Source organism: Methylobacterium ajmalii (assembly GCF_036448855.1).
Taxonomy (GTDB): domain Bacteria; phylum Pseudomonadota; class Alphaproteobacteria; order Rhizobiales; family Beijerinckiaceae; genus Methylobacterium; species Methylobacterium ajmalii.
On the sequence record NZ_JAZFXT010000053.1, the window covers coordinates 1 to 111,540 of the forward strand.

Genomic DNA, 111,540 nt, shown 5'->3' on the forward strand with positions numbered 1-111,540 from the left:
ACCACGGCCTACCTGGCGGCCAACGGCGACGTGGCGCGGGCGAAGGTCGACCCGATGCTGCACTACCTGCAATACGGCGCGCTCGAGGGCCGCGCGGCCCCGGGCGACACCACCTTCGGCTACGGCAACCAGGGCTGATCCAAGGTCGAACCAAGAGACCGGTCAAGGACCGACCCGCCGGCCCCGCGTCCCGCCGCCCTCCGGCGGCGGTACCTCGCCCCGCGGCCGGCGCAGGGCTCACGCCCTGGCGCCGGCCGCGCCCCTGCACCAAAGCGGCTCTCGCCGGCGCCCCGCCCGGTCCCGGCGCTCCCCCCGATGCAGGCCGTCCTCAACGCCGCCCTCCCGATCTTCGCCCTGATCCTGGCCGGGTTCCTGTCCGGGCGCACCGCCCTGTTCGAGCCGGCGGCGGCCGACAGCCTGAACCGCTTCGCGATCTACCTGGCGCTGCCGGCCCTGATGTTCGGCGCGATGGCGAAGATCACCCCCGCCCAGGTCGCCCAGATCGGCTTCGCGGCGGCCTTCGCGGGCGGCATCGCGGCGGCCTTCGCGGCCGCCTTCCTGCTCGGGCTCGGGCGCGCCCTGCGCCCGGCCCAGGCCTGCATCGAGGGGCTGGATGCCGGCTACAGCAACGTCGGCTTCATGGGCATCCCGCTCTGCCTCCTGGTCTTCGGGCCGGCGAGCCTGCCGGCCGCGGTCATCGCCACCCTGTTCACCGCCTGCGTGCTGTTCCTGTTCGCGATCGTGGTGATCGAGCTCGACCTGCAGAAGGGGGCGGGTTCGGGCACCGCCCGCAAGGTCGTGCTGGCGCTCCTGCGCAACCCGTTGCTGATCGCGCCCCTCGCGGGGCTCGCGGTCGGCCTCACCGGGACGCCGGTGCCCGGGCCGGTCGAGCGCTTCGCCACGCTCCTCGGGGGCGCGGCCTCGCCCTGCGCCCTCGTCTGCATCGGGCTCTTCCTCGCCCAGGAGCGGGTGGTGCTCTCCGACATCCGACCGATGGCCGTGCTCGTCGTCCTCAAGCTGGTGCTGCAGCCGGCGGTGACGGCGCTCCTCGTCTACCAGGTCTTCGCCGTGCCCGACCTCTGGGCGCGGGCGGCGGTGCTGCTCAGCGCGCTGCCGATCGGCTCCGGCCCGTTCACGCTCGCCAAGCTCTACGGGCTCGAGGCCGGCGTGACCTCCGGGGCGATCCTGCTCTCGCACCTCGCCTCGGTGGTGACCGTCTCGCTCCTCGTCGCCTGGCTTGCCTGACCGGCAGGGGTCGATCGCGGGATCACGGGGCGTCGCCACTGTCCAGCCCACGCGCCTGACGCAGCGCATATCCGCATCGCACCGGTCGCGCGGTCTGGGGACGGGGGTTCGACGGAGATTGGACGGCGACGTCGTTCGTGTACGATTAACTCGATCTTGAAGGTCTGACGCGAGTATCGTCCGACCGGGCCGGACGGGACTCGCACAGGAAGACATGGTAGGGAAGAACCGTCGTCCCCGGCATGACGCGGCTCGTCCCGCGACCGCCCTCTTGCTGCCTCATCTTGTTCGGAGCCGGGTCCAGGGCATGACGATCCTTCGCTCCATTCGTGCGGTCCTCGACGGCGGCCCCTCATCCCGGGACCGGGCCCTCGCCGGCCGCCTGATGCGGGTGATCTTCGGCTGCTACGTGATCGTCGCGGTCGGTCTGACGGCGGTGCAGATGACGGTCGCCTACCGGGCGGCGAGCCAGCGACTGCAGGACGACGTGGCGGCCCTCCAGCGCACCTTCACGCCCGGCATCGAGGACGCGATGTGGCGCTACAACGCCGAGGTGCTGCGCGGCATCCTGGCGGGCATGCAGGAGATCCCGGCGGTCGTCGGGGTCGAGGTGCGCGACGAGACCGGACGGCGCGTCCAGGCGACCGGCACCTTCACGGACGAGGCCGGCGCGGTCCGGCATGTCGGCCGCAACGAGGAGGCGAAGCTGGCCGCCCGGCCCTTCGGCACGCCGTTCAGCCGCACCTTCCCGGTCGTCCACACCGACGAGAACGGCCGCAACTATCCGATCGGCTCCTGGACCGTCCATTCCGACGACAGCATCGCGATCGAGCAGGTCAAGAACACGCTCTACGTGATCCTGATCAACTCGGCGATCAAGTCGGTCATGCTCTGGTTCATCTTCTACCTGGTGATCCGCACCATGGTGGGCCGGCCGCTCGGCCAGATCCGCGACTACCTCGCCCGGATGGACGCCGATTCCCTCGGGGCGCCGCCGCTGGTGATCGAGGCGGGGGGGCGCAACGAGCTGCACGCGCTCGCCGGCGCGCTCAACACCATGCGCGACCGGCTGCGGTGGTCGTTCGAGGAGAACGCCGCCCTGATGCGCGACCTGCGCGAGATGAACGCGACGCTGCAGGACCGCATCGCCGAGCGCACCCGCGACCTCGAGGCCCTGGCCCATACCGACCTGCTCACCAGCCTGTTCAACCGGCGCAAGCTCGACGAGGCCCTGGCGGAGGCGACCGAGGACCGGGAGCGGCCGCTCTCGCTGATCCTCGGCGACATCGACAACTTCAAGTCGGTCAACGACCGCCACGGCCACAAGGTCGGCGACCAGGTCCTGATCGCCTTCGCGGGCCTCCTGCGCGACGCCGTGCGGCCGACCGACATCCTCGGCCGCTGGGGCGGCGAGGAGTTCATGGTGCTCTGCCCCGACACCGACCTGGCCGGGGCGGTCGCCCTGGCCGAGCGCCTGCGCCAGCGCGTCGAGGGGACGGCCCTGCCGGAGGCCGGCACCCGGACCTGCTCGTTCGGGGTCGCCACCCTGGCCCCGGGCGAGAGCACCGACAGCCTGGTCGGCCGGGCCGACGCGGCGCTCTACCGCTGCAAGCGCAACGGCCGCAACCGGGTGGAGGTGAGCGCGTCGCTGTGGTCCGAGACGGGACTGAAGGAGCGCGGGGCGGCCTGAGACCGGACTTCGCGCAACCCCGGCCGTCCGACCCTCCGTTCAGCGAGCACCCGAAAGACCAGCGCCGCGTCCGGGGTCGTTCCGACGGGATGTGCGGCCGCTATCCGGCGCCGAATGCCCGCCGGATTCTTTTGCGATGCGGGATGTGCAGCGCCGAAATCATGACGGGCGGCACGAACCTTGTCGACGTTCCATGTGCACGGTGCATGGTGCCGTTGCGTCCATTCGTTCGGTTCCGGCGCCCGGGGTATTGGCAGCGTGCGCGTCTTGCCGCAGTCTCGGGGTGGATGAAGCCGCCGCAGAGCGGTCCGTCCGGAACGGAGGTACGCCGATGGTCAACCCGAACCGCCTCGTGAAATCCGCCTGGATCGCCGCGGAGGTCTCCCGCGACAAGGCCGAGAAGGTCCTGGTGGTGGAAGCCTACATCGCGGTCAGCCCGCTGGAGGCCGGCTTCGATGCCGGGCGCTACGGACGCCTCGTCGAGGACGTGCGCCGCATCCTCGCCGACAACCCGGACATCGACCGGGCCTCGATCCTGAGCGTGCACCGCGAATCGCGCTGCGCCGCCCTGTTTCGCCGCGGCGCCTGCGAGGAGGGGCGCCGGACCGAGCTGCCCGAACTCGTCGCCTGAGATTCCCGATCTCGCCGATGCGGCGGGGCCCTGGGGCCCCGCCGGTGTGCCTCAGAGGCCCTCGAACAGCGCCGACGAGATGTAGCGCTCGGCGAACGAGCACGCGACCGTGACGATGCGCTTGCCCTTGAACTCGGGCCGGGCCGCGATCTCGAGCGCCGCCGCGACGTTGCCGCCGGTGGAGATGCCGCCCGGGATGCCCTCGATCCGGGCGAGCAGGCGGGCGGTGTCGAAGGCGGTCTGGTTGGAGACCGTCACCACCTCGTCGATCACGCCGCGGTCGAGCACGCCCGGCACGAAGCCGGCGCCGATACCCTGGATCTTGTGCGGGCCGGGCTGGCCGCCGGACAGGACCGGGGAATCCTCCGGCTCGACCGCGACGACGCGCAGAGACGGCAGGCGCTGCTTGATCACCTGGCCGACGCCCGTGATGGTGCCGCCGGTGCCCACGCCCGCCACGAAGGCGTCGAGCTGGCCATGCGTGTCGGCCCAGATCTCCTCCGCGGTGGTCTTGCGGTGGATCTCGGGGTTGGCCGGGTTGTTGAACTGCTGGGGCATGATCGCGCCCGGGATCTCCTTGAGGAGTTCCTCGGCCTTGGCGATCGCGCCCTTCATGCCCTGCGGGCCGGGGGTCAGCGCCAGCTCGGCCCCGAGATAGGCCAGCATCTTGCGCCGCTCGAGCGACATCGTCTCGGGCATCACCAGGATCAGCCGGTAGCCGCGGGCGGCGGCCACGAAGGCGAGCGCGATGCCGGTATTGCCGGAGGTCGGCTCCACCAGGGTCCCGCCGGGCTTCAGCACGCCCGAGGCCTCCATGGCGTCGATCATGTTGACGCCGATGCGGTCCTTCACCGAGGCGATCGGATTGAAGAACTCGAGCTTCAGCAGGATCTCGGCGTCGATCCCGCGCTCCTTGGCGAGGCGGTTGAGGCGCACCAGCGGGGTGTTGCCGATGGTCTCGGTGATCGAGTCGTAGACCCGGCCGTGGCCGATCGTGCGGCCGGATTCCGAAGTGGCGGTGGCGTCGGCCATGCGATGTCTCTCCCTTGGGGACTCGTGCTCCGCCGCACGGGTAGCCTAAATCCGGCGGGCCGTCGAGGTAAGCTGATTTATACAGTTTATATCTGTAGATTAGGCGTCCGACGGATGGTCCGCCCCGCCCGCCCGGCGATCGCAACCCCGCCGATCCCGACGGATCGACCTGCCGTCTCCGCCATCGCGGGGGGTACTCCCCGGGCTGTGGTCTGGTAACCTTGGGTGAGGGAGGCGCCCCGGCAAGGTTCCCCGCGGCGCCCCGCTCGTAATTCCCGCAGCAGGGCGTCGCCGAGGGCGCAAGCCCGCCACCCGGATCCCCGAGGCCAGAGAGACTGCATGACCGAGATCCCGAACCCCTCCGCCCGCGATCCTATGCCCGTCGAGGTTCCGGGCGCCGATCCGGCGGGCCTGCGCGTGCCGTCCTCCGGCGCGCACCGGGTGGTGATCGTCGGCGGAGGCTTCGGCGGGCTCACCACGGCGCGCGGCCTCGGCAACGCGGAGGGCATCGAGGTCACCCTCATCGACCGGCGCAACCACCACCTCTTCCAGCCGCTGCTCTACCAGGTCGCCACCGCGGTCATCGCGCCGGGCGAGATCGCCGAGCCGATCCGGGCGATCCTGCGCCGGGACCGCAACGTCCGCGTGCTGATGGGCGAGGTCGAAGGCATCGACGTGGGAGGCCGCGCCGCGATCCTGCGCGACGGCACCCGCATTCCCTACGACACGCTGGTCCTGGCGACGGGAGCCACCCACAGCTATTTCGGCCACCCCGAATGGGAGCGCTACGCGCCGGGCCTCAAGACCCTCGACGACGCCCGCCGGATCCGGGCCCGGGTGCTGCTCGCCTTCGAGGCGGCCGAGCGCGAGGACGACCCGGCCGCCCGCGAGCGGCTGCTGACCTTCGCGGTGATCGGCGGCGGGCCGACCGGGGTGGAGATGGCCGGCGCCATCGCGGGGCTCGCCCACCACGCCCTGTCGCAGGATTTCCGCCGCATCGACCCGAAGCGGGCCCGCATCCTCCTGATCGAGGCGGCACCCCGGATCCTCGGCACCTTCTCGGAGGACCTCTCCGCCTACAGCCGCCAAGCGCTCGAGCGACTCGGCGTCACGGTGCTGACCGACCACGCGGTCGAGGACGTGTCGGAGGCCGGCATCACCGTCCAGGGCCGGCTGATCCCGGCCGCCACGGTGGTCTGGGGCGCGGGCGTGCGCGCCTCGCCCGCCGGCGCTTGGCTCGGGGTCGAGACGACGCGCCAGGGCCACGTCCCGGTCGGGCCGGACCTCGCGGTGATCGGCCGCCCGGGCGTCTACGCGCTCGGCGACCTCGCCCAGGCCAAGGCCGAGGACGGCACGCCCCTGCCGGGCCTCGCCCAGGTCGCCGACCAGCAGGGCCGCTATCTCGGCCGCGCGCTGCGCGACCGCATCCTGCACGGCCGGGCGCCACAGCCGTTCCGCTTCCGCAGCCGCGGCAACCTCGCGATCATCGGGCGCAATGCCGGCGTGGTGCAGTGGGACCACGTCAAGTTGAAGGGCTTCCCCGCCTGGCTGGTCTGGGGCGTCGCCCACGTCTACCTGCTGGTCGGCTTCCACAACCGGCTCGTCGTCACCCTGCGCTGGCTGTGGGCCTATGTCAGCTTCCAGCGCGGCGCCCGGCTGATCTCCGAGCGCGACGAGGCCACGATGGCGCTGATCAGCGGCAAGCCCCCGGCGAAGGCGCCGCTGCCCTGACCGGAGCGGGGAGGGCGCCTCACCGCGCCCCCCGGGCGACGAAGAACGGCGTCGGCTCCAGCTCCGCATCCTCGTGCGCCATCATGCGGGGGAAGTGGGCATCGGCCTGCGACACGAAGAGGTCGCGCACCAGCGCCTGGGCGAGGCGCGTCGCCCCGATGCCGAGGCCCGGGATGTCGCCGGCGAGCGCGCCGTGGCTGAGGCTGACGCCCCAGTTGAAGACGTGCAGCAGGCCGAGTTCCGGCAACCGGCCGGGCACCCGCTCCAGCATCTGCATCCCGTCGCCGAGATAGGGGAAGCGGGCGGCTTCCGGGTGCGCCTCGGCCTCGGCGGCCGGGACGCGATCGCCCCAGGTCAGCACCGCGTCGCGGAAGCGGTCGAGCTCCGGGCGCCGCGTCAGGTCGATGTCGAAGCCCACCGCCACCACGGCAGCCTCGACCGGGTAGCGGCCTTGGCCCGTCTCGATCACGAGACCGTCGGGCGCCTCCTCGATTCCGGTCCAGCCCTCGCCGAACCGCACCGCGAAGTTCGGGTGGCGGGTGCAGCGCAGCACCGATTCGTGCGGCGGCGGCGTGCCCTCGCCCATCAGGTAGGTGGTGAAGGCCCAGCGCCGGGCGTCGTCGAGGGCGGCGTAGCCGCGCAGGAAGCCCGGGAAGGCGGCCCATTTCGACTTGTTGACCTGGGGAAACCGCGAGCGGCGCACGAACAGCGTCACCTCGGCGGCCCCGGCTTCCAGCGCCGTCGCGGCGTTGTCGATCGCCGAGGCCGAGGCGCCCAGCACCGCGACCCGGCCGCCGCGGAAGCGGGAGAAGTCGATCGGGTCGGAGGAATGGAACAGGCGGCCCTCGCCGCCGGTGGCGAAGGACGGCATCCGCCGGCCGCCGGACCCGTCGCGGCCTGCGGCGAGCACCACCTTGCGAGCGTACAGGGTCTCGGGCCCGGCCGGCCCGTCGATCCGCGCCCCGATCAGCCCGTCCGCCGGCCAGAGCTGCAGGAGGCGGGTGTCGTTCTCGACCGGGATGCCGACGGTGTCGCGCACGAACAACAGGTAGCGCAGCCAGTCGAGGCGCGGAATCTTGTAGAGGTCGGCCCAGCCCGCCTCGCCGGCTTGCGCCTCCCACCAGGCCCGGAAGGTGAGGGAGGGGATGCCGAGATCCGGCCCGGTGAGGTGCTTGGGCGAGCGCAGGGTCTCCATCCGTGCGAACGTGCCCCACGGCCCCTCGGCGCCCCGGGGCGCCTGGTCGATCACCCGGATATTCGACACGCCCTCGCGCAGCAGCGCGAAGGCGGCAGTCTGGCCGCACATCCCGGCGCCGACCACCAGCACGTCGAGGGCCGGGCGCCCTTCCGGTCCATCGACCGGCAGGGTCCAGCGGGCGGGCGGGTGATTCAGGCGGGCGAGGTCGCGCCGTACCTCGGCGGCGAGGAGTGTTAGTCCCTTCACGGCCGCGCTGTCCTGGTCGATATCCATGCCCGTGCCAATCCTGGAGGTCCCGATGCCCGATCTGTCCTGCTTCTACAGCCTGTCCTCGCCCTGGGCCTATCTCGGCGGGCCGCGGCTCCAGGACATCGTGCGCCGCCACCGCGCCCGGCTGGTGCTCAAGCCCTTCGACTTCCAGGAGGTGGTGCCCAAGACCGGCGGCGTACCGATCCGGACCCGGCCGCAGCCGCGACGCGATTATCATGCCGTCGAGCTCGCCCGCTGGCGCGACTATCTCGGCCTGCCCCTCAACGTGACGCCGCGCCACTACCCGATGCAGAACCCGGCGCCGAACTGGAACAAGCATGCCGGCTGGACGGTCATCGCCGCGCAGACCGCCGGGCTCGACGCCTTTCCGCTCTCCCACGCCATCCTGCGCGCGCTGTGGGCCGAGGAGCGCGACATCGCCGACCCGGCGGTGCGCCGGGCCATCGCCGACGAGAACGGCTACGACGGCGCCGCGCTGGTGGCCGCCGAGGGCAGCGAGGCCGTGCAGGCCCAGTACCGCCGCAACGGCGAGGAAGCCGAGGCGCTCGGCGTGTTCGGCTCGCCGACCCTCGTGCTCGACGGCGAATTGTTCTGGGGCCAGGACCGGCTCGGCTTCCTCGACCGGGCGCTGGCGCGGCGCGCGGCGGCCAGGAACTAAGCAGATTTCGCCGAAGCGGTTGCCGGTTCGGCGACGAAAATCTGCGACAAAACAAGAACCTGAGCGGGCGAAGCGTTGGCCTGCTAACGCAAGTCTGCTTAGAGCATTTTCCGATGAAGTGGATACCGGTTTGTCGCAGAAAATGCGGCAAGATCAATAGCCTAGAGAGCTTCGCGATTGCAGCGCGATCGTGAAGCGCTCTAGCGCCTTCTCCGGCGAGGTGGATGCCGGTTCGTCGCAGATGATGCGGCGAAATCAAGCGCATCGAGCGGCGCCTGATGCAGCGCGCACGATACACGGCAGTGACGCCTGGGATGTCAGAGCACTTCACGATCGCATTGCGATCGCGAAGCTCTCCAAGTCATTGTTTCGTCGAATTCTCTGCGACGAACCGATTTCCGCTTCGTCGGAAAATGCTCTGGTTCAGCGAGGGGTGCCGCCCTGCTTGTGAGCGTTGCGTCCAGAGTTCCGGCAGGGCAGCCCGGATGGCGGCGATCTCCGCGTGCATGTCCCCTCGACGGCCCGTATCCGGGACGCCCGGACCCGCCGCCTCTCGCGGGCCGCCGCGCCCGTGCGCTACGCGGGCGGCGAGGTCGCCTCGATGGCGGTGAAGCGCTCGAGGATGCGGTAGGTGTGCTCGGCGCCCGCCGGCACCAGCCAGGAATCGCCGGGCTCCAGCCGCACGGTCCGGCCCTCGACCACCAGCTCGGCGCGGCCCGAAATCACGTAGCCGACGGTCTCGTAGGGGCGCGCCGCGCTCGGCTTGTCGTCGGTCGGCGCCTCGTCGACCCACATCCGCATCGCGACCTGCTTGCCGGCGGCGAGGTGACGCTGGCCGTCCGGCCCCTGCGGCGCCTGCGCGCCGGACACCTTGTCGATCGTCGTGTCGCTCATGATCCTGCTCCTGTCGGGGACGTCTCGCGACCCCAACGGAAGCGGAGGGACGGCGTTCCCGCCTCGCATGGGTCAGCGCAGGGTCGCGGCGATCGCCCGCTGGATGCCGCGGATGTCGGCGCCGCGCTTGAGGGTGCGGGCGATCGGCTCGGGCCGGCCCGAGACCCAGATCGTCAGCTCCGAATCCATGTCGAAGCTGCCGGCATTCTCGATCGAGAACGAGGTGATCGCCCGGTAGGGCACGGTGAGGTAGGAGACCTTGCGGCCGGTCACGCCCTGCTTGTCGACCAGGATCATCCGCCGGTCGGTGAAGACCATCAGGTCCCGGATCACCCGGAAGGCGACCTGCACGGTCTCGCCCGTGACGAGCATCCCGTCGAGTTCCTGCGCCACCGCCTCCGGCGCCGCGTCGCTTCCGTGGCCGAGCAGGCCGTCGAGCAAGCCCATCGTCGCGTCTCTTCGAATGAAATCGGGTCAGAAGTCCGACGCCAGGCCCTTCACCTCCCAGTCGTCGTAGCGCACCGGCTCCAGGCCGCCGCGCCCGTTGATCTCGCGCTCGCTCCGGATCTCGGCGGCGTGGGCGTCGATCGCGGCACGGCGCGCCTCGGCCTCCGCCAGGGCGCGCTGCGCGGCGGGCGACAGCACCCGGGACGGGGCCTCGGGCCCGCTCGCGACCGGCTCGGGGGAAGGGGCGTCGCTCTCGCTCATCGGTCGGTCTCTCGTGTCGCGGCGCTTGCATCTCGGGCGGCCGGATGCCACCCCGGCCGAAAGGCCGCGCGATCCCTCCGAGGTGGAGGGCGCGGCGGGCAGCGTCAAGGTCGGGGCGCGGGCGACGATCCGCCCCGGCACGGGTGGAGTGGGGATGGACGGATTTGACAACGCGGTCGCCGGCTTGCCGGCGCGGCGCCTCGCCTGGGAGACCGTGGCGGACCTCATCGGCAAGAACCGCGGCACCGCGCTCGAGGACGCGATCGAGCCGGCGACCCAGCGCGCCGCCCTGCCGCCCCAGGATGCGGGGCTCGCCCGCGCCATCGCGGCGACGACGTTCCGGCATCTCGGGGTGATCCGCCACGCCCTGCACGCGCGACTGGCCAAGGGCCTGCCCGAGGACCAGCCGGGCCTCGTCGCCCTCCTCGCCACCGGCGCGGCGCAGATCCTCTACCTCAACGTCCAGGACCACGCCGCCGTCGACCTCTCGGTCCGCTTGGCGAAGTCGGAGCCCGGCCTCCAGCACCTCGCCGGCCTCGCCAACGCGGTGCTGCGCCGGATCGCCCGCGAGCGCGACACGATCCGCCAGGAGGGCGACGCCGAGCCCCTGGCCCTCAACACCCCGGCCTGGCTGGCGAGGCGCTGGGTCGCGGCCTACGGCGAGGAGACGGCCCGCGCCATCGCGGCGGCCAACGCCCGCGGGGCCGGACTCGACCTCACCCTGCGCCCGGGCGTGCCGGTGCCCGAGGGGCTCGTCGGGCAGCGCCTGCCCGGCGCCGGCAGCCTGCGCCTCGACGACGCCCGCACGCCGGTGCCGGACCTCCCGGGCTTTGCCGAGGGCGCCTTCTGGGTCCAGGACGCCGCCGCGGCCCTGCCGGCCCACCTCCTCGGCGTGCGGCCGGGCGAGCAGGTCGCCGATCTGTGCGCCGCGCCCGGCGGCAAGACCGCCCAGCTCGCCGCGGCGGGCGCCGAGGTGCTGGCGGTCGACCGCTCGGCCGCGCGCCTGCGCCGCCTCAACGAAAACCTCGCCCGCCTCGGCCTGACCGCGGAGGTGCTGGCCGCCGACGCCCTGACGCTGTCGGAGGCCCGGCTGTTCGACGCGGTGCTGCTCGACGCGCCCTGCAGCGCCACCGGCACCCTGCGCCGCCACCCCGACGTCGCCTGGGGCAAGCGCGAGGACGACCTCCTGCGCCTCGTCGCGCTCCAGCGCCGGCTCCTCGACAAGGCGGCGCGGCTCGTCCGCCCGGGCGGGCGCCTCGTCTACTGCACCTGCTCGCTGGAGCCGGAGGAGGGCGAGGCCCAGGCCGAGGCGTTCCTGAAGCGCAACCCCGCCTTCGTGCGCCGCCCGATCACCGCCGAGGAGGCGGGCGATCCCGCCTTCATCACCGCGGCCGGCGACCTGCGCACGCTGCCCTCGCACTGGCCCGGCGAGGGGGCCGGGAGCCGCGGCGGACTCGACGGATTCTACGCCGTCCGCCTGGAGCGCCGGGACGCGTGAGGGCCGGAACGCGGCGGCCCGACCGGAATCCCTGTTCACGGCGCCACTCGGCGGTTTGACCCCACGATGATCCTTGACCATTCCTTGACGGGGGACGGCGCCGCGGGGCGGCGGCCGGGCAGGAGGTGGCGTGGGTTGGGGGCCTGACCGCTGGCGGTTCTACCGGCTCGTCGGGCGCGCGGCCGGCCGCTCGCTGCGCCGCGTCGCGGCCCGCGCGACCTCGCGGCCCTCGGCGCTGACGCGCCTGCGTCCGACCGGCCTCGTCATCGCGCCGCAGGACCTGCGCACCAGCGACGCCACCATCGCGGCGGACATCTATGCCGGCCTGTTCGTGTTCGCTGGCCGGGCGCTCGCCACCGGCGGACGCTCGCCGTTCGATTTCGCGCCGCCCTCCGCGGAATGGGGCGAGCAGCTCTACGGCTTCGGCTGGCTGCGCCACCTGCGCGCCGCCGAGAGCGCGCTCTCGCGTGCCAACGCCCGGGCCTTCGTGCAGGACTTCATGGCCGGCCGCGGCGACCGGGATCTCGCCGAGCGCCCGGCGGTGGTGGCGCGCCGCCTGATCTCGCTTCTGAGCCAGTCGCCCCTGGTGCTGGAGGGCGCCGACCATGCCTTCTACCAGGCGTTCCTGCGCCAGATCGGGCGCTGCACCCACGCCCTCGACCGGGCGCTGCGCCGCGGCATCCTGCCGGGCGACCGGCTGCTCGCCGCGGTGGCGCTCGCCTATGCGGGCCTGTGCTGCGAGGGGTTCGATCCGGTGCTGCGCCGGGGCACCCGGCTCCTCCACCGCGAGCTGACCCGCCAGATCCTGCCCGACGGCGGCCACCGCAGCCGCGATCCGGGCTTTGCCAAGGACCTGCTCCTCGACCTGCTGCCGCTGCGCCAGAGCTTCCTGAGCCGCGACATCGCCCCCCCGGAGGCCCTGCTCAACGCCGTCGACCGGATGCTGCCGCTCCTGCGGCTCCTGCGCCACGGCGACGCCTCGCTCGGCCACCACAACGGCATGGGGGCGACCGCCGCCGACCAGCTCGCAACACTGCTGATCTACGACGGGGCGCTCGCCCGGCCGCTGATGCACGCGCCCCATTCGGGCTATGCCCGCCTCGAGGGCGGGGGCGGCACCCTCGTCGTCGCCGATGTCGGGCCCGCCCCGCCGCCGGCCTTCTCGGCCCGGGCGGGCGCCGGCTGCCTGTCGTTCGAATTGTCGTGCGGCCCGCAGCGGCTGGTGGTGAATTGCGGCATGCCGGCGACCGGCGAGGAGCTGCGCGCGCTTTCCCGCACCACCGCCGCCCATTCCACCGCCTGCCTCGCCGACAGCTCGTCCTGCCGCTTCCTCGGCGTGAAGCAGGCCGGGCTGATCCATCCCCTGGCCGCCTGGCTCAAGGCCCGGATGGGATCGATCGTCGTGCGCGGACCGGCCGAGGTCGCGGTCGAGCGCGGCACCGATGCGGCGGGCGTCGACGTGCTCGCCGCCCGGCACGACGGCTACGCCCCGGTGCTCGGCCTGCTGCACGAGCGGCGCTGGCGCCTCCACCCCGACGGCGCCCTGCTGGAGGGCCATGACGGCTTCGTGCGCGCCACCGGTCCGCACGAGGGCAAGGGCCGGCGCGAGCCGGTCGAGGCCGCGATCCGCTTCCACCTCCACCCGAGCGTGCGGGCGAGCCGGGTCGGGCGCGGCGTGCGCCTCGCCGGGGCCGGTGCGCCCTGGCTGTTCGAGGCCGACGAGATCGACCCGGTGATCGAGGAGAGCGTGTTCTTCGCCGCCTTCAACGGCGCCCGTCGCACCGAGCAGATCGTCCTCCACCTGACGGTCGGCGACGGCACCCGGGTCGCCTGGCGCTTCCGCCGCCTCGCCGGCTAGGCCCGCCGTTAGGAAAAAAGCACCCGTCATCCCCCGTTTGGGGGTTGTACCGGCCGAATCGGCAACAACCGGACGCACGGCCATGATAAGGTCGCCAGAATCGAGGTCGGGCGGGGCGCAGACGGGATGAAGCTGGACGCGCCGACCCTGGTGACCGTGACCATCTTCGTGATGGTCGTGATGGGCGGCCTCTATCTCCTGTCCTGGTCGCAGTCCCGGCAGACCCGGGCCCTCGGGTTCCTGGGCGCCGCCCAGATCGTCGGCGCCGGCGCGGTCGCGCTGTTCGGCCTGCGCGGCCACGTTCCGGACTGGCTCTCGATCGGCTTTGCCAACGCCGCGATGCTGCTCGCCTTCGGGCTGATCTGGGCCGGCGCCCGCTCGTTCGAGGGCCGCCGCGTCACCGCTCGGCAGACCGGCGCCGGTGCCGTGCTGTGGCTCGCCGCCTGCCTGGTGCCGCCGTTCTACGCCTCGCTCGGCGCGCGGGTGATCCTCGCCTCGGCGGTGGCGGGGCTGTACTGCGCGCTCGCCGCCCGCACCCTGTGGCACCACCGCGGCGAGCGGCTGCCCTCGCGGGCGCCGGCGGCGATCCTGCTCGCCAGCGAGGCGTTGCTGTCCTGGGCGCGGATTCCCGCCACCCTGGTCCTGCCGGTGCCGCCGGTCGGCACCCCGACCGATCCGTTCTGGGTCGCGGCCCTGTGCTTCGTCGCCCTGCTCTACACCGTGGCGGTCGCGGTCCTGTTCATGGCGCTCGCCAAGGAGCGGCTCGAGGCCGAGCAGCGCCGCGCCGCCGAGACCGACCCGCTCACCGGCATCGCCAACCGCCGGGCGCTCTCCGGGCAGGCGCTCCGCATCCTGGCGGCCGGGCCCGCCGCCCTGCTGCTGTTCGACCTCGACCACTTCAAGCGGGTCAACGACACCTTCGGCCACGCGGTCGGCGACGCGGTGCGGGTCGGCTTCTGCGCCGCCGCCCGCCAGGTCCTGCCCGGCAACGCGGCGTTCGGGCGCCTCGGCGGCGAGGAATTCGCCTGCCTCCTGCCGGGCGTCGCCGTCGGGGAAGCGGCCCGGATCGCAGAGACCGTGCGCCAGGCGGTGGCGGCGATGCGCCCGGACCTGGTGCCGGACCTCGCGGTCACGGTCAGCGTCGGGGTCGTCCGCGGCGCCGGCGACTTCGAGACCCTGCTCGATCTCGCCGACCGGGCGCTCTACCAGGCCAAGGCCCAGGGCCGCGACCGGGTGGTGATCGCCGGGCCGGGCCTGCGTCAGGTCGCGTGACCTCGACCTGACGCCCCCGCGCCCCCGCCCGCCATCGGCCCGGCTTGTCGTTGCCTGGACGCGACCTAAGACACCTCCTCATCCCACGAGCATCCGGGCGTATCGCCCGGCCCACGGACGAGGGCTTCCTCCATGGACTATCGTCAATTCGGACGCTCCGGCCTCAAGGTCCCGGTCCTGAGCCTCGGCACCGGCACCTTCGGGGGCAGCAACGAGTTCTTCCAGCGCTGGGGCCGGACCGACGTCGCCGAGGCGAGCCGGATGGTCGATCTCTGCCTGGATGCCGGCGTCAACTTCTTCGACACCGCCGACATCTACTCGCAGGGGGCCTCCGAGGAGATCCTGGGCCAGGCGCTGAAGGGCAAGCGCGACCGGGCGCTGATCTCCACCAAGGCGACCTTCCCGATGGGCGAGGGCCCGAACGACAAGGGGTCGTCGCGCTATCATCTGGTGCGTGCCTGCGAGGCGAGCCTGAAGCGCCTCGGCACCGACCACATCGACGTCTACTTCATGCACGGCTTCGACGCGCTCACCCCCGTCGACGAGACCCTGCGGGCCCTCGACGACCTCGTCCGCGCCGGCAAGATCGGCTATATCGGCGCCTCCAACTTCTCCGGCTGGCAGCTGATGAAGGCGCTCGGCACCTCCGAGCGCTACGGGCTCGCCCGCTATGTCGCCTACCAGGGCTACTACTCGCTGGTCGGCCGCCACTACGAGTGGGAGCTGATGCCGCTCGGCCTCGATCAGGGCGTCGCCCTGATGGTCTGGAGCCCGCTCGGCTGGGGCCGCCTCACCGGCAAGATCCGTCGCGGCGCCAATACCAGCGGGCGCATCGCGGCAGGCGGGGCCGAGGGCGGACCGCCGGTCTCCGACGAGGCGCTGTTCCGGATCGTCGACGTCCTCGACGAACTCGCCGCCGAGACCGGGCGCAGCGTGGCGCAGGTGGCGCTCAACTGGCTCCTCTCGCGCCCGACGGTCGCCAACATCGTGATCGGCGCCCGCAACGAGGAGCAGCTGAAGCAGAATCTCGGCGCCGTCGGCTGGAGCCTCGACCCGGCCCAGATCGCCCGCCTCGACGCGGCGAGCCACGAGACCCCGATCTACCCGTACTGGCACCAGAAGGGCTTCGACGAGCGCAACCCGAAGCCGACGACCTGGTAGTTTCCCGGAGAGATCGGCCTGGAGATAGGGGTGGGTGGCCGGCCCCGTCCGTCGCGCGGCCGCGCAGCCTGAAGTAGAGTAACCCGATCGACGCTCCCGGCTCCGCCGAGCCGGGGCCGTCCGCGCCCGCCCCGAGGTGCACGATGGCGCATGCCGGCCTTCACGATCCCGCTCTCGTCGGCCTCTCGGTCGCGATCGCGATGCTGGCCGCCTTCGTCGCCCTCGACCTCGCCGACCGGATGAAGGCCGCGGCCGGCTGGGCGCGCCGCGCCTGGCTGATGGCCGCCGCCCTGGTGCTCGGCGGCGGCGTCTGGTCGATGCACTTCGTGGCGATGCTGGCCTTCCGCCTGCCCGGCATCGAGATCACCTACGACCTCGGCCTCACGCTCCTGTCGCTCGCCGTGCCGGTCGCCGTGACGGCGCTCGGCCTCTCGATCGCGAAAGGACCCGGCAGCGAGGGAGGGGACGGGACCCGGCCTCGGACGGCGCGGATCGCGCTCGCAGGCCTCGTCACCGGGCTCGGCATCGTCTCGATGCACTATACCGGCATGGCGGCGATGCACCTGCCGGGCGCCCTCCGGTACGATCCGGCCTGGGTCGCCGCCTCCGTCGTGGTGGCGGTCGTGGCCGCCACGGCGGCGATCCGGCTGGCGCTCGCCGAGAGCGGCGTCGGCCTGCGGGTCGCCGCGGCCGGGGTGATGGGGCTCGCCATCGCGGGCATGCACTTCTCGGGCATGCAGGGGCTGACGGTCGCGCATCACGCCGCGGCGCTGCCCGACGCCGCCGCGGCCGGGTTCGGCCAGGCCCGCCTCGCCGTCGGCGTCACCGCGGTGACCGTGCTGGTCCTCGTCCTCGCGCTCTCGGCGGCCGCGATCGACCGGCGCTTCTCCCAGAACGCCGCCCGGGAGGCGGCGGCGCTGCGGGCCAGCGAGGAGCGCTACCGCCTGCTGCTCGAGAGCGTGACCGACTACGCGATCTTCATGCTCGACCGCGACGGCATGGTGGCGAACTGGAATGCCGGCGCCCGCCGGATCAAGGGCTACGAGGCCGAGGAGATCGTCGGCGCCCATTTCTCGTGCTTCTACACCGAGGAGGAGCGGGCGCAGGGCGTTCCGGCCCGGGCGCTCGCGACCGCGCTCGCCGCGGGGAAGTTCGAGGCCGAGGGCTGGCGCCTGCGCCGCGACGGCACCCGGTTCTGGGCCAGCGTCGTCGTCGATCCGATCCGCGACGGCGACGGGGCGCATGTCGGCTTCGCCAAGGTGACCCGCGACATCACCGAGCGCCGCCGCGCCCAGGAGGCCTTGGCCCAGGCGCAAGGAGCCCTCGCCCAGGCCCAGAAGATGGAGGCGGTGGGCCAGTTCACCGGCGGCGTCGCCCACGACTTCAACAACCTGCTGATGGCGGTGCTGGGCAGCCTGGAACTGATGCGCAAGCGCCTGCCCGACGATCCCCGCCTGCTGCGCCTCCTCGACAACGCCGTCCAGGGCGCCGAGCGCGGCGCGGCGCTGACCCAGCGCATGCTCGCCTTCGCCCGGCGCCAGGAGCTGCGGCCGGAGCCCGTCGACCTCGCCCGGCTGGTGCGCGGGATGGCCGACCTCCTGCAGCGCTCGATCGGGCCGGAAATCCGGATCGAGACGCGCTTCCCGCTGCGGCTGCCGCCCGCCCTGGTCGATGCCCACCAGCTCGAACTCGCCCTCCTCAACCTCGTGGTGAACGCCCGCGACGCGATGGAGGAGGGCGGCACCGTCACGATCGCCGGGCGGCTGGGCGAGCCGGAGGAGACGGGGCGGGAGGGAACGGGTCCGGACGCGCCCGGCGCGATGCTGTGCCTGTCGGTCGCCGATACCGGCACCGGCATGGACGAGGCCGTTCTCGCCCGGGCGCAGGAGCCGTTCTTCACCACCAAGGGCGTCGGCAAGGGCACGGGGCTCGGCCTCTCGATGGTGCACGGGCTCGCGGCCCAGTCGCACGGCCGCCTGGCGCTGCGCAGCCGGCCGGGTGCCGGCACCACCGCGGAGATCTGGCTGCCGGCAGCGGCCGAAGCCGCCGCCGAGCCGCCGCCCCGCCCGGCCTCGGCGCTGCCCGCCCTGCCGTCGCAGGTGGTCCTCGTCGTCGACGACGATCCCCTGGTGCTCGAGAACAGCGCCGCGATGCTGGAAGACCTCGGCCACCGGGTGATCGAGGCCCGGTCCGGCCGGGAGGCCCTGGCGCTGATGCGCCGCGCCCGCACCCTCGACCTGGTGCTGACCGACCACGCCATGCCGGAGATGACCGGCGTCGAGCTCGCCGCGCGCATCCTCGCCGAACGCCCGGGCCTCAAGGTCATCCTCGCCACCGGCTACGCCGATCTCGGATCCGGCGAGGGAGCCCAGCTGCCGCGGCTCGCCAAGCCCTACGACCAGGCGGCGCTCGCCCGGATGATCGAGACGGTGGTGCGCGGTGCCGGACCGGGCGACGACACGGTGGTGCCGTTCCCCCGGAGCGCGTGAGGTCGGTGCGGGCGGGAGCCGACCGGGGCGCCGGCTCCCTCGCGCCTCAGGCCGCCGGCAGCTTCCGGGCCTTCGCGTCGCGCAGGAGCGCCAGTCCTTCGGGGCCGAGATCCACGGCGAGGCGCAGCACCTCGTCGGCATAGGCCTGCGGCGTGGTGCCGGCCTGCTTGGCGGCGCGCGACAGGCGCAGGCCCAGCGCCCCATCCACCGGAATCGATGTGCCGCGGGGGGCGGGCTCGGCCGGCGGGGCGGAGGGCGCCAGGGCCGGGGAGGCAGCCGGTGCACGGGCCGGCGCGATGTCGGCCCGGGGCGGCAGCCCGAGGGCCTGGCGCCGCCCTTGGGCCGCCAGCCGGTCGGCGCGCTCGTTGCCGGCCTCGCCGGAATGGCCCTTCACCCAGACCCAGCGCACGTCGCGCCGCGCCGCCAGCTCGTCGAGGCGCTGCATCAGCTCGACGTTCTTCACCGGGCCGGTGGTGGTGCGCCAGCCCTTGAGCTTCCAGCCCCGGATCCACTCTGTGACCGACTTCACCACGTACTGGCTGTCGCACCGCATCTCGATCGCGGCGCCCTCGGGAAAGTGCTCCAGCGCCCGGATCGCCGCGGTCAGCTCCATGCGGTTGTTGGTGCTCTGCGTCTCGCCCCCGCACAGCTCGATCGGGCCGTCCGGCGCCTGGATCACCACGCCCCAGCCGCCCGGGCCGGGATTGGGATCGCAGCCGCCGTCGGCATAGACGATGGTTCGCATGGTGTCTTCGCTCGAACGTCACGACGGAATGCGGCCGCGCCCCTGCTCCCGCCCGGGGCGCCGCGGGCTGTCGGCCGCGCGGGCAGTGTCGGCCCGGAATGGTGAACAAATACCCCGGCCCGGCGCCGGCGCAACCCGAACCCGCGCCTCCCGGGCGAGCGGCCGTCGGCATGCCGCTTGCCGGGCGGGGAGGATGCGCGACGACGAGGGGGCGCCCTGCCGCCGGGGGCGAGGTCGATCCGTCGGTCGTGTCCCGACCATCCTGCGAGAGACGTGCCCCATGCCGGTCGAGCCCGCGGAACGCCGTCGAGAAGAGACGGCCGTCGGTCCGCCTCGTGTCGCGCGCGCATCGTCACCGTGGCGGGCTGGGCGCGCGATGGCCGGCACGGCGCCGCCGACCCTCTTCCGTAAACCTGCCGCACGCGCTGCACCCGCGGCTCGAATCGGGCATCCTGCTCGCCGCGATCGTCGGGGTGGTGCCCGATGCCGCCGCCAGGCGGCCGCCGTCGAGCACGTCTGATCTTGGAGAGGTAGCCATGACCCTGCTGCACAAGACCTACGGCAAGGGCCGGGTGCGGGTGATGCGCGTCCATCGCGACGGGGACCGGCACGCGGTGCGCGAACTGACCGTGCAGGCGATGCTGACCGGGGCGTTCGATCGTACCTTCACGGAGGCCGACAACAGCGCCACCGTCTCGACCGACACGATCAAGAACGTGGTCTACATCGTCGCCCGCGAGAATCCGGCGCTCGCGACGGAGGCGTTCTGCCGCGCGGTGGCGCAACGCCTGCTCGACAGCTACCCGCAGATGGAAACCGCCACCGTCACCGGCCACGAGACCCGCTGGGCTCGCCTGACGGTCGACGGCGCCGCCCATCCTCACGCCTTCACGCTGGACGGCAACGGCCAGCCCTTCGCCCGGGTGGAACTGTCGCGCAGCGGCGCGGTGGTGGAATCCGGCCTGTCGGGCTTCACCTTCCTGAAGAGCACGGAATCGGGCTGGGCCAACTACGTGAAGGACCCCTACACCACGATCCCCGAGACCCACGATCGCATCGCCGCGACCAGCATGGAGGCGTCCTGGGCCTGGAGCGGCGAGCCCGCCGACTACGAGGCCGCCAACGCCCGCATCCTCGACGCGCTGATGCGGGTCTTCGCCGGCAGCTACAGCCACAGCCTCCAGGACAGCCTCTACCGCATGGGGACGGCGGCCCTGGCGGCGGTGCCGGAGATCGCCACCATCACGCTCGCCTGCCCGAACAAGCACTACCTTCTGGCGAACCTGACGCCTTTCGGCCTCGACAACCCGAACCAGGTCTTCATCGCGACCGACGAGCCGCACGGCCAGATCGAGTGCACGGTCGGGCGGTGAGGTGCAGATCGTTTAGGCCGCGCCTCAATGCCGCGTCGGGTTCGCCCCCACGGTCTCGGCGGTGAGCCAGTCGACCACCTCCGCCAGCGCCTCGCGGGGCGGCAGGCCGCGGCCGTGCGCCTCGGTGAAGAGCGCGAGCTGGCGGTCGGCGCTGGTGCCGCGGGCGACGATCCAGCGGGCGAGGTCGAGCTCCGCCGCGCAGCCGAGCGCACGGGCATCCTCGGCGACGAGGGCGAGCGTCTCGGCGAGCACCGTCGCCACCGGCCGCGCCGTCCGGGTCGCCTCGCAGACGAAGCTGCCGTGGATGCCGTAGCGCTGCGCCCGCCAGCAATTCTCCGCCGTGATCGCCTGCGAGGCGCCGGTGAGATCGCGGTGGAGGTCCGGATGCCGGGCGAGGTGACGCACCAGGCAGCGGTAGAGGGCCGCGATGGCGAGCGCGTCGTCGAGCCGGGTGCAACTGTCGGCGATGCGCAGGTCGAGGCGCGGACCTGCCGGGGAGGGGCAGACCACCCACCAGACGTGGCGCGGATCGTCGATGGCGCCCGCCGCCACCACCGTGTCGAGATAGCGGGCGTAGTCGTCCTCGCCGCGAAACAGCGGCGGCAGGCCGCTGCGGGGCAGCTCCCGCGCGGCGGCCAGCCGATAGCCGAGGAGCCCGGTGCGCTGCGCCTGCCAGAACGGCGACGAGGTCGAGAGCGCGAGCAGCAGCGGCAGGAACGGCTGGACCCGGTTCATCAGGTCGATCCGCGATACCCCCTCCGGCACCCCGACCCCGACGCTGAGGCCGCAGACGACGGTGCGGCTGCCGACCATCTGGAGGTCGCGCAGCACCCGGCCGCCCGCGGCCTGGTCGCGCGGGCGCACCCGGCTCCACAGGGCGAGGGGGTGGGTACCGGACGCCATCAGGGCGAGGCCGCGGGCGGAGGCGAGGGCCCCGAGGTTGCCGCGCAGGTCCGTCAGCGCCCGGCGCGCCTCGGCAAGGTCGGCGACCGGCGCGATCGCCCAGACCAGCTGCGGCTCCATCAGCTCGGTGCGCACCAGCGGGGAGGCGGCCCGGCAGGCGGCGAGGAAGTCGCGGGTGCGGGCCCGGGCGGCGTCGCGCTTGCCCGCATCGTTGATGAACACCTCCTCCTCGAGGCAGACGTCGAATTCCGCTCGCATCAGCAGGATCTCCGGCAACAGCGGGCCGCGGCGCGCCGGCGGCCGAGCGGCCGCGAATCGGCCTCGGCCGCGGGGGCGGCTCCGTTATCAGGGTGTGGCGGGCGGCGCGAGTCCGGGCCCGGCGCCGCGGGGGCGGATCAGTCCCCGGGCCGGCCGTCGCCGAGCACGGCCTGGACCAGGGCGAGTACCGCCACGGCGGCGGTGTCGGCGCGCAGGATCCGCGGGCCCAGGGAGAGGCGCACCGTGTTCCGGCGATCTCCGATCAGGGCGCGCTCCTCCGGCGTGAACCCCCCCTCGGGCCCGATCACGACGGCGAGCGGCAAGGGAGCGTTCCCGGGGCGGGTCCCGGCCGCCTGCCGCAACGCCGCGACGGGATCGGCGAGCGGCGCGTCCTCGTCGCAGAACACCAGCAGACGCTCCAGCGCCAGGCCGGCCACGGCCTCGGCCAGCGGCGCGGCCTCGCGGATCTCCGGCAGGGCCAGGATGCCGCATTGTTCGGCCGCCTCGATCGCGTTGGCGTGCAGCTTGTCGAGCTTGATCCGGTCGCCCTGCGTGCGCCGCGTCACCACCGGCTGGATCAGGCTCGCGCCCATCTCCACCGCCTTCTGGGCGACGTAGTCGAGGCGGGCGGCCTTGAGCGGGGCGAACAGGTAGTGCAGGTCGCCCGGCGGGGTCTGCGGCCGGGTCTGCGCCCGCAGCACCAGGTCCGCCGCCTTGCGGCCGGTGGGCTCGATCTCGGCCCGCCACTCGCCGTCGCGGCCGTTGAAGACCAGCACCGGTTCGCCCGCGGCGCGGCGCAGCACCGAGAGCAGGTAGTTCGCCTGCGCCCGGTCGAGGGTGTGCCGGGCGCCCTCCCGCATCGGGATGTCGAGGAAGAGCCGGGGAGCGTTGAAATCGGTGGCCGCCATGGCCCCGTGCTCGCCGAGGCGGGGGGCGGCTGTCAATCGCCCCGCCTGTGGCTGTGCCGCAACATTCGCCGGCAACCGCGTCGGGCTACGGAACGAACCGGGCTTCGCCGCACGAAGGCGCCACATTCCTGTGCAGAAACCGGTTCGAGGCCGGGAGCGGCAGGGATTTCTTACGTATGCCCGAGGGGCGACACGCCGGACCGGCGAACGACGTTCGGCGGCAATCCCGGCAAGCCGGGGCCTCGGGGATGGATTTTTTGAGGGGGTGGAGATGACCTGCATGCGTGTGACCGTGGCGGCGCTGGCCGGAAGCCTGCTCGGCGCGACGCTGCTCGGCGGGGCGGCTCTCGCCCAAGGGGCCGACTGCACGTCGATCCAGAAGACCCTGACCGAGCGCAAGGACATCGTCGGCAAGGTCAACGCCGCCTCGCAGGGCAAGAAGGCCAAGATCACTGCGGCGGCCGCCTGCACCCTGTTCAGCAAGCTCCAGGCCAACGGCACCGAGGGCCTGAAGTGGATCAGCGCCAACAAGGACTGGTGCTCGATCCCCGATTCCTTCGTCGAGGGCTTCAAGGCCGATCACAGCCGGGTCTCGACCCTGAAGACCAAGGTCTGCCAGGCCGCCGTGCAGCAGGCGGCGATGGAGAAGAAGGCCCGCGCCATGGCGGCCCAGCAGCAGCAGGGCGGCGGCGGTGGCGGCCTTCTCGGCGGTCCCGGCCTGACCGGCAGCTTCCGGGTGCCGCAGGGCGCGCTGTGACGTTCGTGCACGGACCGGCGCGGCGCCCGTCGGCATGACGACCGCCCCCGATCGTCCCGTCGCCGATGCGGTGACGGGACACTGGGTCGACCGGCACGCCCCCGAGGCCGTGCGCCCCTACCTGCGCCTCGCCCGCATCGAGCGGCCGATCGGCTGGTGGCTCCTGCTGCTGCCGTGCTGGTGGTCGGCGGCGCTCGCGGCCATCGCGACGGGACGGCCCGGCCCGAGCCTGTGGCACCTCGCCCTGTTCCTCGTCGGCGCCGTCGCCATGCGGGGCGCGGGTTCGACCTACAACGACATCGCCGACCGCGACCTCGACGCCCGCGTCGAGCGCACCCGCCTGCGGCCGCTGCCCTCCGGGCGCATCCGCGTGCGGCACGCCCTGGCCTTTTTGGTGGTGCAGGCGCTCGTCGGCCTCGCGGTGCTGCTGCAATTCAACAGGACGGCGATCCTCGTCGGCATCGCCTCGCTCGCGCCCGTCGCGATCTATCCGTTCATGAAGCGGGTGATGCCGGTGCCGCAGGCGGTGCTCGGCCTCGCCTTCGCCTGGGGCGCGCTGATGGGCTGGGTCGCCCTGGTCGGGCGCCTCGAGGCCCCGGCCTACTGGCTCTATGCCGGCGCGATCGCCTGGGTCATCGGCTACGACACGATCTACGCGGTGCAGGACATCGAGGACGACGAGATCGCCGGCATCAAGTCCTCGGCCCGCTTCTTCGGCTCCCAGGTGCGGCTCGCCGTGGCGGGCTGCTTCCTCGCCTGCGTCCTGTGCATCGGCCTCGCCCTGTCCGGGGCCGGGGCCGGGCCGATCGGGCTTGCCGGTCTCGCACTCTTCGCCGGCCACCTCGCCTGGCAGGTCGGGCGGCTCGATCCGCGCGACGGGGCGGAGGCCCTGCGGCTGTTTCGCTCGAACCGCGATGCGGGTCTGATCCTGTTCTGCGGCCTCACCCTCGACGCGATCTGGCAAGGCCTGATGTAGCGCGGGCGACGGAGCGGCAGCTCGTTCGGTTTCCGACCGGTCGCTTCGCGACGCGGAAACCGGCTTCGCTCGAGCGTCGCGCGGGCTGGCGATCCCGTCTCCGGAAGGGATCCTCCGGAGGCAGGGTCAAAGGCTGCCGCCGTCGGTCATCAGGGCCTCGTCGCGGTAGACCAGGGGGCGCAGCGGCAGCCGGGCGGTCTTGCGGCGGGTGAGGAAGCGGGGCCGGCGGTGGGCGAGCAGGCCGTGCCGGCGGCGGATGCGCACCGCGCCGAGCTTCAGCCGGCCGACCTGCTGGCCCATGCTCGAGACGGCGCCGTCCTCCTGGATCACCACCATCGGCAGGCCGGTCTCGGCGCCGAGGCGCCGCCACACCGCCACCACCTCGTCGTCGCCGTAGAGGCCGAGCCGCATCACCGGGTCGCCGTCGCGGTCGAGCAGCATGACGGCGAAGCGGTCCTCGCCGGCGGCGTCGCTGGCATCCCCGTCGAGGCACAGGGCGAGGCTGCCGGCGACCGAGCCGCCGGGCACGCCGCCGACGATCGGGAGGGCCGAGGCCTCGGCCTGGACCGGGCCGCGGTGGATGACCGGGAGCTCGACGTCGCGGCGGACGGCCTGGCTGCCGGAGGAGCGACGGTTCGAAGAGGGGAATCTGGTGACCATGGTTCTGCTCGACGCCCTGTCCGCGTGAGGCGGCGACCTCTGTTGTGTCGTCCGCCGTTGAGAGGAGATTGCACCCCCGCCGGCTCAGAACGCCTTAAAAGGCAGCGTTAAGCGATGGTTGTCGCGAGCCGGATGCGTCGAATGCTCAATAGATCCTTGTCCGGACGGGATTCATTTATCGTTCACGCCTTGCACAAGGTCGAGCGATGCTCGCGCGCGCACGAAACGACGGTGCGGCTTCCCCGCACCCGGTGGCGGGCGGCGTCGTCCTTGTGGCGTCCGATGGCGGGGCCTACAACGGAGGGACCGACGTCCGCCCCACGCATCGCGGGGGAAGCCGGGCGCTCCCCCTCGAACCTTCGCGGCCGACCATGCCTCTCCCCGACGACGTGCGCGCGATCCTGCCCGAGGGGCTCGTGCCCGAGGACTTCCTGCCGAAGGTCCGGGCGATCATCCGCGAGGCCGCGCTCCTGGCGCTACCGTTCTTCCGCCAGGGCGAGCGCACCACCGCCCGGGTCTGGAACAAGTCCGGCGGCTCGCCGGTCACGGAAGCCGACGTCACCGTGGACGCCTTCCTGAAGGTGCGCCTGAGCGAGCTCCTGCCCCGTGCCGCCTGGCTCTCGGAGGAGACCCGGGACGATCCGGTACGCCTCGCCCACGACCTCGTCTGGATCGTCGACCCGATCGACGGCACCCGCGCCTTCCTGTCGGGCGATCCCGACTGGTCGATCGCCGTGGCGCTCCTCGCCCGGGGCGAGCCGATCCTCGGCCACGTCGCCGTGCCGGTGACCGCGACCCTCTACGAGGCGGTGGCCGGGCAGGGGGCGACGAAGGACGGCGTGCCGATCCGGGTCTCGGCCCACGCCACGGCGGCGGGCGCCCGGGTCACCGGCCCCAAGCCGATGGCCGACCGGATCGAGCGCCGGCTCGGCCTCGGCGGCACGCCGGGCGAGCTCGTGCGCCTGCCCCGCATCCCCTCGCTCGCCCTGCGGCTGGTGCGGGTGGCCGAGGGGCTGGTCGATGTCGGCCTGGTCTCGTCGGACGCCCGCGACTGGGACCTCGCCGGCGCCGACCTGATCCTGCGCGAGGCCGGCGGCACGGTGGTCGGCCTCGACGGCCGCGCGCCCGTCTACAACCGGCGCGAGCCGATCCACGGCGAGCTGATCGCGGTGCCCGAGGCGCTTCGGGCCGAGGTGCTGGCGGGCCTGGGCTGACGCCGCCGGCCGGCGCCTCTTCGCCGTAAACGCGAAGGTCGAGATCGGCCCCCGGCCGCGGCGCGATCGCGCGCGGCTCTAGGGAACGTCGCGATCGCCTAGCAATCGTGACGTTCCGTCGGTCTTTGAATTCTCCGCATTTTCTGCGGCGAGCTGGCATCCACTTCGTTGGACGATGCTCTGGAGCACTTCACGATCGCGTTGCAATCGCGAAGCTCTCTAAGTCTTTGTTTTGGTGCATTTTCTGCGACGAATCGGTTTCCACTTCGTCGGAAAATGCTCTAGCGCGACTCGCGCTTCTCCAGCGCCGTCTTCACCTGCTTGAGCTGATCGAACACCGCGCTCGGCGTGGTACCGAAGAAGGTGAAGCCCGCGTTGATCGCCCAGTAGCAGCACAGCACGATCACCGGCACCAGGATCCAGCCCAGGATCTCCTCGCCGATCTTGCGCCGGCGGCGGCGCTGGCGGCGGCGTTCGCGTCGCGTCACCTTCGGGGAGGGCGGGGTCACCGTCGCGGCCGGGGCGAGGGGGCCCTCGTTGAGATCTCCGCTCATGGGAACCGTCTCACGTTTCCTTGCGCGGGCGCGGAGCCCGCGGATCCATTCGCCCTGCGAACCCGCGCGGGACGCGGCCAGGGCCTCAAACGAACATCCCGGCGGGGAGGGCCCCGCCGGGATGCGTGCGTCTCTGGTTGTGCCTCATACACGGGAGGCGGGCCGGGATCGAGGGGGCCGTCCCCGATCCCGGCCATGTCTTCCCGTACCGGTCAGGCCCGGACCAGCGGCACTTTCGGCACCGTGCGGATGCCGCCGCCGCCGTCGCCCGAGCCGCCGTCCTTCGGCTTCTTCGAGGCCGCGCGGGGGCGCCGCGGCTTCTTGGCCGGGCCGCCCTTGTCGGCCTTCTTCGTCGCGTTCGTCACGTCCTTCTCGGGACGCGGCATCACCGGGCCGGCCGGGAAGACGAAGCCGAGGCTCGGCTTCTCGCCGTCGGGCCGCTTCACGATCACCCGGACGGCGCCGCCGTCCTTGAGCTTGCCGAACAGCACCTCGTCGGCGAGCGGGGTCTTGATGGTCGACTGGATCAGGCGGGCCATCGGGCGGGCGCCCATGGCCTCGTCGTAGCCGTTCTCGACCAGCCAGTCCCGCGCCTCGTCGGAGAGCTCGATCGTGACGTTGCGGTCTGCGAGCTGCGCCTCGAGCTGGAGCACGAACTTGTCGACGACCTTGGCCACCACCTGCTTCGGCAGATGGCCGAACGACACGGTCGCGTCGAGGCGGTTGCGGAATTCCGGGGCGAACAGGCGGTTGATCGCCTCCTGGTCGTCTCCGGTGCGCTTGTTCTGCGTGAAGCCGAACGCCGCCTTGGCGAGGTCGGCCGCGCCCGCATTCGTCGTCATGATGATGATGACGTTGCGGAAGTCGACCTGCTTGCCGTTATGGTCGGTGAGCTTGCCGTGGTCCATCACCTGCAACAGGATGTTGAACAGGTCCGGGTGGGCCTTCTCGATCTCGTCGAGCAGCAGCACGCAGTGCGGATGCTGGTCGATGCCGTCGGTGAGCAGGCCGCCCTGGTCGAAGCCGACATAGCCCGGAGGGGCGCCGATCAGCCGCGAGACGGTGTGCCGCTCCATGTATTCCGACATGTCGAAGCGCAGCATCTCGACGCCGAGGCTCGAGGCGAGCTGCTTGGCGGCTTCCGTCTTGCCGACGCCTGTCGGGCCGGCGAACAGGTAGGCGCCGATCGGCTTGTCGGGATCGCGCAGGCCGGCGCGGGCGAGCTTGATCGAGGCGGTCAGCGCGTCGATGGCCGCGTCCTGGCCGTAGACCACCCGCTTCAGGTTGTCGGTGAGGTGGGCGAGCACCTCCGCGTCGTCCTTCGAGACGGTCTTCGGGGGAATGCGGGCCATCGTGGCGATGGTCGCCTCGATCTCCTTCACGCCGATCGTGCGCTTGCGGCGGCCTTCGGGCACCAGCATCTGCGAGGCGCCGGTCTCGTCGATCACGTCGATCGCCTTGTCCGGCAGCTTGCGGTCGTTGATGTAGCGCGCCGACAGCTCGACCGCCGCCTTCACGGCCTCGGTCGTGTACTTGAGCTTGTGGAACTCCTCGAAGGACGGGCGCAGGCCCTTCAGGATCTCGATCGCGTCCGGGATCGACGGCTCGTTGACGTCGATCTTCTGGAAGCGGCGCACGAGCGCCCGGTCCTTCTCGAAGTACTGGCGGTACTCCTTGTAGGTGGTCGAGCCGATGCAGCGCAGGGCCCCGGAGGCGAGCGCGGGCTTCAGGAGGTTCGAGGCGTCCATCGCGCCGCCCGAGGTCGCACCGGCGCCGATCACCGTGTGGATCTCGTCGATGAACAGGACGGCGTTCGGGTGCGCCTCGATCTCCTTCATCACCTGCTTGAGGCGCTCCTCGAAGTCGCCGCGGTAGCGGGTGCCGGCGAGCAGCGTGCCCATGTCGAGGGAGAACACGGTGGCGTCGGCCAGGACCTCCGGCACCTCGTGCTGGATGATCTTGCGGGCCAGGCCCTCGGCGATCGCGGTCTTGCCGACGCCGGGATCGCCGACGAGCAGCGGGTTGTTCTTCTGCCGGCGGCAGAGGATCTGGATCGTGCGCTGGACCTCGGTCTCGCGGCCGATCAGCGGGTCGATCTTGCCCTCGCGGGCCTTCTTGTTGAGGTTGACGCAGTAGGCGTCGAGGGCGTCGCCCTTCTTCTTCTGGCCGCCGCGCTCGTCCTCGGCCCCGCTCGGACGTTCCGTCTGACCCTCCTCGTCGGCGCCGCGCACCGGCTTGCCCTCGGACAGGCCGGGGCGCTTGGCGATGCCGTGGCTGATGTAGTTGACCGCGTCGTAGCGGGTCATGTCCTGCTCTTGCAGGAAGTAGGCGGCGTGGCTCTCGCGCTCGGCGAAGATCGCCACCAGCACGTTGGCGCCGGTGACCTCCTCGCGGCCCGAGGACTGCACGTGGATCACCGCGCGCTGGATCACCCGCTGGAAGCCCGCCGTCGGCTTCGCGTCCTGGCGCCCGTCGCCCGTGAGGTTGGCAAGCTCGGTGTCGATGTACTCGACGAGGTTGCGCTTCAGGAGATCGACGTCGACGTTGCAGGCCCGCATGACCGCGGCCGCGTCCTGGTCGTCGACCAGGGCGAGCAGGAGGTGCTCGAGCGTGGCGTATTCGTGTCGGCGCTCGCCCGCCAGCGCCAGGGCGCGGTGAAGAGCTTGTTCAAGGCTGCGTGAGAAGCTGGGCAAAGCGGGCCTCTTTGCTGGTGCCTGTCTTGATGAGTATCCGTCTCGGTCTGTGTCCGTCTCGGCTGGCGCCTACTTCTTTTCCATGACGCATTGCAGAGGATGTTGATGCTTGCGCGCAAAGTCCATGACCTGCGTCACCTTGGTCTCGGCGACCTCGTAGGTGAAGATGCCGCACTCGCCGACGCCGTTCTGGTGGACGTGCAGCATGATGCGGGTCGCGTCCTCGCGCGACTTGTTGAAGAAGCGCTCGACCACGTGGACCACGAATTCCATCGGGGTGTAGTCGTCGTTGAGGAGGAGCACGCGGTAGAGGTTGGGCCGCTTGGTGCGCGGCTTCGTCCGCGTGATCACGGCGGTGCCCGATCGCCCGTCGCCGTTGCCGGGAGCCCGGGGGTTGGCCGCGACCGGCCTGGTGGAGGGTTCTCCCTGCCTCGGGACCTGAGCCATCTGAATCGTACCGACCTCGCTCTGGCGACCGCGCCAGGACGCGCCGGCCCCCGCGAGACGAGGGCCGCGGACGACCTGCCGGCTGGCAGCCTATCATGTCGGCTGCCGGTGCCGAGCCTAATCTATAGGCCGAGTCGGCGCTTCGCCAGTCGGCTGCGCGCTCTTGTCGTGCAGGGGTCGCACGGGGGTCGTGCGACGGTCATGAAACGCGCGCGACCGGCACGGGGGCCTGTGCCGGTCGCGGTCTCTCGACGGTCTCTCGGCGATCCCGCGCGGGGGCGGCCGTCCGGCCGGCGCCTCGCGGGATGTGCGGCCTGCTTACGCGGCCTGCTTGGCCTCGTCCTCGATCTTGTTGAAGCCGTCCTTGGCCACCGCGAAGGCGCGGTCCTGGGCCTTCGAGGCCTGGTCCTGGGCCTTGGCGACCATTCCCTCGAACGGCTTCGCCATCTCCTTGGCGAGGTTCTGGTACAGCTCGGTCATCTTGGTGGACTGGGCCACGAGACGCTCGTACGAGGTCTTCATGTACTCGGTCTGGATCTCGAGCGCCTTGTCGAGCGAGCGGACGCCGGCGAGCTTCTCCATGGTGGCGGTGCCGAGCTCGAAGGACTGCTTGGCGAAGTCGGTCGCCTCGACGGCGATCGCCTGGCTGGCCTTCGACAGCGAGCCGAAGCTGCGCAGCATCGCGTCCATGCCGTCCTTGCCGAGCTTCTGGGCGGCCTCGGCCTGCTGGCCCATATACTGCTGGTTCATGGTGTCGCGTGGCACCCGGACGGGTGCCCCCTCTCGCGCGGCGGTCGGGCTCGACGGGGACGCCCGCGCGTCGCGCCCCGCCGACCGCAATATGTGCACCGCACAAAATTCGTCAAGGGTCGTTGTGCGTCGCACAATCGAGACAATTCGAGTCGAATTAACCGGGGCGTAACCGCGCCTCCCTAGCCTGATTGACAGTGATGCCGCCGCGCCACGCCGTCTCGCAGGGCGCCGTCGGTCCAGGGTGCCGCCCTCAGGGGCGCGGGCGCCCTCTGCAATCGAACGGGGTATGTGCGTGATGCGTTGCGTTCACGGCCAATCTGGACCCGCGCTGCCGGCCGTGCTCGCCGCCGCGGCGGTGCTGACGGCCCTCACCGCCTCGCCCGCCGAGGCGCGTCGGCGGGCCCACCACGGCGGGGGAGGGGGCTACAATCCGCCCTACGCCGCCATGGTGGTGGATGCCAAGACCGGCCGCGTGATGCACGCGGTCAACGAGGATGCCCTGCGCCATCCGGCCTCGATCACCAAGGTGATGACGCTCTACCTGCTGTTCGAGCAGCTCGAGCGCGGCAAGATGGACCTCGACACGCCGCTGACGGTCTCGGCCAACGCCGCCCGGATGCCGCCCTCCAAGCTCGGCGTGCGCCCGGGCTCGACCGTGACGGTCGAAGAGGCCATCAAGGCGCTGGTGACGAAGTCTGCCAACGACATCGCCTGCGCCATCGGCGAGAACATCGCGGGCTCCGAGCCCGCCTTCGCCGAGATGATGACCCGCAAGGCGCATTCGCTCGGCATGAGCCGCACGCACTACGCCAACGCCTCCGGCCTGCCCGACTCCGACCAGATCACCACCGCGCGCGACCTGACGATCCTGGCGCGGGCGATCCAGGACCGGTTCCCGAAATACTACCGCTACTTCCAGACCCGCTCCTTCGCCTTCAAGGGCCGGGTGATCGGCAACCACAACCACCTGCTCGGCCGCATCGAGGGCGTGGACGGCATCAAGACCGGCTACACCCGCGATTCGGGCTTCAACCTGATGACCTCGGCCCGCACGAGCGACCGCCACATCGTGGCGGTGGTGCTCGGCGGCAAGTCTGGCGCCAGCCGCGACAACATCATGGCGAAGCTCGTCCAGGCCAACCTGCCGGTGGCCTATGCGGGTGCCCGCACCTCGGCGCCGGTGATCGAGGTGGCCGAGCGGCCCCGCCCCGCGGTCGTCGCCGAGCGGCCCGCCGCGACCCGTACCCTCGTGGCGTCGGCCGACGAGGACGACGCGGTCGAGACCACGAACTCCACCGGCCAGCCCCTCGACATCGCCCCGCGCGGCGGCGCGACCCCGAAGTGGCGCGCCGGCGCCCCCGGCGCCGTGCCGGCGAGCGCCCAGGCCTACGCCCCCTCGGCCGCGCCCGCCTTCCCGGCGCCCGGCGGCAAGTACGCCTCGCGCCTGCCGACCGCCGAGCCGGGCGAGGCCCGCGCGCCCGCGCCCGCCCCGCGCGAGGCCGTCGCACCCGCGGCCAAGCCCGTCACGGTCTCGCCCTGGGTGATCCAGCTCGGCGCCATGGACGACGAGGGCAAGGCCAAGTCGATGCTCGCCGAGGCGCGCCAGCGCAGCGGCGGCGCGCTCGGCAAGGCCGCGCCCTTCACCGAGCGGGTGACCCATGGCGGCACCACGCTGTTCCGCGCCCGGTTCTCCGGCTTCTCGGAGGCGGAGGCCGCGCAGGACGCCTGCAAGGCGCTCAAGCGCAACGGCTTCACCTGCTTCGCGACCCGGAGCTAGGACGGGGATTCCCTTCTCTCCGGAAGGGCCGAGACGAAACAGGAAAGGACGCGGGTCCCCCTCTCCCGTTTGGGAGAGGGGCCGGGGGATCGAAGATCCCGCGTGAGGGTGACACGCTACCGTGTCAAGCGCCGAGCGTCGTGCTGGTAACGGACTGGTCGGAGCCTGACTCAGGACCGTGGCACCCTCACCCCTACCCCTCTCCTTGCAGCGATACCGGGCAAGCCCGGCATCGCCTAAGGAGGGGATCCCGCGCTGGACTCGTCGAGACTGCGAACAACATCCCCGCCGCGGCGCGTTCCTGCCGCGGCTTCGTCGACACGCGCGTGGAGCATCAGCGATGTCGGTTGAGCAGAAAGTCCTTGGCCGCGTTGACGCGGGCCGCCAGGTAGTCGGACCCGCCCTGGTCCGGGTGAAGCCGCTTCATCAAGGTCCGGTGCGCCCGGCGCACGTCCTCGAGGGGCGCCCCGCGCTGAAGCCCCAGGATCTGATAGGCCTCCTCCTCCGACATCGGCCCTGGCTGCGCCGGACCGCCCGGCCGCGGGTCTCGGTCAGCCTGAGCGTCTACGCGCCATCCGGCAAACCGGCGATCCAGATAAGCCTCTAGCAGCCGGGCGCCCTCCGGGTCGCTCGCGCGGCACTCGGAGAGCAGCGCGACGAGGCGCGGCTGCGCCAGCCCGTCGAGGGCCTGGCCGGCCAGGGTGCCGGCCAGAACCGTGCCGCGCATCGCCCCGCTGGCGTGGTCGAGCTCCATCTCCAGCATGGCCGAACGCACCCGCGAGACCGCGTCCGCCCGCGGGGGGGCGGCACCGAACCGGCCCAGGCCCATCCGGCCCAAGCCCATCCTGCCGAGGCCGAAGGGCAGGGCCGCGCCCTGGCGCCAGCCGAGGAGCCAGGCCCCGCCGAGGCCGAGGGCGCCCGCCATGTCGAAGCGCCCGCGCAGGAACAGGAGAGCCGCCGCCGCGAGGGCCAGCCAGCCGCCGGCCTGGCGGATCACCCGCGCGATCGTCGAGGGGTTCGCCGTCGCGTAGTGGCGGCCGAGCCACCACAGACCGACGAGGACCAGGACACCGAGGCCGAGGGCGATCATTCGGTCAACGTCACCTTCGTCTCGAGATTCATGGAAGAACCGTCCTACCCGCCGGTCATCCCGGCGAGGAGCCGGCGCGCCGCCGCATCCTCTTGCGCGGCGAGGCGCAATCCGTCGAGTCCCCGGGTGGCGAAGATGGCTGCGGCGCGCAGCAGCGCGGCGAGGACATCGGGCGCGCCGGCGTCGAACCGGGCGAAGGCCCCGCCGCTCAGGCGCGCGATCTCGGCAAACACCGCGGCGGCATCGGGGTCCGGTCCTTCGTGGAAGCAGAAGGCCGGCAGCCCGAGCAGCCCGAGCTCGCCGGCCACGGCGCAGAGGTCGTCGGGCGCCTCCTCGACCGCGTCGCCGACCAGCACCAGCGCCTTGACCGGCTCGCGGCCGGCGAGGTTGCGGGCGTGGCGCAGCACCCGGCCGATCTGGGTGTGTCCGCCCTGGCAGGTCACGCCCTGCATCAGCCCGGTGAGCGCCCGCGCATCCGCGACGAAGCGCGAGGCCCGGCACTCGGAGAGCCCGCGGAAGTAGACGAGCTGCACCGCGAGCCCGCCGAGCCGGGCGGTGGCCTCGAACATCCCGGCCTGGACCGCGCAGGCGAGGTCCCAGGTCGGCTGCCGGCTCATCGTCGCGTCGAGGGCGAAGACCAGCCGTGGCGCGTCGCCGGCCGGCGCGGCGACCTGCCGGGCCGTCTCCAGGAAGGCGTCGACCGCGGCCGACCGCGCGCCGTCGAGGTCGCGGCCGGACCCGCCCATCGCGCGCTCAGTGCCGCCGGATGGTGGAGGCGGTCAGCGCGTGGACCGAGAACAGGCCGTCCTCGTCGGTCCAGACCCGGGTGTGCTCCCAGCCGGCCCGGCGGGCGAGCGCCCGGAAGCCCGGCACCGTGTACTTGTAGCTGTTCTCGGTGTGGATCGTCTCGCCGGAGGCGAAGTGGAACGGCACCCCCGCCACCGTGACGAGCTGGCTGCGCCGGCTCACCAGGTGCATCTCGATCCGCCCCAGGTTCTCGTCGAAGAAGGCGTGGTGCGCGAAGGCGTCGAGGTCGAAATCCGCCCCGAGCTCGCGGTTGATGCGGGTGAGGAGGTTGAGGTTGAAGGCCGCCGTGACCTGGGCCTCGTCGTCGTAGGCGGCGTCCAGCACCGCCTTCTCCTTGACGAGGTCGATGCCGACAATGAGCGTCGCGCCGGCTCCGAGCGTGCGGGCGAAGCTGCCGAGCAGGCCCGCCGCCGCGTCGGGCTCGAAGTTGCCGATCGTCGAGCCCGGGAAGAAGCCGGCCTTCGGCGCCTCGGCGAGGTCGTCGGGCAGGGGGAACGGCTTGGTGAAGTCCGCCGCCACCGGCTCGACGCGCAGGCGCGGGAAGTCGCGGCAAAGCTCCTCCGCCTCGCTGCGCAGGAACTCCTCCGAGACGTCGACCGGCACGTAGGCGGAGAGGTCGCCGAGATGGGGCAGCAGCCGGCGCACCTTGGTGGTGGAGCCGCTGCCGAACTCGACCAGCGCCGCGCCGGGCGGAAGGCCGGCGGCGATCTCGGGACCGTACCGGTCGAGGATCGCGAGCTCGGTGCGGGTCGGGTAGTATTCCGGCAGGCGGGTGATCGCCTCGAACAGCTCCGAGCCGCGCCGGTCGTAGAAGTACTTCGCCGAGAGGTGCTTGTGCGGGGCGCCGAGGCCCGCGAGCACATCCCGCAGGAAGCCCTTGTCGGCGGTGTCGTCGAGGGAGGCGCTCGGCGCGAGGTGGGGAAGCGGGGCGTTCACGGGCGTCAAACTCCGAAGGTCGGGCGGGCCTCCCGGGGAAGGCCCGTGTCGAGGCAGATCCAGATCGAGGTCGCTCCGGCCGTGCCTCACGCGCCGTAGTGAGATAGACGCAGGCCGGTGAACTGCCAGCGCTGGTGGGGATAGAAGAAGTTGCGGTAGGTCGGCCGGCTGTGGCCTTCCGGCGTCGCCACCGAGGCCCCGCGCAGCACGAACTGGCTGACCATGAACTTGCCGTTGTACTCGCCGAGCGCACCCGGCAGCGGCCGGTAGCCCGGGTAGGCGGAATAGGCGCTGCGGGTCCATTGCCAGACATGGCCGAAGGCGGCGTCGAGCGAGCCGCTGGCGGCCTCCCACTCGGCCTCCGTCGGCAGGTCGCGCCCGGCCCAGCGGGCGAAGGCGTCGGCCTCGTAGTAGCTGACATGGGTCACCGGCAGGGCCGGATCGACGGGCTTCAGCCCGGCGAGCGTCATGCTCGACCACACGCCGTCGCGCTGGCGCCAGTAGCCCGGCGCCTCCCAGCCTTCGCTCTGCGCGGCGACGAATCCGTCGGAGAGCCACAGCTCGGCCTTGGCGTAGCCGCCGTCCTGCATGAATTCGAGCCACTCGCCGTTGGTGACGAGGGCGCGCGACAGCCCGACCGGCCGCAGCAGCACGTCGTGGCGCGGCTCCTCGTTGTCGAAGTGGAAGCCCTCGCCCGCATGCCCCATCTGCGTCACGCCGCCGTCGAGCGCCACCGTGCCGGGGCGCTGCGACAGGGCCGGCCAGCGCCAGGATTCGTCGTAGGCCGGCAGGAGGGGGTTCTGCGCGAAGGCGTGCAGGATGTCGGTGAGCAACAGCTCCTGGTGCTGCTGCTCGTGGTGCAGGCCGATCTCCAGGGTGGCGACGATCTCGGCGAGCTTGTCGGCCGGCGCCTCGGCGATCAGGGCCGCGACGGCGCGGTCGATATGGGCGCGGTAGGCCGCGACCTCGTCGCAGGTCGGCCGGGTGACGAGGCCGCGGCTGATCCGCGGCGCGCGCGGGCCCGCCTGCACGTAGTACGAGTTGAACAGGAAGAAGAAGCGCTCGTCGAAGGCCGTGTAGCCCGTCACCATCGGCTGGAGCAGGAACTGCTCGAAGAACCAGGTCGTGTGCGCGCGGTGCCACTTAGTCGGGCTCGCATCCGCCATCGACTGGACCTGCTGGTCCTCCGGCGAGAGCGGCGCGGCGCGGCGCTCGGTCTCGTCGCGGACGTGGCGGAACGCCGCGATCCAGGCGTCGCGGTCGATCGGCCGGGCGGTGGCGGGGGGTGGGGGGAACGCGGGACGCGCAACGGGGACTTCCTCTCGGGCCTGCGCGGTCGCGGTCGCTGCCATCGGATCTTCCCTCATGCGTAGACGGATTGCCCACCCTCAACGCGGAACCGGGGAACTCGTTTCTCCGGCGCGGCGTTACCGCGCAGCTTGTGGGCTACGGGAGAAGCGGGGCCTTTTTGCCGCCGCAGTGACCAAGCCTTAACGATCGCGCCGGACTCTCGCCGGCAACCTCTCATCTGCCTCTCGGTCACACCCCCATGCGGTTCGATCTGATGGCCGGCACGGCTGCGGCGCCCCTGGCGCCCTTCACCCGCGCGCCGGTGGTCCTCGTCTTCGATTCCGGCCTCGGCGGCCTCACGGTGCTGGCCGAGGTGCGCCGCGCCCGGCCCGACGCGAAGCTCGTCTACGCCGCCGACGACGCCGCCTTCCCGTACGGCGCCCTGCCCGAGGACGTGGTCCTGTCCCGCGTGCTCGCCGTGATGGAACGGCTGATCGCGCTCCACGCGCCGGACCTCGTGGTGATCGCCTGCAACACCATGACCACCCTGGTGCTGCCGGCCCTGCGCGGGCGGTTCGCCGTGCCGTTCGTCGGCACCGTGCCGGCGATCAAGCCCGCCGCGACCGCGACCCGGTCGGGCCTCGTCAGCGTGCTGGCGACCCCCGGGACGGTGAGGCGGGAATACACCCGCGACCTGATCGAGACCTATGCGGGGGCCTGCGCGGTGACGCTCGTCGGCGCGACCGGGCTCGCCGCCCTCGCGGAGGCGGAGCTGTCGGGCCTTCCGGTCGCCGACGAGGACGTGCTCGCCGAGATCGCCCCCTGCTTCGTCGAGACGCCGGCGGGGCGGACCGACGTGGTGGTGCTGGGCTGCACGCATTACCCGCTGCTGCTCGCCCGCTACGCGCGCATCGCCCCCTGGCCGGTGACCTGGATCGACCCCGCCCCGGCGGTGGCCCGGCGCATGGTGCAGCTCCTCGGCCAGCCGAGCCGCGACGAGATCCCGGGGCCGATCCTCGCCACCTTCACCAGCGGCGCCCGGCTGACCCCGGCCCTGCGGGCGGCTCTCGGCGAGCGCGGCATCGCCGACGTCGCCCTCGAGGCGATGCCGCTCGTGCTGCAGTGAGACGAAGCGGGTGAGCCTGCGGCAGGCGGTATGGGTCGCGGGCGGCCTCGCCCTCGCGCTGCTGGCCCTCTACGGCGCCGTGGTGGCGGCGTTCTGGTGGTTCCAGCGTAGCCTGCTCTATCCGGGCCAGGGCGGCCCGGTGCCGGTGACCGGGGCGCGCCTGCCGCCGGAAGCCGGGACGGTCGCGATCGCGACGCCCGATGGCGAGCGCCTGCGCGCCCTGTGGCTGGCCCCTTCGCCGGGCGCGGGCGTCGTGGTCACCTTCCACGGCAACGCCTCGCTGCCGGAATGGCACGCCGAGCGCTTCATGGCCGGACCCTGGCGCCGCCACGGCTGGGGCGTGATGGCGCCGGCCTATCGCGGCTATCCGGGCTCGACCGGGCGCCCGAGCGAGGCCGGCCTGATCGCCGACGGCCTCGCGGCGCTGGCCGAGGCGCGACGGCGCGCGCCCGGGGCGCCGGTCCTGCTGCACGGCCACTCCCTCGGCGCGGCGGTCGCGGTGGCGGTCGCGGCCCGGGCCGGGGCGGCGGGCGTGCTCGGCCTATACCTCGAGGCGCCGTTCGACTCGATGACCGCGATGGCCCGGCACCATTTCCGCCTCCTGCCGGCGCACCTGCTCGCCGATACTTGGCGCTCCGACCGGGCGATCGCGGCGGTCGCCGTCCCGGTCCTGATCGTCCACGGCGACGCCGACCCGGTAATCCCGGAAAAGTACGGCGCGCGCCTCGCCCGGATCGCGGGCGCCGACTTCGTGGCGCTGCCGGGCGACCACGTCTCGATCCTGGGCGTGCGCGACGGCGAGGCCGAAGCGCGGTTCCGGCCGCGCCCATGAGAGCGAGGTGCGGTTTCGGCCGCGCCCCGGGGAATGACAGAGACCCCCGAGGGTTGACCCCGGACGCTTCGTCGCCTAAGAGCCCCTCGTTCGCGGGGCTCCGGTTTGGGGCCCCGCGGCATTTTGCGCACCCGCGAGCGGCTCGTCACGGCCGCTCTGTCGCCCCGGTTCCGGGGGGAGGAGGGCGCGTTCCTCTCTTAACGTGATGCAGATCTAAGAGGATACGCGATGTCGAAACGCGTTCAGGCGAAGCACAAGCTCGATCGCCGCATGGGCCAGAACATCTGGGGCCGCCCGAAGAGCCCCGTGAACCGCCGCGAGTACGGCCCGGGCCAGCACGGCCAGCGCCGCAAGGGCAAGATGTCCGACTTCGGCACGCAGCTGCGTGCCAAGCAGAAGCTCAAGGGCTACTACGGCAACATCACCGAGAAGCAGTTCCGCCGCTACTACGCCGAGGCGATCCGCCTGCGCGGCGACTCGGGCGAGAACCTGGTCGGACTGCTCGAGCGCCGCCTCGACGCGGTGGTCTACCGCTCCAAGTTCGTGGCGACCCCGTTCGCTGCCCGCCAGTTCGTGAACCACGGCCACATCCGGGTGAACGGCGTCCGCGTCAACATCCCGAGCTACCTCGTGAAGCCGGACGACGTGATCGAGATCAAGGAGTCGTCCAAGCAGCTCGAGATCGTCCTCGTGGCGAGCCAGCTCGCCGAGCGCGACGTTCCCGACTACATCGAGGTCGACCACGGCAAGATGACCGCGCGCATGACCCGCGTGCCGACCCTGTCCGAGGTCCCGTACCCGGTGCAGATGGAGCCGAACCTGGTCATCGAGTTCTACTCGCGCTGATCGCGCGACGACAGGAACCGAGACCCTGGCGAAATTCTGGAAAGCCGCCCGCGAGGGCGGCTTTTCTGTTTTCGCGCCTATTCTTCCGGCACCAGCCGCCCGGCGAAGGTCAGGCAGAGGCACACGGCCCCGAGGACGAATTCCCAGCGGCGGATGTCGCCGCCGATCGAGGCCACCACGGCCTGCCCGATCAGCACGATCCCGACGAGGGGCGGCACCGCTGTGAGGAGGAGGCGCAGGACCCTGCGCCAGCCCGATGTCCCGGTTTCCGTCATGGCCGGCGCGGCGCCTCGCGTGTCGGGTGGGGTAGGGGTATCCGTCCGCCGCCTCGCGCGGACCATCGCGAGGTGGCGCGCCGTCCCCGACGGTCAAGGCGTCCCGGAGGCGGGACGCCCCATGTCACGGCCCTCGGGTCACGCGGCGCCCGGCTGCGGGCCGTCGTAGCCCTCGATCACGATCAGGTCGATCTCGGCGCCGCCCTCCTGCTTGGCGCGGGCGGCCTGGTACTCCGGCGAGTTCCAGCAGGCGAGCGCCTGGTCGTGGCTCGGGAACTCGATGACCACGTTGCGGGCCCGGCTCGTGCCGCTCACCGCCTCGAAGGCGCCGCCGCGGACGAGGAAGCGCCCGCCGAACTTGGCGAAGGCGGCGCCGTTGGCCGCGACGTAGTTCTTATAGGCCTCGGGGTTCGAGACGTCGACTCGGCCGACCCAGTATCCCTTCGCCATGCGGTTCCTCCCTTGTCGTTGCTTGTACTCTAAGCAGATTTCGCAAAAGTGGCAGCCGGTTTTTCGATAAAATCTACGGCGAAACAAGAACCTGAGCGAGCGAAGCGTTGGCTTGCCAACGCAAGTCTGCTCAGAGCGCCGCCGCCATCTCGTCGACGATGCGGCGGGCGACGTCGCGGGGGTCGGCGGCTCCGGTGATGGGCCGTCCGACCACGACGTGGTCGACGCCGGCCCGCATCGCCTCGGCCGGGGTCACGACCCGCTTCTGGTCGCCGATCTCGGCCCCGGCCGGCCGGATGCCCGGGGTGACGATCAGCCGGTCGGGCCCGAGGATCGCCCGGACCTGCGGCGCTTCCGCCGCCGAGCAGACGATGCCGTCGATGCCGATCGCGCCGGCCGCCGCCGCCCGGGCGGCGACGAGATCGGCGACGCTCGAGGCGTAGCCGGCCTCGCGGGCATCCGCGTCGTCGTAGGAGGTGAGCACCGTCACGCCGAGGATCTTCAGGCCGGTCCCCGCCTTGTCGCGCCCGGCGGCGGCCGCCCGCATGGTCTGCGGATAGGCGTGGACGGTGAGGAAGGTGGCGCCGATCCCGGCCAGCGACTGCACGCCCTCCTCGACGGTGTTGCCGATGTCGTGCAGCTTGAGGTCGAGGAAGACCTTGTGCCCGTCCCGGACCAGCCGCTCGGCCAGCGCGAGGCCGCCGGCATAGCCGAGGCGGTAGCCGATCTTGTAGAAGCTCGCCGCGTCGCCGATCCGCGCGATCAGCCGCTCGGCCTCGTCGGTGCTGGCCATGTCGAGGGCGACGATCAGGCGGTCGCGGGGGCTGATGGGCTCGGGCACGGGACCTCCGTCACGCAAGGGACAAACGTGCGCACCCATCACGGGTCCGGGCCGGAATCAACCCCGGCCGGCGAGCCGCGCCACCTCCGCCCGCAGCACCGGCAGCAGCTCGGCCTCGAACCACGGGTGCTTCTTCAGCCACGGGGTGTTGCGCCAGGACGGGTGGGGCAGGGGCAGCAGGCGCGGGCGTCGAGACTCGGAAAAGATCTCGCGCCAGCCCGCGACCGTCTCGGTGAGGCCGCCGGGCCGGCGGCCGAGATGCCAGGCCTGTGCGTACTGGCCGATCAGCAGCACCAGTTCGAGGTTCGGCAGGCCGGCGAGCAGCGGCGCGCGCCAGATCTCGGCGCATTCGCGCCGCGGCGGCAGGTCTCCGCCCTTGGAATCGTGGCCGGGAAAGCAGGCGCCCATCGGGACGATCGCGATCAGGTCGGGATCGTAGAAAGCCGGCTCGTCGAGGCCGAGCCACTCGCGCAGGCGCTTGCCGGAAGGGTCCTGGAACGGGATGCCGCTCTGGAACGCCCGGTTGCCCGGGGCCTGGCTGGCGATGCAGATCCGGGCGCGCGCCGTGCCCTGCACGATCGGACGGGGCTCGACCGGAAGCGGCGGGCCGTGGCGCGGCGCCTCGCGGCACAGCCGGCAGGCGCGCACCCGCGCGGCCGTCTCGGCAAAGTCCGGCGCGGATGAAAAAAGGGTGCGGCTCGCGCCGCACCCTGAAGTCGTCTCGGGTCCAAAACTGGAAGTCATGCCCACCATATAGGGCAGGGGTTAAACGTGTGGTGCGCGATCACACGCCGCGGAGGCCCGCGACGTCGAGCGGCAGCGAGCGCAGGCGCTGGCCGGTGGCGGCGAAGACCGCGTTCGCGATCGCCGGGGCCAGCACCGGGACGCCGGGCTCGCCGATGCCGGTGGGCGCGGCGGCCGAGGGCACGATGTGGACCTCGACCTTCGGCATCTCGCTCATCCGGGTCGGCTCGTAGGCGTCGAAGTTCTTCTCCTGCACCTCGCCGTCCTTGAAGGTGATGCGGTTGCGCAGGACCGACGACAGGGCGAAGCCGACCGCGCCCTCGACCTGGGCCCGGATGACGTCCGGGTTCACCGCCACGCCGACATCGACCGCCGCGACGATGCGGTTGACCTTCACCTTGCCGGCCTCGGCCGTCACGTCGGCCACCATCGCCACGTAGGAGCCGAAGGATTCGTGTGCGGCGACGCCGTAGCCCCGTCCCGGCTTCTGGTCGCGAGCGCTCCAGCCCGCCTTCTCGGCCGCCAGGGTCAGCGCGGCGGAGAGCCGCGGCGCCTGTTTGAGGAGGCCGAGCCGGTAGGCGACCGGATCCTGGCCCGCGGCGTGCGCCAGCTCGTCGACGAACACCTCCATCGCCTGCGCGGTGTGCGAGTGCCCGACCGAGCGCCACCACAGGACCGGCACGCCCTCGCGGGCGTTATGGACCTCGAACCGGTAGGCGGGCAGGGCGTAGGGGGTGTCGGAGGCGCCTTCGACCGTGGTGGCGTCGACCCCGTCCTTGACCATCATCGCCTCGAGCGGCGTGCCGATGATGATCGACTTGCCGACGATGCGGTGCTCCCACCCCGTGATCGCCCCCTTGGCGTCGAGCCCGGCGCGGATGCGGTGATAGGCGGCCGGGCGGTAATAGCCGCCGGTGATGTCGTCCTCGCGGGTCCAGACGAGGTGGATCGGGGCTTTTTCCCCGGTGGCCTTCAGGATCGCGGCGGCCTCGGCGATGTAGTCGGCGGACGCCGTGGCGCGCCGGCCGAACGAGCCGCCGGCCCAGAGCGTCGTGATGCGCACCTTGTCGGCGGTGGTGCCGAGGATGCCCGCCGCCACCGCCTGCTCGATCGTCTGGAACTGCGAGCCGGCATAGATGTCGTAGGAGCCGTCGCCCGCCCGCTCGATCGTGGCGTTGAGGGGCTCCATCGGGGCGTGCGCCAGGTAGGGGAAGGAGAATTCCGCCTCCAGCACCTTCGCGGCGCCCTTGATCGCGCCGGCGGCGTCGCCGCGCTGCGAGGCGACGAGGCCGGGCTTGTCGGCCAGGGCCTTGTAGGCGGCAGCTTGCGATTCCGTCGATTGCCGCTCGGCGCCGGCATCGTCCCAGGTCAGCGTCAGGGCCTCGCGGCCCTTCATCGCCGACCAGGTGTCGCGCGCCACGACCGCGACGCCGCTCGGGATGCGCACGACCTGGACCACGCCCGGCACCGCCTTGGCGGCGGTGTCGTCGACCGATTTCAGCGTCGCGCCGAAGCGCGGCGCGCGGGCGACCAGCGCCGTGAGCTGGCCCGGCCGGCGCACGTCGAGGGCATACTTTGCGCTGCCATCGGTCTTGGCGTCGGAATCGAGCCGCTTCAGCGTGGTGCCGATCAGCCGGAAGGCGGCGGGATCCTTCAGCGCCGGGTTCTCGGGGATCGGCTGCACGGCGGCCTTGGCGGCGAAGGCGCCGAACCGGCCCTCCTTGCCGCTCTTGTGGCGCATCACGCCCTTCTCGATCGTGATCTCGCCGGCCGGCACCTTCCACTCGGCGCTGGCGGCCGCGACCAGCATGGCGCGGGCGGCGGCGCCCGCCTTGCGCAGCTGGATCCAGGAATTCGCCACCGCGGTCGAGCCGCCGGTGCCCTGGATCGGGCCGAAGGCGAGGTTGTTGTAGAGGCTGGCATCGGCCGGGGCGAAGACCGCGCGCATCTGCCCCCAGTCGGCGTCGAGCTCTTCCGCCACGATGGTGGCGAGGCCCGTCGTGTTGCCCTGGCCCATGTCGAGGTGCTTGATCACCACCGTCACGGTGTCGTCGGCGGCGATTCGCACGAAGGCGTTGGGCTTGGCCGGCGCCTTCGACAGGTCGGGGCCGCCCGCGGCGCGCGCGCCCTTGAGGTCGAGGGTGAGCCCGATCACCAGGGCGCCGGCCGCGGTGGCGGAGCCGCGCAGGAAGGTGCGGCGGGACGTGACGGCGTCTTCCCGGAGGGGGACTTGGCGCGTCTTGATGCGAGAGTTCAGCATGGCGGCGTCCCGGTCAGGCGAGGGAGCGGGCGGCGTCGTGGATCGCCGCGCGGATGCGCTGGTAGGTGCCGCAGCGGCAGACGTTGCCGTCCATGGCGGCGTCGATGTCGGCGTCGGACGGCGCCTTGTTGTCCGACAGGAGGCCGATCGCCGACATCATCTGGCCGGACTGGCAGTAGCCGCACTGCACGACGTCGAGCTTGCGCCAGGCGGTGCGGACCGCCTCGGCCACCGGGCCCGAGATCCCTTCGATGGTGGTGATCTTCGCCGCGCCGACATCGCCGAGCCGGGTCTGGCACGCGCGCACCGGCTGGCCGTCGAGATGGACCGTGCAGGCGCCGCACTGCGCGATGCCGCAGCCGTACTTCGTGCCGGTGAGGTTGAGGTGGTCGCGGATCGCCCAGAGGAGCGGCATCTCGGGATCGGCCTCGACCTCGTAGGTCCGGCCGTTGAGGGTGAGTGTCGTCATCGTGCGCTTCCGACGAGAGGCTGGAATGGTTCCAGGCCTGCCTTGTGTCGGCCGCTCCTGCACTGCCGGCAAGCGGGGCCGATGTGCGCCAGCGCACCCCTCCTCGCGTGTCCCAGCGGCAGGGCGGGACGGTCCGTTCGCTCGTCTTCGCGGGGTTTCGGCAGGGGGACCTTAACGATTTTCGGTGAGCTTCTCCCGGACCGGCCGGCGGTCCGCGGCGGCGAGGGAGCGGCACGACCCGAGCTCAATGTCCGAGATCACGGCGCAAATGGTCCAGCGCGGGCGCGGCCCGACGGCGGAGGAGGCGGCCCGGCGGCGCAAGGTCGCGCGCGACGTCCGTTCCGCGCGCGAGCGGCTGACCTCGTCGATCGGGCTCGAGCGCGCCTTCGACTACGAGTTGCTGCGCGTCTACGCCCAGTACCGGCGCGGCGCCTTCCTGCCCCTGGTGACGCTCGCGTGCCTGGTCGCGGCGGCCTCGGCGTTCTGGGCCCCGATCCTCCTGAGCAGCGCCTGGTGCGCGGCGGCGATCGCGGCGATCGCGGTCAACACCGTCCTGTCGCGCTCCTTCCTGCGGCAGGATCCCGACGGGCTCTCGCTCCGGATCTCGCGCCGCCGGGTGATCGTCGGCGAACTCGCCCAGAGCGCCGTCTGGGCGCTCCTGGTGCTGGTGCCGCTCCAGGTCGACGCCGCGAATGCCCGCACCTACGTGATGGTGGTGCTGGTCATCGTCGCCGCCGTCACCACGATGCTGGCCGCCACGGTGCCGCTCGCGGCCTATGCGGGGCTCCTGCCACTCTGCGCCGCCACCGCCACCCTGCTGGCGCTGTCGCGCGAGGTCGAGACCGTCCTGCTGGTCGGCATGGCGGTCTGCGCGCAGCTGTTCTTCCTGTTCCTGTCGAACCACCTGCACGCCTCGACCGTCTCGGCGCTGCAGTCGCGGGCCGAGAAGGACGCGATCTTCGGCGAGCTGGAGCAGGCCAAGGCCAATTCCGACGAGGCGCGGCGGCGGGCGGAAGAGGCCAACCTCGCCAAGTCGCGCTTCCTCGCCACGATGAGCCACGAGCTGCGCACGCCGCTCAACGCCATCCTGGGCTTCTCGGAGGTGATGAAGAACGAGGTGTTCGGCCCCCACGCGGCCGCCTCCTACAAGGAATACTCGACCGACATCCACGACAGCGGCCTGCACCTCCTCAACCTCATCAACGAGATCCTCGACCTCTCGCGCATCGAGGCGGGACGCTACGAATTGAACGAGGAGGCCCTGCAGCTCGCCTACGTGGTGGAGGAGGGCCGGCACATGATGGCGCTGCGGGCCCGGGCCAAGAACCAGACCTTCCGCGAGATGATCGACCCGTCGCTGCCGCGGCTCTGGGCCGACGAGCGGGCGTTGCGCCAGATCGTCCTCAACGTCCTGTCGAACGCCATCAAGTTCACCCCGCCCGGCGGCGAGATCGTGATCAAGGTCGGCTGGACCTCGTCGGGCGGCCAGTATGTCAGCGTGAAGGATACCGGGCCGGGCATTCCCGAGGACGAGATCCCGACCGTGATGTCGTCCTTCGGCCGCGGGTCGCTGGCGATCAAGACCGCCGAGCAGGGTTCGGGCCTCGGCCTGCCGATCGTCAAGGGCCTCGTCGACCTGCATGGCGGCGGCTTCCAGCTGAAGTCGCAGCCGCGGGAGGGCACCGAGGTCATCGTGACCTTCCCGGCGGCCCGCGTGATGGACGCGCTGCCGGCCATGGCCGAGCCGGCCGCCCCGGCCCGGTCGTCGCGGGCGGCGTGACGCCTCGGCGCGGGCGTCCTGGGACAATTGCGATCGGAGGTCCGAGCCACGCTGCCGGGCGTGCCGCGCCGCGCTGAGGCGACGCTCCGGCGGGAGCCCGGCAGGATCCGTCAGGCCGCCGGGGCCAGCGGGATGTCGAGCACGAAATGCGCCCCGGGCCCGTCGGAATCGGTGGCGAGCCGGCCGTCGAGCTGGCGGATCAGGCTGCAGATGATCTTGAGGCCGAGGGACGGCTGGCGCATCGACACGTCGAAGCCCGGCGGCAGGCCGACGCCCTCGTCGCGCACGGCCAGGTGCAGCCCGTCCTCCCGCACGGCGAGGCTCACCCGCACCGGCCCGGTCCCCCGCGGGTAGGCGTACTTGACCGCGTTGCTCACCAGCTCGCTCACCACGAGCCCGATCGGGATCGCCTGGTCGGCGCTGATCACCTTCGACTGAGCCTCGCAGGTCAGGGCGTGGCCCGGTGCCTCGCCCTGGAGCTTGGCCACCAGCTCGCGCAGGAACGCCGCGAGGTCGACCATGCCGAGCTGGTGCAGGCCGCGCCAGAGATGGTCGTGCACCTCCGCCACGGTGGCGATGCGGGTCCCGGCATCCTCGAGGGCGTGGCGGATCTCGTCGGTGCCGGCGTCGCGGGCCTGGAGCCGCAGCAGGCCGGCCACGACGCCGAGGCTGTTCTTGACCCGGTGGCTCATCTCCCGGGTGAGCTCGACCTGGTGGTCGAGGGCGTCGCGCAGGCGCGCATCGCCCTGGTGACGCTCGACCGCGATGCCGATCAGCCCGGCGAAGCCGGCGAGGAATTCCTGGTCGGCGCGGTCGAAGCCGTGCCCCTCGCTCCCCCAGGCCTCGAGCACGCCGTAGGCGCGCCGGCTCTCGTCGCCGAGCGCGATCGGCACGTTGACCGCGTGGCGGGTGCCGGCGGGCGCGAGCGCTCCCGGCAGGTGGAAGCGCGCCTCGCCCTGCGCCCCGCCTGCCCCGACCGGAATGCCGTTGGCGAGCACGCCCGCCCCGGTGCGGTAGGCATAGGCCGCCGGCGTCGCCTCGTCGGCGGCCGAGAGCTCGGTCCCGACGAGGGCCGCCGGCAGGCCGGTGCAGGCCCGGATGACGAAGGCATGGTCGCGGGCGCGGTATTCCAGCACCTGGCAGCACGGGGAGGCGAGGCCCTCGGCGCAGAGCTCGCTGGCGCGCTTCAGCAGCGCGTCGAGGTCCCGGGTCTGGAGCGCCATGCGGGCGAAGGCGCCCATCAGCGCCTGCTGCCGCAGCCGGTACGGAAGCTCCGCCCGGCCGCTTCCGGCTTCGTGCGCCTCACGGTTCGACCCGTCATTCGCCATACGCCGGGACTCTCGCAACTCGGGGTGCCTTTCCCTCAAGGCACGTCGGACGGCCGGACTCTTACGCCATCCTGCCCGGAGCACAAGCCGAGCCGTCTGGTTGTTAGAGGAGCCGGCGCCGGCGCTCCACCAGCCTGAGGATCATCGGTGTGAGGATCAGCTGCATCGCCAGGTCGAGCTTGCCGCCGGGAATCACCACCGAGTTCGCCCGCGACATGAAGCTGCCGGCGATCATCGAGATCAGGTAGGGGAAGTCGATGCCCTTGGGGTCGCGGAAGCGGATCACCACCATCGACTCGTCGGCGGTCGGGATCCAGCGGGCGATGAAGGGATTCGAGGTGTCGACCGTCGGGATACGCTGGAAGTTGATGTCGGTGTTGGTGAATTGCGGGCAGATGGTGGTGACGTAGTCGGGCATCCGCCGCAGGATCACGTCGGTCACCGCCTCGGTCGAGTAGCCGCGGGCGGCCTTGTCGCGGTGGAGCTTCTGGATCCATTCGAGGTTGATCACCGGCACCACGCCGATCTTCAGGTCGGCATGCGCGGCGATGTCGAGCGTCTCGCTGACCAGGGCGCCGTGCAGGCCCTCGTAGAACAGCAGCTCCGATCCTTCGGCGAACTCCTCCCAGGGCGTGAAGGTGCCGGGCTCGCCCCCGAAGCGGGCGGCGTCCTCGGCATCGTGCAGGTAGTGCCGGGTGCGGCCTCGGCCGGTCGCGCCGTACTCGCGAAAGACCGCCTCGAGCTCGGGGAGCAGGTTCGCCCGCTCGCCGAAATGGCTCAGGGTCGGCTCGCGGGCCATCGCCTCCCGCATCTGCGCGCGGTCGAAGGCGTGGAAGGCGTCGCCCTCGATGAAGGCCGCCTCGACGCCCTCGCGGCGGAAGATCTGCTCGAAGGTGTTGCGCACCGAGGTGGTACCGGAGCCGGACGAGCCGGTCACCGACACGATGGGGTGGAGGGCCGACACGCCGGTCAGGCCCGCAGCAGGCCGCGGGGGGCGAAGAGCGGCGAACCGCCGGCGTCGCGGTCGGCATCGAGCCGGCGCAGCAGGCTCGCCACCTCCCGGGGCGAGCCGACGGCCAGCGGCGTCCGCCGTTGCAGGTCGTCGGTGGCGAGGTCGAGGATCGCCCGGCCGCGCCCGTCGCTGGCGGTGCCGCCGGCCGCCTCGATCGCCAGGGCGACCGGGGCGGCGGCGTGGACGAGGCGTATGCCGCCGGCATCGCGGTCGTGGCCCATGTCGGCCGGGCGCAGATGCAGCCCGCCATGGGTCAGCACCCGCTGCGCGCCCGCCGAGAGCGAGGCCATCAGCGAGGTCCAGCCGACCGGTGCCTCGTCGCTCCGGCGCGTGGCGTCGGGCCCGCCCCGGGGGCTCGTCTCCCGGACGCGCAGGGAGACCGGCGGCCGGAAGGCGCCGCTCTGCGGGTCGAGGATCCGGGACGTGGTCGCGGTACCGTCGGTCAGGGTCAGCAGGGTGCGCGGCCCGTAGGTGACGAAGCCCGCGGCCACCTGCGTGCGGCCGGGCGCCCGGAAGGCGCAAGCCGGGTCGGCGCCGGCCGGGCGCAGCGAGAAGATCGTGCCCGCCGGCATGCCGCCGTCGAGGTCGTCGGCCCCTTCGAGGGGGTCGAGCGCGAGGACGAGGGCGGCGCCGCGCCGATGCGGCTCGGGCTCCTCCCGGTCGGGCCAGGCGATCGCCGCGACGTCGGCCTCGCGCAGCGCCTCCGCGAACAGGCGCCGGGCCATGCCCTCGGGGCTGCCCGGGAGTGCGTCCGCGAGGGCGCCGGCGGTCGCCGCGGCGGCCGCCGCGAGGGCGGCGATCACCGGGCCGACGGCCGGCGGCCGGCGCGGCGTCGTCGCCTCGGTGCGGGCGCTCAGAAGCATGTCCTGTCTCCGAGCCTTGTCGGTGCCTCTCGGGGGCGTCATCCGTCTCCGCTGGCCGTCAGCTTAGGCGCCCGGGGGTAGCGCCGTCACCCCGTCCCGAAGTACGGGATGCGCGGAACTCCGCCGCGATGTCGAACGGATCCTTCCACCGATCGCCGGCCGAGGAGCGGATGGCGCAGGACCGCATACGCAACCTCTCGCTCAAGCAGCTCCATGCCGTGGCGGCGATCGCCCGGCTCGGCACCATGACGCGGGCGGCGCAGGAACTGAACGTCACCCCGGCCGCCCTGACCGCGCGGATCAAGGGCCTCGAGGACGAGATCGGCCTGCTCCTGTTCGACCGCACCCATGCGGGGCTCAAGCCGACCGATGCCGGCCGCGAGCTGCTCTGGGCCACCGACAGCATCGGCACCGTGCTCGACACCTGCGCCGAGCGGCTGCGGGCCCTGCGCGGCGGGCGCGGCGGCAAGGTCTCCCTCGGCGTGGTCTCGACCGCGAAATACTTCGCGCCGAGCATCGTCGGCGGCTTCGCCCGGGCCCATCCGGGGGTTGAGATCGACCTCGTGGTCGGCAATCGCGGCGCCACCGTCGAGACCCTGCGCGACTACCGCGTCGACCTCGCGCTGATGGGCCGGCCGCCGCGGGACTTCCCGATCGCCGCCGAGGCCTTCGGCCCCCACCCCCTGGTGGTGATCGCCCCGCCCGGCCATCGCCTGGCGGCGCGCCGCGGCGTGACCCGCGAGGAATTGGCCGAGGAGCCGTTCCTGGTGCGGGAATACGGCTCGGGCACCCGCACGGTGTTCGAGGAGTTCATGGCCGGGCTGCTGGTGCGGCGCGCGCCGATCGGCATCGACAACGGCTCGAACGAGACCATCAAGCAGACCGTGATGGCGGGCCTCGGGATCGCGCTGATCTCCGGCCACACGGTGGCCATGGAGGTGGCGGCCGGCCGCCTCGTGCTCCTCGACGTCGAGGGCCTGCCGATCCGGCGCGACTGGTTCGCGGTCCGGCGGGCCGAAAAGGTGCTGAGCCCCGCCGGCCAGGCCTTCTGGGACTTCCTGGTGGAGGAGGGCGCCACCTGGCTGCCGGAACTGCCGGGCGCGGCCCGGTAGCGGATCAGGCGGCCTCGCCCCGGACCGGCTCCGGCGGGAGGTCGGCGGGCACCTCGCGCAGCAGGGCCGGAACCCGGGCCCAGGGTTCGGTCAGGGCCGGCAGGTCGCGCAGGCGCGCCGCCGCCGAGGCGCCGACCGCGAGGATATCGTCCCAGCGCGACAGGAAGGCGGCGACGCAGGCCGGATCGAAGTGGCGGCCGCTCTCCGCCTCGATGCAGGCGCGCGCCTCGCAGGCCGGCATCGCCGCCTTGTAGGGCCGCACCGTGGTGAGCGCGTCGAACACGTCCGCCACCGCGACGATGCGGGCGGCGAGCGGGATCGCCTCGCCGGACAGCCCGCGGGGATAGCCGCCGCCGTCCCAGCGCTCGTGGTGGGATTCCGCGATCTCGGCCGCGAGCCCGATCAGGGCGCAGTGGCTGCCGCCCAGGATGCGCTTGCCGATCTCCGCATGGGTGCGGATCAGGGCGAACTCCTCCGCGTCGAGACGGCCGGGCTTGAGCAGCACGCCGTCCGGGATGCCGACCTTGCCGACGTCGTGGAGCGGGGCCGCGAGGTAGACTCGCCGGCACAATTCCGCGTCGAGCCCCAGGGCCTCGGCCATGATCTGGCTGTAGCGGGCGACCCGCCAGGTGTGGTCGCCGGTGTCGTTGTCGCGGTACTCGACCGCGAGGGACAGGCGGAAGATGATCTCGGCCTCCCGCTCGCGCAGGACCCGCACCGCCTTCTCGACCTCGCCGGCGAGCCACGACGCCTGGTCGTCGAGCCGGCGCACCGCGGTGGCCAGGCGCACGACGTTGCGCATCCGCACCTTCATCTCGACCCGGCCCATGCGCTTGTCGAGGAAGTCGGTCGCCCCCGCGTCCAGGGCGGCGAGCCGGGTCCGGTCGTTGACCTCGCTGGTGATCATCACGATCGGCACCTGGGCGTAGTGCTCGATCGCCCGCAGGTGGCGGATCACCGCGATGCCGTCCATCTCGGGCATGTTGTAGTCGACGAGGACGAGGTCGAAGGCGCGCATCCGCGCCTCGTCGAGGGCCGAGAGTGGGTTGTTGATGGCGGAGACGTAGACCTGCTGGTCGTGCTCCAGGAGATGCTTCAGCCGCAGGAGTACCGTCTGGCTGTCGTCGATGACGAGTACGTCCATCTGCCTTCTCCCGCGGCGCACAGCGTCCGACCTTCGGCCGACCCCGCGGCGTGGGAAGCCCTCGCGGCTGCCCATGTGCGAAACCAGGATTCGATCTTCCTGGCGCGGCATCTTGGATTTGGCCACTTAACCGAGAGTAAACGGAGCGCATCGGATTTGGCCGTCACGGTTACGCCGGCATTTCTGTCGTCGGCGCATCCGGAACGAACAATGCAGCCATGATGCCGACGAGCGACGCGAGGCTCGATCGAACGATCTGCCGGCACTCCGCCGGGAAAGCGGGCGGATCTCGTCTCGTGATGATCCTGCGGCGGCGGCGTATCTTCCGGACCGTCATGCCGCCGAAAGACATGCGTCGGCGGCCAGCGGGTGCCGCGGCACGGTACGGAGTCTGTCGGACCGGGTCGCTCTGCTGCGAGTCGCCCGCCCGTGATGCGGCTCGATCCCGACGGCGAGCCTACCGGCCGGGATCGTCCCGGCCGGTGGATCGGATGTCGGAGCATTTTCCGACGAAGTGGGTACCGGCTCGTCGTAGAAAATGCGGCAAAACAAATACTGGGAGAGCTTCGCGATCGCTGCGCGATCGTGAAGCTCTCTAGAAGTAGAAGCGCGGACCGTAGATCCGGCGGTAGTGCGGCCGATAATAGGGACGATAGTAGCGGCGGTAATACGGGCGATAGGCGCGCCGGTAGTACGGCCGGTAATAGTAGCGCCGGTAGGGCCGGTAGCCGTAGTAGCGGCGATACGGGCGGTAGCGGTAGTAGCGGCGGTAGTAGTACGCCTTGCCGACCAGCGCCGTGGCGGGGGCCGCCTCGGCTGCGAGGGCGCCGGCGGTCGGCAGGGCGGCGGCGGAGCTGCGGCTGGTGCCGAGCCCGATCCCGGCGACCAGAAGGGTCAGGACCAGGCCGATCCATCGTAGGGCGCGCATGATGTCGGTCTCCCTCGGGCGGCGCGACGCTCGTCGCCGGCGCCCCGTCTGCAATTGGACAACGAGACAGAGAAGGCCCGCCGGATCCGCGGCGGGACGCCCGCCCGACGACCGAGGGGCGCTTACCGAACAACTAGATCGCGACGGCCCCGCTTCAATCGACGCATCCCGCAAACGTGAGGACCGGGCGGGACGCCCCGCATCCCCTGCGGCACCGGCCCTCGCTTGCCGGGACGGGGCGGCCCGCGTACCTGTCGGGCGTCCCCTCGGAGATCCCTGCGCCCATGCCGTTCCGGCCCTTCGACGCCCTGTGCGCCCTCCTGCCCGAGCGGTGGGCGCGCCGCCATCCGGTGGTGCCGGTGGTGCGCCTGAGCGGCGCCATCGGGGCGGTCTCGCCGCTGCGGGCCGGCCTGTCCCTGGGCGCCTGCTCGCCGGCGCTCGAGCGGGCCTTCGGCATGAAGGGCATCCGGGCGGTGGCGATCGTGATCAACTCGCCCGGCGGCTCGGCGGCGCAGTCGCACCTGATCTTCCGGCGCATCCGGGCGCTCGCCGCAGAGGCCGAGGTGCCCGTCCTGGCCTTCGTCGAGGACGTCGCGGCCTCGGGCGGCTACATGATCGCCTGCGCGGCCGACGAGATCTTCTGCGATCCTGCCTCCCTCGTCGGCTCGATCGGTGTGGTCTCGGCGGGTTTCGGCTTCACCGGCCTGATCGAGCGCCTGGGCGTCGAGCGCCGGGTCCATACCGCCGGCAAGGCCAAGGCGATGCTCGACCCCTTCCGGCCCGAGAACCCCGACGACGTCGCCCGGCTCAAGATCATCCAAGCCGACGTGCAGGCGATGTTCACCGAGCTCGTGCGCAGCCGCCGCCCGGCCCTGTCGGGCGATCCCGACGAGCTGTTCTCCGGTGCGGTCTGGACCGGGCGCCAGGGCCTGGCGCTCGGCCTCGTCGACGGCCACGGCGACGTGCGCTCGGTGCTGCGGAGCCGCTTCGGCGACACGGTGCGGTTGCCGGTGGTCGAGCAGGCCCGCGGCGGCCTGCTCTCTCGGTTGCTGCGCCGGCGCGAGCCGGGCGCGGTCGGAATCGCGGCGATCGAGGGCATGCTCGCCACCCTGGACGAGCGCGCGGCCTTCGCCCGCTACGGGCTTTAGGGATCAAGGCGCCGCCGGCTCCCGCAGGCTCGCCGGCAGCTGCGTCAGGCACAGGATCTGGTCCTGCCGCTCGTAGGTCTCGCGCTCGCGGATCGCCCGCTCGACCTCGTCGGTGTCGGCGGTGGAGTAGCGCAGGCCGAAGGGGATCGAGCCGTCCTTCGGGTAGGCGGCGAGCTTGCGCCGGGTCTCGGCGCGGCAATAGGCGACCCAGTCCGGCGGCAGCCCGAGCCGGCGGGCGGTGGCCGCCACGGCGGCCCCGACCCGGATCTGCGCCTCGCGCTCGCTGCGGGCGAGCGCCCGGTCGTCGAGCCCGTTGATCAGCCCGGTGACCACGAAGCCGAGGGCGACCACGATGCTGACGAGGACGAACAGGCTGCGCATCGTCGAGGCCTGCTCCCACGCGGTGGTTCGGGCGTGAGACTCCAGATGTCGCGCCGGGCCGCCTTGGCAACCCGGCGCGACGGGATGCTCAGTTGCCGCGCAGGAGCGCCTCGAGCACCTTCGCGCCGGGACGGCCGGTCTGCGGCATGCCGAGGCGGCGCTCGACGTCCTTGATCGCGTCGCGGGTCTTGGCGCCGACCTTGCCGTCCGGCTCGCCGACGTCGTAGCCGCGGGAGGCGAGCGCGCTCTGGAGGCTGCGGCGCTCGGCGCGCGACAGGGGCGGGTCGTCGGTCGGCCAGGCGGTCTGCACGCCGGCCTTGCCGCGCAGGCGGTCCGACAGGACCGCGATGGCGAGCCCGTAGGATTCGGCGGCGTTGTAGGAGTAGATCGCGTCGAAGTTCTTCGTCACCAGGAAGGCCGGGCCGGCGGCGCCGGCGGGCGCCAGGATCCCGACCGGTCCCTCGGCCGAGAGCGGCCGGCCGTCGAGGCGGGTGACGCCGAGCGAGGCCCAGTGCCCCACCGGCTTCTTGTTCTTGCGGCCCGCCGCCGCGACGTTGAAGCCCGGCGGCAGCCGCACCTCGTAGCCCCAGGGCTGGCCGTTGTGCCACTTGGCGACGCGCAGGAAGTTGGCGGTGGAGCCGACCGCGTCCGGCACCGAATCGACCACGTCGCGCCGCCCGTCGCCGTCAAGGTCGACGGCGAGGCGGTGATAGGTCGTCGGCATGAACTGGGTCTGGCCGAAGGCCCCGGCCCAGGAGCCGGTCAGGCGCTCGGGCGCGATGTCGCCCCGGGCGATGATCTTGAGGGTGGCGATCAGCTCGCCCTTGAAGAACTCGCGCCGGCGGGTGCCGCCGCAGGCGAGCGTCGCGAGCGACTGCACCAGCGGCATCTTGCCGAGGTTCTTGCCGAAATTCGATTCGACGCCCCACACCGCCGCGATGGTGTAGCGGTCGACGCCGTAGCGCGACTCGGCCAGCGCCAGGGCGCTCGCGTGCTGGCGCATGGCGGCGCGGCCGTCGTCGACCCGCTCGTCGTCGACGAGGGCGGCCATGTAGTCCCAGATCGGCGTCTTGAACTCGGGCTGGGCCTGGGACAGCTCGATGACCTTGTCGTCGAAGCTGATCCCGGCGGTGGCGGCCTGGAACGCCGCCGGCGAGACGCCGGCCGCCGCGGCCTCCTGGCCGATTCCGGCAAGGCAGGAGCGGAAATCCGCCAGCGCCGCCTGGGGCAGGCCGAGGCCGGCGAGGCAGAGCAGGGTGGCGGCCTTGAGGGTCGCGCGCCGCGTCATGCAGAAATCTCTCCCGTTTCGCCGATCCAAGCACCGGAATAGGGCGTCATCAGGGTTAAGGAAAACCTGACGAACTCGGCGACCGACGGGAGATCCGCCGCGGCGAACGGCCCATCGGCCCGGCGGGATTATTTTTGTCGGAGAGCATCATGCCCGGAAAGGCGTCTTGCTCCGTCGGTGCCGGCTTGACGTGAGCGGAAGGTCCCAAACCACCCACGACCTCATCCCGAGGTGTTGGTCGATTGCAAATCGACCGACCTCGAAGAAGGTCTCCAGTTCGCGCAGGGGTGACTGGAGCCCTCCCTCGAGGTCAGTCCATCGCAGATGGACTGACGCCTCAGGATGAGGTCGTGGGCGAGAGGAAAATTTAATTTCTAGTGCCGCGTCTGACAATCAGCCACGCTCTCAGGCCCAGGGGCGCTCGGCGAGCTTCTGCTCGTAGGCGTCGATCGAGGCGGCCTTCTCGAGCGTCAGGCCGATGTCGTCGAGACCGTTGATGAGGTTGTGCTTGCGGCCCGGATCGATGTCGAAATGCAGGGTGCCGCCGTCCGGCCCCTTGATGATCTGGTTCTCGAGGTCGATCGTCAGCGTCGCGTTGGCGCCGCGATTGGCGTCGTCGAGGAGCTTCTCGAGGTCCTCGGGCGACACTGTGATCAGCAGGATGCCGTTCTTGGCGCTGTTGTTGAAGAAGATGTCGGCAAAGCTCGTCGAGATGATGCAGCGGATGCCGAAATCGGCCAGCGCCCAGGGCGCGTGCTCGCGCGAGGAGCCGCAGCCGAAATTGTCGCCCGCCACCAGGATCTTGGCGTTGCGGTAGGCTGGCTGGTTGAGGACGAAGTCCGGGTTCTCGGAGCCGTCGTCGCGGTAGCGCATCTCGGAAAAGAGGCCCTTGCCGAGGCCGGTGCGCTTGATCGTCTTGAGGTACTGCTTGGGGATGATGCGGTCGGTGTCGACGTTGACGATCGGCAGCGGCGCCGCGACGCCCTCGAGAACGGTGAACTTGTCCATTGTGTCTGCGTCCGAGATGCGTGCCGCGCGGGGAGGACCCGCGCGGCGCCAGTTCGGAGGTGTTCTAGCAACTCGCCGGTGCGGCGGGAAGCGCGCGCCGCGTTAGTGCGAGCGGGTCGCGCTCACCGCGACCCCGACAGCTCCAGCACGTCGTCGAAGGTCCTGAGCCCCGGCCGCGGCGAGTTCACCAGCACCGCCATGTTGCCGGGCGCGTGCTGGTTCTTCCACATCTTGGTGTGGGCCTCCGGGATCTTGTCCCAGGGGAAGAGCTCGCTCATGCAGGGATCGACCCGGCGGTCGATGACGAACTGGTTGGCGGCGGCCGCCTGTTTCAGGTGGGCGAAGTGCGAGCCCTGGATGCGCTTCTGGCGCATCCAGACGTAGCGGGCGTCGAAGGTGATGTTGAAGCCGGTCGTGCCGGCGCAGAACACCACCATGCCGCCGCGCTTCACCACCAGCGCCGAGACCGGGAAGGTCGCCTCGCCCGGGTGCTCGAACACGATGTCGACGTCGTTGCCCTTGCCGGTGATGTCCCAGATCGCCTTGCCGAACTTGCGGGCTTCCTTGGTCCACTCGTTGAACTCGGGCGAGTTGACCTTGGGCAGCTGGCCCCAGCAGTTGAAGTCCTTGCGGTTGATGACGCCCTTGGCGCCCAGGCTCATGACGTAGTCGCGCTTCGACTCGTCGGAGATGACCGCGATGGCGTTGGCGCCGGCCGCCGCGCAGAGCTGCACGCCGAACACGCCGAGGCCGCCCGACGCGCCCCAGATCAGCACGTTCTGGCCCGGACGGATGGTGTGGGGCGCGTGGCCGAACAGCATCCGGTAGGCCGTGGCGAGGGTGAGCGTGTAGCAGGCGCTCTCCTCCCAGGTCAGGTGCTTGGGTCGCTTCATCAGCTGGCGCGACTGCACCCGGCAGAACTGGCCGAAGGACCCGTCCGGGGTCTCGTAGCCCCAGATGCGCTGGGTCGACGAGAACATCGGGTCGCCGCCGTTGCACTCCTCGTCGTCGCCGTCGTCCTGGTTGCAGTGGACGATGACCTCGTCGCCGACCTTCCAGCGCTTCACCTTGGCGCCGACCGCCCAGACGATGCCCGAGGCGTCCGAGCCGGCGATGTGGAAATCGGCCTTGTGGACGTCGAAGGGCGAGATCGGCTCGCCGAGGCCCGCCCAGACGCCGTTATAGTTGACGCCGGCGGCCATCACGAGGACGAGCACCTCGTCGTCGCCGATCGACCAGGTCGGCAGGACCTCGATCTGCATCGATTCTTCCGGCGGCCCGTGCCGTTCGCGCCGGATCGCCCAGGCGTACATCTTGGACGGGACGTGACCCAGTGGCGGGATCTCGCCGATCTCGTAGAGATCCTTGATCTCGGTCCCACCCTTCGGGGACCCACCCTTCGACACCGGATCCAGCGCGGCGCTCGCTGCCATCGTGGTCCCTCCCTTGAAATATTGCACTGCACCGTGGATCCTAGCGGTGTTCTAAGGGGCCTCCAATAGCCCTTTTGGCGGTCGGTGCGACTTGTCGGCCTTAGGTCAAGGATGACGGTCGACCCGCGCGTGTCTACCATCCGGGCGCGAGTGGGCACCGCCCACCGGGCCGGTCAACGAGGGCGAGGGCGGAAATGGGCGAACCGGAGGTCAAGCGCGACAAGCCATGGATCATCCGCACCTATGCGGGCCATTCCACGGCCGCGGAATCGAACGCGCTCTACCGTGGCAACCTCGCCAAGGGGCAGACCGGCCTCTCGGTCGCCTTCGACCTGCCGACCCAGACCGGCTACGACCCCGACCACGAGCTCGCCCGCGGCGAGGTCGGCAAGGTCGGCGTCTCGATCGCGCATCTCGGCGACATGCGGACCCTGTTCCAGGACATCCCGCTCGCCCAGATGAACACCTCGATGACCATCAACGCCACGGCCCCCTGGCTGCTGGCGCTGTACCTCGCGGTGGCCGAGGAGCAGGGCGCCCCGTTCTCGGCGCTGCAGGGCACGACCCAGAACGACATCATCAAGGAATACCTGTCGCGGGGCACCTACGTCTTCCCGCCGGGGCCCTCGCTCAGGCTCACCAAGGACGTGATCCTGTTCACGACGAGCCAGGTTCCGAAGTGGAACCCGATGAACGTCTGCTCGTACCACCTGCAGGAGGCCGGGGCGACGCCGGTCCAGGAGCTGTCCTACGCGCTGGCGGTCGCCATCGCGGTGCTCGACACGGTGCGGGACGATCCCGATTTCGACGAGGCGAGCTTCTCCGACGTGGTCGGGCGGATCTCGTTCTTCGTCAATGCGGGCATGCGGTTCGTCACCGAGATCTGCAAGATGCGGGCGTTCAGCGATCTCTGGGACGAGATCACCCGCGACCGCTACGGCATCACCGACGAGAGGAAGCGCATCTTCCGCTACGGCGTTCAGGTGAACTCGCTCGGGCTCACCGAGCAGCAGCCCGAGAACAACGTTCACCGCATCCTGATCGAGATGCTGGCCGTCACCCTCTCGAAGCGCGCCCGTGCCCGTGCCGTGCAGCTGCCGGCCTGGAACGAGGCGCTCGGCCTGCCGCGCCCCTGGGACCAGCAATGGTCGATGCGGATGCAGCAGATCCTCGCCTTCGAGACCGACCTGCTGGAATACGACGACATCTTCGACGGCTCGGTCGCCATCGACGCCAAGGTCGAGGCGCTGAAGACCGAGACCCGGGCCGAGCTCGCCCGGATCGGCGCGCTCGGCGGCGCCGTCACCGCGATCGAGACCGGCCTAATGAAGCGGGCGCTGGTCGAATCGAACGCGAAGCGCATCGCCGCGATCGAGCGCGGCGAGCAGGTCGTGGTCGGCGTCAACAAGTTCCAGAACGGCGAGCCCTCGCCGCTCACCTCCGGCGACGGATCGATCTTCACCGTCTCCGAGACCGTCGAGATGGAGGCCAAGAGCCGCATCAAGGCCTGGCGCGCGCAACGCGACGCCGCCGCGGTCGCGGCGGCGCTCGACGAGCTCGAGGCCGCCGCCCGCGAGGGCCGCAACGTGATGCCGGCCTCGATCGCCTGCGCCAAGGCTGGCGTCACCACCGGCGAGTGGGGCGAGCGCCTGCGCCAGGTCTTCGGCGAGTACCGCGCGCCGACCGGCGTGACGCCCGAGACCGCGACCTCCGGGGCGGCCGAGGAGGCGCGCCTCCTCGTCGCCGATCTCGGCGAGCGGCTCGGCGAGGCGCCGAAGCTCGTCGTCGGCAAGCCCGGCCTCGACGGCCACTCAAACGGCGCCGAGCAGATCGCGCTGCGCGCCCGCGACGTCGGCTTCGACGTGACCTACGACGGCATCCGCCAGACCCCGGCCGAGATCGTCGCCAAGGCGCGCGAGCGCAACGCCCACATCATCGGCCTGTCGATCCTGTCTGGCTCGCACGTCCCGCTGGTGCGCGAGGTCCGGGCGCTGCTGCGCCAGGAAGGCCTCGACCACATCCCGGTCGTCGTCGGCGGCATCATCTCGTCGGAGGACGAGCTGGTGCTGAAGAACATGGGGGTCGCGGCGGTCTACACCCCGAAGGACTACGCCCTCGACACCATCATGGTCGGCCTCGCCAAGGTGGTCGAGCGCGCGATCGCCCGCCGCGATGCGGAAGCCGCGGAGCCGCGGCGCGAGGAGGTGTTCTGAGGGCGGGTCCACTTTTCGCCGGTCGCAGCCACGACCGGCGTCATCCACGATCCGCGAGAGATCGACGGGGTCGTCCTTCGTGAGCCTAGGGATGGGGTCGATCTGCGGAGGTGCTGCAGGTCGACCGACGGCCTGCAGGCTGTCCGACGTGCCCGTCTCGAGATGCCACCGACTCGGGCGCGATCAGCGCAGATGCGCGAAGCTCCAGCAAATCCCGGACGAGCGTCAGGAACTCGACCGGGGTCGCGATCCCGGGCCGTCGCTGTGACGGCGTCCGAGATCCCGGCTCGGGTCCCGACGCTCGCGCCGAGCGCAATCCCTAGCCGATGCTGTGACGCCCACCACACGCGGTTCGGATGGGGGCCGAAGCGACGATCGGCAAGGGGTGGAGAGAGAGGACGGCCGGGAGTTCTCGCCGTCTCGAGGACGGATCGAAAGACGCTGCCTGCGAGCCGCCGGACCGGCCGGGCTGAACCGGGGAACGTTATCCATGAGCCTTGGCGACTTGCCGACACTGGTGACCCGGCGCGAGGATGCCCTCACCCTGCTCGAGGCCGTTGCCTCGGGCGTCGACCAGCGCGCGTTCGCGCCGTTCGTGCGAGCGCTCACCACCCCCGAGGTCGAGCAGGCGGTCGCGATCATGCGCGGCTCGGGCAACGAGATGAGCCCGCCGGTCCACCTCGGCGCCCTCCTCGCCGCGGCCGGCCTGGTGACCAATGACGAGGTGTTCCAGGCCCTCGACGCGCGTCGGGCCCGCGCCCGAGGGAGCGGTGGCGTGAGCGACGATCCCGACGTCTACGAGGGCATCGAACCACACCGTGTTTCTTGAAGGCTGTTCGTCTTCGGTCCGGCGGCCGAGGCTTGGTCGCCGACGTTGGCATGATCGCGCGCTTCGGATTCGGTGTGAGGGACGTTGCCGATCGGTGCGAGCAGGCGGCGGCTGTCGTACCGGTCGATCCATTCCAGGATGGCGTACTCGACGGCCATGATGGGCCGCCACGGCCCGCGTCGGTGGATGACCTCTGCCTCGACAGGCCGTAGATCCTCTCGGCCAGGGCGTCGTCGTACGGCTCCCCGACGCGGGTGCACCATCACGCTCCGGGACTGTACGTGCAACGCGGCGCATTCCAGGGCCGAGCGGAGCGCATGGCGCCCGGCCCCCATCGTGCGACAAGGGGCGGGGCAGAGCCTAACAACAGCCCGCGACGCGAGGAAACATGCACAACAGCGAGGCGATCTGGGGGCACGTCGACGAGCACGCGGAGGCGTTCGTCGCCCTCTCCGACCGGGTGTGGGAGATGCCGGAGCTCAACTTCCAGGAAGTGCGCTCCGCGGCGGAGCACACCGCGATGCTGCGCGCCCAGGGCTTCCGGGTGACCGAGGGCATCGACGGCATCCCGACCGCCATGATGGGCGAGGCCGGGGAGGGCGGTCCCGTCATCGCGATCCTTGGCGAGTACGACGCGCTGCCGGGCTTGAGCCAGGAGGCGGGGGTGGCCGAGCATCGGCCGCGTCCGGGGGAGGGCGCCGGTCACGGCTGCGGTCACAACCTGCTCGGCGCCGGCGCGCTGCTGGCCGCCACCGCCGTCAAGGACTGGCTCGCCCGTGAGGGCCTGCCCGGCCGCGTGCGCTACTACGGCTGCCCGGCGGAAGAGGGCGGAGCCGCCAAGACCTTCATGGTGCGCGACGGCGTCTTTTCCGATGTCGACGTGGCGATCACCTGGCATCCGGGCCCGTTCGTGGCGATCTGGGAGCCGGTCTCCCTGGCGATCCAGCTCATCGACTTCGCCTTCGTCGGCAAGGCCTCGCACGCGGCCGCCGCCCCCCATCTCGGGCGCTCGGCCCTCGATGCGGTCGAGCTGATGAATGTCGGCGTCAACTATCTGCGCGAACACATGCCGAGCGACGCGCGGGTGCATTACGCCTATCTCGATGCCGGCGGCATCGCCCCCAACGTCGTCCAGGCAAGCGCCACCGTGCGCTACCTCGTGCGCGCCGCCGACCTGCCGAGCCTCCTCGACCTCGCGGCCCGGGTGGAGCGGATCGCGCAGGGTGCCGCCCTGATGACCGAGACCACGGTGACGAGCCGGGTGGTGAGCGCGATGTCGAACCTGTTGGCGAACCCGCCGCTGGAGGAGGCGATGCACGCCAACCTGATGCGCCTCGGGCCTCCGCCCTTCGACGCCGAGGACCGGGCCTTCGCGGACAAGATCCGGGCGACGCTGACGGAAGAGGACATCGTCTCGGCCCATCGCCGCTTCGGCATGCCGGTGACCGACGCGCCGCTCTGCGACGCGATCGTGCCGCTGCGCGCGGTCGGCGAGCGGATGATGGGCTCGACCGATGTCGGCGACGTGAGCTGGGCGGTGCCGACCGTGCGGGCGCGGGGCGCCACCTACGCCATCGGCACCCCGGGCCATTCCTGGCAGATGACCGCCCAGGGCACGAACCCGGCGGCCCACAAGGGCATGATCCACGTCGCCAAGGCGATGGCCGGCACGGCGGTCGACGTCCTGCGCGACCCCGACCTCCTCGTCCGCGCCAAGGCCGACCACGCCGAGCGCTTGGCCCGCACGCCCTATCGCTGCCCACTGCCGGACGGTCTGGCGCCGCCCCTCGACATGGTGGGGTGAGGCGGCTTCCTCCCTCTCCCGGGCCCCGGACAGGGGTCCGGGCAGGAGACCGGGGAAGAGGTTCGGGGGCCAGGTGCCGTGTCCCCGAGGAATCGCCGGTTGCATCAAATGCGACGCTTTCGCCTCACCGGGCGACGAGATCTCGCCCCGTAGCGTCAAGCTCGACGGACGCCGACGGCCCGCATCGCGGACCGTCGGCGAGAAGGCCATGCCACCGTCGCACCGGAGCATGTCATGATCGTCACGGGTGCCTCTCTCCTCGGGCAGGTCCTCGCAAGCCGCGCGTCGCCCGGCTTCGCGCCGGCGGCATCGTCCTCTCCGGCAAGCCGTGATCCGGCCCCGGCGCCGGACGTCGCGACGCCGACGGTCGCCTCCGTGACGATGTCCCCGTCGATCCTGTCGGCTTTGCTCGACCTGCGGTCGTCCTCCCGCGCCTCGCCGGATGCGGGCACGCGGGACGAGGCCGCGTTGTCCGATCGGCCCGGGGCCGGATTCCGGACCACCGTGGATCCCGGCTTGGTGCGCGAGACGATGGCGGTGCTCGAAGGTCGGAGCGGGGCCGGTGCAACGGCAGGGAGGGACGGCGTGGCCCGCCTGCTCGACTTGCTCGCGGCGAGCCGAATGACGGGCACTGACGCCAGGGCCACGGCCGGACAGGCGCCGGGCTCGGTCTTCGACCTGCTCGACCGGGCGGTCGCCCACTGAAGGCGGGCCCGCGACTCCTGGCGCGGGCTACCGACCGTCAGGCCTCGCGTCCGCGGTGGCGGCGCAGCCACGATGCCGCGTAGCCGCAGAGCGGCACGATCTGCCGGCCCTCCGCCCGCGCCGTCTCGGCGACCGCCCGCATCAGCCGGTCGGCGGTGCCGGTGCCGCGCAGGGCCGGCGGCGCGTACACGTATGCGATTACGAGGGCGCCGGGCTGGCGGCGATAGTCGGCATAGACGACCTCGCCGTCCACCTCGAGCTCGAACCGGCTCCGCCCCGGATCGTCGCGCATTCCCGTCCCGTGCATGGCGCCGCCCGGCCTCTCGCGTATCTGGGGCAAGACCCCGATGCCGGCCCGGTTCCCGTCAGCCGGCCAGTGCCGCGCGGAGCCGCTCGGCGTGGGCCGCCAGCACGGCCGGATCGGCCATGCCCTCGACGTGGCGGCGCGGCGGCGCGCCCTCGTGCCGGGGCAGGACGTGGACGTGGAGGTGGAAGACGGTCTGCCCGGCCGCCGCCTCGTTGTACTGGTAGACCGCGACGCCGTCGGCCGCGAAGGCCGCCTTGGCGGCCCGGGCCACGCGCTGCACGGCGGCGTAGAGTGCCCCGAGCGTCGCCGGGTCCGCGTCGAGCAGGTTGCGGCTCGGGACCTTGGGCACCACCAGGGTGTGGCCGTCGGCCTGGGGCATCACGTCCATGAAGGCGACGACGTGCTCGTCCTCGTAGACCTTGTGGCACGGCACCTCGCCGCGCAGGATCTTGCCGAAGATGTTCTGGGGATCGTAGGCGGTCTCGGTCATCTCGAAATCCCGTGTCGCTGCGAGCTCGTGGGAGCGCGGGCCGGGGCCGACGCTCCCACGGCGGCGTTCCGGGCCTGCTCCTGCGGCAGGACGGCGCCCCGGCGCAACCGCTCATTTCCGGCAAGGGTCTGTCGGCAAGGGTCTGCCGGCAAGGGTCTGCCGGCGAAGGCGCCGCCGGCACGGGACGGCGAGGCCGGACCCGCCGGGGGGCGGGTCCGGCCCCCTTCCGTCACGCCGCCGAGCGCCGCTCGACCAGCCGGGCGAGGTAGGCCGCGCCGAGCGGGATGATCGCGTCGTCGAAGTCGTAGGCCGCGTTGTGGACAGCCGCCCCGCCCTTGCCGTCGAGCCAGGCATAGGCGCCCGGCACGGCGAGCAGCATGTCGGCGAAGTCCTCGCTGCCCATCTTGGGCTCGGGCGCGGTGTCGACCTTGGCCGCGCCGAACAGCTCGGTGGCGATCTCGGCGGCGGCCCGCGTCTGGGCCTCGCTGTTGCGCAGCACCGAGAAGATGTTGCGGATGTCGACGACGATCTCGGCCCCGAAGGTCGCCGCGATGCCGGCCGCGATCTCGCGCATGCGCTTGGCCACCAGGGCGCGGATGTCGTCGTCGAAGGTGCGGATCGTGCCGGCGAGGTGGGCCTCCTCCGGGATCACGTTGTAGGCCGCCCCGGCATGGACCTGGGTGATCGAGAGCACGGCCGATTGCAGCGGATCGGCGTTGCGGCTGACGATCGTCTGGAGCGCCTGGACCAGGGCTGCCTGGACCACCACCGGATCGACGCCGCGGTGCGGTTGCGCCCCGTGGGCGCCGCGGCCGACGATGCGAATGTCGAAGAAGTCGGCCGCCGCCATCGCGGCGCCGGCGCGCACCGACAATTCGCCGACGCGCCCGCCGGGGTTGTTGTGCAGGCCGTAGACCTCGTCGCAGGGAAAGCGCGAAAAAAGCCCGTCGGCCAGCATGGCGCGGGCTCCCCCCAAGCCCTCCTCGGCGGGCTGGAAGATGAACACCGCGGTGCCGTCGAAGTCGCGGGTCTCGGCGAGGTACTTGGCGGCGCCGAGCAGCATCGTGGTGTGGCCGTCGTGGCCGCAGGCGTGCATCTTGCCCGGCACGGTCGAGCGGTAGGGGAGGTTCGTCGCCTCCTCGATCGGCAGCGCGTCCATGTCGGCGCGCAGCCCAATGCGGCGCGCACTCGTTCCGCGGCCCGTCAGGACGCCGACGACGCCGGTGCGGCCGATCCCGCGATGGACCTCGATCCCCCAGGAGGCGAGGTTTTCCGCCACGATGCCGGAGGTGCGCACCTCCTCGAAGCCGAGCTCGGGATGGGCGTGCAGGTCGCGCCGGATGGCCGTGAGGGCGTCGAGGTCGGCGGAGATGCGGTCGATCGGGGACATGCGGCGGAACGCTCCGGGACGTGACGGCCCGTGTCGCCAGGGCCTGACGGCACGCATCCTCCGGTGGCCGCAGGCGCGAGTCCAGGGGCTCCGATGCATGGGGCTCCGATGCATGGGGCACGGATGCCTGGGGCGCGGATGCTTGGGGCGCGGATGCAATCGCCGTATCCGGCCGCCCGCGCCCCGGATCGCTCAATCGGCGATGGCGCCGTAGACGAGCTGCTTGATCTCGCGCCGGTAATGGGCGCGGCTCGGGCCCGGCGCCTGGGTCATCATCACCACCGCCAGGTCCTCCTTGGGATCGACCCAGAAGAAGGTGCCGGCATAGCCTGCCCACATGAACTCGCCCTTCGAGCCCGGCACCCCGGCGATGCCGGCGTCCTTGCGCACCATGAAGCCGAGGCCGAACGTGTAGCCGGGCACGCCCATCAGCAGCTCGCCCGGGCCGACCACCGGCTTGATCCGGTCGCCGAGATGGTCGGCGGTCATCAGCTCGACGGTGGTCCGGCTGAGCACCCGGGTACCGTCGAGGCTGCCGCCGTCGAGCAGGGCCTGGGCGAAGCGCAGGTAGTCGGCGGCGGTGCCGTAGCCGCCCGCACCCCCGGAATCGTTCTTCGGGACGGCGCCGTCGATGAGCCGGTTCGGCGCGCCGGTGGCGGGATCGTTCGGCAGCGCCTGGGCGATCCGCCCGGCCTTGTCGGCCGGCACCGAGAAGCCGGTCTCGGTCATCTTCAGCGGCCGCAGCACCCGCTCCGCCAGGTAGTCGCCGAGGCGCCGGCCGGAGGCCTTCTCGACGACGCGGCCGAGCACGTCGACCGCGAGGCTGTACTGCCAGACCGTACCGGGCTGGTAGGCGAGGGGCGCCCCGGCGATCCGGCTGGTGAACTCGTCCGGGGTCAGGTCGGTGGTGTTGTAGTCGAAGTCGGGCTTGAACAGGCCGGCCTTGGCGTAGGCGGCCTTCACCGCGGGGTTGGTGGTGATCTCGCCGTAGGCGAGGCCGGCCGAGTGGCGCAGGAGGTCCTGCACGGTCGGCGCGCGCTCGGCCGGGACGAGGTCGGGCGCGGCCTCGCCGAGCGCGTTCGGCCGGGTGCCGGCGACCTTCAGGTCCTTGAATTCGGGCAGGTACTTCGCGACCGGGTCGGTCAGCTGGATCCGGCCGTCCTCCACCAGCGTCATCGCGGCGACCGAGGCGAGCGGCTTCGTCATCGAGTAGATACGAAAGATCGCGTCCTTCTCCAGCGGCGCCCCGGCGGCCTTGTCGCGGAAGCCGAAGCTCTCCGCGTAGGCGAGGCGGCCGCGCCGGGCGATCATCACCACGGCCCCCGGCAGGCGGCCGGCGGCCACCTCCTCTTCCATCACTTGCCTGATCCGGCCGAGCCGCTCGGAGGAGAGCCCGACCTCCTCCGGCCTCGCCGGTGCCAGGACCTCGCCGGTGCGCGGACGCAGGGCCGCATCCGCGACGGCCGGGGTTTGCAGGGCAGGGATGGACAATGCCAGCACCACCCCGAGGCAGCCCGACAGGACCCGGCGGGACGCGCGCCCGCGTCCTCCCTCGCTCGTCGACATGACGTTTCGCTCCCGAACCGGAGCCTCTTGTCGGGCCCCGTCCTGGGAGCCTAGAGCATTTTGCGACGAAGTGGGAACCGATTCGTCGCAGAAAATGCGACAAAACAAGGACTTAGAGAGCTTCGCGATTGCGACGCGATCGTGAAGTGCTCTAGCGGCCCTCCGCGCCGGGCGCTACGGCGCGGTCAGTCCTCGCCGCGCCGGAACGGTGTCGCCGCATCGAGCTCCTCGGCCGCCGCCGCGACGTGGCGCGCCTCGCGCCGCAGGTAGTCGGCGATGGCCGCCCGCAGGCCGGAATCGGCGATGTCGTGAGCCGAATGCGTGATCACCGGGCGATAGCCGCGGGCGAGCTTGTGCTCGCCCTGCGCGCCGGCCTCGACCCGGGCGAGGCCGTGACGAATCGCGAACTCGATCGCCTGGTAGTAGCAGACTTCGAAATGCAGGAACGGATGGTCCTCGATGCAGCCCCAGTTGCGGCCGTAGAGGGCGCGGTCGCCGATCAGGTTGATGGCGCCGGCCACGTACTGCCCCTCGCGCCGGGCCATCACCAGCAGGATCCGCTCCGGCATCCGCTCGCCGATGAGCGAGAAGAAGCGCCGGTTGAGGTAGGGCCGACCCCATTTGCGCGAGCCGGTATCCATGTAGAACCGGTAGAAGGCGTCCCAATGCGCCTCGGTCAGATCGGCCCCGGTGACCCACTCGATGGTGAGGCCGGTGGCGAGCGCGTCGCGCCGCTCGCGCTTGATCGCCTTGCGCTTGCGCGAGGCGAGCGCCCCGAGGAAATCGTCGAAGGTCGTGTAGCCGTCGTTGTCCCAGTGGAACTGCTGGTCGACCCGGCGCAGGAAGCCCAGCGCCCCGGCCCGCTCGGCCTCGGCCTCGGGCAGGAAGGTCGCGTGGATCGAGGAGGCCTCGACCTGCCGGCGCAGGGCGCGCAGGCCGGCGACGAGCGCGGCGGTGGCCTCGTCCGCGTCCTCGCCCGGGGCGATCAGGAAACGGGGTCCCGTCACCGGGGTGAACGGCACGCTGACCTGCAGCTTGGGGTAGTAGCGCCCGCCCGCTCGCTCGAACGCGTCGGCCCAGCCGTGGTCGAACACGTACTCGCCCTGCGAGTGGGACTTCAGGTAGCAGGGCGCGTAGCCGATCACCCGTCCGTCGCGCTCGGCGGCGACGTGCAGCGGGACCCAGCCGGTGCGGCCGCCGACGCAGCCCGAATCCTCCAGCGCCGACAGGAAGGCGTGGCTGACGAAGGGATTGTGGCTCTCGCCCGCCCCCGCCATCGATTCGGCGGAGTGGGCGCAGCGGTCCCAATCCGCCGCCGCGATCTCGCCGATGCGCTGGACGACGCGGACCTGCAGGGTGCCCGGCGCCGGGGTGTCCCCGCCCTCCGCCGCGCCGCATCTCTCGCCGGGTGTCTCCATGGCGGGGAAGCTAGGACGGGGCCCGGGGGCCGGCAATGCGGCGCGGCCTCGCAGCACCGCCGGGCCGGTGGGCCCTCGCGGAACCGTTGGCCCGTCCGGTCCATTTGTTTCCAATCATGACCAGAGACGACATCACGACACGCCCCCTCCCGCCCGCGGCGACCGGCACGCCGCCCCTTACGGGGAAGGACGCCCTCGCTAAGGCCTGGGACGACCGGATCGCCCGGCTGCTCGACCTCCTGCCGCGGCGGGTGGCGGATTCCGTGTCCTGGCTGCGGGCGCCGTCGCGGCGCTGGGTGCGAATTCCGGCGGCCGTGCTGCTGATCCTCGGCGGCTTCCTGGCGATCCTGCCAGTCTTCGGGCTGTGGATGCTGCCGCTCGGGCTCGCGCTCCTGAGCGAGGACATCCCCGGCATGAAGCCGTCGCTGGAGCGCGCGGCGCGCTGGCTCGAGGACAAGTGGCACCGGCTCGCCCGCCGGTGGCGCGGCGAGCGCTGAGCCGGTTTCGGGTCGGGACGGCCCCCGAACGAGAAAGGCCGCCTCGACCCGGCAGGGGAGGCGGCCTTCCTGTCGTCGCGGTGATCCGGGGAGGATCTTACTCGGCGGCGACGGTCTTCTTGGACTTGTTGGTCTTGCCCTTCTCGGCGCCGCGCTCGGCGCGCTCGGCGATACGGGCCGACTTGCCGCGACGATCGCGCAGGTAGTACAGCTTGGCGCGACGCACCTTGCCGCGACGCACGACCTTGATCGAATCGATGTTCGGCGAGTAGACCGGGAAGACACGCTCGACGCCTTCGCCGTACGAGATCTTGCGGACGGTGAAGCTCTCGTTGATGCCGCCGCCGGAGCGGGCGATCACGACGCCCTCGTAGGCCTGGACGCGGCTGCGCTCGCCTTCCTTCACCTTGACGTTCACGATGACCGTGTCGCCGGGCTCGAAGTCGGGGATCGTCTTGTTGAGCTGAGCGATCTGCTCCTGCTCGAGCTGCTGGATGATGTTCATTGTCAAACTCCTGCCGTCGCCGCCGCGCCCCGGCATGGGGTCCGGCGTCAGGATTTCGGCGTCCTGTTGTGAGTTGCCGGCTCCCTTACAGGAACGGTCGCGGCTTGTCGACACGGGGTCTCGCGCCTTTTTCGAGGCCGCGTGCCAGCGAGGGGCAATGGGAGAAGACGAGGGAGACGAGGGAGAAAGACGGGGGGTGGGAACAGAACGGCGCATTCCCGGTTGTGTCGGCTCGGCGCGGCGGCCGATCCCGGTCCCGCCCGCTCCACGGACACCGTCACGGACTACACGGAGGACCATCCGCATGCTGATGCGTTGGAAGATCGCCGGCCTCGCCGCCCTGGCGTTCGGCGGCCTCGCGGCCGCCCCCGCGAGCGCCGCCCCGGCCGGCCCCGGCCTCTCGGGCGTGCTCGCCCCCGAGGCGCCGGTGACGCAGGTCGCCCAGGGCTGCGGCCCGGGCTTCGCCCGCGGCCCCTGGGGCCGCTGCCGGCCGATGTACGGCCGCCGCTATTTCGGTCCGCCGCGGGTCTACGGCCGCCGCTGCTTCATCCGCCCGACCCCGTACGGGCCGCGCCGGATCTGCCGCTTCTGACCGGCCCCCGATCGCTCGCGATCGGCCTCCGATGAACCGGGCGGGGCTTCCCACGGGACCCCGCCCGTCTCACGTCAGGACCGGCCGGAACGCCACCAGGGCCATGTCGTCCCGGCGCGGCTCGGGCCCGCGATGGTCCGCGAGGTCGCGTTCCAGCGCCGCCACCTGCCCGGCGAGCGGCAGGTCCCGGTGCCGCTGCAGGATCCCGGCGACGCCTCGGTGACCGAGGAGCCGGCGCGAGGTGCCGCCCATCTGGTCGCTGACACCGTCGGTCATCAGGAAGAAGGTCTCGCCGCCGTCGAGCGCCAGCACCGTCGCGGCGAGCGCCTCCTCCCGGCCGGTCGGCCGGTAGCCGAGGCCGTGGCGCCGGCCCTTGATCCGGGTGATCGTGCCGCCCGACAGGACCGTGAGGGCGAGGCCGGCTCCCGAGAAATGCAGGGCGCGCGCCGCCCGGTCGACGACGCAGACGCCGCAATCGAGCCCGTCGTCGGAGCCGCCCGCCCCGTCCCCGGCCTGCCGCAGCCGCCCCCGCACCGCCCCGTCGAGGGCGGCCAGGATCGCGTCGGGCGCGCGCAAGGCCCGGTCGTGCAGGATCCGGTCGAGGGCGGTCGCCACGATCAGGGTCAGGAAGGCGCCGGGCACGCCGTGGCCGGTGCAATCGGCCACCACGACGACCGTGAGGCCGTCGATCTCCTCGACCCAGAAATAATCGCCGCCGACGACGTGCAGCGGCTCCCACAGCACCGCGAGGTCGAGGCCCGAGTGCCGCAGGGCATCGGGCCCGGGCAGCACCGCCTGCTGGATGCGTCGGGCGTAGCCCAGGCTCTCCATCACCAGGCCGTTGGCCTCGGCGAGCTGCCCGTGGGTGCGTTCGAGCTCGGCCAGCAGGTGGCGCGCCTCGTCGCCGCTCTGCAGGCCCTCGACCATCCGGTTGAAGGCCGCCGAGATGTCGGCGATCTCGCGGCTCGGCCGCCGGCGGCCGGCGAGGTCGACCGTCGCCCAGTCCTTCCGCTCGACCCGGCCCATCGCGGCGAGCAGGTGCGCGAGGGGAGCCAGGACGTGGCGGCGCACCGCGACGCGCAGGGCGAGGGCGAAGGCCAGGATCAGCACCAGGCTGGCGCCCAGCACCATCACGAACTGCTTCTCGGCGTTGGCCCGCAGGCCCTCGGCCGAGAGCACAAGGGTCAGGCTGCCGGGGGGCGTGCCGCCCGCGGCCGGCGCGCCGGCGCCGCCCTCGATCTCCGCCGAGACCTGGATGCGCTCGAAGTTGCGGCCCCGCGGCTCCTCGCCGAGGCGGGCCACCACGCCGCCGGTCCCGTCGCGCAGGACCGCGTAACGGAAGCCGGGATCGAGGCCGAGCGCCTGGAGCGACGGGCCGTAGGAGGTGGTCCAGTCCGGGCGCGACAGCGCCCGGGCGGTCATGTCGGCCATCGTCTGGGCGCGCTCGCCCGAGAGACGGATCTGGTCGCCGTAATTGACCCAGGCGATCACCACCTGGGTCAGCAGCACCAGGGCGGCGATCACCGGCGACAGACGCAGGAACAGGGTGTGGGCGAGGCCGTCGAGGTTGCGGCCCCGGGCGGCGCCGCGTAGCGCCCCCGGGCGCATCGTGTCGGCGCCGCCATCCTGCGTCGTCGGCACCCCGGTGACGCCGGGACCGGGCGGCGCGTCGCCGCGGCGCAGGGGGCCGGCCCCCCGCAGCGACCCGCCGCGGCGGGGGCTGCCCGGAGCGGCCGCGTCGAGGGTCTCGCCGCTCACCGGGCGGTCGCCGCCGTGACCGCTGGGGCCAGCTCCACCCGGTTGCGGCCGCCGTGCTTGGCGGCGTACAGCGCCGCGTCGGCCCGGCGCATCGCGTCCTGCAGGGTCTCCCCGGGCCCGGCGGCGGCGAGCCCGATGCTGACCGTGATGCCGATCGGCCCGGCCTCGGCCGCGACCGGCATCGCCGCCACGGCGGCGCGGATCCGCTCGGCCACCGCCGCCCCGTCCTCGATCCCCGTCCCGACGAGCAGCACCGCGAATTCCTCGCCGCCGAGCCGCCCGATCGTGTCGAGGGAGCGCAGGGCCGAGCGGCAGGCGGTGACGAAGGCGATCAGCGCCGCGTCGCCCGCGGCGTGGCCGTGGCTGTCGTTGACGAGCTTGAACCGGTCGAGGTCGAGCATCAGCAGGCAGGCCGCCTGGTCGTCGCGCCGCCGCCAGTCCCGGGCGCAGACCTCGAGGAAGCGCCGGCGGGCCAGGGCCCCGGTCAGCGGGTCGGTATCGGCGAGGCGGCGCAGCTCCGCCTCCAGGCGGGCGCTGGTCTCGATCTCGCCCGACAGCGCGGCGTTCAGGGATTGCAGGTCGCGCTGCTGCTCGGCCAGGCGCTTGTTGGCGTTCTGCAGGTCGGCCTGCATCCGGTCGCTCAGGCGCACCAGCCGGCGCTGCTCGCGGTAGCCCCGGCGATAGGCCTCGGCCAGCACCTTGACCCCGTCCGCCACCGCGGCGAGCTGGGTCAGCATCACCTCGGTCCGGTCGAGGACGGCCTCCTCGTTGTCGAACAGGCTGAAGACGTTGCCGGCGCGCTTGCGCCCGCGCGGCTCGTCGCGCCCGCCCTCCGGGGGATGCGCCTCGGGCTCCGGGGGGACGTCGCCGTCCGTCATCGCCGCGGGCTCTGGAGCCGGCCTGCCCGTCACGCCTTTGGTCATGCCGCCGTCTCCTGCACCATCTCGAACCGGGCGTGCGAGAAGTCGGCGGCGAAATCCTCGCCGGCCTCCGCGATGGTGTCGTCGCCCTCGGCGTAGAGCCAGCGGACCGTCACGTCGCGGCCCTCCTCGGCGGCGTCCTCGAGCGGCATGAACAGGTTCATCAAGGCCTTGGCGCTCGACGAGTTGAAGTACGACAGGGCGACCTCGAAGGTCAGCGGGCCGTCGCCGTCCTCCAGATGGCCGCGCAGGGCCTGGAGCAGCGGGCCGTAGAAGGCGGCGGCGTCCTCGGGATAGGATTCGCCGCGCAAGGTCAGGCGGCCGGCGGGGAAGTCGAAGTCGACCAGCGGCGAGCGGCTGGTGGCGGGGATCTGGATCCGGTCCATCGTCGGGTGCTTCAGATGAAGGCTTTGAGGCAGAAGAAGCTGCGGTCGTCGCCGCGGGCCTGGAAGTCGTACTCGACCGGGGCGCTCGAGCGCCGGGCGATCTCGATCAGCCCGATGCTGCCGCCGAGGCTGCCCTCGTCAGCGGGCTGGCGCAGCCGCTCGCGGTAGTAGTGCTTCAGCTCCTCGCCCGACAGCCCGACGATGTGGTCGAGCCGGGCGCGCAGGGCCGGGACGTGCTCGCCCGGCACCTCGTTGCCGCAGGCGACGAAGAAGCGCCCGCCTTCGACGCCGACCACGATCAGGCCGGCGCTCACCATCCCGCCCTGGGGGGCGCCCGGCGGCACGAGCTTGTCGGCGGAGTAGCGGATCACGTTCTGGGCCTGCTCGACGAAGATCGAGAAGACCCGCTTCGACACCGTGGCGTCGGCGGCGCCCTGCTGCATGCGCAGCTTCAGCACCTCGCCGAGGGAGAACAGGACGTTCTCGGACAGGTCGCCGCCGAACGACAGGATGATGCCGTTGCGGCGGGACGCCTCGTGGAAGGCCATGAAGTCTTGAGCAAGCACCAATCTCTCCCGCCCGGGCACCGCCGGCCTAGGCCATTCGTCCAACCGTCATGGGTCCGGCAGCAGGCCGGTCGGACGATAGGCTACGACACCGAAGCTCACCAGAGCGTTACATCGTTCTTCGGCGGAAGTCTCTTGCAACCGTGAGTAAAAATCAGCCTCTGGTTCCGCGGGCGACGAATTGACATCGAAGTCGTGCCGAAAATGCTCGCGGGATGCCTGCCCCATGTGCAATCGATCACGCGAACCGGTGCGATCTGTCTCTCGGACAATTCAATCGCGTCGGCATCGTGTCCGAAATGGTTCCGGGGCCTGCCTGCGGTATCGCGTCGCATTCGGATGGTTCGGTCGGGTGCGCGCATCCCGGGTCGCACCGGGCCCCGGTTCGCCGGGTGTCCGCGCGGGGCGGCTTGCGGCCGGCGCACGGCGCGGGCAGCATCGGCCGGTGGGAGCGCGTCCGGACATGGTCGAGATCAAGCGGCGGCAATCCTTCGAGGCCGGGCATCGGCTCAAGTTCATGGTGCTGGTCGACGAGACGCCGGAATGCGACCGCGCGGTGCACTTCGCGGTGCGGCGGGCGGCCCGGCTCGGCGCCCGGGTGGTGATGCTGGCGGTGGCCGAGCCGCCCGAGACGATGGAGTGGCTCGGGGTCGGCGACGCGATGCGGGCCGAGGCCGAGGCCGAGACCCGGGCCCGCCTGGAGGTCCTGGCCGCCTCGGCGCGCCAGGCCGCGGGCGTCGATCCCGAACTCGTGGTGCGCACCGGCGAGCGCGCGGACGCGATCCTGCGACAGATCGAGGCCGACGAGGACATCGCCTTCCTGGTGTTGGGTGCCGCCGCCGGCACCGATGGGCCGGGCCCGCTGGTCACCTCGATCGCCGGGCGCGGCGCCGGCAGCTTCCCGGTGCCGGTGGTGATCGTGCCGGGCGCGCTCAGCGAGGCGGAGATCACGGCGCTCGCCGGATGAGGCCCCTCCATTGAGCTTTGACGCGTTCGGGTCCACATCTGCCGGCAGGCGAGGGGGCGCCCGACCGCCCCGCGCCGTTCCCGGCCGGCCTTGAACCGGCGCAGAGAACTTTTCGAGGATCACCGATGTTCATCCAGACCGAAGCCACCCCCAACCCCGCCACCCTGAAGTTCCTGCCCGGCAAGGTCGTGCTGCAAGAGGGCACCTTCGAGGCCCGGGACGAGGGTGCCGCGGCCCGCTCGCCCCTCGCCCGCGCGCTGTTCGGCGTCGAGGGCGTGTCCGGCGTCTATCTCGGCCACGACTTCATCTCGGTGACGAAGGCCGAGGGCGAGCCCGGCTGGCCGCAGGTCAAGCCCGCTGTGCTCGGCGCCATCATGGAGCACTTCATGTCGGGCGCTCCGGTCATGGAGGCCGGCCACGCCCCCGAGGAGGCGGCGGAGGAGTTCTACGACGAGGCCGACGCCGACACGGTCGTGACCATCAAGGACCTGCTCGAGACCCGGGTGCGCCCGGCGGTGGCGGGCGACGGCGGCGACATCACCTTCCGGGGCTTTCGCGACGGCGTAGTCTACCTGGAGATGAAGGGCGCCTGCTCGGGCTGCCCGTCCTCCACCGCCACCCTGCGCCAGGGCGTGCAGAACCTCTTCCGCCACTTCCTGCCCGACGTGCGCGAGGTCCAGGCCGTCTCCTGAAGCGGGCGCGGTCCGCCGGGGGAGGCGAGGGTATCTCCGCGCGGCGCTTTTGCGCCGCCCGGACGGTTCCTCGGGCCCCCCGGATGATCTAAAGGCTGAACCGGACCGGGCCGCCCCGCCTGACGCGGGGCGGTCCTTCTTGTGTTAACCTGTCCGTGCCAGGCTGGGACTGAAGCGGCGGGCCGACGACCGGCCCGGCGCGGCCGGCGGTACGGGCCCGGCCGCGACGACGGACCCGCGGGCGCGAACGAGGGCGGAGCCTGAAGAGACGTGCGGATCCTGGCGATCGATACGGCGCTCGAGCGCTGCGCCGCCTGCATCATGGCGGACGACGCTCCCGAGCCCCTGGCCCAGGAGAGCATGGATCTCGCGCGCGGCCATGCCGAGGCGCTCCTGCCCCTGGTCGAGCGGGTGACGGCCCGGGTCGAGGGCGGGTTCGAGAGCCTGGACCGGGTCGCCGTCACGGTGGGCCCTGGCTCCTATACCGGCCTGCGCGTCGGCCTGTCGGCGGCGCGGGCGGTCGGGCTGTCCTGCGGCATCCCGGTCGTCGGCGTCACCACCCTGTCGGCGCTGCTGGCGCCGCTGCTCGCCGCGGACGAGGATTACCTCGGCCGGGGCTACCTGCTCGCCGCCGCCATCGATGCGCGGCACGGTCACGTCTATTTCCAGGCTCTGAGCCAGGACGGCGGCATCGCGGTGCCTCCGAGCCTGCTGCCGCTGCCCGAGGCGCTGCGCCTCCTCGGATCCGGTCCCGCGGCGCTCGCCGGCTCGGCCGGCCCGGCGCTCGCGGCCGCCGCCGCCGCGCAGGGTCAGCGCGCCGTCGTGCCCGAGGGCCACACCGCCCCGAAGATCGCCTGGGTGGCGTCGCTGGGCCTCGTCGCCGACCCAGCCCACGCCCTCGCCCGCCCCCTCTACCTGCGGGGGCCGGACGCCCAGCCCCAGGACCACATGCGGCTTCCCCGCCGCTGACGGAGTTTTTCCGATGAAGTGGATGCCGTTCCGCTCCCCCCCGACCGCCCATGTCGCGCCCCTGACCTCGGCCGACCGGGCCGGGGAGCTGGCGGCGCTCCACGCCACCGCCTTCGCGCGGCCCTGGGAGGCGGACGAGTTCGAGCGCATGCTGTGCGAGCGTGGCCACGTCGCCCACGCCCTGATGCTCGGCACGGTGCTCGGCGGCTTCGTCCTCTCGCGCCAGGTGCTCGACGAGGCCGAGATCCTCACCGTCGTCCTCGGGCCGGCCTCCCGCGGCGCCGGCCTGAGCCGCCAGCTCCTGCGCGCCCACCTCGTCGCCCTGGAGGATTTGGGCGTGCGCCGGGTCCACCTCGAGGTCGACGACGGCAACGCCCCGGCGCTCGCCCTCTACCGCCGCTACGGCTTTGCCGAGACCGGCCGCCGGGCGAGCTACTACGCCCGGCCCGACGGCGGGCGCGCCAACGCGATCATGATGCAGGCGGCGCTGGGGTAGGGGTGGCGGGTGAACGTCGCCCCAGGAGAGTAAATCATGGCGCGGGTTTCCCTTCTCCCCGCGGGCGGGGAGAGGGCCGTGTCACCGTTCAGGTGACGCGGCAAGCGGAGGCGAAAGCCGGAGCGAGGGTGAGGGGGTGTCTCCTGATGAGGCTCCTCCGGCACCACCCCCTCACCCTCGCGGCGAACCTGCGGTTCGCTGCTCCTTTCGCCCCCGGCAAGGGGGGCTCAAGCCTCTCCCCGCCCGCGGGGAGAGGGGATGCCCGCGCCATTTCTTGACCTGGACAGCCCTGCGGGCAGCCGAGGAGTTCGGGCGGTGGACGCCCCAAGCCGGACTTGATATGCGGCAGACGACGCGCGGTCCGGACCGCGCGGCCCCGCGAAAAAACCTACCCAGAGCCGAGCGCCCCGCCGTCGAACCCATGACGTATCTCGTCGCCGGCCTGCGGCTCCTCGCCTACGCCCTCGTCTTCGCGCTCCTCGCCGGGCCGCACTGGCTGGCCCTGAAGCTCGGGCGGGGGCGGTTCGCCGGCCACGCGCCGGTCTGGCTGCACCGGGCCTTCCTGCGCCTGTTCCAGGTGCGCTTGACCGTGACCGGCACGCCGCCGGCGCCGGGCGAGGCGGCGCTCGTCATCGCCAACCACATCTCCTGGCTCGACATTCCCGTACTCGGGGCGGTGCGGCCGCTCTCCTTCGTGGCGAAGTCCGAGATCGCCGGCTGGCCGGTGATCGGCACGCTCGCCCGGCTGCAGCGGACGGTGTTCATCGATCGCGCCCGCAAGCGCCATACGGCGGTGGTCAACACCGAGATGAGCCGGCGGCTGCGCGCCGGCGACCTGATCGTCCTGTTTGCCGAGGGCACCACCGGCGACGGCACACGGCTCCTGCCGTTCCGCACCTCGCTCGTCGGCGCGGCGCGGGCGGCGATCACCGAGGGCGGCCTCGACCGGGTGCGGCTCCAGCCGCTGTGCATCGCCTATACGCGCCGCCACGGCCTGCCGCTGACCCGGGCCGAGCGGCCGGACATCGCCTGGTACGGCGACATGGAGCTCGGCCCCAGCGTCAAGCTGTTCTTCGAACGCGGCCCGATCGACGTGTCGGTCACCTGGGGCGAGCCGGTCGCGTTCGCGGCCGGCACCGACCGCAAGGCCGCGACGGCGCTCGCCGAGGCCTCGGTGCGCCGCGCCCTCCAGGAGGCTGTGACCGGCCGCCCCCCGGTTCCAGAGACTCCGCGCGCCGATGCCCCGCCCGTCGCGGCCGCGCCGCCTATTCTCATTCCGGCCGCGACGGCTTAAATGACGGAGGACGGCCCGCAGTGGGCGGCCGCCGCGTCCGATCATCCACTCGATCTTTTCCTGGCAGGGCCGGTTCGTTGAAGAAAGCGTTCGTCAAATCCTACGGCTGCCAGATGAACGTCTACGACGCCTCGCGGATGGTCGACCTGCTCGGCCGCGAGGGCTTCGTCGAGACCGGCACCGTCGAGGAGGCCGACGTCGTCGTCCTCAACACCTGCCACATCCGCGAGAAGGCGGCGGAGAAGGTCTATTCCGAGCTCGGCCGCCTGCGGGTGCTGAAGGGCGAGCGGGCGGAGGCCGGCCAGGACACCACGGTGGTGGTGGCGGGCTGCGTCGCGCAGGCTGAGGGGCGCGAGATCCTGAACCGCGCGCCCGGCGTCGACGTGGTGGTGGGCCCCCAGAGCTACCACCGCCTACCGCAACTGCTCGCCGCCTCGAAGGCCGGCCGCGTCGTCGACACCGAATTCCCGGTCGAGGACAAGTTCGACCATCTGCCGGCTCGCCGCACCCCCGGCGTCTCGGCCTTTCTCACGGTGCAGGAGGGCTGCGACAAGTTCTGCGCCTTCTGCGTCGTGCCCTATACCCGCGGGGCCGAGGTCTCGCGCGCGGTCGACAAGATCGTGGCCGAGGCCGAGCGGCTGGCGGCGGCGGGCGCCCGCGAGCTGACCCTGATCGGCCAGAACGTCAACGCCTTCCACGGGCCGGGGCCCGACGGGCGCGACTGGACGCTCGGCGAGTTGCTCCGCCGCGTCGCCGCGATTCCCGGCGTCCTGCGCCTGCGCTACACCACCAGCCATCCGCGCGACATGGACGAGGCGCTGATCGCGGCCCATCGCGACCTGCCGGCCCTGATGCCCTACCTGCACCTGCCGGTGCAGTCGGGCTCCGACCGGATCCTCGCGGCGATGAACCGCAAGCACGACGCCGACACCTACCGCCGCCTGATCGACCGGGTGCGGACGGCGCGGCCCGACATCGCGCTCTCCTCCGACTTCATCGTCGGCTTCCCGGGCGAGACCGATGCCGACCACGCCGAGACGATGCGGCTCATCGCCGATATCGGTTTCGCCAGCGCCTTCTCGTTCAAGTACAGCCCACGCCCCGGCACGCCGGCGGCCGAGAGCGAGGACGCGGTGCCGGAGGCGGTGAAGAGCGAGCGCCTGGCCGAGCTGCAGGCTTTGCTCGAGCGCCAGCGCCAGGACTTCAACCACGCCACGGTGGGCCGGACCGTGCCGGTGCTGCTCGAGAAGCCCGGGCGTCATCCGGGCCAGGTCGCCGGCAAGTCGCCCTACCTCCAGGCGGTGCAGATCGACGGCGACGTCGCGGCGATCGGCAAGGTGGTGCCGGTGCGGATCACCCGGGCCGGCTCGAACAGCCTGTTCGGCGAGGCGATCGGCGAAGCTGCCGCGGCCGCGACGGCCGCCGCGTGAGGAACGACAGAATGGCGACCGGAGAGGCGGGCGGGCGCGGCCCGAAGGGGCGCGATTCCGCGCGCGAGCGCGAGATCCCCCCGCGGGCGGTGGCGGGCCTGAGCGAGGCGGCCGAGATCGCCCTGACCTTCGACGACAACCGCCTGGCGAGCCTAGTCTTCGGCCAGTTCGACCAGAACGTCGCCCATCTGGAGCGGCGCCTCGGCGTGGTGGCGACCGCGCTCGGCAACCACGTCGTGGTCAAGGGCCCGCCGGATTCGGCCGAGCGGGCGCGCCGGGTGCTGGAACTGCTCTACGCCCGCGTCCGCGACGGCGGCGGGGCGCCGCTCAGCCTCGGCGACGTCGACGGGGTGATCCAGGAATCCTCGCTCCAGGGCAACCTGTTCTCGCCCGCCGAGGCGCCGGCGAACGGCGAGCGCCCGTCCTTCGACCAGATCGCCACCCGCCGCCGCGGCGGCGTGCGGGCCCGCAACGCCGCGCAGGACGCCTACATCAAGGCGTTGCGCGCCCACGAGCTGGTCTTCGCGGAAGGCCCGGCCGGCACCGGCAAGACCTGGCTCGCGGTCGGCTACGCGGTCTCGCTCCTCGAGCAGGGCCATGCCGAGCGGCTGATCCTGTCGCGCCCTGCGGTCGAGGCCGGCGAGCGGCTGGGCTTCCTGCCCGGCGACATGCGCGAGAAGGTCGATCCCTACTTGCGGCCGATCTACGACGCCCTCTACGACTTCATGGAGGCGCGCCACGTCGATCGCGGCTTGCAGACCGGCATGATCGAGATCGCGCCGCTCGCCTTCATGCGCGGGCGGACCCTCACCAACGCGGTGGTGCTCCTCGACGAGGCGCAGAACACCACCTCGATGCAGATGAAGATGTTCCTGACCCGGCTCGGCGAGAATTCCCGGATGATCGTCACCGGCGATCCGAGCCAGATCGACCTGCCGCCGGGCCAGAAATCCGGCCTCGTCGAGGCGGTGCGGATCCTCGACGGCGTCGAGGGCGTCGGCCGGGTCACCTTCCGCGACGTCGACGTGGTGCGCCACGACCTCGTGCGCCGGATCGTCACGGCCTACGAGACCGATGCCCGGGAGAACCCGGAACTCGCGCCCCAGCGGCCGAGCCCCTCGCGCCGGGGGCCGCTGCCGTGAGCGACAACGAAATCGACGTCTCGGTCGAGGACGAGCGCTGGGAGGCCGTCGTACCCGATCTCGAGGCCTTCATCGCCCGTGCGGTGGAAGCGGCGCTCGCCGTCGTGCCGCCCGGCGGCCCGATCGAGATCAGCCTCGTGCTCACCGACGACCCGTCGGTGCAGGAGCTGAACCGCGCCTGGCGGGGCAAGGACAAGCCGACCAACGTGCTGTCCTTCCCCAACGAGCAGCCGCATGGCGGCGGCCCGCGCCTCCTCGGCGACGTGGTTCTTGCGTATGACACAATGCTGCGCGAGAGTGGGGAGCAGTCGAAGCCCCTCGGCCACCACCTCGCCCACCTCGTGGTTCATGGCACGCTGCACCTCCTCGGTCACGACCACGAGCTCGGCGATGCCGAGGCCGACGCCATGGAGGCGTTGGAGGTCGAGGCCCTGCGGCGCCTCGGCGTGCCGGACCCGTACGGCGATGCGGCCGAGTGAGCCGCCGCTCCCATCCCAGACGCGAGAGACATGAGCAACGATCGAAGTCGCAGCGCCGCCGCGACCGCGCAGGCGATCCCGGAGGATGACAGTCCGGGGCGCGAACCCTGGTATGATCGCCTCCTCAACATCTTCCACCTGAAGGCCCGCGACGCCCAGCGCGACGGCCTCTCGGACGCCCTCGACGAGGTGCGGAACGGCGACCACGCCGTCTCCCCGGTCGAGCAGGCGATGCTCAAGAACGTGCTGAGCCTCCACCGGGTGCGGGTCGACGACGTGATGATCCCCCGGTCCGAGGTGGTGGCGGTCTCGATCGACACCGCGCTCGGCACCCTGCTCAAGGTGTTCCGCTCGGCCGGCCATTCCCGCCTGCCGGTCTACGGCGAGAGCATGGACGACCCCCGCGGCATGGTCCACATCCGCGACTTCGTCGACTACATGGCGAGCCGGGCCGAAGCCGAGGGCGATCGCCTGCCCGACCTCGCCGGGGTCGACCTCGCGGCGACGCTCGCCACCACCCGCATCCTGCGCCCGGTGCTGTTCGTGCCGCCGTCCATGCCGGCGATCGACCTGCTCGCCCGGATGCAGGCGAGCCGCACCCACATGGCGCTCGTCATCGACGAGTACGGCGGCACCGACGGCCTGATCTCGATCGAGGACCTGATCGAGGTCGTGGTCGGCGACATCGAGGACGAGCACGACGTCGCCGAGGGCCACCGCGTCCTCAAGGTCGACGGCGAGAGCGAGATCTTCGTCGCCGACGCCCGCGCCAGCCTCGACGACGTCGCCGAGGCGACCGGCGTCGACCTCGCGGCGGCGGTGGGCGAGGCGGCCGAGGAGGTCGACACGCTGGGCGGCCTGATCGTCACCCTGGCGGGCCGCGTGCCCGCGAGGGGCGAGGTCATCGCCATGCCGGGCGATTTCGAGGTCGAGGTGCTGGACGCCGACCCGCGGCGAATCAAGCGCCTGCGCATGCATCGCGGCCTCGCCCGGCTCGAGGGACCGGAGGCGCCGCTCGCCCTGCCGCCCCCCGGCGCCGAGGCCGGCCTCCGGGCGGATTCCGCCGCCTGACCCTCTCCCGCGGCGCCCGTGCGGCGCCGCGCGCGCCCTCGCGAGCCCGCCGATGCAGCACACCGACACGAACGGGGCGGCCCGCGCCGTCCCGGCGACGCCCTTCGGCCTCACGCCGCTCGCCCACCGCGTCGCCCTGACCTCCGGCTGGGTGCGGCTCGGCCTCGCCTGGCTCGCGGGGGCCTGCGGCGCCCTGGCGATGCCGCCCTTCGGGTTCCTGCCCGCCCTCTGCCTCGCGCTCGTCCCGGCGGTCTGGCTCCTCGACGGAGCCGCCACCGCCTCCTCGCGCCTCGGCAGGCGGGCCGGCACGGCGCTCGCCGCGGGCGTGATCGGCTGGGCCTGGGGCTTCGGCTACCTCACGGCCGGGCTGTGGTGGCTCGGCGCCGCCTTCCTGGTCGAGGCCGACCAGTTCGCCTACCTGATGCCGCTCGGCGTGCTCGGCCTGCCGGCGGCGCTGGGACTGTTCTACGGCGCGGGGTTCGCCGTCGCGCGCCTGCTCTGGTCGCCGGGGCCCGCCCGCATCGCCGCGCTCGCCTTTGGCATCGGTGGCGCCGAGTGGCTGCGCGGGCACCTGTTCACCGGGTTTCCGTGGAACACCCTCGGCATGGCGCTCGGCCAGAACCTCTGGCTGATGCAGGCCGCCTCGGTCGTCGGCCTCTACGGGCTCACCGTTCTGGCGGTGCTGATCTGCGCCGCGCCCGCCACGCTGGCCGATCCGGGCGGTCCGGGGCGTGCGGCGCTGCGGCGGCTCGGACCGCCCGGCGCCGCGCTCCTGCTGCTCGCAGGCCTCGCCCTCGGGGGCGCGCTGCGGCTGCCATCCGGCCCGATGCCGGAGGTGCCCGGCGTGCGCCTGCGCCTCGTCCAGGCCGCCATCCCGCAGGATGCCCGCTTCAACCCGCGCAACCGCGAGGGCATCCTCGAGCGCTATCTGGGCTTGAGCGACAGCGCCACCGCGCCGGACCGCCAGGGCCTGCGCGACGTCACCCACGTGATCTGGCCCGAATCCTCGTTCCCGTTCTTGATCCAGCGCGATCCCCAGGCGCTGCGCCGGATCGGGAGCGCGCTGCCGCCCGGGACGCTCCTCGTCACCGGCGCGGCCCGGGCCGACGAGCCGCTGCCGGGCGAACGCCTGCGCTTCTACAACTCCATCCTGATGATCGGGCAGGACGGGATCGTCGGCGGGCGCTACGACAAGCTCCACCTCGTGCCCTTCGGCGAGTATCTGCCGGACCCGGTCGACGGCCTGTTGCGGGCTTTGGGCCTCAAGCAGTTCGTCGCGGTGCCGGGCGGCTTCACCCCGGGCGAGGCGCAGGAGCGCCTCCCCCTCGCCGTGCCGGGGCTGCCGCCGGTGGCGCCCTCGATCTGCTACGAGGCGATCTTTCCCGGAGCGGTCGCGCCGCACCGCGGGCGTCCGGGGTTGCTCCTCAACGTCACCAATGACGGCTGGTTCGGCGACACGCCGGGTCCGCGCCAGCACTTCGCCCAGGCGCGGTTGCGCGCGGTAGAGGAGGGTATTCCTCTCGTGCGGGCCGCGAACACCGGCATCAGCGCGGTCGTGGACCCGTATGGCCGGGTGACCGGCATGTTGTCGGTCGGGACCGAGGGCGTGCTCGACCGGCCGCTGCCCAGGAACCTTAGGGAAAGCCCGCCATACGGACGATTCGGTGATGTTCTTTTCTGTGCCATGCTCCTAGGGTGCCTGTCGCTGGCCGTCGTGGCGCGGGTCCGCCGCGCATCCGGCCAGTCCCGCGGAGCGTTATTGTGAAGAAGGCACCGGATCCGGTCGATCGGCATGTCGGGCATCGTGTACGTGTTCGGCGGCTCCTGATTGGCGTGAGCCAGGAACGGCTCGGCGACGCCCTCGGGGTGACGTTCCAGCAGATCCAGAAATACGAGAAGGGCGCCAACCGTATCAGCGCCAGCCGGTTGAACCAGATCTCCGAGATGCTGGGCGTGCCGGTGAGCTTCTTCTACGAGGGCGCGCCGCGCCAGGACGGCATGCGGAGCGAGGAGGGCGGGGCCGAGGCCGCGGCCGATCCCGTCGCCCACGACGTGCTCTGGACCAGCCAGGACCTGCAGCTCGTGCGCGCCTTCCAGCGCATTGGCGACAACCGGGTCCGCCGCCGCATCATCAGCCTGGTCGAGGCGATCGGCGCCGGCGAGGCGCCGCCCGACGACGCGCCGTGACCATCCCGACGCCCGGCCGGTGATCCGGCCGGCGGGCGGGCCCTGCCTGTGCGGGCCGCGGGTGCGCGCCCGTCAGCGCGCCCCGCGTCCGCCCTCCAGGCTCCAGCGCTCCAGCAGGGCCTCGGCCACGAAGCTCAGGATCGTCGCCGAGGTCCGCACCAGCCGGCTCATGGTCAGGATGCCGTGGGTCTGGTCGGAGAGGTGCAGCGCCGTGACCGGCACGCCGTCGCGCTCGAGGCGGTGGGCGTAGGCCCGTGCCTCCTCGCAGAGCGGGTCGTGGCCGCAAGTCAGCACCAGGGCTGGCGCCGTCCCGGCGAGGCTGGCGGCGCGGGCCGGCGAGGCGCGCCAGTCGGTGCGGTCGCGGATCTCCGGCACGTAATGGTCGACGAAGTAGCGCATCGTGCCGGCCGTCAGGGGCTGGCCCGCGACGATGCGCTCGTAGCCCTCGCTGGTCATCGCGAGATCGACGGCGGGGTAGAGCAGCACCTGCATCGCGGTGCGCGGCAGGGCGCCGTCGCGGCCCATCAGGGCCAGCACCGCCGCGAGGTTGCCCCCGGCGCTGTCGCCGCCCACCGCCAGCCGGGCCGGATCGACGCCGAGCCCATCCGCCCGCTCGACCACGAAGGCGAGCGCCGCCGCCGCGTCCTCGACCGCCGCCGGGAAGGGATGCTCGGGGGCGAGCCGGTAATCGACCGAGATCACGCTGGCGCGCGTCAGGTTGGCGAGCCGCCGGCAGACCCAGTCGTGCGATTCGACGTTGCCGAGCACCCAGCCGCCGCCGTGCAGGTAGACGAGGCAGGGCAGCCGCTCCTCCGGCGCCGTGCCCTCGCCGCGATAGAGCCGCAGCGGCACCGGCCCGGCCGGGGAGGGCGCGGCGAGGTCGCGGATCTGCGCCACCTCGTCGGGCGGCGGCTGCAGGGCCCGGCGCCCGGCGAGATAGCTGCGCCGCGCCGCCTCGGGCGGCAGCGATTCGAGGGGCTGCGCGTCGGCGGCGCGCAGCATCGCCAGCAGGGCCTGGACGTCGGGATGGAGGGCGGGCATCGGGCGGCTCGAACGGGACCGGGGGCGGAGACCCTTAGCAGACCTCCGCCCGAAGGGAGTCTCAGACCTTGGACCTCACGCCTCCCCAGTCGGCCAGGCGAAGAAGCCGCGGCCCTCCGATTCGAGGTGCCGGTTCAGCACCATGCGGTGGACCTCGTCGGCGCCGTCCACCAGCCGGGCCTGGCGGGCGTAGCGGTAGATCCACTCCAGCACCGTGTCCTTCGAGTAGCCGCGGGCGCCGTTGATCTGGATGCCGATATCGGCCGCCCGGTGCAGGGTGTTGGCGACGTGCACCTTCGCCATCGACACCTCCTTGCGGGCGAACCGGCCCTGGTCGAGCTCCCAGGCGGCGCGCATCACCAGGAGCCGGCCGATCTCGATATCCATGGCGAGGCCGCCGAGCATCAGCTGCACGCTCTCGCGCTCGGCGAGGCGCACGCCGAAGCCCTCACGGGTGGCGGCATATTCTTGCGCGATCTCGACGCAGCGGCCGGCGAGCCCGAGCCAGCGCATGCAGTGGGTGAGGCGGGCGGGCCCCAAGCGGACCTGCGTCACCTTCAGGCCCTTGCCCTCGCCGCCGAGCACGTCCTCGGGCTTGATCGTCAAGCCGTCGAAGGCGAGTTCGCAATGGCCGCCATGCTCCTCCGGCCCCATGATCGGGATGCGGCGGACGATCTCCCAGCCTGGCTGGTCGCGGTGGAACAGGAAGGCGGTGAGCCCGTAGCGCGGATCGTCGGAGGTCCGGGCGATCAGGATGAAGTGGGCCGCGTCCTCGGCGCCGGTGATGTACCACTTGCGGCCCGAGATCCGCCACGAGCCGTCCGGCTGGCGCTCGGCACGGGTCTTGATCATCGACGGGTCGGAGCCGCCGCCGGGATGCGGCTCGGTCATCGCGAAGGCCGAGCGCACCTCCCCGGAGACGATGGGCGCGAGCCAGCGCGCCTTCTGCTCAGGCGTGCCCAGCGCCTCGAGCACCATCATGTTGCCGTCGTCGGGGGCGGCGGAGTTGAACACCACGGGCCCGAAGATCGAGCGGTTCATCTCGGTGTAGCAGGCCGCCATGCCGACCTTGCCGAGCCCCTGGCCGCCGGTCTCGGGCTTGAGCTGCAGGCACCACAGGCCGGCGGCCTTGGCCTTGGCGCGTAAACGCGCCAGGGCCTCGGGTCCGATATTCTCGTGCTCGTCCCAGGTGCTCCGGTCGGCCTCGACGGGCAGGATCTCGCTCTCGACGAAGGCCGCGATGCGGGCGCGGTACTCCTCGATGCGGGGAGAGAGCGTGAAGTCCATGGCCGAATCCCTCGGGCGGTGGAATTATAATTCCAAACGCTTGCGCCACCCGGGGGCTGGGGTCAAGCGTGGACATTTTCCGGGCAGCCCGGAGCACGCGTCCGCGGGCACGTTGCACGACAGGAGCGCGAAAATCGCGGTGATCGTTGTCCCACCTGCGGCCTCATCCTGAGGTGCTGCCGCTTGCGGCAGCCTCGAAGGAGGGTTCCAGGTCTCGCCGAGACTTCTGGAGCCCTCCTTCGAGGTCAGTCGATCTTCAATCGACTGACACCTCAGGATGAGGTCGGGAGTGGGAAGCGCCGCACGTGAAATGTCATGCCGTGTGCTCTGCAGCCTGTAAGATCAATTGCCCAAGATCATTTGCCCAAGATCATTTGCCCCTCGGCGGCCCGGTCGGAACCAGGAGGGCGATCCGGTAGGTCCCGCCCTCGCGGCCGACCAGGAACACGCTGGTGGGGGCTGCGTCGCCCTCGACCGGCGGCTCGTCGAACACCACCCGCAGCCGCTCGGTCACGGGCATGTTGGCCTTGAGCGTGCCGCGGGCGGTCGCCTCGGCGAGGCCGTCCTCCGGCATCGGCTCCAGGGCCGCGGCCTTGATCGGCCGGCCGAAGCCGGAGCGGATCTGGTAGAGCGTCAGGCGCTTGCGCTGCGCCCTTGTGCCGGTCCAGTTCACCAGCCGCTCGAAGGCGGCGATGTCGCGGTCGGTCATGGCCTTCGTCACGTAAGCGACGAGGGCGTCGGGTCGGGCGGGGAGGGGAGCGCCGCTCCCGGCCGTCGCCTCCGGTGCGGGCTGCGCCGCGGCCGGCCCCGCGAAGAGGCCGGCCACGAGCGCCAGGGCGGCGAGACGCAGCCCCGGCTTCGCCGAGCGGCGGGTCACTTGGCCGTCGCCTCCTCGCCCATCACCCGGAAGACCCAGATCACCCCGCCCTGCGGCAGGACGCTGACCCGGCGCTCCTCGGGGATGAGCGCGTTGATGCCGGTCAGCATCCGCTCGGCGTCGACGCCCCAGCCGGCCTGGACCGCGACGTACTGGATCCCGTCGACCATGTAGCTCGACGGCACGCCGGTGACGCCGGAATTGAGCCGCGTCTCCCACAGCACCTTGCCGGTGGTGCCGTCGAGCGCCCGGAACTTCCGGTCGCTGGTGCCGCCGGCGAAGATCAGCCCGCTGCCGGTGGTGAGCAGCGGCCCCCAGTTCGCCGAATCCTGGAAGTCGTGCTGCCAGGCCTTCTTGCCGGTCTTCGGATCCCAGGCCTGGATCGCCCCGATGGCGAAGGGCTTCGACTTGTCGACCCCGTCGCGCAGGCGCAGCGAGTTCAGCACCTCGTCGATCGGGATGCCGATATAGAGTTCGCCCGGCTTGCGCGTGCCGGCCTGGGCGCCGGCCAGCTCCGAGCACAGGTTGTCGTTGGACGGGATGTAGAACAGCCCGGTCTTCGGGTTGTAGGCCTCCGGCGGCCAGTCCTTCCCGCCCCACAGGCCGGGGCAGAAGGCGGCGCGCCGGTTGATGCCCGGGATCTTGGACTGGTCGTAGGTCGGCCGGCCGGTCTTCGGATCGAGCGAGGCGAAGACGTCCTGGTGCACGAACGGCTTGCCGTCGACGAAGCTCAACGGCCCGTCCTTGCTGCGCTCGAGCGTCCAGAGGTAGCCGTTGCGGCCGGCATGGATCGCGGCGGGGATCTTCCTGCCGTCGCGCTCGATGTCGATCAGCACCGGCGCCGAGACCTCGTCCCAGTCCCAGGCGTCGTTCCAGTGATACTGGTGGTGGCCCTTGATCTTGCCGCTGTCGAGGTCGAGCGCCACGACCGACGAGGTGTAGAGGTTGTCGCCCGGCCGCGCGTCCGGCGTCCAGGGCCCGCCGTTGCCGGTGCCGAAATAGGCGAGGTTGGCGGTCGGGTCGTAGCTGCCCTGGATCCAGACCGAGCCGCCGCCGGTCTTCCAGGAATCGCCCTTCCAGGTGTCGGCCGCCGGGTCGCCGGGGCCGGCGACCGTGTAGGTCTTCCAGGCCTCGTTGCCGGTCTCGGCGTCGAGCGCCGTGATGAAGCCGCGCACGCCGTACTCGCCGCCGGAGACGCCGACGACGACCTTGCCCTTCGCCACCAGCGGCGAGAGCGTCATGTAGTAGCCGTCCTGCCAGGGGGCGACGCACTTCTCCCACTTCACCTTGCCGGTGGTGGCGCCGAGCGCGACCACGCAGGCATCGGTGGTGGTCATGTAGACGCTGTCGCCGTAGAGCCCGACGCCGCGGTTGGTCGGGTGCAGCTGCGACAGCTCCGGCGGCAGCTCCTTCTGGTAGCGCCACAGGATCTCGCCGGTGCGGGCGTTGATCGCCATCACCTGGGCCTGCGGGGTCGTGACCAACATCACCCCGTTGTTGACGATCGGCGGGGCCTGGTGGCCTTCGCTGACGCCGGTCGACAGGCTCCAGGCCGGGACGAGCTTGGTGACGTTCTTGGCGGTGATCTGGTCGAGCGGGGAATAGCCCCAGCTCTGGTAGTTGCCCCGGTATTGCAGCCAGTTCTCCGGCTCGGGATTCGCGAGCCGCTGGTCGGTGACCGGCTTGTAGTCGACCTTGTCGGCCGGGCCGGCCTTGGCCGGCGCACCGGCGAGCGCGAGGGCCACCGCACAGGGCGCGACCGCGGTGAGCCAGTGCCTGGCCCGAACGAGACGTGACATGCTGCTCTCCTGACAGACGGGGACAGGCAGGGGCCGGCCCGGCATTTCCTCGATCTCGGTGCTTTTGCCCGATTGATTGTCCGGACCCGCGTCGTTGCTGCGCGGGCCCCGGTCTCTCCTCGGCGAGGACCGACAGGGTTGCCGTCCTCGTCTAGGGCCGGACAGCGCGGCGGCGCGGCCGTTCTCATCGCGAGGCGGCGCGGGCGCCGCCTCGAACCCGCTCAGGCGGCGCCCGGCCCCGGCTTGCCGATGAAGCCGCCGGCCACCATGAGCGCGCCGCCCTCGCCCCTGGCCAGCGGCAGGACCGGCAGGCGCTTGCGCGCCGGCCCCTTGGCGACCCGTCCGCCCTCGGCGGGCAGGAACTCGGAATGGTGGCAGAAGCAGCTCAGGCGCTTCGTCTCGTGGTTCCAGCCCGAGATGGTGCAGCCCTGGTGCGTGCAGACGCCAGAGAGCGCCACGACGCCCTCGACCGCGTGGGCGCGCTGGTCCTCGGCGACCTGATCGGGGGCGACCCGCACCAGGATGATCTTGGAAAAGCGCGAGCCCTCGCGCCGGACGCCCTGCGGATCGACCGCCACCGCCTCGATGAGTTCGCCGCCGACCGGCAGGCCGTCGAGCGTCACGGCCTGCCCTGCCTTCGCCCCGTCGGCCAGCACCAGCCGGTCGCCCTTCTGCGGCAGCGTGTCCTCCGGCCCCGCGAAGGCGGCACCCCCGGCCGCGCAGCAGGCAACGGCTCCCATCACGACGCTGCGCCGGTCGAGACCGGGCGCGCGCTGTCCCTCACGAGCCATCTTTCCTCCCGTTACACGTTCTTATGTTCTTCTAATTTCACCTATGAGTAGCCGACAGGGTGCGGGCGTCAACCCGCTTCGTGTCGGGATGTCGTCGTTTCGACGTGGCGCGACGCACGCTCTACTTGGTGCGACGCGAGAGCGACTTGTGCAATGCAATAGAGCGCGTCAGCGGGCCAGGGCCGCCCGGAGCGTCGCGGCCAGGGCGTCCGGGTCGATCCCGTTCGGCAGCCGCGCCAGCACGTCGCCCGCCGGGCCGACGAGGAAGAGGTCGCCTGGATGGTCCACCACCCCGTCGTGGCGCCGGATCGGGGCCGCGACCGCGGCCGCGAGGGCGTCGATCACCGCGACAGGGCCGGTCACCGCCACGATGGCGGGATGGAAGGTGTCGAGGTAGCGGGCGAGCGCCGCGGGACCGTCGCGCTCGGGATCGGCCGCGACCAGCACCGGCACCAGCCGGGCCAGCAGGGCGGGGGGCAACTCGTCGAGGGCCTGGGTCACGGTCATCAGCGCGGTCGGGCACAGGTCCGGGCAGCGCGTGTAGCCGAAATAGACCAGGCGCAGGCGCCCGGCGAAGCGGGCCTCGTCGAGCACGGCGCCGGTCTGGTCGACGAGACCGTGCCCGGCCGGCCAGGCCAGGGAGCCGGAGGCGGGACGCGCGGCGGGCGCGCCGACGGCCCCGCCCGCGAGGAGCAGCGCCAGCGAGAGCGCCCGGGCCACCGGCCGCACCCTTGCCGAGACGGAAAACATGGCTTCGACCCTGCACCCCGCCATGATTTAAAGCGTCTCCGCGGGCCGGCGCCAGCGACCGGCAGACGATGTCGCGGGGTTATTCCCGCACCTCGCAGGGTCGTGATGGCGCGATGTGAGCCGGGAGACGACACGCGATGCCACGCTGATCGCAAAAGGACTTCCTTAACCGCTCCATGCCGCCCCGGCGGCATTCGGGCGGATTCGCACGATCGGCGCAGGTCGCCGTTAAGGCTGCCCGGCCCAATGTTGCTGGAGCGGAAACAATCGGCGGCGAGGCCATGGCGATCATCAAGCAGCTCATCACCATCTCCGGGCCGCTCCTGGCCTATCTCGGTGCGATGCCGCTCGCGCGGATGATCCCGTTCCGATCGCGCTCCGCCCCGCCGCTCCTCGACGGCCCGGTGCAGCGCACCGTCGACTTCCCGGCGGTGCAGCCGCCGGCCGAGCCCTATGCCTGGCCGCGCTCGCACATCCTGTCGGGCGATCCGGTCCAGACCGCGACCTATATCTACACCAGCCCCGACGGCCTGTTCGCCGCCGGCATCTGGACCTGCGCGATCGGCAAGTTCCGCATCGATTTCGGCCGGGCCGAGTTCATCCAGATCCTGGAGGGCGAGGTGATCGTCACCGACGCCGAGGGCACCGCCCGCACCTACCGGGCCGGCGACGCCTTCGTCACGCCGAAGGGCTTCTCCGGAACCTGGGACGTGATCGCACCGATCAAGAAGCACTTCACCTGGTACGGCTCGGGAGAGTGAGTGGGCGTTGCCGGACAGACATGATGTTTCCGCGATAAAAAAGTATCAGATCCTATTTGATAAAATAACTGAGCTTGGTGAGATTATCCTACCCTGCCACCTCATCCTGAAGTGTCAGTCCATCTACGATGGACTGACCTCGAAGGAGGGTTCCAGAAGTCGCTGCGATCCCTGGAGCCCTCCTTCGAGGTCAGTCGATCTTTGATCGACTAACACCTCAGGATGAGGTGGTAGGAGGGGATACCCGAAGGTCGTAGTCGGCAAGTGCGGCCCCACCCCCGGGGCGGCGATCACAGATCGAAGTTCGTCGGCAGCATCACCACGTCGCGGATGGTCATGCCGCGCGGGCGCGTCAGCATGAACATCACCACGTTCGCCACCTCCTCTGGCTCGAGCAGGCTGCCGGAGGCGCGGGCCTCCGCCAGCTTCTCGGGCGGCCAGTCGGCGAGGAGCGCGGTGACGACCGGGCCGGGCGAGATCGCGCCGACGCGGATGCCGTGCTTGAACACCTGCCGGCGGGTCGTCTGGACGAAGCAGTTGATCGCCCATTTCGACGAGGCGTAGACCGGCTCCCACGGCGTCGGGTAGTGGGCGGCGAGCGAACTCGTCACGATGATGTCGCCCGAGCCGCGCGCAATCATGTGCGGCAGCACGTCGTGGACGTTCTTCATCACGACGTTGACGTTGAGATTCAGCATCCGGTCGATCGCCGCCGACTCGTTGTCCACGAGGTCGCCGCCGACGTACGTGCCCGCGTTGGCGTGCAGGATGTCGAGCCGGCCGGCGGCGTCCAGGATCCGCGGCAGCAGACCGGCGCAGGCGGCGGGATCGAGGAGGTCGAGGGGCAGCGCGAGCGCCGCCGCGCCGTGCCGGGCGCACAGGCCGGCGAGCGCCGCCTCGTCCCGGTCGACGAGGACCACGCGGGCACCCGCCGCCAGCATCGCCTCGGCGCTCGCGAGCCCGATGCCCGACGCCGCGCCGGTGACCGCCGCGACCTTGCCGTCCAGTTCGCCCGCCACGGTAACTCCCCCTTCGTTCGCGTTACCGCAGCGCCACCGCGGGCACCGCCGGTTCGCCGTCGCGCGGCAGGTTCGTCTGCCAGACCGTGCCGCTGCTGCCCTTCTGGTAGCCGTCGTCGTAGAGCTTGCGCATGTAGGCGGTGTCGAAGCCCTGCGAGGCGGGGACCTCGGGGATGCGCCGGTCGATGTAGGTCAGGTTGAAGCCCATGCCGTTGCGGCGGGCGAAGGCGTAGGTGCTGGCGAGCGTGGCCCGTGCGCGGGAGCGCCCGACGGTCGAGAGCGAGCGCACGGCGATCGGCAGGGTGCCGTTCTGGACGAGGTCGAAGCTCGGCTCGATGCGGCCGTTGATGACGACGTAGATGTTGGGCTTGCCGCGGCTCTCGGCGATGCGCCCGTCCTGGGTCAGGAACGCCTCCGGCAGGGTGAAGACCGGGGTCACCACCGAGCCGTCGACATGCATCTCCTGGAAGGCGTGGTTGCCGGCCTGGGCGTCGATCAGCATCGGCGGGAAGACCGCCGGTACGCTGGCCGAGGCGGTCAGCACGTCGCGGAACAGGTCGCGGGCGTTGGGCTGGCCGCTCGCCGCGATGGCGCCCATGTCCCAGATCACGGCGCGCTGCGAATCGAGGTTGGTGGTGACGACGAGGAGGCGCCGTCCCTTGTTGTGCTCCTCGGCCACCGCCGCGATCAGGTCCGGGGTGACGTAGCGCCCGACGAGGTCGCGCAGGCGCGCGTCGCCGAACAGGCCGTCGCCGGTCAGCACGTTGAGGGGGTTGGGCGAGCGAACGAGCGTCGCGGCCTCGCCGCTGGTGTAGATCTCGCGCAGGTACCCGTCATAGGCGGGGCCCAGGAAGGCGAAGGGCGCGATGAGCGCGCCGGTCGAGACGCCCGAGACCATGGTGAAGTTCGGCCGCCGGCCGGTCTGGCTCCAGCCGTTGAGCACGCCGGCGCCGTAGGCCCCGTCGCCGCCGCCGCCCGAGAGGGCGAGGTAGCTGAACGGCTCGCGCGAGCCCTTCACCTGGTCGGCGACCGCGGCGAAGCTGCGGGCCGAGCCGTCGGCCCAGAACCGCACCTCGGGGGCCTGGCCCGGCACGGTGGCGACGGCGGCCTCCGCGGCCGTGTAGGGCGCGCGCGGCAGCGACGCGCAGGCGGCGGCCTGCGCCCCGATCAGGGCGACCGCGAGGCCGCGCATCCAGGTCGATCGATGGGACACGATCATTGCACCACGAGTTTCACCACGCCGCCCTCGCCGGGGAGTATCCGACGAAGACGACGAAACGGCAACGCTTATGGCAAAGCTCGAGCGGTGGAACGGTTCCGCCGTCTCTATTCCGCCGCCTTGGGTCCACCGCCGCGGCGGCCGAAATCCGGCTCGGCGGTCTCCTGGCCCATGGCGACGATGCCGCGGCGGATGGCGCGGGTGCGGGTGAACAGGGCGTGCAGCGCCTCGCCGTCGTCCCAGCGGATGGCGCGGGCGAGCGCCGACAGGTCCTCGTTGAAGCGGCCCAGCATCTCCAGCACCGCCTCCTTGTTGGTGAGGAAGATGTCGCGCCACATCGTCGGGTCGGAGGCGGCGATGCGGGTGAAGTCGCGAAAGCCGCCGGCCGAGAACTTGATCACCTCGGACTGGGTCACGGTCTCGAGGTCGGCGGCGGTACCGACGATGTTGTAGGCGATCAGATGCGGGACGTGGCTGGTGATCGCCAGCACCAGGTCGTGGTGGGCCGGCGTCATCGTCTCGACGACCGAACCCAGCCCCTCCCAGAAGCCGCGCACCCGCGCCACCGCCGCCGGGTCCGTGCCCTCCGGCGGGGTGAGGATGCACCAGCGGCCGTGGAACAGGGCGGCGAAGCCCGCATCCGGCCCCGAATGCTCGGTGCCGGCGACCGGGTGGGCGGGCACGAAGCTCACGCCCTCGGGCAGATGCGGGGTGGCGGCCGCCACCACCGCGGCCTTGACCGAGCCGACATCGGACAGGATCGCGCCGGGTGCGAGCGCCCCGGCGATCTCGGCGGCCACCGCCCCGATGGCGCCGACCGGCACGCACAGGATCACGAGGTCGGCCCCCGCCACCCCGGCGGCGAGGTCGGTCGTCACGGTGTCGGCGAGGCCGAGCGCCCGCACGCGGTCGATCACGCCCTCGTCGCGGTCGACCGCGACGATCTCGCGCGCGAGCCCGCCCGCCCGGGCGCCCCGGGCCAGCGAGGAGCCGATCAGCCCGAGGCCGACGAGCGCCAGGCGCCGGAACGGCTCAGCCACGCGGCTCGCCCTTCATGAAGGCGGTGAGGGCCGCCACCAGGGCCTCGTTGGATTCGGCGGCGCCGATCGTCAGGCGCAGCGCGTTCGGCAGGCCGTAGGCCGCCACCCGGCGCAGGATCATCCCGCGGGCGGTGAGGTAGGCATCGGCGTCGGCCGCGGTGCGGCCGGCCACCTCGGGGAAGTGGATCAGCACGAAGTTGCCGACGCTCGGCGTCACGGTCAGGCCGAGGCCTTCCAGCGCCTGCGTCACCTTCGGCAGCCAGGCGTCGTTGTGGGCGACCGCGGCGGCGATGTGGGCGTCGTCGGCCATCGCGGCGGCGCCGGCGGTGATCGCCGCGGCGCCGAGGTTGAACGGGCCGCGGATGCGGTTGACCGCGTCGACGATGGCGGCGGGCGCCACCATCCAGCCGATGCGGAGCGCGGCGAGCCCGTACGCCTTCGAGAAGGTGCGGGTCATCACGACGTTCTCGGATTCGGAGACCAGCTCCAGGCCGGCCGCGTAGTCGTTGCGCCGGACGTACTCGGCATAGGCCGCGTCGAGTACCAGCAGCACCGACTTCGGCAGGCCGGCATGGAGGCGGCGCACCTCGTCGAACGGCAGGTAGGTGCCGGTCGGGTTGTTGGGGTTGGCGAGGTAGACGATGCGGGTCTTGTCGGTCACCGCCGCCAGGATCGCGTCGACGTCGGCCGTATGGTCGCGCTCGGGCACCACCACCGGCGTGCCGCCCGCCGCCAGGATGGCGATGCGGTACACCAGGAAGCCGTACTGCGAATAAACGCCCTCGTCGCCCGGGCCCATATAGGCGTAGGTCAGGAGAGACAGCAGCTCGTCCGAGCCGGCGCCGCAGACGATGCGCTCCGGATCGAGGCCGTATTTCTGGGCGATGGCCTGGCGCAGCTTGGTCGCCGAGCCGTCGGGATAGAGCTCCAGGTGCCCGGCCGTCTCCTGCATCGCCGCGATCGCCGCCGGGCTCGGGCCCATCGGGTTCTCGTTCGAGGACAGCTTGTGGAGCTTCACGCCGGCCGGCGCCGCGCTCTTGCCCGGGACATAGGCCTCGATCGCGAGGACACCGGGGCGCGGGACGGGGCGAAGGGCGGCGGACATGGGCGGACCTGGGTTCGGGGGAGGATGGGGAACCTGAAGCCGTCTAGAACAAGTCGGCGGTTTGGGAAACGGCGCCGGAGCGGGGAAGGGCTGCATGCGCGCACGCTTCCGCGGACGGGGCTGTGCGCTCCCGCCCGTTTCGCCGGCCGGCCGCCGGGCGCCCGGTAGCGCGGGCGGCCGGGGAGCGATAAACCGGGCCTCAGCGATGCCGCCCGCCCCGGCGCGGCCGAGACCCGCCGGATCATGCGCCGCCCGCCCCCCCGCTCCCTCCGCTATCCGACATGCGCCGCCTGATCCTCGAGGAGCCCGTCACCCGGGCGGCGCCGTGGTCGCTGCGCCTCGCCTGGTTCTCCCTCGCGGTGGTCGCCATCGCCCTCGTGCTGGTGCGCGACCCGCGGGCCGAGACCGACGCGGCGATGACGGTGCTGGTCTCCGGGGTCGGGCTCGCGGCGCTCGCGGTCCTGCTCGCGCTGGCGGCCTTCGTGCGGATCTGGCGCGAGGGCGCGCAGGGCCTGCGCACCGCGGTGGGCGGGCTGCTGCTCGCCGCCCTGGTCCTGGCCTATCCGGCCTACATGACCGCGCGCGGCGTGATGCTGCCCCCGCTCACCGACGTCTCGACCGACATCGAGAATCCTCCGGCCTTCTCGCGCTCGCGCGCCGCCTGGGAGGCCCGGAACTGGCGCCTGCCGCGGGATTCGAGCCCCGCCGCCCGTGCGCTCCAGCGCGAGGCCTACCCGCAGATCGCCCCCCTGACCCTCGATCTCGGCCCCGACGAGGCCTTCGCGCTCGCCCTGAAGGCGGCGCAGAACCGCAAGTGGCAGGTGGTGGAATCCTACCGGCCCGGCGGCCGGGTGGGGAACGGCCGCATCGAGGCGGTGGTGCGCTCGCGCCTGCTCGGCCTGCCCTACGACGTGACGGTGCGGCTGCATCCGCGGGCCGACGGCACCCGCATCGACGCGCGCTCCTCGACCCGCTTCGGCGACCGCGACTACGGCCAGAACGCCGACCACATCCGCGCCTATCTCGACGAGATCGGCAACCTCGCCCTCGCGGTGAAGTGAGGCGCCGGGCCCGCCTGTCCGGCCGCGCTCTCGATGCCCGCCATCCCGCCCTCGGGGTAGCGCGCCCCGGCCGCGGCACCGGGCGCGAACAGGGCGTCGAGCGCCGCGATGTCGGCCGGGGTCAGCGTCAGGTCGGCCGCGCCGGCGTTCTCGGCCAGGCGCTCGGGCCGGCGCGTGCCGGGGATCGGGATGACGTGCGGGGCCCGGGCCATCAGCCAGGCGAGCGCGACCTAGCCGGCCGTGGCGCCGTGCGCGCCGGCGAAGGCGCACAGCGCCTCGGCGAGGCGGCGGTTGCGGTCGAGCGCCTCGCCCTGGAAGCGCGGGTTGCTGCGGCGGAACTCGTCCGGCGCGAGCGCCGCGACGTCGACTTGGCCCGTCAGGAAGCCGCGGCCGAGCGGCGAATAGGCGACGAGCGCGACACCGAGCTCCCGGCAGGTCTCGATCAGGCCGCATTCCGGCTCCCGGCTCCACAGCGAGTATTCGGTCTGCACCGCGGCGATCGGGTGGACCGCGTGGGCGGCCCGCAGGGTCTCGGGCGAGACCTCCGACAGGCCGAGCGCCCGCACCTTTCCGGCCTCGACGAGGCGCGCCATGGCGCCGATCATCTCGGCCACCGGCACCGCCGGGTCGCGGCGGCGGCAGTAGTAGAGGTCGATGGTCTCGACGCCGAGGCGGCGCAGGGATCCCTCGCAGGCCGCCGTGAGGTAGGCCGGGCTGTTGTCGATCCGTCGCGCGCCCGAGCCCGGCTCGCGCACGATGCCGAACTTCGTCGCGACGACCACCCGGTCGCGGCGGCCCCGCAGCACGCCGCCGATCAGGGTCTCGTTGCGGCCGTGGCCGTACATGTCGGCGGTGTCGAGGAAATCGTAGCCGAGGTCGAGGGCGGCCGCGAGGGCGGCCGGCGCCGCCGCCGCGTCGGTCGGACCGTAGAATTCCGAGAAGCCCATGCACCCGAGGCCGGGAGCGGAGACGGTGAGGCCGGAGCGGCCGAGGGAGCGTCGCAGCATGAATGGATCCTCCTGTCGGACCGCCCCGATCTGGCGTTCCGGCACCCGGCGAATAAGCTGTGCCGCTCCGCATGAACCGATGAGCCAGGCTCACCAATGGTCCGCGCCGACCTCTCCGATCTCGCGGCCTTCGCGGCGGTGGCCCATCACCGCAGCTTCCGGCGTGCGGCGGCCGCGCTCGGCCCTGAGCCACGCCCTGCGGGGCCTGGAAGAGCGGATGGGCGTGCGCCTCCTCAACCGGACCACCCGCAGCCTCGCGCCGACCGAGGCCGGCGCCGCCCTGCTCGAACGTCTCGGTCCCGCCCTCACGAGATCGCGCAGGCGGTGGCGGCGGCCTCCGCGTCGGCCGGGCGGCCCACCGGGACGCTGCGGCTCAACGCGCCGCACAGCGCCTGCCGGCTGGTGCTGCGGCCGCTGCTCGCCCGCTTTCTCGCGGCGCATCCGGAGGTCCGGGTCGAGGTGGCGAGCGACGACGCGCTCAGCGACATCGTCGGGGAGGGGCTCGATGCCGGGGTGCGGTTCGGCGAGTGCCTGGCCCTCGACATGGTGGCGGTGCCGCTCGGCGGGCCGCAGCGCTTCGCCGTCGTCGCGGCGCCGGCCTACCTGGCGGCACGCGCCACGTTGCGGGAGCCGGAGGACCTCGCCGGCCATGCCTGCCTGCGCCAGCGTTTTCCCGGCGGCGGCCTGTTCGCGTGGGAGCTGGAGCGCGACGGCGTCGTGCCGGTGATCGACCTCGACGGACCGCTGATCCTCGGGAGCCAAGACCCCATCCGGCTCGCTGCCCTCGACGGGATCGGCATCGGGTTCGTCTTCGAGGCCGAGGTCGCCGCCGACCTCGCAGCCGGCCGCCTGGTGCGGCTCCTGGAAGCGTGGTGTCCGCCCTTCCCGGGCTTCCACCTCTACTATCCGGGGCGCCGGCAGGTGCCGGCGCCGCTCAGGGCCTTCCTCGACCTGGTGCGGCGGGCGGAGCCGTGACGGACGCGCCCGCGCGCAGGATTTTTAGTCGGCGTCCTTCTCGGCGTTCTCCGCGCCCTCGCCCTCGGCGGAGGCCTCCGAGGTGTCGTCCGTCTCGGGCGGCTCCTGCGCGTCGGCCGTGTCCTGGGGGAACGACTTGCCGAAGCCGGGCTTGGCGGGGCGGTTCTTGCGGGCATTGGCCGGCGAGGCGGTGTGGGCCGGCATCGCCGAGAGCCGCGCGATCCGCGCCTTGAACTCCTCGGTCGAGGGGCTCTGGGCGGAGCCGGTGATGAACATCTTGGCCACGGTGGGTCCTCCGGTGGCGGAAATGCGGACCCGCCCGGGGGCGCTCTGCCCGCGATCGGTGCCGCTGGACAGATTTCGCGATCACGTCGGAAGGATGTTTCGGAGCAGGCGCCCCGTCGTCGGGGCGATGAGATCCAAGAAAACCCGGACACGTATCGTCAGGTTGATCATGACAGATGTCATGATCATTGACAAGGTGAAACTCTTTGTCTCGCGAACGGCGGGTCGGGCCGCGCGGCTCGCCCTCCTCGCCCGGCGAGCGTGCGCGGACGCGCGGCCTCAGCGGCGGCGCGGATCGGCCGGCCGGAAGGCGCGCTCCACGGCGGCGGTGGCGCTGGCATAGGCCCGCTCCTCGCTGTCGTGCGGGCGGTCGGACCGCTCCAGCAGCTTGCCGTGCTTGCGGATCGCCCAGCCGAACTTTCCTTTCGGGCTGGTCAGCGGGGCCACCTCGATGGTGAAGGGATAGAATTCGTTCTCGCTCATCTCGCGGTTTATGGCACGGAACCGCGGCCGAGGACACACCTTCGCGCGCCCGAAAGCGGGACAGAATGCGGGAGGAACCCGCCGCTCGACGGGGCGGGGTGCGCCGTGCGATAGCCGGCCCGGTCCCGCTGCTCCGCCCGCACTGCGTTGGCGGCCGTGCGCCGACGATCCGGCGCGGCTGCCCGCGCGGTTCTTCTCCACGTTTCCCCGCCTTTACCGCCGCCCGATCGCCGCCCGGCGCGGTCCCGATGGAGTCCGACCTTGATCCCCTGGGTTCACCTCGACACCAGCCCGATCCCCGGCGAGACCGCGTCGCTGCGCCTGATGCGGCGCGGCGACGAGTTCGCGATCGTGGTCGATTCGATCGAGCTGATGAACAGCCGCCGCAGCGGCTCGGAGCGGGCGCTCGCCTCCCTGGCCTGCGGGCGCCTGCGCGAGTGCCGGCGTCCCCGGGTGCTGATCGGGGGGCTCGGCATGGGCTTCACCCTGCGGGCGGCGCTGGACGAACTGGCTCCGGACGCGGAGGTCGTCGTCGCCGAGCTGGTCCCCGCCGTCGTCGCCTGGGCGCGGGGCCCGCTTGCGCATCTCTTCGCCGGCAGCCTCGACGATCCCCGCGTCACCCTGCGGGAGACCGACGTCCACCACGTGATCGATCGCGGACCGGGCGCCTACGACGCCATCCTGCTCGACGTGGACAACGGTCCCGAGGGGCTGGTGCAGCAGACCAACGACCGCCTCTACGACGTCGCCGGCCTCGGGCGGGCGCACCGGGCCCTCAAGCCGGGTGGCCTCCTCGGAGTCTGGTCGGAGCGCCCCGACCGCAAGTTCAAGTCCCGGCTCCAGCGCGGTGGCTTCACGGTCGAGGAGCACAAGGTCCGCTCGGCCGGCAGCGGCGGCCGGCACGTAGTCTGGATCGGCGAGAGGGCAGCCGCGTAGCGATAGGGGACGAGACCCGGCGCGGCCAAGCGCGCCGGGACCTCCAATTCCGGCGGACGGGGCCGGGCTGCGAGCGACCGGCTTCGTCCCGACAGCCGTCAGGCGGCGATCCAGGCGAAGCGCTCGGCCTCGTCCCAGGCACAAGCCTCGCCGAGACCATGGGCGAACACCCCCGAGAGCCGCGCCCGCTCGGCCTCGACCACCGGCCCATCGACCGCGACCGGACGGCAGCGGGCGGAGAGCCCCGGCACGACGAAATCAGGATTGTGCAGGGCGTGGTCGGAGCCTTCCGTGAAGAACGGCCGGTCGCCCCAGTCGAGGTAGCTCTCGGCCGCCAGGCCCTCGGCCAGCAGGATGTCGTGGGCGTCGAGCTCGACGTGCCAGTAGGTGACGGAAGCGGCCGGCTCGCGCGCGATGGTGGTGCCGTTGATCAGGCACATCACCGGGACGAGGTGACCGCCCGCGCCGTTCGCGTCGGCACCGACCAGCACCGGGTGGCCGGGCGAGAGCGAGAGGTCGCGGGTGGGCAGCCCGCCGCCGAAGGCGCCGGCGCGGATGCGGACGGGCTGCTGGTCGTGGGGCAGGCTCCCGCCCGCGCCGTCGAGGGTGCGGTGCCCGATCCAGATCACCGGTCGCAGGGCGCCGGAGGCGGTCACTGCCCGATCGCCGACCCGCAGGTCCTCGACCGCGACCTCGCCGCGATCCGTGCGGATCAGCGTGCCGGTGGTGAAGCAGACCGGCGCGTAGTCGGTCGGGGTGTTGTTGCCGTCGAAGGTGACGCGCTGGCGCGGCGCGAGCGTGGTGTTCGACAGGACGTAGCGGGTGGTCGGGTTGGCCGGATCGTTCGTGAACTGGATCATGTTCGACGAGTCGTACTGCGTCGCGTACAGCGTCTTCGTCGTGGAGGCCGTCTCGGCCGGGAAGATGCCCGTGGCCTGGACCGTGTCGCCGACCTTGTTGACCGTGCCGGTCACCGTGATGCTCGACGTCGAGACGTCGTCGATGCCGAAGCCCGCCGACGGGGCGCCGTCGTCCGAGCCGACGAAACCGGCGCCGTACACTGTATTGTTGAAGGTCGGCATGGCAGTGCGCTCCCCGTTTTATTGGTATGGTCGAAATCGATCTCAGGCATCGCGAAGGGGCGCGCATCCGCGGGGCGGTGCGTCGTCCCTCTCTCTCTGCATCGTGGCAGCCGTAGCGGCGACGGGAGCAGGATATGCACGCCGCATGGCGTCGCGACAGCCGGTCGTGAGAACAATCCCGGCGTATTTGCGGGCGATGTTGCTTTGCGATGACAGGATTTTGGCATCCTGTCGGCCAGGTACCATCGCTTTCTCGGGGTTAGGAAAGGATTTTGCCTGATTATCCCAACAGGGATTGCCTATTTTTCCCGTCTCTTCGTCTTTCGATGCACGATCAGGCGTATCGCGGCAGCGTCGGGAGAGCGTCGGCAGGATCTGGTGGGGGCGCTTGCCCGATGGCGAGCATCGGCTTCTTCATCGCCCATCGGACGGGCCGCCATCGCTCGACAGGGGATCGCGGAGCGACGCCGGAACCGGCGTCGCTCCCGCATCCGGGGCATCTCTCGCCGCTCCGGCCTCCGCCCCGCCGCGGCAGGTCTGCCACCCGGGGAGGGGGAAAACCGCGCTCCATCCCGGACACGCCCGCCGGCCTACCGCGCCGCGCCGACCTCCAGCGTCCCGAAGGCCGTGCGGCCGTAGCGCTCGGGCCGGTACATGTCCTCGATCGTCGCCGCCGGGTGGACGTAGCGGCCCGGCGTCACCGCCCGCACCGTGTAGGCGACGCTGAAGAACGCGGACTGGCTCGGGTCGCGGTCGTAGGCCGCGACGAAGCGGTCGTCGCGGAACTCGGTGTGGGTGGGCTTCACGTCGGATTTCGCCCAGGCGAGGCCGGCGGTGGCGTCGGCGTCGAGGAGCTTCGGGTTGTCGATCTCGAGGCCCGCCGGCAGGCGGTCGACGAGGAGGAGGCGCCCGGCGCTGGCCTTGGCCTCGGTCACCTTCAGCACCACCACCAGCCGGTCGTTCTGGCGCAGCTGGGCGAGGTCGGCCGGGCTGCCGTCGAGGCGGTGGTAGCTGCGCTCGACCGTGTAGCCCTTGGCGGCAGCGGGCTCCGGCACCGCCGGGTTGCCGGAAATGCCGAGGCTGATCGGAACCGGGGTGCTGCCGCGGTTCGTCACCGTCACGGGCCTGGCGTCCAGCGCCGCCCCCGGGAAGGTGCGGTAGAGCGCGCCCGCCACCGGCGCGCCGTCGAGGGCGAGGGCGGGTGTCTCCTTCGCGTCCGTCGCCGTGTCCTTGGCGAGCTCGGCGGCTGCCAGCACCATCCAGGCCTGTTCCTGGGTGCTGGTCGCCCGGCCGGAGGTCCGCTCCTCGCCGACCACGGTGCCGAGTGGCCCGATCGCGTCGCGGGCGATGCCGGTCTCGGCGGCGAGCGCGATCAGCCCGGCCCCGTCGCGCAGGCGCGAGCCGTAATCGGCCCGGTAGGTGCCGGCATCGCGCTCGGCCTTGAGCGCCGCCACAGCGGCCTCGAAGGCGGTGCGGGCCCGGGTCCGGTCGCCGAGCAGCGCCAGCGCCGCGGCGATCTGGCCGCGGGCGAGCGGGGTCGAGAAGGCGGCGAGCTTGGTGTCGGCGAGGTAGCGCAGGTCCCCCATCACCGGGCGGCCGTTGCGGGCGAGCACGTAGGCTGCGTAGGCGAGGTCGAGGCCGCCCTCGGTGACGTCGTTGGCGTTCGCCACCGTGTTGCGCAGCCGGTCGAGGGCGAGGGTCAGCGCCAATGGTGGGACCGCAAACCCCTTCTCCCGCGCCCGGGTCAGGAAGTCGGTGGCGTAGGCGGTGAGCCAGAGGTCCTCGGCATTCCCCGCCGACCACAGCCCGAAGGCGCCGCTCGCATCCTGGCGCGACAGCACCCGGTCGATCGCGCTCCGCACCCGCTCGTCGGCGGTGCCGTCGAGGCCGAGTTGCGAGAGCGCCGCCAGGCGGTTGACCGAGAGGAGCGGCAGGGCCCGGCTCACCACCTGCTCGGTGCAGCCGTATGGGTAGCGGTCGAGGGCCTGGAGCAGGGCCGGCACGTCGATGCCCGACAGGGGCGAGGCGGCGAGCGTCACCGCGCCGGTACCGGGGATCACCTCGGCGAGGAGGTCGCCCGAGAGGGTCAGGCTGGCGCCGGGCTCCAGGGTGCGGACCTCCCGGCGCAGCAGCGTCCCGGTGCCGGGCTGGATCGCGAGCGCGAAGCTCTGGCCGGCGGGCTCGGTCAGCCCAGGGCCGGTCAGCCGCAGGTCGACCCGGGCGAGGCCCGGCCCGGCGGCGGTCAGTGGGATCTCGACGCTGGTGCGCCCGCCCGCGGCGAGGGGCAGGGAACGGGCGAGGGCGCCGGCCGGCGCGATCGCCGGACCGGCGAGGTCGACGTCGACCGCGTAGTCGCCGGCCGCCCCCTCGACGTTGTCGAGGGCGACGTGGAGGCGCGAGCGGTCGCCAACGGCGAGGAAGCGCGGCAGGGTGCCGCTCGCCACCACGGGGTCGCGGATCACCACGTCGGCGGAGGCCGCGCCGACGCGCGCGGCGCTCCAGGCCGTCGCCATCACCCGGGCGGTGCCGTTGAAGGCCGGCAGGGGGAAGCTCACCTCGGCCCGCCCGTCCGGGCCGACCGTGACGACGCCCGAGTAGCGGGCGAGCGGCGCCTGGGCGGGCGGCGCGCCGTCGAGCTCGGCGCCGCCGGCATCGCCGCCGGAGCGGATCGCGCCGAGCGTGCCCTGCATCCCGTCGATCAGGTAGCCGTAGAGGTCGCGGATCTCGGCCGAGAGCGCCTTCTGGCCGAAGAAGAACCCGAACGGGTCGGGGGTCGCGTAGCGGGTGAGGTTGAGGATGCCGACATCGACCGCCGCCACGACCACCCGGGCCTCCTCGCCGGCTTTCAGTCCGGTGAGCCGGATCGGCAGGCGCAGCTCGCCCCGGGGCCGCATCTTCTCGGGCGCTTCGAGGGCCACCCCGAGGGTACGGGCGTCCCGGTCGATCCCGAACCAGGCCAGCCCCATCGCCCGGCCGGGCAGGCGCTTGGCCGCCTGGTCGAGGGGCCGGTAGGCGGTGGCGACGAGGTAGGCGCCCGCGCCCCATTCGGGCTTCACCGGAATCTCGACGGTGGCGCCGGTGGCCGGCAGGTCGAGGGTGCGGATCTCCTGCACCTTGTCGCTCACCACCGCGACGGTGGCGGTGCCGGCAAAGCGCGGCCGCAGCTGCGCCTTCAGGGTGGTGCCGGAGGCGTAGGACTCGCTGTCGAGGGTGAGGTCGAGGAGGTCGGGCGCGTCGGCGCTCTCGCCCCCGCTCCAGCCGACGCCGAACGACAGGCTTGCAGCCTCGAATCCGGGCGCCCGCACCTCCAGCCGGTAGGTGCCGAGATCGACCGGCATCGCGAGCTTTGCCGGCGCGCCGCTCTCCAGGGCCGCGCGGCCGCTGGCGACCTTGGTGGTGGTCTTCACCGGCTCGTAGGCCCAGCGCCCGTCGGCCCGGTACCATTGGTAGCGCCGCTCGACCCGCAGCAGGGTCCAGGTCGCCTCGGCCTGGAGCCGGGTCCCGTCGGGCCGGGCGGCGGCGACCTCGAAGGTCGCGCTCGCGCCCTCCCGCAAGGCGCCGAAGGTCTTCCTGATGCCGAGCACCGGGCCCGCCGGCAGGATCGGCAGGGTCACGCTGCGCTGCACCGCCCGGCCGCCGGGCTCGCCGACCTGGAGCGATACCTTGGCCTCGAACGGCCGCGGCCCGCCGATTGCCGGCACCGGCGCCCGCACGGTGGCGCGCCCCTGCGGGTCGGTGGCGACGGGCGCGTCGAGCTCCGCCGTCACCGGCTCGATGCGCTCGTCGTCGAGGCCGGTCGAGAAATCCTCGAAGCCCTTGATGCCGGTGCGGGCGGCCGGCTGTACCGCGACCGCGCCGGTGACGGAGAGGCCGGCCCCGGGCGCGCCGTAGAGGTAGCGCGCGCTCACCGCCACCGTCGCGGGCTCGCCCGGGCGCAGCGCCGCCTCGCCGGGGGTGAGCGTCACGTCGAGGCGCTCGGGCACGTAATCCTCGACCAGGAAGCTCGCCTCGCCGACCGGCGCCGCCTTCGGATCGGTATAGGCCGCGACCCGCCAGGTGCCGGCCTGCGCCCCGGGGAGCAGCGGCAACGAGACCGCACGGCCGCCCAGGCCGCCGTCCGCCGCCTGGACCCGGCGGTACTCGACCCCGTCCGGGCGCTTGGCCACCAGGGTGAGCGGCAGGGCCGGGATCGCCGCGCCCTTGGCGTCGCGCAAGAGCGCGGTGAGCTGCACCGTCTCGCCGGAGCGGTAGACCCCGCGCTCGGGGTAGAGATAGGCCTCGGCCGCGCCCGGCGCCGGCTGGCCCTTCACGCCGCGATCGGCGAGGTCGAAGGCGCTCAGCGACAGGTCGAGGAAGCCGTAATCCTCGCCGAGCCGCGCCACGACGAGGCTCGGACTGGCCCCGCCCTCGCCGCGGGACAGCCCCGGATCGAAGGCGGCATGGCCTTGCGCGTCGGTCGCGCGGGTCGCCAGCACCTCGTTGTTGCGGGCGACGAGGCGGATCTCGGCCCCCTTCAGCACCCCGGCCGAGGCCAGCGAGCGGGCGAGCACATGGATCCCGTCCGGGCCCTTGAAGGCGGTGAGGCCGAGATCCGAGACCACGAACCACTGCGTCGCCTCGGTCTCGTAGCCGCCCTCCTCGTCGGCGAGCGCCGCGGTGCCGCTCGGGCGCGCCGACATCACGTAGAGGCCGGGCTCGATCCTGCCGACCGCCTGCAGGACCGGGAAGGCGGTCACCGCCTCGCGGTTCACGTCCGCGGGCGCGGTGTCGAGCGTGCCCTTCCAGACCCGCTGGCCACGCTCGCGGGCGATGGTGCGCAGGCCGCTGCCCGAGAGCTGCGATAAAAATTCGTCGGTGCGAAGCGCCGGCAGGAGGCCGCGGTCGCCGATCCGCACCACCTCGACGTCGAGCTTCGGCGCGTTGACCGAGATGAGCGGCACCCCGGCCTGGCCGGTGCGGGGCAACACGTAGTTGCGCCCGGTGAAGCGGGCCTGCGGGCTGCGGTCGCGGACGTAGAGGTCGTAATCGGCGGCCTTGCGCAGGCTCTCGCCGACGCTCGACGGCAGGCCCTGGCGCAGCACCACCCCGTAGCGCTCGCCGTGGCGCAAGCCGTCGACGCAGACTTGCTGCCCCTGCGCCGTCACGGCGGCGTCGCCGGTTCCCGACACGGCGACGAAGGGGGCGATCTCGGTCTTCGGGTCGAGGGCCTCCGAGAAGGTGAAGCAGGCCCGCGGCGCGGCGGCGTCGGAATCGACCTTGTAGTCGAGCACCCGGAAGCCGTGGGCGTCGCGCAGGGCCTCGTAGGTCTTGGCGGTCTCCGCGTCGCGGGCGAGCGCCAGGCTCGCCGCGTAGGCCTCGAGCGCCGGACGCCAGCTCTCCTGCTTGGCCTGGGCGGCCCCGAGCAGAGCGAGCGCCCTGGCCTCGTCGGCCGGCGAGGCCGCGCGCTGGTAGGCCAGGTAGGCGCCGGCCCGGGCCTCGGTCTTCAGCGTCTGGTTGGTCTCGTAATCGTCGTTCTCGGCGCCGTTGGCGGCCTCCGCGAGGGCGTACCAGTTGCGCCAGTCGGCCGGCTCGGCCACGGCGGCGCGGCGGAAGGCGACGAGCGCCCCGTCGAGGTCGTCCTTGGTGCGCGCGATCTCCGCCTCGCGGCGCCACTGCGCCGCGGTCTTGGCCCCCGCTCCGCCCTCGCCCTGCAGCCGGGCTTCGAGGCGAACCGCGTCGCTGGCGAGGGCAGGGCGGACGTAGCTCTTGGGGACCTGGCTCTTGGGCGCCGACTGGACCAGGGCGGCGCGGCGGGGGGCCGGGCCCGCCGGCTGCTGGGCCGCGGCCGGACCGAACGCCAGGACCGTGGCCGAGAGACCCGCCAGGAAGCCGGCGAAGTGCCCGACCCGGGTGATGATCGTCATGACCGGCCTGTCCCCATTTCCTCGCCCGGCCGGAGCCTAGTGCAGCGTGCGGCCGCGGTGCAATCCGACCTCGCGCCGGTTCGGATGGAATTCGCGGGCTTTCGCGGTGGCGCGAGATCTTGCGCCGACCACGCTTTGCTTTTCTCGAGCCTGCCGGCCGGTCCGCGACGCCGGCGGGACCCTGGAAGTCCGGCGCCGCCTCTGCCAAGGTCGGGCATCGATCTTCCGGAGAGCCCGATGCCGCGCCCCGCCCGCCTGCTCGCCGCCGGTCTGCTGCCGCTCCTCGTCGGCGGGATCTCCATCGCCTACGCGCAGGCGCCGCTACCGGGCGGCGCGCCCGCCGCGACTGTACCCGCCGCGGGTGCGCCCGCCGCCAAGGCCCCTGCGCCGCGTCCCGCCGGGCCGACGGCGCCCGATCCGGCCTTCGAGGCGGCCCGCGCCGCCTTCGAGGCCCGGCCCGAGGCCGAGCGGCGGGCGGTGCAGGACGCCCTGGTCTGGGCCGGCAGCTACAACAGCGTCGTCACCGGCACCTTCGGCCGGCGCACCTACGAGGCGATCGGGGCCTGGCAGTCCCGGGGCGGCGCTGCCTCTGCGACCGGCATCCTGGACGAGGCCGGCCGCGGAGCCCTGCTGGCGGCCGGGGAGGCCGCCCGCAAGGCGGCGCGCTTCACCGTCGCGGCCGATCCCGCGACCGGCCTCGTCCTCGGGATACCGGAGCAGCTGCTGTCGAAGCGCAGCCGCATCGCCGGCGGCACCCGCTGGCAGAGCCCGGACGGGCGCGTCACCCTCGACACCCGGGCCTACGCTCTCGGCGAGGCCGACCTCGACACCCTCCACGCCCAGGCCGCCGCGGCGACGCCCGAGCGCAAGGTGACCTACAGCCTCAAGCGCCCGGACTTCACCGTGGTCACCGGCGAGACGCCGACGGGCAAGTTCTACATCCGCACCGCCGCCGGGGCCGCCGGCCTGCGCGGCTTCACCCTCTCGTACGACAAGGGCTCGGCCCGGGAGATGGACCGGCTGGTGATCGCCATCGCCAACAGCTTCGTGTCGTTTCCGGGCGAGTCCGCGCCGCCCCCGCCGCGTCCGATGGCCGCCACGGCGCCGGACCCCGCCGCCAAGGCGCCGGCACTTTCGGCTGCTCCGGCCGCCGGGCCTGTCGCCGCCACCGGGATCGTCGTCGGCCCCCGCCGGGTCGTCGCGGTGCTGCCGGCTGCCTGTTCGGCGCCGCGGATCGCCGGCGAGCCGGCCCGGGTCCTGCGCCGCGACGAGGCGGCGGGCCTCGCGCTCCTCGAGGGACATGCCCCCTCCGGCGCCGCCCTCGCCCTCGCGGCCGCGCCGCCGAGGCCCGAGGAGGCCGTGGTCGTGGTCGCCGCGGGGGCGGAGGGACCGACCGTGACGACCGGCGAGATCGCGGCCGGCGGCGTGCTCGCCCCGCTCCAGCCGGGGGCGGCCGGCGCGCCGGTCCTCGACCGGGCGGGGCGCCTCCTCGGTCTCGTCGCCCGCCTGCCGGCCCAGCCGCGCCTCGTCGCGGGCATCGTGCCGCCGCTCACCCATCCGCTCGTCGGGGCGGCGGCGCTGAAGGCGCTGCTCGGCGCGGAGGCCCCGGCCTCGCCCGCGGGCGGTGGTACGCCGCTCACCGCCGGGGCGATCGCCGGCCGCGTCGCCGGGGCGGTGGTGGCTGTGCGTTGCGGGCCGTGAGCCCGCTCGCGGTCAGCCGGGGCGCCTGTCCCGGGCGCGGGCGACGATCCGGCGCTCGTAGTGCTTGGCGACGCGCAGGTGGCGCGAGATCGCGTAGTTCATCGCCAGCAGGAAGCCGTAGGCACCGCGCAGGCAGTGGCGCCGGCCGAGATAGGCCTTGAGGAAGTTGCCCGGCAGTTCGACGAAGAGCCGCCAGGTCGGCAGTCGCACGCCCCGCGCCTCGAGGTCGTCGGCCTGCTGGTCGGAGTAGCGGTTGAGCTTGGCGAGCTGGTCGCCGAGCGAGCGGACCGAGAAATGGTGGATCACCCCGCGCAGCCGCCCGGTCGTGGCGCCCGCCTCGAGGTCGACCCGGTCGTGGACCGGCGAGGGCGAGTAGCGGCCGCGGTCGCGGCGGTAGAGCCGCACCGGCCACAGGGTGTAGGCGAAGCGGTGCGGTTTGACCTCGCCGGGAAACACCTCGGCGATGCCGATCGCGTAGGCCGGGTGCGGCGGCTCGCCCGCGGCGAAGAGCCGGCGGATCTCGGCGTTGAGTTCGGGTGGCACCACCTCGTCGGCGTCGAGGTTCAGCATCCAGACGTGGCGGCACTGCTCCTCGGCGAAGCGCTTCTGCGGCCCGTAGCCGGGCCAGTCGCGGGCGATCACCCGGGCGCCGTAGGAGGCGGCCAGCGCCTGCGTGCCGTCGGTCGAGCCCGAATCGACCACGATCAGGTCGTCGGTCAGGTCGCGCACCGCCGCCAGGGTGGCGCCGAGGCGGTCGGCCTCGTTGCGGGCGATGAGGAAGATCGAGAGGGGGAGGGGGGCGACCATGGACCGATGCGGGGAGGGCCCGTCCTCGCGGGAAGCGCCGGGGAGCCGTCGCCGGCTCTAGAGCACATCGCGGCGCTTCGGATAAGCGGTCCGGGACCCGAGCCCGGCCGGCCGCTGCGCATCCCGCCTGTACCGTGCCCTGGCGGCAACGGGTGGGACACAATCGGCCGGTTGCGCCCGGTGCCGCATTGGCGCCGCACGGAATTGGCTCATCCTTAAGAAGCGCCCGCGAGAATCGGGCACGAGCGAATCGGCCGGGGGTTCCGGCGGGCGGGGGAGCGGGTCGTGGTGATGGGGGTTCTCGTGCGGGGCCGGGTCGTGGCCGGCCTGCTCGTCCTCGCGGCCGGGCTCGGCGCCTGCGCGGGCGCGCCGAAGGGCGTACTGGCGCCGGTCGCCGCCACGGTGCCGGGCGCCTCGACCGTCGACATGCTGGTCGCCACCACCCGCAAGACCGCCGCCAACCCGGGCGAGATGTATTCCGGCGACCGCGGGCCGGAGCTGTCCTACGCCGACATCACCGTCTCGATCCCGCCGGACGCGGTGCGCACCCCCGGCACCGTGCAGTGGCCCAAGGAACTGCCCGGCAACCCCGCCACCGATTTCGTGACCCTCAAGGCCGAGACCCTGGACCGGCCCGAGGCGGCGGCGCGCCTGCGCCGCAGCGCGGCCCGCACGGGCAAGCGCAACGTGCTGGTCTTCGTCCACGGCTTCAACAATCGCTTCGAGGACGCGGTCTACCGCTTCGCCCAGATCGTGCACGACACCCGGGCCGACGTGGTGCCGGTGCTGTTCACCTGGCCGTCCCGCGGCAGCGTGCTCGCCTACGGCTACGACCGGGAGAGCACCAACTATTCCCGCAACGCGCTCGAGGGCGTGCTGCGCCGCCTCGCCCAGAACCCGGAGGTCGGCGAGGTCACGGTGCTGGCCCACTCGATGGGCAACTGGCTGGTGCTCGAATCCCTGCGACAGATGGCGATCCGCGACGGGCGGGTGGCCCCGAAGATCCGCGACGTGGTGCTGGCCGCCCCCGATGTCGACGTCGATCTCGCCCGCGAGGCGTTCCGCGACATGGGCCCGGGCCGGCCGCGCCTGAGCCTGTTCGTGTCGCAGGACGACAACGCGCTCGCGGTCTCGCGCCTGGTCTGGGGCGGGGCCGGCGCGCGGCTCGGGGCCATCGACCCGACGGCCGAGCCC

At 72.3% G+C, this 111,540-nt stretch carries 100 protein-coding genes and 2 pseudogenes (1 of these 102 only partly in view); 44 read left to right on the plus strand and 58 right to left on the minus strand.

The window, feature by feature from the left end; all coding sequences use genetic code 11:
* Window positions 1–315: 315 nt before the first annotated feature.
* The 3 genes from V3T34_RS21715 to V3T34_RS21725 all read left to right on the plus strand — a co-directional run bounded on the left by V3T34_RS21715 (window position 316) and on the right by V3T34_RS21725 (window position 3,566).
* A complete protein-coding gene (locus tag V3T34_RS21715) occupies window positions 316–1,245 on the plus strand; it encodes an AEC family transporter (protein WP_305077339.1) in 930 nt (309 codons plus the stop codon).
* 307 nt (window positions 1,246–1,552) lie between these two features.
* Window positions 1,553–2,935, plus strand: a complete 1,383-nt coding sequence (locus V3T34_RS21720; RefSeq protein WP_060849887.1) for a GGDEF domain-containing protein — start codon at window positions 1,553–1,555, stop codon at window positions 2,933–2,935.
* A gap of 331 nt (window positions 2,936–3,266) precedes the next feature.
* Window positions 3,267–3,566, plus strand: a complete 300-nt coding sequence (locus V3T34_RS21725; protein WP_060849888.1) for a hypothetical protein — start codon at window positions 3,267–3,269, stop codon at window positions 3,564–3,566.
* Between the two features lie 51 nt (window positions 3,567–3,617).
* Here the strand turns inward: V3T34_RS21725 and cysK are convergent, their stop codons facing one another.
* Entirely contained in the window at window positions 3,618–4,598 is a 981-nt protein-coding gene (gene cysK / locus V3T34_RS21730) for a cysteine synthase A (RefSeq protein ID WP_060849889.1), read from the minus strand.
* Between the two features lie 375 nt (window positions 4,599–4,973).
* Between cysK and V3T34_RS21735 the strand changes: the two genes are divergently transcribed.
* Window positions 4,974–6,329 (plus strand): NAD(P)/FAD-dependent oxidoreductase, encoded by a 1,356-nt coding sequence (locus V3T34_RS21735; RefSeq protein ID WP_305077404.1) that lies wholly within the window; start codon window positions 4,974–4,976, stop codon window positions 6,327–6,329.
* 19 nt (window positions 6,330–6,348) lie between these two features.
* Here V3T34_RS21735 and V3T34_RS21740 read toward each other — a convergent pair whose 3' ends face one another.
* A complete protein-coding gene (locus tag V3T34_RS21740) occupies window positions 6,349–7,800 on the minus strand; it encodes an NAD(P)-binding domain-containing protein (protein WP_305077341.1) in 1,452 nt (483 codons plus the stop codon).
* A 25-nt stretch (window positions 7,801–7,825) separates the two neighbouring features.
* Between V3T34_RS21740 and V3T34_RS21745 the strand changes: the two genes are divergently transcribed.
* Complete coding sequence (locus V3T34_RS21745; RefSeq protein WP_305077342.1) at window positions 7,826–8,455, plus strand: 2-hydroxychromene-2-carboxylate isomerase; 630 nt, start codon at window positions 7,826–7,828, stop codon at window positions 8,453–8,455.
* Between the two features lie 576 nt (window positions 8,456–9,031).
* On the opposite strand, the gene V3T34_RS21750 is transcribed toward V3T34_RS21745, so the two are convergent.
* The 3 genes from V3T34_RS21750 to V3T34_RS21760 form a co-directional block, all read right to left on the minus strand.
* Complete coding sequence (locus V3T34_RS21750; RefSeq protein ID WP_305077343.1) at window positions 9,032–9,349, minus strand: cupin domain-containing protein; 318 nt, start codon at window positions 9,347–9,349, stop codon at window positions 9,032–9,034.
* A 72-nt stretch (window positions 9,350–9,421) separates the two neighbouring features.
* Window positions 9,422–9,796 carry a PH domain-containing protein gene (locus V3T34_RS21755; protein ID WP_305077344.1) on the minus strand — a complete coding sequence of 125 codons (375 nt, stop codon included), beginning with the start codon at window positions 9,794–9,796 and terminating at the stop codon, window positions 9,422–9,424.
* Window positions 9,797–9,823: 27 nt separating this feature from the next.
* A complete protein-coding gene (locus V3T34_RS21760; protein ID WP_060849893.1) occupies window positions 9,824–10,057 on the minus strand; it encodes a DUF1674 domain-containing protein in 234 nt (77 codons plus the stop codon).
* Window positions 10,058–10,211: 154 nt separating this feature from the next.
* On the opposite strand from V3T34_RS21760, the gene V3T34_RS21765 reads away from it, so the two are divergent.
* The 5 genes from V3T34_RS21765 to V3T34_RS21785 all read left to right on the plus strand — a co-directional run bounded on the left by V3T34_RS21765 (window position 10,212) and on the right by V3T34_RS21785 (window position 18,335).
* Window positions 10,212–11,555, plus strand: coding sequence for an RsmB/NOP family class I SAM-dependent RNA methyltransferase (locus V3T34_RS21765; protein ID WP_305077345.1), 1,344 nt, complete (start codon window positions 10,212–10,214; stop codon window positions 11,553–11,555).
* Between the two features lie 130 nt (window positions 11,556–11,685).
* Window positions 11,686–13,413, plus strand: a complete 1,728-nt coding sequence (locus tag V3T34_RS21770) for a heparinase II/III family protein (RefSeq protein WP_305077346.1) — start codon at window positions 11,686–11,688, stop codon at window positions 13,411–13,413.
* A 126-nt stretch (window positions 13,414–13,539) separates the two neighbouring features.
* Window positions 13,540–14,685 carry a GGDEF domain-containing protein gene (locus V3T34_RS21775; protein ID WP_305077347.1) on the plus strand — a complete coding sequence of 382 codons (1,146 nt, stop codon included), beginning with the start codon at window positions 13,540–13,542 and terminating at the stop codon, window positions 14,683–14,685.
* 132 nt (window positions 14,686–14,817) lie between these two features.
* The gene (locus V3T34_RS21780) at window positions 14,818–15,846 is read left to right on the plus strand and encodes an aldo/keto reductase (protein ID WP_305077348.1); all 1,029 of its coding nucleotides are present in this window, start codon (window positions 14,818–14,820) and stop codon (window positions 15,844–15,846) included.
* Window positions 15,847–15,989: 143 nt separating this feature from the next.
* Complete coding sequence (locus V3T34_RS21785; RefSeq protein ID WP_305077349.1) at window positions 15,990–18,335, plus strand: MHYT domain-containing protein; 2,346 nt, start codon at window positions 15,990–15,992, stop codon at window positions 18,333–18,335.
* Window positions 18,336–18,381: 46 nt separating this feature from the next.
* Here the strand turns inward: V3T34_RS21785 and rnhA are convergent, their stop codons facing one another.
* Entirely contained in the window at window positions 18,382–19,080 is a 699-nt protein-coding gene (rnhA, locus tag V3T34_RS21790) for a ribonuclease HI (RefSeq protein WP_305077350.1), read from the minus strand.
* 536 nt (window positions 19,081–19,616) lie between these two features.
* On the opposite strand from rnhA, the gene pucL reads away from it, so the two are divergent.
* Window positions 19,617–20,453, plus strand: a complete 837-nt coding sequence (gene pucL / locus V3T34_RS21795) for a factor-independent urate hydroxylase (protein ID WP_305077351.1) — start codon at window positions 19,617–19,619, stop codon at window positions 20,451–20,453.
* A gap of 24 nt (window positions 20,454–20,477) precedes the next feature.
* On the opposite strand, the gene V3T34_RS21800 is transcribed toward pucL, so the two are convergent.
* Both V3T34_RS21800 and V3T34_RS21805 read right to left on the minus strand, forming a co-directional pair.
* A complete protein-coding gene (locus V3T34_RS21800; RefSeq protein WP_305077352.1) occupies window positions 20,478–21,614 on the minus strand; it encodes a YbdK family carboxylate-amine ligase in 1,137 nt (378 codons plus the stop codon).
* A gap of 137 nt (window positions 21,615–21,751) precedes the next feature.
* Entirely contained in the window at window positions 21,752–22,522 is a 771-nt protein-coding gene (locus tag V3T34_RS21805) for a 16S rRNA (uracil(1498)-N(3))-methyltransferase (protein WP_305077353.1), read from the minus strand.
* A 280-nt stretch (window positions 22,523–22,802) separates the two neighbouring features.
* On the opposite strand from V3T34_RS21805, the gene V3T34_RS21810 reads away from it, so the two are divergent.
* The gene (locus V3T34_RS21810) at window positions 22,803–23,279 is read left to right on the plus strand and encodes a hypothetical protein (protein WP_060850830.1); all 477 of its coding nucleotides are present in this window, start codon (window positions 22,803–22,805) and stop codon (window positions 23,277–23,279) included.
* 34 nt (window positions 23,280–23,313) lie between these two features.
* Complete coding sequence (ubiA, locus tag V3T34_RS21815; protein WP_060849903.1) at window positions 23,314–24,255, plus strand: 4-hydroxybenzoate octaprenyltransferase; 942 nt, start codon at window positions 23,314–23,316, stop codon at window positions 24,253–24,255.
* 126 nt (window positions 24,256–24,381) lie between these two features.
* Here the strand turns inward: ubiA and V3T34_RS21820 are convergent, their stop codons facing one another.
* Window positions 24,382–24,915 carry a DUF6101 family protein gene (locus tag V3T34_RS21820; protein ID WP_060849904.1) on the minus strand — a complete coding sequence of 178 codons (534 nt, stop codon included), beginning with the start codon at window positions 24,913–24,915 and terminating at the stop codon, window positions 24,382–24,384.
* A 371-nt stretch (window positions 24,916–25,286) separates the two neighbouring features.
* Here V3T34_RS21820 and V3T34_RS21825 point away from each other — a divergent pair, with 371 nt between their 5' ends.
* Complete coding sequence (locus V3T34_RS21825; RefSeq protein WP_305077354.1) at window positions 25,287–26,129, plus strand: inositol monophosphatase family protein; 843 nt, start codon at window positions 25,287–25,289, stop codon at window positions 26,127–26,129.
* 281 nt (window positions 26,130–26,410) lie between these two features.
* Here the strand turns inward: V3T34_RS21825 and V3T34_RS21830 are convergent, their stop codons facing one another.
* The 4 genes from V3T34_RS21830 to V3T34_RS21845 all read right to left on the minus strand — a co-directional run bounded on the left by V3T34_RS21830 (window position 26,411) and on the right by V3T34_RS21845 (window position 30,588).
* A complete protein-coding gene (locus V3T34_RS21830) occupies window positions 26,411–26,683 on the minus strand; it encodes a hypothetical protein (RefSeq protein WP_060849905.1) in 273 nt (90 codons plus the stop codon).
* 212 nt (window positions 26,684–26,895) lie between these two features.
* Window positions 26,896–29,376, minus strand: coding sequence for an ATP-dependent Clp protease ATP-binding subunit ClpA (gene clpA, locus V3T34_RS21835; RefSeq protein ID WP_060849906.1), 2,481 nt, complete (start codon window positions 29,374–29,376; stop codon window positions 26,896–26,898).
* Window positions 29,377–29,445: 69 nt separating this feature from the next.
* A complete protein-coding gene (clpS, locus tag V3T34_RS21840) occupies window positions 29,446–29,823 on the minus strand; it encodes an ATP-dependent Clp protease adapter ClpS (protein WP_048433572.1) in 378 nt (125 codons plus the stop codon).
* A 318-nt stretch (window positions 29,824–30,141) separates the two neighbouring features.
* Window positions 30,142–30,588, minus strand: a complete 447-nt coding sequence (locus V3T34_RS21845; RefSeq protein WP_407942751.1) for a phasin family protein — start codon at window positions 30,586–30,588, stop codon at window positions 30,142–30,144.
* A 283-nt stretch (window positions 30,589–30,871) separates the two neighbouring features.
* Between V3T34_RS21845 and V3T34_RS21850 the strand changes: the two genes are divergently transcribed.
* Window positions 30,872–32,353 carry an SPOR domain-containing protein gene (locus tag V3T34_RS21850; RefSeq protein WP_305077355.1) on the plus strand — a complete coding sequence of 494 codons (1,482 nt, stop codon included), beginning with the start codon at window positions 30,872–30,874 and terminating at the stop codon, window positions 32,351–32,353.
* A gap of 334 nt (window positions 32,354–32,687) precedes the next feature.
* Here V3T34_RS21850 and V3T34_RS21855 read toward each other — a convergent pair whose 3' ends face one another.
* The 4 genes from V3T34_RS21855 to egtB form a co-directional block, all read right to left on the minus strand.
* Window positions 32,688–33,443 (minus strand): DnaJ domain-containing protein, encoded by a 756-nt coding sequence (locus V3T34_RS21855; RefSeq protein ID WP_305077356.1) that lies wholly within the window; start codon window positions 33,441–33,443, stop codon window positions 32,688–32,690.
* A gap of 44 nt (window positions 33,444–33,487) precedes the next feature.
* Window positions 33,488–34,189, minus strand: coding sequence for a vWA domain-containing protein (locus V3T34_RS21860; RefSeq protein WP_288588079.1), 702 nt, complete (start codon window positions 34,187–34,189; stop codon window positions 33,488–33,490).
* A 7-nt stretch (window positions 34,190–34,196) separates the two neighbouring features.
* Window positions 34,197–35,186: an L-histidine N(alpha)-methyltransferase gene (gene egtD / locus V3T34_RS21865; protein WP_060849908.1), complete on the minus strand. Its 990-nt coding sequence runs from the start codon at window positions 35,184–35,186 to the stop codon at window positions 34,197–34,199.
* Between the two features lie 86 nt (window positions 35,187–35,272).
* Window positions 35,273–36,538 (minus strand): ergothioneine biosynthesis protein EgtB, encoded by a 1,266-nt coding sequence (gene egtB / locus V3T34_RS21870; protein WP_305077357.1) that lies wholly within the window; start codon window positions 36,536–36,538, stop codon window positions 35,273–35,275.
* A 197-nt stretch (window positions 36,539–36,735) separates the two neighbouring features.
* Between egtB and murI the strand changes: the two genes are divergently transcribed.
* From murI to rpsD, 3 genes are all read left to right on the plus strand, one after another.
* A complete protein-coding gene (gene murI, locus V3T34_RS21875) occupies window positions 36,736–37,602 on the plus strand; it encodes a glutamate racemase (RefSeq protein ID WP_060849910.1) in 867 nt (288 codons plus the stop codon).
* A gap of 10 nt (window positions 37,603–37,612) precedes the next feature.
* A complete protein-coding gene (locus tag V3T34_RS21880) occupies window positions 37,613–38,434 on the plus strand; it encodes an alpha/beta hydrolase (RefSeq protein ID WP_305077358.1) in 822 nt (273 codons plus the stop codon).
* Between the two features lie 228 nt (window positions 38,435–38,662).
* A complete protein-coding gene (gene rpsD / locus V3T34_RS21885; protein WP_048430210.1) occupies window positions 38,663–39,280 on the plus strand; it encodes a 30S ribosomal protein S4 in 618 nt (205 codons plus the stop codon).
* 77 nt (window positions 39,281–39,357) lie between these two features.
* Here the strand turns inward: rpsD and V3T34_RS21890 are convergent, their stop codons facing one another.
* The 6 genes from V3T34_RS21890 to V3T34_RS21915 all read right to left on the minus strand — a co-directional run bounded on the left by V3T34_RS21890 (window position 39,358) and on the right by V3T34_RS21915 (window position 44,319).
* On the minus strand, window positions 39,358–39,555 hold the full coding sequence (locus tag V3T34_RS21890; protein ID WP_091887885.1) for a hypothetical protein: 198 nt from the start codon (window positions 39,553–39,555) through the stop codon (window positions 39,358–39,360).
* 138 nt (window positions 39,556–39,693) lie between these two features.
* Window positions 39,694–40,005 carry a DUF1330 domain-containing protein gene (locus tag V3T34_RS21895; RefSeq protein WP_288588072.1) on the minus strand — a complete coding sequence of 104 codons (312 nt, stop codon included), beginning with the start codon at window positions 40,003–40,005 and terminating at the stop codon, window positions 39,694–39,696.
* A 130-nt stretch (window positions 40,006–40,135) separates the two neighbouring features.
* Window positions 40,136–40,846: an orotidine-5'-phosphate decarboxylase gene (gene pyrF, locus V3T34_RS21900; RefSeq protein ID WP_060849913.1), complete on the minus strand. Its 711-nt coding sequence runs from the start codon at window positions 40,844–40,846 to the stop codon at window positions 40,136–40,138.
* Between the two features lie 57 nt (window positions 40,847–40,903).
* Entirely contained in the window at window positions 40,904–41,590 is a 687-nt protein-coding gene (locus V3T34_RS21905; RefSeq protein WP_305077359.1) for a uracil-DNA glycosylase family protein, read from the minus strand.
* Window positions 41,591–41,630: 40 nt separating this feature from the next.
* A complete protein-coding gene (locus V3T34_RS21910; RefSeq protein WP_305077360.1) occupies window positions 41,631–43,850 on the minus strand; it encodes a xanthine dehydrogenase family protein molybdopterin-binding subunit in 2,220 nt (739 codons plus the stop codon).
* A gap of 13 nt (window positions 43,851–43,863) precedes the next feature.
* A complete protein-coding gene (locus tag V3T34_RS21915; RefSeq protein WP_060849916.1) occupies window positions 43,864–44,319 on the minus strand; it encodes a (2Fe-2S)-binding protein in 456 nt (151 codons plus the stop codon).
* A 247-nt stretch (window positions 44,320–44,566) separates the two neighbouring features.
* On the opposite strand from V3T34_RS21915, the gene V3T34_RS21920 reads away from it, so the two are divergent.
* Window positions 44,567–46,099, plus strand: coding sequence for a sensor histidine kinase (locus V3T34_RS21920; protein WP_060849917.1), 1,533 nt, complete (start codon window positions 44,567–44,569; stop codon window positions 46,097–46,099).
* Window positions 46,100–46,209: 110 nt separating this feature from the next.
* On the opposite strand, the gene V3T34_RS21925 is transcribed toward V3T34_RS21920, so the two are convergent.
* The 3 genes from V3T34_RS21925 to V3T34_RS21935 all read right to left on the minus strand — a co-directional run bounded on the left by V3T34_RS21925 (window position 46,210) and on the right by V3T34_RS21935 (window position 49,302).
* Window positions 46,210–47,427, minus strand: coding sequence for a sensor histidine kinase (locus tag V3T34_RS21925; protein WP_305077361.1), 1,218 nt, complete (start codon window positions 47,425–47,427; stop codon window positions 46,210–46,212).
* Window positions 47,428–47,530: 103 nt separating this feature from the next.
* On the minus strand, window positions 47,531–48,391 hold the full coding sequence (locus V3T34_RS21930) for a phosphoribulokinase (protein ID WP_060849919.1): 861 nt from the start codon (window positions 48,389–48,391) through the stop codon (window positions 47,531–47,533).
* Between the two features lie 5 nt (window positions 48,392–48,396).
* Complete coding sequence (locus tag V3T34_RS21935; protein ID WP_305077362.1) at window positions 48,397–49,302, minus strand: FIG domain-containing protein; 906 nt, start codon at window positions 49,300–49,302, stop codon at window positions 48,397–48,399.
* A gap of 185 nt (window positions 49,303–49,487) precedes the next feature.
* Between V3T34_RS21935 and V3T34_RS21940 the strand changes: the two genes are divergently transcribed.
* Entirely contained in the window at window positions 49,488–50,414 is a 927-nt protein-coding gene (locus V3T34_RS21940; protein ID WP_060850837.1) for a LysR family transcriptional regulator, read from the plus strand.
* 4 nt (window positions 50,415–50,418) lie between these two features.
* On the opposite strand, the gene V3T34_RS21945 is transcribed toward V3T34_RS21940, so the two are convergent.
* A complete protein-coding gene (locus tag V3T34_RS21945; protein WP_060849921.1) occupies window positions 50,419–51,558 on the minus strand; it encodes an HD domain-containing phosphohydrolase in 1,140 nt (379 codons plus the stop codon).
* Window positions 51,559–52,153: 595 nt separating this feature from the next.
* Window positions 52,154–52,486, minus strand: coding sequence for a hypothetical protein (locus tag V3T34_RS21950; RefSeq protein WP_244533715.1), 333 nt, complete (start codon window positions 52,484–52,486; stop codon window positions 52,154–52,156).
* Between the two features lie 284 nt (window positions 52,487–52,770).
* Between V3T34_RS21950 and V3T34_RS21955 the strand changes: the two genes are divergently transcribed.
* The gene (locus tag V3T34_RS21955) at window positions 52,771–53,634 is read left to right on the plus strand and encodes a S49 family peptidase (RefSeq protein ID WP_091887876.1); all 864 of its coding nucleotides are present in this window, start codon (window positions 52,771–52,773) and stop codon (window positions 53,632–53,634) included.
* 3 nt (window positions 53,635–53,637) lie between these two features.
* Here the strand turns inward: V3T34_RS21955 and V3T34_RS21960 are convergent, their stop codons facing one another.
* The 4 genes from V3T34_RS21960 to ccrA form a co-directional block, all read right to left on the minus strand.
* Window positions 53,638–54,015 carry a hypothetical protein gene (locus V3T34_RS21960; RefSeq protein ID WP_060849923.1) on the minus strand — a complete coding sequence of 126 codons (378 nt, stop codon included), beginning with the start codon at window positions 54,013–54,015 and terminating at the stop codon, window positions 53,638–53,640.
* An 88-nt stretch (window positions 54,016–54,103) separates the two neighbouring features.
* A complete protein-coding gene (locus V3T34_RS21965) occupies window positions 54,104–55,303 on the minus strand; it encodes a lytic murein transglycosylase (protein WP_060849924.1) in 1,200 nt (399 codons plus the stop codon).
* A gap of 405 nt (window positions 55,304–55,708) precedes the next feature.
* Window positions 55,709–56,311 (minus strand): 3-isopropylmalate dehydratase small subunit, encoded by a 603-nt coding sequence (gene leuD, locus V3T34_RS21970; protein WP_091749196.1) that lies wholly within the window; start codon window positions 56,309–56,311, stop codon window positions 55,709–55,711.
* 122 nt (window positions 56,312–56,433) lie between these two features.
* Window positions 56,434–57,744 (minus strand): crotonyl-CoA carboxylase/reductase, encoded by a 1,311-nt coding sequence (gene ccrA / locus V3T34_RS21975; RefSeq protein ID WP_305077363.1) that lies wholly within the window; start codon window positions 57,742–57,744, stop codon window positions 56,434–56,436.
* A gap of 194 nt (window positions 57,745–57,938) precedes the next feature.
* Here ccrA and V3T34_RS21980 point away from each other — a divergent pair, with 194 nt between their 5' ends.
* From V3T34_RS21980 to V3T34_RS22000, 4 genes are all read left to right on the plus strand, one after another.
* The gene (locus tag V3T34_RS21980; protein WP_305077364.1) at window positions 57,939–59,957 is read left to right on the plus strand and encodes a protein meaA; all 2,019 of its coding nucleotides are present in this window, start codon (window positions 57,939–57,941) and stop codon (window positions 59,955–59,957) included.
* Between the two features lie 490 nt (window positions 59,958–60,447).
* Complete coding sequence (locus tag V3T34_RS21985) at window positions 60,448–60,786, plus strand: hypothetical protein (RefSeq protein ID WP_305077365.1); 339 nt, start codon at window positions 60,448–60,450, stop codon at window positions 60,784–60,786.
* A 388-nt stretch (window positions 60,787–61,174) separates the two neighbouring features.
* Window positions 61,175–62,590 carry a M20 family metallopeptidase gene (locus tag V3T34_RS21995; protein WP_305077366.1) on the plus strand — a complete coding sequence of 472 codons (1,416 nt, stop codon included), beginning with the start codon at window positions 61,175–61,177 and terminating at the stop codon, window positions 62,588–62,590.
* A 234-nt stretch (window positions 62,591–62,824) separates the two neighbouring features.
* Window positions 62,825–63,295 (plus strand): hypothetical protein, encoded by a 471-nt coding sequence (locus V3T34_RS22000; protein ID WP_305077367.1) that lies wholly within the window; start codon window positions 62,825–62,827, stop codon window positions 63,293–63,295.
* A gap of 37 nt (window positions 63,296–63,332) precedes the next feature.
* On the opposite strand, the gene V3T34_RS22005 is transcribed toward V3T34_RS22000, so the two are convergent.
* From V3T34_RS22005 to V3T34_RS22025, 5 genes are all read right to left on the minus strand, one after another.
* Complete coding sequence (locus V3T34_RS22005) at window positions 63,333–63,587, minus strand: GNAT family N-acetyltransferase (protein WP_305077368.1); 255 nt, start codon at window positions 63,585–63,587, stop codon at window positions 63,333–63,335.
* Window positions 63,588–63,660: 73 nt separating this feature from the next.
* Window positions 63,661–64,092 (minus strand): HIT family protein, encoded by a 432-nt coding sequence (locus V3T34_RS22010; RefSeq protein ID WP_091887866.1) that lies wholly within the window; start codon window positions 64,090–64,092, stop codon window positions 63,661–63,663.
* Window positions 64,093–64,321: 229 nt separating this feature from the next.
* The gene (locus V3T34_RS22015) at window positions 64,322–65,482 is read right to left on the minus strand and encodes a M20 aminoacylase family protein (RefSeq protein ID WP_060849932.1); all 1,161 of its coding nucleotides are present in this window, start codon (window positions 65,480–65,482) and stop codon (window positions 64,322–64,324) included.
* A 192-nt stretch (window positions 65,483–65,674) separates the two neighbouring features.
* Window positions 65,675–67,048 (minus strand): serine hydrolase domain-containing protein, encoded by a 1,374-nt coding sequence (locus tag V3T34_RS22020; RefSeq protein WP_305077369.1) that lies wholly within the window; start codon window positions 67,046–67,048, stop codon window positions 65,675–65,677.
* Window positions 67,049–67,233: 185 nt separating this feature from the next.
* Window positions 67,234–68,466 carry a GNAT family N-acetyltransferase gene (locus V3T34_RS22025; RefSeq protein ID WP_060849934.1) on the minus strand — a complete coding sequence of 411 codons (1,233 nt, stop codon included), beginning with the start codon at window positions 68,464–68,466 and terminating at the stop codon, window positions 67,234–67,236.
* A 116-nt stretch (window positions 68,467–68,582) separates the two neighbouring features.
* Between V3T34_RS22025 and V3T34_RS22030 the strand changes: the two genes are divergently transcribed.
* Window positions 68,583–68,963 (plus strand): hypothetical protein, encoded by a 381-nt coding sequence (locus V3T34_RS22030; RefSeq protein ID WP_236012653.1) that lies wholly within the window; start codon window positions 68,583–68,585, stop codon window positions 68,961–68,963.
* A gap of 97 nt (window positions 68,964–69,060) precedes the next feature.
* Here the strand turns inward: V3T34_RS22030 and rplS are convergent, their stop codons facing one another.
* Window positions 69,061–69,468 (minus strand): 50S ribosomal protein L19, encoded by a 408-nt coding sequence (gene rplS, locus V3T34_RS22035; RefSeq protein ID WP_060849935.1) that lies wholly within the window; start codon window positions 69,466–69,468, stop codon window positions 69,061–69,063.
* 304 nt (window positions 69,469–69,772) lie between these two features.
* Between rplS and V3T34_RS22040 the strand changes: the two genes are divergently transcribed.
* Window positions 69,773–70,060, plus strand: coding sequence for a GCG_CRPN prefix-to-repeats domain-containing protein (locus tag V3T34_RS22040; RefSeq protein WP_063920145.1), 288 nt, complete (start codon window positions 69,773–69,775; stop codon window positions 70,058–70,060).
* Window positions 70,061–70,129: 69 nt separating this feature from the next.
* Here the strand turns inward: V3T34_RS22040 and V3T34_RS22045 are convergent, their stop codons facing one another.
* The 4 genes from V3T34_RS22045 to V3T34_RS22060 are packed head-to-tail and all read right to left on the minus strand — an operon-like array spanning window position 70,130 to window position 73,690.
* Entirely contained in the window at window positions 70,130–71,818 is a 1,689-nt protein-coding gene (locus V3T34_RS22045; RefSeq protein ID WP_305077370.1) for a SpoIIE family protein phosphatase, read from the minus strand.
* Window positions 71,815–72,741 carry a GGDEF domain-containing protein gene (locus tag V3T34_RS22050; protein ID WP_236012973.1) on the minus strand — a complete coding sequence of 309 codons (927 nt, stop codon included), beginning with the start codon at window positions 72,739–72,741 and terminating at the stop codon, window positions 71,815–71,817. The genes V3T34_RS22045 and V3T34_RS22050 overlap by 4 nt, the downstream gene beginning before the upstream one ends.
* A complete protein-coding gene (locus V3T34_RS22055) occupies window positions 72,738–73,124 on the minus strand; it encodes a DUF1987 domain-containing protein (RefSeq protein ID WP_060849936.1) in 387 nt (128 codons plus the stop codon). Before V3T34_RS22055 ends, V3T34_RS22050 begins: the two co-directional genes overlap by 4 nt.
* Window positions 73,125–73,135: 11 nt before the next feature.
* Window positions 73,136–73,690 carry a SiaB family protein kinase gene (locus tag V3T34_RS22060; RefSeq protein ID WP_060849937.1) on the minus strand — a complete coding sequence of 185 codons (555 nt, stop codon included), beginning with the start codon at window positions 73,688–73,690 and terminating at the stop codon, window positions 73,136–73,138.
* A 463-nt stretch (window positions 73,691–74,153) separates the two neighbouring features.
* Between V3T34_RS22060 and V3T34_RS22065 the strand changes: the two genes are divergently transcribed.
* The 11 genes from V3T34_RS22065 (at window position 74,154) to V3T34_RS22115 (ending at window position 84,417) form a co-directional block, all read left to right on the plus strand.
* Window positions 74,154–74,657, plus strand: a complete 504-nt coding sequence (locus tag V3T34_RS22065) for a universal stress protein (RefSeq protein WP_305077371.1) — start codon at window positions 74,154–74,156, stop codon at window positions 74,655–74,657.
* A 125-nt stretch (window positions 74,658–74,782) separates the two neighbouring features.
* Complete coding sequence (locus V3T34_RS22070) at window positions 74,783–75,349, plus strand: NifU family protein (protein WP_060849939.1); 567 nt, start codon at window positions 74,783–74,785, stop codon at window positions 75,347–75,349.
* Between the two features lie 270 nt (window positions 75,350–75,619).
* Window positions 75,620–76,318 carry a tRNA (adenosine(37)-N6)-threonylcarbamoyltransferase complex dimerization subunit type 1 TsaB gene (gene tsaB / locus V3T34_RS22075; protein WP_305077372.1) on the plus strand — a complete coding sequence of 233 codons (699 nt, stop codon included), beginning with the start codon at window positions 75,620–75,622 and terminating at the stop codon, window positions 76,316–76,318.
* Window positions 76,319–76,331: 13 nt separating this feature from the next.
* A complete protein-coding gene (locus V3T34_RS22080; protein ID WP_305077373.1) occupies window positions 76,332–76,814 on the plus strand; it encodes a GNAT family N-acetyltransferase in 483 nt (160 codons plus the stop codon).
* Between the two features lie 421 nt (window positions 76,815–77,235).
* Window positions 77,236–78,108 carry a lysophospholipid acyltransferase family protein gene (locus V3T34_RS22085; RefSeq protein ID WP_060849942.1) on the plus strand — a complete coding sequence of 291 codons (873 nt, stop codon included), beginning with the start codon at window positions 77,236–77,238 and terminating at the stop codon, window positions 78,106–78,108.
* A 77-nt stretch (window positions 78,109–78,185) separates the two neighbouring features.
* Complete coding sequence (gene miaB, locus V3T34_RS22090) at window positions 78,186–79,538, plus strand: tRNA (N6-isopentenyl adenosine(37)-C2)-methylthiotransferase MiaB (RefSeq protein ID WP_305077374.1); 1,353 nt, start codon at window positions 78,186–78,188, stop codon at window positions 79,536–79,538.
* An 11-nt stretch (window positions 79,539–79,549) separates the two neighbouring features.
* Window positions 79,550–80,680 (plus strand): PhoH family protein, encoded by a 1,131-nt coding sequence (locus tag V3T34_RS22095; RefSeq protein ID WP_305077375.1) that lies wholly within the window; start codon window positions 79,550–79,552, stop codon window positions 80,678–80,680.
* Entirely contained in the window at window positions 80,677–81,159 is a 483-nt protein-coding gene (gene ybeY, locus V3T34_RS22100) for an rRNA maturation RNase YbeY (RefSeq protein ID WP_305077376.1), read from the plus strand. The genes V3T34_RS22095 and ybeY overlap by 4 nt, the downstream gene beginning before the upstream one ends.
* Before the next feature lie 30 nt (window positions 81,160–81,189).
* Window positions 81,190–82,230: a hemolysin family protein gene (locus V3T34_RS22105; protein ID WP_060849946.1), complete on the plus strand. Its 1,041-nt coding sequence runs from the start codon at window positions 81,190–81,192 to the stop codon at window positions 82,228–82,230.
* 52 nt (window positions 82,231–82,282) lie between these two features.
* Entirely contained in the window at window positions 82,283–83,995 is a 1,713-nt protein-coding gene (lnt, locus tag V3T34_RS22110; protein ID WP_305077377.1) for an apolipoprotein N-acyltransferase, read from the plus strand.
* A complete protein-coding gene (locus tag V3T34_RS22115; RefSeq protein WP_305077378.1) occupies window positions 83,992–84,417 on the plus strand; it encodes a helix-turn-helix domain-containing protein in 426 nt (141 codons plus the stop codon). The genes lnt and V3T34_RS22115 overlap by 4 nt, the downstream gene beginning before the upstream one ends.
* Before the next feature lie 72 nt (window positions 84,418–84,489).
* On the opposite strand, the gene V3T34_RS22120 is transcribed toward V3T34_RS22115, so the two are convergent.
* The 6 genes from V3T34_RS22120 to V3T34_RS22145 all read right to left on the minus strand — a co-directional run bounded on the left by V3T34_RS22120 (window position 84,490) and on the right by V3T34_RS22145 (window position 90,962).
* Complete coding sequence (locus tag V3T34_RS22120) at window positions 84,490–85,458, minus strand: alpha/beta hydrolase (RefSeq protein WP_305077379.1); 969 nt, start codon at window positions 85,456–85,458, stop codon at window positions 84,490–84,492.
* 75 nt (window positions 85,459–85,533) lie between these two features.
* Window positions 85,534–86,745, minus strand: coding sequence for an acyl-CoA dehydrogenase family protein (locus tag V3T34_RS22125; protein WP_060849950.1), 1,212 nt, complete (start codon window positions 86,743–86,745; stop codon window positions 85,534–85,536).
* Window positions 86,746–87,115: 370 nt separating this feature from the next.
* The gene (locus tag V3T34_RS22130; protein ID WP_305077380.1) at window positions 87,116–87,622 is read right to left on the minus strand and encodes a hypothetical protein; all 507 of its coding nucleotides are present in this window, start codon (window positions 87,620–87,622) and stop codon (window positions 87,116–87,118) included.
* Window positions 87,619–89,421, minus strand: coding sequence for a PQQ-dependent dehydrogenase, methanol/ethanol family (locus V3T34_RS22135; RefSeq protein ID WP_305077381.1), 1,803 nt, complete (start codon window positions 89,419–89,421; stop codon window positions 87,619–87,621). The genes V3T34_RS22130 and V3T34_RS22135 overlap by 4 nt, the downstream gene beginning before the upstream one ends.
* Window positions 89,422–89,642: 221 nt before the next feature.
* Window positions 89,643–90,212 (minus strand): QcrA and Rieske domain-containing protein, encoded by a 570-nt coding sequence (locus tag V3T34_RS22140; protein WP_063920147.1) that lies wholly within the window; start codon window positions 90,210–90,212, stop codon window positions 89,643–89,645.
* Between the two features lie 168 nt (window positions 90,213–90,380).
* Window positions 90,381–90,962 (minus strand): SCO family protein, encoded by a 582-nt coding sequence (locus V3T34_RS22145; RefSeq protein ID WP_167543970.1) that lies wholly within the window; start codon window positions 90,960–90,962, stop codon window positions 90,381–90,383.
* Between the two features lie 281 nt (window positions 90,963–91,243).
* Between V3T34_RS22145 and V3T34_RS22150 the strand changes: the two genes are divergently transcribed.
* Window positions 91,244–91,723, plus strand: coding sequence for a cupin domain-containing protein (locus V3T34_RS22150; RefSeq protein WP_305077382.1), 480 nt, complete (start codon window positions 91,244–91,246; stop codon window positions 91,721–91,723).
* Between the two features lie 290 nt (window positions 91,724–92,013).
* Here V3T34_RS22150 and V3T34_RS22155 read toward each other — a convergent pair whose 3' ends face one another.
* The 4 genes from V3T34_RS22155 to hisC all read right to left on the minus strand — a co-directional run bounded on the left by V3T34_RS22155 (window position 92,014) and on the right by hisC (window position 96,106).
* The gene (locus tag V3T34_RS22155) at window positions 92,014–92,742 is read right to left on the minus strand and encodes an SDR family oxidoreductase (protein ID WP_305077383.1); all 729 of its coding nucleotides are present in this window, start codon (window positions 92,740–92,742) and stop codon (window positions 92,014–92,016) included.
* A gap of 22 nt (window positions 92,743–92,764) precedes the next feature.
* Window positions 92,765–93,961, minus strand: coding sequence for a patatin-like phospholipase family protein (locus V3T34_RS22160; protein ID WP_305077384.1), 1,197 nt, complete (start codon window positions 93,959–93,961; stop codon window positions 92,765–92,767).
* 107 nt (window positions 93,962–94,068) lie between these two features.
* Window positions 94,069–95,001 (minus strand): prephenate/arogenate dehydrogenase family protein, encoded by a 933-nt coding sequence (locus tag V3T34_RS22165; protein ID WP_060849955.1) that lies wholly within the window; start codon window positions 94,999–95,001, stop codon window positions 94,069–94,071.
* A complete protein-coding gene (hisC, locus tag V3T34_RS22170; RefSeq protein ID WP_305077385.1) occupies window positions 94,994–96,106 on the minus strand; it encodes a histidinol-phosphate transaminase in 1,113 nt (370 codons plus the stop codon). The genes V3T34_RS22165 and hisC overlap by 8 nt, the downstream gene beginning before the upstream one ends.
* Window positions 96,107–96,387: 281 nt before the next feature.
* Here hisC and V3T34_RS22175 point away from each other — a divergent pair, with 281 nt between their 5' ends.
* Complete coding sequence (locus V3T34_RS22175; protein WP_091887842.1) at window positions 96,388–97,167, plus strand: DUF1499 domain-containing protein; 780 nt, start codon at window positions 96,388–96,390, stop codon at window positions 97,165–97,167.
* 32 nt (window positions 97,168–97,199) lie between these two features.
* Here the strand turns inward: V3T34_RS22175 and V3T34_RS22180 are convergent.
* Window positions 97,200–98,174: pseudogene (locus V3T34_RS22180) on the minus strand (aldo/keto reductase); the annotation flags it as partial.
* A gap of 96 nt (window positions 98,175–98,270) precedes the next feature.
* Between V3T34_RS22180 and V3T34_RS22185 the strand changes: the two are divergent.
* Window positions 98,271–99,149 (plus strand): annotated as a pseudogene (locus tag V3T34_RS22185) (LysR family transcriptional regulator).
* 24 nt (window positions 99,150–99,173) lie between these two features.
* Here V3T34_RS22185 and V3T34_RS22190 read toward each other — a convergent pair.
* Window positions 99,174–99,434 carry a hypothetical protein gene (locus V3T34_RS22190; protein WP_060849960.1) on the minus strand — a complete coding sequence of 87 codons (261 nt, stop codon included), beginning with the start codon at window positions 99,432–99,434 and terminating at the stop codon, window positions 99,174–99,176.
* Between the two features lie 279 nt (window positions 99,435–99,713).
* Window positions 99,714–99,917 carry a hypothetical protein gene (locus V3T34_RS22195; protein ID WP_048426219.1) on the minus strand — a complete coding sequence of 68 codons (204 nt, stop codon included), beginning with the start codon at window positions 99,915–99,917 and terminating at the stop codon, window positions 99,714–99,716.
* Window positions 99,918–100,178: 261 nt separating this feature from the next.
* Between V3T34_RS22195 and V3T34_RS22200 the strand changes: the two genes are divergently transcribed.
* Entirely contained in the window at window positions 100,179–100,853 is a 675-nt protein-coding gene (locus V3T34_RS22200; RefSeq protein WP_305077386.1) for a spermidine synthase, read from the plus strand.
* Window positions 100,854–100,951: 98 nt separating this feature from the next.
* Here the strand turns inward: V3T34_RS22200 and V3T34_RS22205 are convergent, their stop codons facing one another.
* Complete coding sequence (locus tag V3T34_RS22205) at window positions 100,952–101,935, minus strand: Hint domain-containing protein (RefSeq protein ID WP_305077387.1); 984 nt, start codon at window positions 101,933–101,935, stop codon at window positions 100,952–100,954.
* A 590-nt stretch (window positions 101,936–102,525) separates the two neighbouring features.
* Complete coding sequence (locus V3T34_RS22210; RefSeq protein WP_305077388.1) at window positions 102,526–107,838, minus strand: alpha-2-macroglobulin family protein; 5,313 nt, start codon at window positions 107,836–107,838, stop codon at window positions 102,526–102,528.
* A 237-nt stretch (window positions 107,839–108,075) separates the two neighbouring features.
* Here V3T34_RS22210 and V3T34_RS22215 point away from each other — a divergent pair, with 237 nt between their 5' ends.
* Entirely contained in the window at window positions 108,076–109,539 is a 1,464-nt protein-coding gene (locus V3T34_RS22215; RefSeq protein ID WP_305077389.1) for a peptidoglycan-binding domain-containing protein, read from the plus strand.
* A gap of 12 nt (window positions 109,540–109,551) precedes the next feature.
* Here the strand turns inward: V3T34_RS22215 and V3T34_RS22220 are convergent, their stop codons facing one another.
* Entirely contained in the window at window positions 109,552–110,346 is a 795-nt protein-coding gene (locus tag V3T34_RS22220; protein ID WP_305077390.1) for a glycosyltransferase family 2 protein, read from the minus strand.
* Window positions 110,347–110,637: 291 nt separating this feature from the next.
* Here V3T34_RS22220 and V3T34_RS22225 point away from each other — a divergent pair, with 291 nt between their 5' ends.
* Window positions 110,638–111,540 carry the 5' portion of an alpha/beta hydrolase gene (locus tag V3T34_RS22225; protein ID WP_305077405.1) on the plus strand. It continues 381 nt past the right edge of the window, so only the first 903 of its 1,284 coding nucleotides appear in the window; the start codon lies at window positions 110,638–110,640; its stop codon lies beyond the right edge, outside the window.

Bases quoted from the DNA above. Each gene is read 5' to 3' on its own strand.
- V3T34_RS21715 (WP_305077339.1), top strand. From the start codon at position 316: ATGCAGGCCGTCCTCAACGCCGCCCTCCCGATCTTCGCCCTGATCCTG.
- V3T34_RS21720 (WP_060849887.1), top strand. From the start codon at position 1,553: ATGACGATCCTTCGCTCCATTCGTGCGGTCCTCGACGGCGGCCCCTCA.
- V3T34_RS21725 (WP_060849888.1), top strand. From the start codon at position 3,267: ATGGTCAACCCGAACCGCCTCGTGAAATCCGCCTGGATCGCCGCGGAG.
- cysK (WP_060849889.1), bottom strand. From the start codon at position 4,598: ATGGCCGACGCCACCGCCACTTCGGAATCCGGCCGCACGATCGGCCAC.
- V3T34_RS21735 (WP_305077404.1), top strand. From the start codon at position 4,974: ATGCCCGTCGAGGTTCCGGGCGCCGATCCGGCGGGCCTGCGCGTGCCG.
- V3T34_RS21740 (WP_305077341.1), bottom strand. From the start codon at position 7,800: ATGGATATCGACCAGGACAGCGCGGCCGTGAAGGGACTAACACTCCTC.
- V3T34_RS21745 (WP_305077342.1), top strand. From the start codon at position 7,826: ATGCCCGATCTGTCCTGCTTCTACAGCCTGTCCTCGCCCTGGGCCTAT.
- V3T34_RS21750 (WP_305077343.1), bottom strand. From the start codon at position 9,349: ATGAGCGACACGACGATCGACAAGGTGTCCGGCGCGCAGGCGCCGCAG.
- V3T34_RS21755 (WP_305077344.1), bottom strand. From the start codon at position 9,796: ATGGGCTTGCTCGACGGCCTGCTCGGCCACGGAAGCGACGCGGCGCCG.
- V3T34_RS21760 (WP_060849893.1), bottom strand. From the start codon at position 10,057: ATGAGCGAGAGCGACGCCCCTTCCCCCGAGCCGGTCGCGAGCGGGCCC.
- V3T34_RS21765 (WP_305077345.1), top strand. From the start codon at position 10,212: ATGGACGGATTTGACAACGCGGTCGCCGGCTTGCCGGCGCGGCGCCTC.
- V3T34_RS21775 (WP_305077347.1), top strand. From the start codon at position 13,540: ATGAAGCTGGACGCGCCGACCCTGGTGACCGTGACCATCTTCGTGATG.
- V3T34_RS21780 (WP_305077348.1), top strand. From the start codon at position 14,818: ATGGACTATCGTCAATTCGGACGCTCCGGCCTCAAGGTCCCGGTCCTG.
- V3T34_RS21785 (WP_305077349.1), top strand. From the start codon at position 15,990: ATGGCGCATGCCGGCCTTCACGATCCCGCTCTCGTCGGCCTCTCGGTC.
- rnhA (WP_305077350.1), bottom strand. From the start codon at position 19,080: ATGCGAACCATCGTCTATGCCGACGGCGGCTGCGATCCCAATCCCGGC.
- pucL (WP_305077351.1), top strand. From the start codon at position 19,617: ATGACCCTGCTGCACAAGACCTACGGCAAGGGCCGGGTGCGGGTGATG.
- V3T34_RS21800 (WP_305077352.1), bottom strand. From the start codon at position 21,614: ATGCGAGCGGAATTCGACGTCTGCCTCGAGGAGGAGGTGTTCATCAAC.
- V3T34_RS21805 (WP_305077353.1), bottom strand. From the start codon at position 22,522: ATGGCGGCCACCGATTTCAACGCTCCCCGGCTCTTCCTCGACATCCCG.
- V3T34_RS21810 (WP_060850830.1), top strand. From the start codon at position 22,803: ATGCGTGTGACCGTGGCGGCGCTGGCCGGAAGCCTGCTCGGCGCGACG.
- ubiA (WP_060849903.1), top strand. From the start codon at position 23,314: ATGACGACCGCCCCCGATCGTCCCGTCGCCGATGCGGTGACGGGACAC.
- V3T34_RS21820 (WP_060849904.1), bottom strand. From the start codon at position 24,915: ATGGTCACCAGATTCCCCTCTTCGAACCGTCGCTCCTCCGGCAGCCAG.
- V3T34_RS21825 (WP_305077354.1), top strand. From the start codon at position 25,287: ATGCCTCTCCCCGACGACGTGCGCGCGATCCTGCCCGAGGGGCTCGTG.
- V3T34_RS21830 (WP_060849905.1), bottom strand. From the start codon at position 26,683: ATGAGCGGAGATCTCAACGAGGGCCCCCTCGCCCCGGCCGCGACGGTG.
- clpS (WP_048433572.1), bottom strand. From the start codon at position 29,823: ATGGCTCAGGTCCCGAGGCAGGGAGAACCCTCCACCAGGCCGGTCGCG.
- V3T34_RS21850 (WP_305077355.1), top strand. From the start codon at position 30,872: ATGCGTTGCGTTCACGGCCAATCTGGACCCGCGCTGCCGGCCGTGCTC.
- V3T34_RS21855 (WP_305077356.1), bottom strand. From the start codon at position 33,443: ATGATCGCCCTCGGCCTCGGTGTCCTGGTCCTCGTCGGTCTGTGGTGG.
- V3T34_RS21860 (WP_288588079.1), bottom strand. From the start codon at position 34,189: ATGGGCGGGTCCGGCCGCGACCTCGACGGCGCGCGGTCGGCCGCGGTC.
- egtB (WP_305077357.1), bottom strand. From the start codon at position 36,538: ATGGCAGCGACCGCGACCGCGCAGGCCCGAGAGGAAGTCCCCGTTGCG.
- murI (WP_060849910.1), top strand. From the start codon at position 36,736: ATGCGGTTCGATCTGATGGCCGGCACGGCTGCGGCGCCCCTGGCGCCC.
- rpsD (WP_048430210.1), top strand. From the start codon at position 38,663: ATGTCGAAACGCGTTCAGGCGAAGCACAAGCTCGATCGCCGCATGGGC.
- V3T34_RS21890 (WP_091887885.1), bottom strand. From the start codon at position 39,555: ATGACGGAAACCGGGACATCGGGCTGGCGCAGGGTCCTGCGCCTCCTC.
- V3T34_RS21895 (WP_288588072.1), bottom strand. From the start codon at position 40,005: ATGGCGAAGGGATACTGGGTCGGCCGAGTCGACGTCTCGAACCCCGAG.
- V3T34_RS21905 (WP_305077359.1), bottom strand. From the start codon at position 41,590: ATGACTTCCAGTTTTGGACCCGAGACGACTTCAGGGTGCGGCGCGAGC.
- V3T34_RS21910 (WP_305077360.1), bottom strand. From the start codon at position 43,850: ATGCTGAACTCTCGCATCAAGACGCGCCAAGTCCCCCTCCGGGAAGAC.
- V3T34_RS21915 (WP_060849916.1), bottom strand. From the start codon at position 44,319: ATGACGACACTCACCCTCAACGGCCGGACCTACGAGGTCGAGGCCGAT.
- V3T34_RS21920 (WP_060849917.1), top strand. From the start codon at position 44,567: ATGTCCGAGATCACGGCGCAAATGGTCCAGCGCGGGCGCGGCCCGACG.
- V3T34_RS21925 (WP_305077361.1), bottom strand. From the start codon at position 47,427: ATGGCGAATGACGGGTCGAACCGTGAGGCGCACGAAGCCGGAAGCGGC.
- V3T34_RS21935 (WP_305077362.1), bottom strand. From the start codon at position 49,302: ATGCTTCTGAGCGCCCGCACCGAGGCGACGACGCCGCGCCGGCCGCCG.
- V3T34_RS21945 (WP_060849921.1), bottom strand. From the start codon at position 51,558: ATGGACGTACTCGTCATCGACGACAGCCAGACGGTACTCCTGCGGCTG.
- V3T34_RS21950 (WP_244533715.1), bottom strand. From the start codon at position 52,486: ATGCGCGCCCTACGATGGATCGGCCTGGTCCTGACCCTTCTGGTCGCC.
- V3T34_RS21955 (WP_091887876.1), top strand. From the start codon at position 52,771: ATGCCGTTCCGGCCCTTCGACGCCCTGTGCGCCCTCCTGCCCGAGCGG.
- V3T34_RS21960 (WP_060849923.1), bottom strand. From the start codon at position 54,015: ATGCGCAGCCTGTTCGTCCTCGTCAGCATCGTGGTCGCCCTCGGCTTC.
- V3T34_RS21965 (WP_060849924.1), bottom strand. From the start codon at position 55,303: ATGACGCGGCGCGCGACCCTCAAGGCCGCCACCCTGCTCTGCCTCGCC.
- leuD (WP_091749196.1), bottom strand. From the start codon at position 56,311: ATGGACAAGTTCACCGTTCTCGAGGGCGTCGCGGCGCCGCTGCCGATC.
- ccrA (WP_305077363.1), bottom strand. From the start codon at position 57,744: ATGGCAGCGAGCGCCGCGCTGGATCCGGTGTCGAAGGGTGGGTCCCCG.
- V3T34_RS21980 (WP_305077364.1), top strand. From the start codon at position 57,939: ATGGGCGAACCGGAGGTCAAGCGCGACAAGCCATGGATCATCCGCACC.
- V3T34_RS21985 (WP_305077365.1), top strand. From the start codon at position 60,448: ATGAGCCTTGGCGACTTGCCGACACTGGTGACCCGGCGCGAGGATGCC.
- V3T34_RS21995 (WP_305077366.1), top strand. From the start codon at position 61,175: ATGCACAACAGCGAGGCGATCTGGGGGCACGTCGACGAGCACGCGGAG.
- V3T34_RS22000 (WP_305077367.1), top strand. From the start codon at position 62,825: ATGATCGTCACGGGTGCCTCTCTCCTCGGGCAGGTCCTCGCAAGCCGC.
- V3T34_RS22005 (WP_305077368.1), bottom strand. From the start codon at position 63,587: ATGCGCGACGATCCGGGGCGGAGCCGGTTCGAGCTCGAGGTGGACGGC.
- V3T34_RS22010 (WP_091887866.1), bottom strand. From the start codon at position 64,092: ATGACCGAGACCGCCTACGATCCCCAGAACATCTTCGGCAAGATCCTG.
- V3T34_RS22015 (WP_060849932.1), bottom strand. From the start codon at position 65,482: ATGTCCCCGATCGACCGCATCTCCGCCGACCTCGACGCCCTCACGGCC.
- V3T34_RS22020 (WP_305077369.1), bottom strand. From the start codon at position 67,048: ATGTCGACGAGCGAGGGAGGACGCGGGCGCGCGTCCCGCCGGGTCCTG.
- V3T34_RS22025 (WP_060849934.1), bottom strand. From the start codon at position 68,466: ATGGAGACACCCGGCGAGAGATGCGGCGCGGCGGAGGGCGGGGACACC.
- V3T34_RS22030 (WP_236012653.1), top strand. From the start codon at position 68,583: ATGACCAGAGACGACATCACGACACGCCCCCTCCCGCCCGCGGCGACC.
- rplS (WP_060849935.1), bottom strand. From the start codon at position 69,468: ATGAACATCATCCAGCAGCTCGAGCAGGAGCAGATCGCTCAGCTCAAC.
- V3T34_RS22040 (WP_063920145.1), top strand. From the start codon at position 69,773: ATGCTGATGCGTTGGAAGATCGCCGGCCTCGCCGCCCTGGCGTTCGGC.
- V3T34_RS22050 (WP_236012973.1), bottom strand. From the start codon at position 72,741: ATGACCAAAGGCGTGACGGGCAGGCCGGCTCCAGAGCCCGCGGCGATG.
- V3T34_RS22055 (WP_060849936.1), bottom strand. From the start codon at position 73,124: ATGGACCGGATCCAGATCCCCGCCACCAGCCGCTCGCCGCTGGTCGAC.
- V3T34_RS22065 (WP_305077371.1), top strand. From the start codon at position 74,154: ATGGTCGAGATCAAGCGGCGGCAATCCTTCGAGGCCGGGCATCGGCTC.
- V3T34_RS22070 (WP_060849939.1), top strand. From the start codon at position 74,783: ATGTTCATCCAGACCGAAGCCACCCCCAACCCCGCCACCCTGAAGTTC.
- V3T34_RS22080 (WP_305077373.1), top strand. From the start codon at position 76,332: ATGAAGTGGATGCCGTTCCGCTCCCCCCCGACCGCCCATGTCGCGCCC.
- V3T34_RS22085 (WP_060849942.1), top strand. From the start codon at position 77,236: ATGACGTATCTCGTCGCCGGCCTGCGGCTCCTCGCCTACGCCCTCGTC.
- V3T34_RS22095 (WP_305077375.1), top strand. From the start codon at position 79,550: ATGGCGACCGGAGAGGCGGGCGGGCGCGGCCCGAAGGGGCGCGATTCC.
- V3T34_RS22105 (WP_060849946.1), top strand. From the start codon at position 81,190: ATGAGCAACGATCGAAGTCGCAGCGCCGCCGCGACCGCGCAGGCGATC.
- lnt (WP_305077377.1), top strand. From the start codon at position 82,283: ATGCAGCACACCGACACGAACGGGGCGGCCCGCGCCGTCCCGGCGACG.
- V3T34_RS22120 (WP_305077379.1), bottom strand. From the start codon at position 85,458: ATGCCCGCCCTCCATCCCGACGTCCAGGCCCTGCTGGCGATGCTGCGC.
- V3T34_RS22125 (WP_060849950.1), bottom strand. From the start codon at position 86,745: ATGGACTTCACGCTCTCTCCCCGCATCGAGGAGTACCGCGCCCGCATC.
- V3T34_RS22135 (WP_305077381.1), bottom strand. From the start codon at position 89,421: ATGTCACGTCTCGTTCGGGCCAGGCACTGGCTCACCGCGGTCGCGCCC.
- V3T34_RS22140 (WP_063920147.1), bottom strand. From the start codon at position 90,212: ATGGCTCGTGAGGGACAGCGCGCGCCCGGTCTCGACCGGCGCAGCGTC.
- V3T34_RS22145 (WP_167543970.1), bottom strand. From the start codon at position 90,962: ATGTTTTCCGTCTCGGCAAGGGTGCGGCCGGTGGCCCGGGCGCTCTCG.
- V3T34_RS22150 (WP_305077382.1), top strand. From the start codon at position 91,244: ATGGCGATCATCAAGCAGCTCATCACCATCTCCGGGCCGCTCCTGGCC.
- V3T34_RS22160 (WP_305077384.1), bottom strand. From the start codon at position 93,961: ATGATCGTGTCCCATCGATCGACCTGGATGCGCGGCCTCGCGGTCGCC.
- hisC (WP_305077385.1), bottom strand. From the start codon at position 96,106: ATGTCCGCCGCCCTTCGCCCCGTCCCGCGCCCCGGTGTCCTCGCGATC.
- V3T34_RS22175 (WP_091887842.1), top strand. From the start codon at position 96,388: ATGCGCCGCCTGATCCTCGAGGAGCCCGTCACCCGGGCGGCGCCGTGG.
- V3T34_RS22195 (WP_048426219.1), bottom strand. From the start codon at position 99,917: ATGAGCGAGAACGAATTCTATCCCTTCACCATCGAGGTGGCCCCGCTG.
- V3T34_RS22205 (WP_305077387.1), bottom strand. From the start codon at position 101,935: ATGCCGACCTTCAACAATACAGTGTACGGCGCCGGTTTCGTCGGCTCG.
- V3T34_RS22210 (WP_305077388.1), bottom strand. From the start codon at position 107,838: ATGACGATCATCACCCGGGTCGGGCACTTCGCCGGCTTCCTGGCGGGT.
- V3T34_RS22215 (WP_305077389.1), top strand. From the start codon at position 108,076: ATGCCGCGCCCCGCCCGCCTGCTCGCCGCCGGTCTGCTGCCGCTCCTC.
- V3T34_RS22220 (WP_305077390.1), bottom strand. From the start codon at position 110,346: ATGGTCGCCCCCCTCCCCCTCTCGATCTTCCTCATCGCCCGCAACGAG.